The 109,982-nt window shown below is 67.2% G+C and carries 108 protein-coding genes, 1 tRNA gene, 2 pseudogenes and 2 riboswitches (2 of these 113 only partly in view); of the genes and pseudogenes, 61 read left to right on the forward strand and 50 right to left on the reverse strand.

Annotated elements, in window-relative coordinates:
* A protein-coding gene (locus CGR01S_RS04660) for a hypothetical protein (RefSeq protein WP_042423464.1) crosses the window boundary here: on the reverse strand, positions 1–534 show its 5' portion. Its footprint begins 186 nt before the window's first position; the window shows 534 of its 720 coding nt (coding positions 1–534); it begins with the start codon at positions 532–534; its stop codon lies off the left edge, out of view.
* Positions 535–932: 398 nt separating this feature from the next.
* On the opposite strand from CGR01S_RS04660, the gene CGR01S_RS04665 reads away from it, so the two are divergent.
* A complete protein-coding gene (locus CGR01S_RS04665) occupies positions 933–1,712 on the forward strand; it encodes a response regulator (RefSeq protein ID WP_052382498.1) in 780 nt (259 codons plus the stop codon).
* 10 nt (positions 1,713–1,722) lie between these two features.
* Positions 1,723–2,688, forward strand: a complete 966-nt coding sequence (locus tag CGR01S_RS16120; protein ID WP_052382499.1) for a sensor histidine kinase — start codon at positions 1,723–1,725, stop codon at positions 2,686–2,688.
* 122 nt (positions 2,689–2,810) lie between these two features.
* On the opposite strand, the gene CGR01S_RS04675 is transcribed toward CGR01S_RS16120, so the two are convergent.
* Positions 2,811–3,524, reverse strand: coding sequence for an Lcl C-terminal domain-containing protein (locus tag CGR01S_RS04675; protein ID WP_245616751.1), 714 nt, complete (start codon positions 3,522–3,524; stop codon positions 2,811–2,813).
* Between CGR01S_RS04675 and CGR01S_RS04680 the strand changes: the two genes are divergently transcribed.
* Together CGR01S_RS04680 and CGR01S_RS04685 are read left to right on the forward strand one after the other, a co-directional pair.
* Positions 3,523–5,907, forward strand: a complete 2,385-nt coding sequence (locus tag CGR01S_RS04680) for a Tex family protein (protein WP_042422971.1) — start codon at positions 3,523–3,525, stop codon at positions 5,905–5,907. The genes CGR01S_RS04675 and CGR01S_RS04680 overlap by 2 nt on opposite strands.
* A gap of 41 nt (positions 5,908–5,948) precedes the next feature.
* On the forward strand, positions 5,949–6,824 hold the full coding sequence (locus CGR01S_RS04685; protein WP_084690558.1) for an HDOD domain-containing protein: 876 nt from the start codon (positions 5,949–5,951) through the stop codon (positions 6,822–6,824).
* Positions 6,825–6,852: 28 nt separating this feature from the next.
* On the opposite strand, the gene gbd is transcribed toward CGR01S_RS04685, so the two are convergent.
* Complete coding sequence (gbd, locus tag CGR01S_RS04690; RefSeq protein ID WP_042422975.1) at positions 6,853–7,989, reverse strand: 4-hydroxybutyrate dehydrogenase; 1,137 nt, start codon at positions 7,987–7,989, stop codon at positions 6,853–6,855.
* 75 nt (positions 7,990–8,064) lie between these two features.
* Between gbd and CGR01S_RS04695 the strand changes: the two genes are divergently transcribed.
* The 3 genes from CGR01S_RS04695 (at position 8,065) to CGR01S_RS04705 (ending at position 10,785) form a co-directional block, all read left to right on the forward strand.
* A complete protein-coding gene (locus CGR01S_RS04695) occupies positions 8,065–8,934 on the forward strand; it encodes a 2-keto-4-pentenoate hydratase (protein WP_042422977.1) in 870 nt (289 codons plus the stop codon).
* A 65-nt stretch (positions 8,935–8,999) separates the two neighbouring features.
* Positions 9,000–9,920, forward strand: a complete 921-nt coding sequence (locus tag CGR01S_RS04700; RefSeq protein ID WP_084690573.1) for an alpha/beta hydrolase — start codon at positions 9,000–9,002, stop codon at positions 9,918–9,920.
* Positions 9,921–9,927: 7 nt separating this feature from the next.
* Complete coding sequence (locus CGR01S_RS04705; protein WP_042422981.1) at positions 9,928–10,785, forward strand: YbgC/FadM family acyl-CoA thioesterase; 858 nt, start codon at positions 9,928–9,930, stop codon at positions 10,783–10,785.
* Position 10,786: 1 nt separating this feature from the next.
* Here CGR01S_RS04705 and CGR01S_RS04710 read toward each other — a convergent pair whose 3' ends face one another.
* From CGR01S_RS04710 to lptF, 5 genes are read right to left on the reverse strand one after another with little or no spacing between them, the layout of a single operon-like run.
* Positions 10,787–11,944, reverse strand: a complete 1,158-nt coding sequence (locus CGR01S_RS04710; protein ID WP_042422984.1) for a pyridoxal phosphate-dependent aminotransferase — start codon at positions 11,942–11,944, stop codon at positions 10,787–10,789.
* Positions 11,945–11,959: 15 nt separating this feature from the next.
* Positions 11,960–12,901, reverse strand: a complete 942-nt coding sequence (locus CGR01S_RS04715; RefSeq protein WP_042422986.1) for a CysB family HTH-type transcriptional regulator — start codon at positions 12,899–12,901, stop codon at positions 11,960–11,962.
* 48 nt (positions 12,902–12,949) lie between these two features.
* Positions 12,950–13,336, reverse strand: a complete 387-nt coding sequence (locus tag CGR01S_RS04720) for a sirohydrochlorin chelatase (protein ID WP_042422988.1) — start codon at positions 13,334–13,336, stop codon at positions 12,950–12,952.
* 3 nt (positions 13,337–13,339) lie between these two features.
* Positions 13,340–14,449, reverse strand: coding sequence for an LPS export ABC transporter permease LptG (lptG, locus tag CGR01S_RS04725; RefSeq protein ID WP_042422990.1), 1,110 nt, complete (start codon positions 14,447–14,449; stop codon positions 13,340–13,342).
* On the reverse strand, positions 14,446–15,543 hold the full coding sequence (lptF, locus tag CGR01S_RS04730) for an LPS export ABC transporter permease LptF (protein WP_042422992.1): 1,098 nt from the start codon (positions 15,541–15,543) through the stop codon (positions 14,446–14,448). Before lptF ends, lptG begins: the two co-directional genes overlap by 4 nt.
* A gap of 79 nt (positions 15,544–15,622) precedes the next feature.
* Between lptF and CGR01S_RS04735 the strand changes: the two genes are divergently transcribed.
* From CGR01S_RS04735 to CGR01S_RS04750, 4 genes are all read left to right on the forward strand, one after another.
* Positions 15,623–17,131 carry a leucyl aminopeptidase gene (locus CGR01S_RS04735; RefSeq protein ID WP_042422994.1) on the forward strand — a complete coding sequence of 503 codons (1,509 nt, stop codon included), beginning with the start codon at positions 15,623–15,625 and terminating at the stop codon, positions 17,129–17,131.
* Positions 17,128–17,562 (forward strand): DNA polymerase III subunit chi, encoded by a 435-nt coding sequence (locus CGR01S_RS04740; protein ID WP_042422996.1) that lies wholly within the window; start codon positions 17,128–17,130, stop codon positions 17,560–17,562. The genes CGR01S_RS04735 and CGR01S_RS04740 overlap by 4 nt, the downstream gene beginning before the upstream one ends.
* Positions 17,559–18,032: a hypothetical protein gene (locus CGR01S_RS04745; RefSeq protein WP_042422999.1), complete on the forward strand. Its 474-nt coding sequence runs from the start codon at positions 17,559–17,561 to the stop codon at positions 18,030–18,032. Before CGR01S_RS04740 ends, CGR01S_RS04745 begins: the two co-directional genes overlap by 4 nt.
* A 147-nt stretch (positions 18,033–18,179) precedes the next feature.
* Positions 18,180–19,307 (forward strand): branched-chain amino acid ABC transporter substrate-binding protein, encoded by a 1,128-nt coding sequence (locus CGR01S_RS04750; protein ID WP_042423002.1) that lies wholly within the window; start codon positions 18,180–18,182, stop codon positions 19,305–19,307.
* 102 nt (positions 19,308–19,409) lie between these two features.
* Here CGR01S_RS04750 and CGR01S_RS04755 read toward each other — a convergent pair whose 3' ends face one another.
* The 3 genes from CGR01S_RS04755 to lexA form a co-directional block, all read right to left on the reverse strand.
* Positions 19,410–20,417 (reverse strand): D-2-hydroxyacid dehydrogenase family protein, encoded by a 1,008-nt coding sequence (locus CGR01S_RS04755; RefSeq protein WP_042423481.1) that lies wholly within the window; start codon positions 20,415–20,417, stop codon positions 19,410–19,412.
* A gap of 127 nt (positions 20,418–20,544) precedes the next feature.
* A complete protein-coding gene (locus CGR01S_RS04760; RefSeq protein ID WP_042423005.1) occupies positions 20,545–20,886 on the reverse strand; it encodes a hypothetical protein in 342 nt (113 codons plus the stop codon).
* 122 nt (positions 20,887–21,008) lie between these two features.
* Positions 21,009–21,683: a transcriptional repressor LexA gene (gene lexA / locus CGR01S_RS04765; protein WP_042423008.1), complete on the reverse strand. Its 675-nt coding sequence runs from the start codon at positions 21,681–21,683 to the stop codon at positions 21,009–21,011.
* Positions 21,684–21,752: 69 nt separating this feature from the next.
* On the opposite strand from lexA, the gene CGR01S_RS04770 reads away from it, so the two are divergent.
* Positions 21,753–22,721, forward strand: a complete 969-nt coding sequence (locus CGR01S_RS04770; protein WP_042423010.1) for an asparaginase — start codon at positions 21,753–21,755, stop codon at positions 22,719–22,721.
* 80 nt (positions 22,722–22,801) lie between these two features.
* Here the strand turns inward: CGR01S_RS04770 and adk are convergent, their stop codons facing one another.
* The 6 genes from adk to CGR01S_RS04800 form a co-directional block, all read right to left on the reverse strand.
* The gene (adk, locus tag CGR01S_RS04775) at positions 22,802–23,458 is read right to left on the reverse strand and encodes an adenylate kinase (RefSeq protein WP_042423014.1); all 657 of its coding nucleotides are present in this window, start codon (positions 23,456–23,458) and stop codon (positions 22,802–22,804) included.
* A gap of 146 nt (positions 23,459–23,604) precedes the next feature.
* Positions 23,605–24,390: a 3-deoxy-manno-octulosonate cytidylyltransferase gene (kdsB, locus tag CGR01S_RS04780; RefSeq protein ID WP_042423015.1), complete on the reverse strand. Its 786-nt coding sequence runs from the start codon at positions 24,388–24,390 to the stop codon at positions 23,605–23,607.
* Positions 24,387–24,569, reverse strand: a complete 183-nt coding sequence (locus tag CGR01S_RS04785; protein ID WP_042423016.1) for a Trm112 family protein — start codon at positions 24,567–24,569, stop codon at positions 24,387–24,389. The genes kdsB and CGR01S_RS04785 overlap by 4 nt, the downstream gene beginning before the upstream one ends.
* Before the next feature lie 21 nt (positions 24,570–24,590).
* On the reverse strand, positions 24,591–25,640 hold the full coding sequence (gene lpxK / locus CGR01S_RS04790) for a tetraacyldisaccharide 4'-kinase (RefSeq protein ID WP_084690559.1): 1,050 nt from the start codon (positions 25,638–25,640) through the stop codon (positions 24,591–24,593).
* A 7-nt stretch (positions 25,641–25,647) separates the two neighbouring features.
* Positions 25,648–26,082: an ExbD/TolR family protein gene (locus tag CGR01S_RS04795; RefSeq protein WP_042423017.1), complete on the reverse strand. Its 435-nt coding sequence runs from the start codon at positions 26,080–26,082 to the stop codon at positions 25,648–25,650.
* A 19-nt stretch (positions 26,083–26,101) separates the two neighbouring features.
* Entirely contained in the window at positions 26,102–26,734 is a 633-nt protein-coding gene (locus CGR01S_RS04800; protein WP_042423019.1) for a MotA/TolQ/ExbB proton channel family protein, read from the reverse strand.
* A gap of 354 nt (positions 26,735–27,088) precedes the next feature.
* On the opposite strand from CGR01S_RS04800, the gene xseA reads away from it, so the two are divergent.
* A complete protein-coding gene (gene xseA / locus CGR01S_RS04805; protein ID WP_042423022.1) occupies positions 27,089–28,384 on the forward strand; it encodes an exodeoxyribonuclease VII large subunit in 1,296 nt (431 codons plus the stop codon).
* A gap of 132 nt (positions 28,385–28,516) precedes the next feature.
* Positions 28,517–29,098 carry a Fe-Mn family superoxide dismutase gene (locus CGR01S_RS04810; protein ID WP_042423025.1) on the forward strand — a complete coding sequence of 194 codons (582 nt, stop codon included), beginning with the start codon at positions 28,517–28,519 and terminating at the stop codon, positions 29,096–29,098.
* A 109-nt stretch (positions 29,099–29,207) separates the two neighbouring features.
* Here the strand turns inward: CGR01S_RS04810 and CGR01S_RS04815 are convergent, their stop codons facing one another.
* Entirely contained in the window at positions 29,208–29,681 is a 474-nt protein-coding gene (locus CGR01S_RS04815) for a DUF192 domain-containing protein (RefSeq protein WP_042423032.1), read from the reverse strand.
* A gap of 276 nt (positions 29,682–29,957) precedes the next feature.
* On the opposite strand from CGR01S_RS04815, the gene icd reads away from it, so the two are divergent.
* Entirely contained in the window at positions 29,958–31,217 is a 1,260-nt protein-coding gene (icd, locus tag CGR01S_RS04820) for an NADP-dependent isocitrate dehydrogenase (RefSeq protein WP_042423035.1), read from the forward strand.
* A gap of 96 nt (positions 31,218–31,313) precedes the next feature.
* On the opposite strand, the gene CGR01S_RS04825 is transcribed toward icd, so the two are convergent.
* The gene (locus tag CGR01S_RS04825) at positions 31,314–32,228 is read right to left on the reverse strand and encodes an SPFH domain-containing protein (RefSeq protein WP_042423038.1); all 915 of its coding nucleotides are present in this window, start codon (positions 32,226–32,228) and stop codon (positions 31,314–31,316) included.
* A gap of 31 nt (positions 32,229–32,259) precedes the next feature.
* Positions 32,260–32,685: an NfeD family protein gene (locus tag CGR01S_RS04830; protein ID WP_042423485.1), complete on the reverse strand. Its 426-nt coding sequence runs from the start codon at positions 32,683–32,685 to the stop codon at positions 32,260–32,262.
* A gap of 140 nt (positions 32,686–32,825) precedes the next feature.
* On the opposite strand from CGR01S_RS04830, the gene CGR01S_RS04835 reads away from it, so the two are divergent.
* Complete coding sequence (locus tag CGR01S_RS04835) at positions 32,826–35,195, forward strand: arginine/lysine/ornithine decarboxylase (RefSeq protein ID WP_042423042.1); 2,370 nt, start codon at positions 32,826–32,828, stop codon at positions 35,193–35,195.
* A 116-nt stretch (positions 35,196–35,311) separates the two neighbouring features.
* On the opposite strand, the gene CGR01S_RS04840 is transcribed toward CGR01S_RS04835, so the two are convergent.
* Together CGR01S_RS04840 and fabI are read right to left on the reverse strand one after the other, a co-directional pair.
* Positions 35,312–36,166 carry a DNA ligase gene (locus CGR01S_RS04840; protein WP_042423490.1) on the reverse strand — a complete coding sequence of 285 codons (855 nt, stop codon included), beginning with the start codon at positions 36,164–36,166 and terminating at the stop codon, positions 35,312–35,314.
* A 75-nt stretch (positions 36,167–36,241) separates the two neighbouring features.
* Positions 36,242–37,042 carry an enoyl-ACP reductase FabI gene (gene fabI, locus CGR01S_RS04845; protein WP_042423045.1) on the reverse strand — a complete coding sequence of 267 codons (801 nt, stop codon included), beginning with the start codon at positions 37,040–37,042 and terminating at the stop codon, positions 36,242–36,244.
* Between the two features lie 63 nt (positions 37,043–37,105).
* Between fabI and CGR01S_RS04850 the strand changes: the two genes are divergently transcribed.
* The 5 genes from CGR01S_RS04850 to CGR01S_RS04870 all read left to right on the forward strand — a co-directional run bounded on the left by CGR01S_RS04850 (position 37,106) and on the right by CGR01S_RS04870 (position 43,216).
* Positions 37,106–38,920, forward strand: a complete 1,815-nt coding sequence (locus CGR01S_RS04850) for an extracellular solute-binding protein (protein ID WP_042423048.1) — start codon at positions 37,106–37,108, stop codon at positions 38,918–38,920.
* Between the two features lie 65 nt (positions 38,921–38,985).
* Complete coding sequence (locus CGR01S_RS04855; protein ID WP_042423051.1) at positions 38,986–39,444, forward strand: methyltransferase family protein; 459 nt, start codon at positions 38,986–38,988, stop codon at positions 39,442–39,444.
* Positions 39,445–39,541: 97 nt separating this feature from the next.
* Positions 39,542–40,573, forward strand: coding sequence for a microcin C ABC transporter permease YejB (gene yejB / locus CGR01S_RS04860; protein ID WP_042423053.1), 1,032 nt, complete (start codon positions 39,542–39,544; stop codon positions 40,571–40,573).
* A complete protein-coding gene (locus CGR01S_RS04865) occupies positions 40,557–41,603 on the forward strand; it encodes an ABC transporter permease (protein ID WP_042423057.1) in 1,047 nt (348 codons plus the stop codon). The genes yejB and CGR01S_RS04865 overlap by 17 nt, the downstream gene beginning before the upstream one ends.
* Positions 41,604–41,614: 11 nt before the next feature.
* Positions 41,615–43,216, forward strand: a complete 1,602-nt coding sequence (locus CGR01S_RS04870; protein ID WP_245616752.1) for an ABC transporter ATP-binding protein — start codon at positions 41,615–41,617, stop codon at positions 43,214–43,216.
* Here the strand turns inward: CGR01S_RS04870 and CGR01S_RS04875 are convergent.
* Positions 43,213–45,762 (reverse strand): cation-translocating P-type ATPase, encoded by a 2,550-nt coding sequence (locus CGR01S_RS04875; protein ID WP_042423063.1) that lies wholly within the window; start codon positions 45,760–45,762, stop codon positions 43,213–43,215. The genes CGR01S_RS04870 and CGR01S_RS04875 overlap by 4 nt on opposite strands.
* Before the next feature lie 131 nt (positions 45,763–45,893).
* On the opposite strand from CGR01S_RS04875, the gene CGR01S_RS04880 reads away from it, so the two are divergent.
* From CGR01S_RS04880 to CGR01S_RS04920, 9 genes are all read left to right on the forward strand, one after another.
* Positions 45,894–46,298, forward strand: coding sequence for a thioredoxin family protein (locus tag CGR01S_RS04880; protein WP_042423066.1), 405 nt, complete (start codon positions 45,894–45,896; stop codon positions 46,296–46,298).
* 177 nt (positions 46,299–46,475) lie between these two features.
* A complete protein-coding gene (gene rimP, locus CGR01S_RS04885) occupies positions 46,476–47,057 on the forward strand; it encodes a ribosome maturation factor RimP (RefSeq protein ID WP_042423070.1) in 582 nt (193 codons plus the stop codon).
* Positions 47,058–47,135: 78 nt separating this feature from the next.
* Complete coding sequence (gene nusA / locus CGR01S_RS04890; protein ID WP_042423075.1) at positions 47,136–48,620, forward strand: transcription termination factor NusA; 1,485 nt, start codon at positions 47,136–47,138, stop codon at positions 48,618–48,620.
* 24 nt (positions 48,621–48,644) lie between these two features.
* Complete coding sequence (gene infB / locus CGR01S_RS04895) at positions 48,645–51,491, forward strand: translation initiation factor IF-2 (RefSeq protein WP_042423078.1); 2,847 nt, start codon at positions 48,645–48,647, stop codon at positions 51,489–51,491.
* A gap of 9 nt (positions 51,492–51,500) precedes the next feature.
* Entirely contained in the window at positions 51,501–51,881 is a 381-nt protein-coding gene (gene rbfA / locus CGR01S_RS04900; protein ID WP_042423082.1) for a 30S ribosome-binding factor RbfA, read from the forward strand.
* Positions 51,874–52,863, forward strand: coding sequence for a tRNA pseudouridine(55) synthase TruB (gene truB / locus CGR01S_RS04905; protein WP_042423085.1), 990 nt, complete (start codon positions 51,874–51,876; stop codon positions 52,861–52,863). Before rbfA ends, truB begins: the two co-directional genes overlap by 8 nt.
* A 13-nt stretch (positions 52,864–52,876) precedes the next feature.
* Positions 52,877–54,700: a translational GTPase TypA gene (gene typA / locus CGR01S_RS04910; RefSeq protein ID WP_042423088.1), complete on the forward strand. Its 1,824-nt coding sequence runs from the start codon at positions 52,877–52,879 to the stop codon at positions 54,698–54,700.
* Between the two features lie 10 nt (positions 54,701–54,710).
* Positions 54,711–55,607 (forward strand): DMT family transporter, encoded by an 897-nt coding sequence (locus CGR01S_RS04915; RefSeq protein ID WP_042423092.1) that lies wholly within the window; start codon positions 54,711–54,713, stop codon positions 55,605–55,607.
* Complete coding sequence (locus tag CGR01S_RS04920; RefSeq protein WP_042423095.1) at positions 55,604–56,695, forward strand: enoyl-CoA hydratase/isomerase family protein; 1,092 nt, start codon at positions 55,604–55,606, stop codon at positions 56,693–56,695. Before CGR01S_RS04915 ends, CGR01S_RS04920 begins: the two co-directional genes overlap by 4 nt.
* Positions 56,696–56,701: 6 nt before the next feature.
* Here the strand turns inward: CGR01S_RS04920 and CGR01S_RS04925 are convergent, their stop codons facing one another.
* The 4 genes from CGR01S_RS04925 to smpB all read right to left on the reverse strand — a co-directional run bounded on the left by CGR01S_RS04925 (position 56,702) and on the right by smpB (position 59,001).
* On the reverse strand, positions 56,702–57,517 hold the full coding sequence (locus CGR01S_RS04925) for an anti-sigma factor family protein (RefSeq protein WP_042423098.1): 816 nt from the start codon (positions 57,515–57,517) through the stop codon (positions 56,702–56,704).
* Positions 57,518–57,530: 13 nt separating this feature from the next.
* Positions 57,531–58,037, reverse strand: a complete 507-nt coding sequence (locus tag CGR01S_RS04930; RefSeq protein ID WP_042423101.1) for a sigma-70 family RNA polymerase sigma factor — start codon at positions 58,035–58,037, stop codon at positions 57,531–57,533.
* 17 nt (positions 58,038–58,054) lie between these two features.
* Complete coding sequence (locus CGR01S_RS04935; protein ID WP_042423104.1) at positions 58,055–58,420, reverse strand: COG4315 family predicted lipoprotein; 366 nt, start codon at positions 58,418–58,420, stop codon at positions 58,055–58,057.
* Positions 58,421–58,527: 107 nt separating this feature from the next.
* Positions 58,528–59,001, reverse strand: a complete 474-nt coding sequence (gene smpB, locus CGR01S_RS04940; RefSeq protein ID WP_042423108.1) for an SsrA-binding protein SmpB — start codon at positions 58,999–59,001, stop codon at positions 58,528–58,530.
* Positions 59,002–59,122: 121 nt separating this feature from the next.
* Here smpB and CGR01S_RS04945 point away from each other — a divergent pair, with 121 nt between their 5' ends.
* Positions 59,123–59,563, forward strand: coding sequence for a type II toxin-antitoxin system RatA family toxin (locus tag CGR01S_RS04945; protein ID WP_042423111.1), 441 nt, complete (start codon positions 59,123–59,125; stop codon positions 59,561–59,563).
* Positions 59,556–59,903, forward strand: a complete 348-nt coding sequence (locus tag CGR01S_RS04950; protein ID WP_042423114.1) for an RnfH family protein — start codon at positions 59,556–59,558, stop codon at positions 59,901–59,903. The genes CGR01S_RS04945 and CGR01S_RS04950 overlap by 8 nt, the downstream gene beginning before the upstream one ends.
* A gap of 17 nt (positions 59,904–59,920) precedes the next feature.
* Here the strand turns inward: CGR01S_RS04950 and CGR01S_RS04955 are convergent, their stop codons facing one another.
* Positions 59,921–60,439, reverse strand: a complete 519-nt coding sequence (locus CGR01S_RS04955; RefSeq protein ID WP_042423117.1) for a DUF4124 domain-containing protein — start codon at positions 60,437–60,439, stop codon at positions 59,921–59,923.
* 78 nt (positions 60,440–60,517) lie between these two features.
* On the opposite strand from CGR01S_RS04955, the gene guaB reads away from it, so the two are divergent.
* From guaB to CGR01S_RS16335, 12 genes are all read left to right on the forward strand, one after another.
* Positions 60,518–61,993 carry an IMP dehydrogenase gene (gene guaB, locus CGR01S_RS04960; RefSeq protein WP_042423120.1) on the forward strand — a complete coding sequence of 492 codons (1,476 nt, stop codon included), beginning with the start codon at positions 60,518–60,520 and terminating at the stop codon, positions 61,991–61,993.
* Between the two features lie 71 nt (positions 61,994–62,064).
* On the forward strand, positions 62,065–63,681 hold the full coding sequence (gene guaA / locus CGR01S_RS04965) for a glutamine-hydrolyzing GMP synthase (protein WP_042423492.1): 1,617 nt from the start codon (positions 62,065–62,067) through the stop codon (positions 63,679–63,681).
* A 304-nt stretch (positions 63,682–63,985) separates the two neighbouring features.
* Positions 63,986–65,188, forward strand: coding sequence for a tyrosine-type recombinase/integrase (locus tag CGR01S_RS16940; RefSeq protein ID WP_000954590.1), 1,203 nt, complete (start codon positions 63,986–63,988; stop codon positions 65,186–65,188).
* A 147-nt stretch (positions 65,189–65,335) separates the two neighbouring features.
* Positions 65,336–65,557, forward strand: coding sequence for a helix-turn-helix transcriptional regulator (locus tag CGR01S_RS16315; RefSeq protein ID WP_001179606.1), 222 nt, complete (start codon positions 65,336–65,338; stop codon positions 65,555–65,557).
* A 4-nt stretch (positions 65,558–65,561) separates the two neighbouring features.
* Complete coding sequence (locus tag CGR01S_RS04975) at positions 65,562–66,389, forward strand: helicase RepA family protein (protein ID WP_001162384.1); 828 nt, start codon at positions 65,562–65,564, stop codon at positions 66,387–66,389.
* Positions 66,376–67,257, forward strand: a complete 882-nt coding sequence (gene repC, locus CGR01S_RS04980) for a replication protein C, IncQ-type (protein ID WP_000743064.1) — start codon at positions 66,376–66,378, stop codon at positions 67,255–67,257. Before CGR01S_RS04975 ends, repC begins: the two co-directional genes overlap by 14 nt.
* A 1,032-nt stretch (positions 67,258–68,289) precedes the next feature.
* On the forward strand, positions 68,290–68,478 hold the full coding sequence (locus tag CGR01S_RS16320; RefSeq protein ID WP_000024442.1) for a FitA-like ribbon-helix-helix domain-containing protein: 189 nt from the start codon (positions 68,290–68,292) through the stop codon (positions 68,476–68,478).
* A gap of 140 nt (positions 68,479–68,618) precedes the next feature.
* On the forward strand, positions 68,619–69,398 hold the full coding sequence (gene trbJ / locus CGR01S_RS04985) for a P-type conjugative transfer protein TrbJ (protein WP_000836966.1): 780 nt from the start codon (positions 68,619–68,621) through the stop codon (positions 69,396–69,398).
* 12 nt (positions 69,399–69,410) lie between these two features.
* Positions 69,411–69,647: an entry exclusion lipoprotein TrbK gene (gene trbK / locus CGR01S_RS16325; protein ID WP_000718002.1), complete on the forward strand. Its 237-nt coding sequence runs from the start codon at positions 69,411–69,413 to the stop codon at positions 69,645–69,647.
* A gap of 10 nt (positions 69,648–69,657) precedes the next feature.
* Positions 69,658–71,085 carry a P-type conjugative transfer protein TrbL gene (gene trbL, locus CGR01S_RS04990; RefSeq protein ID WP_001405816.1) on the forward strand — a complete coding sequence of 476 codons (1,428 nt, stop codon included), beginning with the start codon at positions 69,658–69,660 and terminating at the stop codon, positions 71,083–71,085.
* A 4-nt stretch (positions 71,086–71,089) separates the two neighbouring features.
* The gene (locus tag CGR01S_RS16330; RefSeq protein WP_000213809.1) at positions 71,090–71,338 is read left to right on the forward strand and encodes a hypothetical protein; all 249 of its coding nucleotides are present in this window, start codon (positions 71,090–71,092) and stop codon (positions 71,336–71,338) included.
* Between the two features lie 63 nt (positions 71,339–71,401).
* Positions 71,402–71,626, forward strand: a complete 225-nt coding sequence (locus CGR01S_RS16335; protein ID WP_000211355.1) for a type I toxin-antitoxin system ptaRNA1 family toxin — start codon at positions 71,402–71,404, stop codon at positions 71,624–71,626.
* A 36-nt stretch (positions 71,627–71,662) separates the two neighbouring features.
* On the opposite strand, the gene CGR01S_RS16340 is transcribed toward CGR01S_RS16335, so the two are convergent.
* From CGR01S_RS16340 to CGR01S_RS05010, 5 genes are all read right to left on the reverse strand, one after another.
* Complete coding sequence (locus CGR01S_RS16340) at positions 71,663–71,866, reverse strand: hypothetical protein (protein WP_000131871.1); 204 nt, start codon at positions 71,864–71,866, stop codon at positions 71,663–71,665.
* A 114-nt stretch (positions 71,867–71,980) separates the two neighbouring features.
* Positions 71,981–73,048 (reverse strand): ACR3 family arsenite efflux transporter, encoded by a 1,068-nt coding sequence (gene arsB / locus CGR01S_RS04995; RefSeq protein WP_001272375.1) that lies wholly within the window; start codon positions 73,046–73,048, stop codon positions 71,981–71,983.
* Positions 73,045–73,551, reverse strand: coding sequence for an arsenate reductase ArsC (locus tag CGR01S_RS05000; RefSeq protein ID WP_000140066.1), 507 nt, complete (start codon positions 73,549–73,551; stop codon positions 73,045–73,047). Before CGR01S_RS05000 ends, arsB begins: the two co-directional genes overlap by 4 nt.
* Positions 73,548–74,315, reverse strand: a complete 768-nt coding sequence (arsH, locus tag CGR01S_RS05005) for an arsenical resistance protein ArsH (protein ID WP_001239389.1) — start codon at positions 74,313–74,315, stop codon at positions 73,548–73,550. The genes CGR01S_RS05000 and arsH overlap by 4 nt, the downstream gene beginning before the upstream one ends.
* Entirely contained in the window at positions 74,312–74,644 is a 333-nt protein-coding gene (locus CGR01S_RS05010; protein ID WP_000447876.1) for an ArsR/SmtB family transcription factor, read from the reverse strand. The genes arsH and CGR01S_RS05010 overlap by 4 nt, the downstream gene beginning before the upstream one ends.
* Positions 74,645–74,791: 147 nt before the next feature.
* Between CGR01S_RS05010 and CGR01S_RS05015 the strand changes: the two genes are divergently transcribed.
* From CGR01S_RS05015 to CGR01S_RS05025, 3 genes are all read left to right on the forward strand, one after another.
* Positions 74,792–75,529 (forward strand): recombinase family protein, encoded by a 738-nt coding sequence (locus CGR01S_RS05015; protein ID WP_001366550.1) that lies wholly within the window; start codon positions 74,792–74,794, stop codon positions 75,527–75,529.
* Complete coding sequence (locus tag CGR01S_RS05020) at positions 75,526–75,750, forward strand: hypothetical protein (protein WP_000743213.1); 225 nt, start codon at positions 75,526–75,528, stop codon at positions 75,748–75,750. The genes CGR01S_RS05015 and CGR01S_RS05020 overlap by 4 nt, the downstream gene beginning before the upstream one ends.
* 210 nt (positions 75,751–75,960) lie before the next feature.
* Complete coding sequence (locus tag CGR01S_RS05025; protein WP_001120888.1) at positions 75,961–77,454, forward strand: IS91-like element ISCR2 family transposase; 1,494 nt, start codon at positions 75,961–75,963, stop codon at positions 77,452–77,454.
* A 235-nt stretch (positions 77,455–77,689) separates the two neighbouring features.
* On the opposite strand, the pseudogene glmM reads toward CGR01S_RS05025, so the two are convergent.
* A pseudogene (glmM, locus tag CGR01S_RS16350) lies at positions 77,690–77,932 on the reverse strand (phosphoglucosamine mutase); the annotation flags it as partial.
* 86 nt (positions 77,933–78,018) lie between these two features.
* Positions 78,019–78,834: a sulfonamide-resistant dihydropteroate synthase Sul2 gene (gene sul2, locus CGR01S_RS05030; RefSeq protein WP_001043260.1), complete on the reverse strand. Its 816-nt coding sequence runs from the start codon at positions 78,832–78,834 to the stop codon at positions 78,019–78,021.
* A gap of 653 nt (positions 78,835–79,487) precedes the next feature.
* Between sul2 and CGR01S_RS16360 the strand changes: the two genes are divergently transcribed.
* The 5 genes and pseudogenes from CGR01S_RS16360 (at position 79,488) to CGR01S_RS05045 (ending at position 83,773) form a co-directional block, all read left to right on the forward strand.
* Positions 79,488–79,712, forward strand: coding sequence for a transposase (locus CGR01S_RS16360; RefSeq protein WP_084690561.1), 225 nt, complete (start codon positions 79,488–79,490; stop codon positions 79,710–79,712).
* A gap of 30 nt (positions 79,713–79,742) precedes the next feature.
* Positions 79,743–79,931: pseudogene (locus CGR01S_RS16365) on the forward strand (transposase); the annotation flags it as partial.
* Positions 79,932–80,146: 215 nt separating this feature from the next.
* Positions 80,147–80,410 (forward strand): helix-turn-helix domain-containing protein, encoded by a 264-nt coding sequence (locus CGR01S_RS05035; RefSeq protein ID WP_042423128.1) that lies wholly within the window; start codon positions 80,147–80,149, stop codon positions 80,408–80,410.
* Position 80,411: 1 nt separating this feature from the next.
* Positions 80,412–81,752, forward strand: a complete 1,341-nt coding sequence (locus CGR01S_RS05040; RefSeq protein WP_042423130.1) for a type II toxin-antitoxin system HipA family toxin — start codon at positions 80,412–80,414, stop codon at positions 81,750–81,752.
* 323 nt (positions 81,753–82,075) lie between these two features.
* Entirely contained in the window at positions 82,076–83,773 is a 1,698-nt protein-coding gene (locus CGR01S_RS05045; RefSeq protein ID WP_042423133.1) for a long-chain fatty acid--CoA ligase, read from the forward strand.
* A gap of 6 nt (positions 83,774–83,779) precedes the next feature.
* Here the strand turns inward: CGR01S_RS05045 and CGR01S_RS05050 are convergent, their stop codons facing one another.
* A complete protein-coding gene (locus CGR01S_RS05050) occupies positions 83,780–84,163 on the reverse strand; it encodes a PilZ domain-containing protein (RefSeq protein ID WP_042423136.1) in 384 nt (127 codons plus the stop codon).
* 241 nt (positions 84,164–84,404) lie between these two features.
* On the opposite strand from CGR01S_RS05050, the gene CGR01S_RS05055 reads away from it, so the two are divergent.
* The gene (locus CGR01S_RS05055) at positions 84,405–84,842 is read left to right on the forward strand and encodes a universal stress protein (protein WP_042423139.1); all 438 of its coding nucleotides are present in this window, start codon (positions 84,405–84,407) and stop codon (positions 84,840–84,842) included.
* Positions 84,843–84,941: 99 nt separating this feature from the next.
* Here CGR01S_RS05055 and CGR01S_RS05060 read toward each other — a convergent pair whose 3' ends face one another.
* From CGR01S_RS05060 to gcvT, 8 genes are all read right to left on the reverse strand, one after another.
* On the reverse strand, positions 84,942–85,451 hold the full coding sequence (locus CGR01S_RS05060; protein WP_042423142.1) for a bacteriohemerythrin: 510 nt from the start codon (positions 85,449–85,451) through the stop codon (positions 84,942–84,944).
* A 207-nt stretch (positions 85,452–85,658) separates the two neighbouring features.
* A complete protein-coding gene (locus CGR01S_RS05065) occupies positions 85,659–86,423 on the reverse strand; it encodes an SDR family NAD(P)-dependent oxidoreductase (protein ID WP_042423145.1) in 765 nt (254 codons plus the stop codon).
* The gene (locus CGR01S_RS05070) at positions 86,420–87,103 is read right to left on the reverse strand and encodes an RluA family pseudouridine synthase (protein ID WP_042423148.1); all 684 of its coding nucleotides are present in this window, start codon (positions 87,101–87,103) and stop codon (positions 86,420–86,422) included. Before CGR01S_RS05070 ends, CGR01S_RS05065 begins: the two co-directional genes overlap by 4 nt.
* The gene (locus tag CGR01S_RS05075; protein ID WP_042423151.1) at positions 87,090–89,243 is read right to left on the reverse strand and encodes a PAS domain-containing hybrid sensor histidine kinase/response regulator; all 2,154 of its coding nucleotides are present in this window, start codon (positions 89,241–89,243) and stop codon (positions 87,090–87,092) included. The genes CGR01S_RS05070 and CGR01S_RS05075 overlap by 14 nt, the downstream gene beginning before the upstream one ends.
* A gap of 46 nt (positions 89,244–89,289) precedes the next feature.
* Positions 89,290–89,763 carry a BON domain-containing protein gene (locus CGR01S_RS05080; RefSeq protein ID WP_042423154.1) on the reverse strand — a complete coding sequence of 158 codons (474 nt, stop codon included), beginning with the start codon at positions 89,761–89,763 and terminating at the stop codon, positions 89,290–89,292.
* Between the two features lie 38 nt (positions 89,764–89,801).
* A complete protein-coding gene (gcvP, locus tag CGR01S_RS05085) occupies positions 89,802–92,696 on the reverse strand; it encodes an aminomethyl-transferring glycine dehydrogenase (protein ID WP_042423156.1) in 2,895 nt (964 codons plus the stop codon).
* 130 nt (positions 92,697–92,826) lie between these two features.
* Positions 92,827–93,201, reverse strand: a complete 375-nt coding sequence (gene gcvH / locus CGR01S_RS05090; RefSeq protein WP_042423158.1) for a glycine cleavage system protein GcvH — start codon at positions 93,199–93,201, stop codon at positions 92,827–92,829.
* A 92-nt stretch (positions 93,202–93,293) separates the two neighbouring features.
* Positions 93,294–94,430: a glycine cleavage system aminomethyltransferase GcvT gene (gcvT, locus tag CGR01S_RS05095; protein ID WP_042423160.1), complete on the reverse strand. Its 1,137-nt coding sequence runs from the start codon at positions 94,428–94,430 to the stop codon at positions 93,294–93,296.
* Positions 94,431–94,489: 59 nt separating this feature from the next.
* Positions 94,490–94,591, reverse strand: a riboswitch (glycine riboswitch).
* An 18-nt stretch (positions 94,592–94,609) separates the two neighbouring features.
* A riboswitch (glycine riboswitch) is annotated at positions 94,610–94,701 on the reverse strand.
* A gap of 64 nt (positions 94,702–94,765) precedes the next feature.
* On the opposite strand from gcvT, the gene CGR01S_RS05100 reads away from it, so the two are divergent.
* Positions 94,766–95,827, forward strand: a complete 1,062-nt coding sequence (locus tag CGR01S_RS05100) for an MBL fold metallo-hydrolase (protein ID WP_042423497.1) — start codon at positions 94,766–94,768, stop codon at positions 95,825–95,827.
* Positions 95,828–95,833: 6 nt separating this feature from the next.
* Here the strand turns inward: CGR01S_RS05100 and CGR01S_RS05105 are convergent, their stop codons facing one another.
* The 3 genes from CGR01S_RS05105 to CGR01S_RS05115 form a co-directional block, all read right to left on the reverse strand.
* Positions 95,834–97,111, reverse strand: a complete 1,278-nt coding sequence (locus tag CGR01S_RS05105) for a TRAP transporter large permease (RefSeq protein WP_042423162.1) — start codon at positions 97,109–97,111, stop codon at positions 95,834–95,836.
* The gene (locus tag CGR01S_RS05110) at positions 97,108–97,602 is read right to left on the reverse strand and encodes a TRAP transporter small permease (protein WP_042423164.1); all 495 of its coding nucleotides are present in this window, start codon (positions 97,600–97,602) and stop codon (positions 97,108–97,110) included. The genes CGR01S_RS05105 and CGR01S_RS05110 overlap by 4 nt, the downstream gene beginning before the upstream one ends.
* A gap of 83 nt (positions 97,603–97,685) precedes the next feature.
* A complete protein-coding gene (locus CGR01S_RS05115; protein WP_042423166.1) occupies positions 97,686–98,657 on the reverse strand; it encodes a TRAP transporter substrate-binding protein in 972 nt (323 codons plus the stop codon).
* Positions 98,658–98,982: 325 nt separating this feature from the next.
* Between CGR01S_RS05115 and CGR01S_RS05120 the strand changes: the two genes are divergently transcribed.
* Both CGR01S_RS05120 and CGR01S_RS05125 read left to right on the forward strand, forming a co-directional pair.
* Positions 98,983–99,444, forward strand: a complete 462-nt coding sequence (locus CGR01S_RS05120; RefSeq protein WP_042423169.1) for an Lrp/AsnC family transcriptional regulator — start codon at positions 98,983–98,985, stop codon at positions 99,442–99,444.
* Between the two features lie 41 nt (positions 99,445–99,485).
* On the forward strand, positions 99,486–101,171 hold the full coding sequence (locus tag CGR01S_RS05125; protein ID WP_042423499.1) for a SulP family inorganic anion transporter: 1,686 nt from the start codon (positions 99,486–99,488) through the stop codon (positions 101,169–101,171).
* A gap of 75 nt (positions 101,172–101,246) precedes the next feature.
* On the opposite strand, the gene CGR01S_RS05130 is transcribed toward CGR01S_RS05125, so the two are convergent.
* Positions 101,247–101,323, reverse strand: a tRNA-Arg gene (locus CGR01S_RS05130).
* 64 nt (positions 101,324–101,387) lie between these two features.
* A complete protein-coding gene (locus tag CGR01S_RS05135; protein ID WP_052382500.1) occupies positions 101,388–103,169 on the reverse strand; it encodes a M14 family zinc carboxypeptidase in 1,782 nt (593 codons plus the stop codon).
* Positions 103,170–103,398: 229 nt separating this feature from the next.
* On the opposite strand from CGR01S_RS05135, the gene CGR01S_RS05140 reads away from it, so the two are divergent.
* The 5 genes from CGR01S_RS05140 to CGR01S_RS05160 are packed head-to-tail and all read left to right on the forward strand — an operon-like array spanning position 103,399 to position 108,604.
* Positions 103,399–104,007, forward strand: coding sequence for a TetR/AcrR family transcriptional regulator (locus tag CGR01S_RS05140; RefSeq protein ID WP_042423173.1), 609 nt, complete (start codon positions 103,399–103,401; stop codon positions 104,005–104,007).
* Complete coding sequence (locus tag CGR01S_RS05145; RefSeq protein ID WP_042423176.1) at positions 104,004–105,158, forward strand: efflux RND transporter periplasmic adaptor subunit; 1,155 nt, start codon at positions 104,004–104,006, stop codon at positions 105,156–105,158. The genes CGR01S_RS05140 and CGR01S_RS05145 overlap by 4 nt, the downstream gene beginning before the upstream one ends.
* Entirely contained in the window at positions 105,155–106,357 is a 1,203-nt protein-coding gene (locus CGR01S_RS05150; RefSeq protein ID WP_042423179.1) for an ABC transporter permease, read from the forward strand. Before CGR01S_RS05145 ends, CGR01S_RS05150 begins: the two co-directional genes overlap by 4 nt.
* A gap of 1 nt (position 106,358) precedes the next feature.
* Entirely contained in the window at positions 106,359–107,069 is a 711-nt protein-coding gene (locus tag CGR01S_RS05155) for an ABC transporter ATP-binding protein (protein WP_042423181.1), read from the forward strand.
* A 35-nt stretch (positions 107,070–107,104) separates the two neighbouring features.
* The gene (locus CGR01S_RS05160) at positions 107,105–108,604 is read left to right on the forward strand and encodes an efflux transporter outer membrane subunit (RefSeq protein ID WP_042423506.1); all 1,500 of its coding nucleotides are present in this window, start codon (positions 107,105–107,107) and stop codon (positions 108,602–108,604) included.
* A gap of 18 nt (positions 108,605–108,622) precedes the next feature.
* Here the strand turns inward: CGR01S_RS05160 and CGR01S_RS05165 are convergent, their stop codons facing one another.
* Positions 108,623–109,982 carry the 3' portion of a DEAD/DEAH box helicase gene (locus CGR01S_RS05165; RefSeq protein ID WP_042423184.1) on the reverse strand. It continues 302 nt past the right edge of the window, so only the last 1,360 of its 1,662 coding nucleotides appear in the window; its start codon lies off the right edge, out of view — the gene reads right to left on this strand; its stop codon occupies positions 108,623–108,625.

Below are 109,982 nucleotides of genomic sequence, written 5' to 3' on the forward strand. Positions count from 1 at the left end.
CGAGAGATTCTGGGTTGCCAGTGCATTGCTGCCATTGGCCAGGTTGGACACGCTGCTGTTGGTGGAGCCCACGTACTGGTTGGAATAGCCGGAGATCATGACCTTGCCGTTGTTGCTGGCCAGGTTCTGCAGGGCGTCGGCGTTGCCACCCATGGCCTTGTTTTCCACGTTGGTGTTGGTCAGGGCGCTGGTCTGGTAGGACTGGCCACGCGTATCGACGGTCACCTCGCCGGCGTTCGACGAGATGTTCTGGTTGGCAAAATCATCGCGGTTCACGGCTTCATTCCTGATGCTGCCGCCCACGGTGGTGGCCGACTGCTCGGAGTAGCCCTTGATCAAGATCTTGCCGGAGTTGCTGGCCACGTTCTGCAGCGCGTCGTTGTTCTCGTGCGAGGTGTTGGCCACCACGGTGCCGGAGATCGAGGCCATCTGCTTGGAGGTGCCGCTGATGGTGATGGATGCCGGACTCGTCGGCTGGGCTGCCATGGCAGCGGCGGCGATGGTGCTGAGAGCGAAAAGTGCAAGGGATTTCATGGCGATTCCTTCAATGGTGAAGATCAAGGTCTGGCCGCATGCCGCCGGGGCGGCACGGGGCCCATCCGACGCCGCCGCAGGTGCCCTCACTGGCAGGACGTTCCATGCGGTTTCGTCTGGGAGTCAGTGTCGGCGCGGCGCGGACCCGCGCCAATGGCCTGTATGCGCTACCTCATGCATGCCTGCGGCGGGACCGTGCAGGCCCGTGCGCCGGGGTCTGTGCGCACGGTTTGCCTGTGGCGCGTGGGTGGAATGGGCGTGCAGATTGGCCCCGCCAGAACGCGGTAGTTACCGAATGCGAGCGATGTAACGTTTGATGTTTTGCGCTGTATCGCGTAGCAAAGGGGGGCAATTTCTTGTAACGTGGAACCAGACAGGTGGTTTTCGGAGATAGCGCGATGTCGATACCGCACACAGGGGCGCCAGACGCAGGCCCATTAGGTTCGAGCGAGGAAGGGCACATCGGAGCCTTTGCCTCGTACAGCAATCCACCGTCCATCTGGCCGGACTTCCTCGTGGGGCAAGCGCAGGCCCCGGTGCGGGTGCTGGTGGTCGATGACGATGCCCACATGCGCACGGTCATCGCCCAGGAGCTGATGGCCGACCCGCGCACCCTGCTGGTGGCGCAGGCCGGCTCGCTGCGCGAAGCCCGGCGCCTGCTGCGCCAGCAGGAGGTGGATGTCCTGCTCGTGGACCTGAACCTGTGCGATGGCTCGGGCCTGGAGCTCATCCGCTACGCCAAGACCGTGCGGCCCAGCGTCGAGATCATCGTCATCTCCGTCATGGACACGGAGCAGGAGGCGATCCGCGCCTTCGAGCTCGGCGCCACCGGCTACCTGGTGAAGAACTCCTGGTTCGGCAACTTTGCGCAGGCCGTGCTGCAGGTGGCCAATGGCGGGGCGTCCATCACGCCCGGCCTGGCGCGGCGCCTGCTGCATTCCTTCGACCGCGTGCGCACAGACGGCGGCGCGCGCGGCATGGAGGGCGAAAAGCTCTCTGACCGCGAGAAGGAAGTGCTGCGCATGGTGGCCAATGGCTACGTCAGCGCCGAGATCGGCCAGCGCCTGGCCATCAGCAGCATGACGGTCAACACCCACATCCGGAACATCTACCGCAAGCTGCACGTCCGCACCCGCGCCCAGGCCGTGAGCTTCGCCTCGCTGTGGGGTTTGCTGTAGCGGCTGCGCCATGGCCCCGGTGCATGTGCTCAAGCGCCGCCTGTGGCTTGCCGGGCTGGTGTGCTGCCTGCTGATCGTGCTGGAGCTGTGGCTGGACCGGCCGTCCCCGGTGGGCGGTCTGGTGCCTGCCCCGGCAGCCTGGCTGCTGCGGCTGGAGGTCAAGACCCTGCTGTCCCTGATCCTGCTGGGCATGGTGCTCTACGGTCTGTGGTACGTGTACCGGCAGCAGGTGTTCATCGATCAGGCGCTGGAGGAAGAGCGCCGCCGCATTGCCCTGGAGCTGCATGACGGCGTGGGCTTTCAGCTCGTGCAGGCCCTGGCGCAGTTCAAGGGTCCGGAGGATGACGTGCGGGACATGCGCCTGGCCCTTGAGCAGGCCCTGATCGAGCTGCACGCCGCGGTGGACCTCATGCAGCCCGAGTCCTTCAACCTAATCGAACGTATGGCCGTGCTGCGCTACCGCATCCAGCCGACCTTCGAGCGCCAGGGCATCGAACTGGTCTGGCGCGTGGCAGGTGATCTCGATACCTCGTGGCTGCCGCCGCAAAGCACGGTGCACGTGCTCAAGATCGTGCAGGAGGCGCTGGGTAATGTGCTGCGCCATGCCCAGGCCAGCCGCGTGGAGGTGCTGTTGCACCCTTTGCCCGGTCCCTGCGGATTGCTGCTGGACGTGCGCGACAACGGGCGCGGCACCGGCACGGTCCCGGCGAACGCGGCGGCGGGCCATGGTCTGATGGGTATGCGCAGGCGCGCCCAATGGCTGGGGGGTACGCTGCAAATCATCAGCCGACCGGCCGTGCAGGGCACCTGTATCCGCCTGGCCGTCACGCGCCAGGGCTTGCCCGAGCTGCGGCGCAAACTCCTTCCGCTGCCTGCGGCCATGCGCGCGGTGTCGCCCCGCAGGGCGGCGCAGGGGCTGCGCGCCATCCGGTCGCGGGCGCGCTCCTGGCCTACCCGGCCGCCCGCCGCGGGGTGAATGCCGCCCTGGCCGGCGGCTCGCAGTGGCGGCTGGAGTTCACCGGTATACCGCGGGTTTTCATCAAAAAATGGCTGCAGCGCTTATCCATCAAGCGCAAGCAGCTATCAATAAGATAGCAATCAAGGGTAGGGGCGTATGAGCCGCAGCGGCAGGCGGCTGTCCTTGTGCACGGGGCTGGACTCGCCGCTGCCCATGTCCACGGCCCAGCCCTGGCGCGTGCCGATGCGGCTGGTCACGCCGCCCACGCTGCCGTGCTGCACGCTGCCGTAGTCGTACATATTGACGGCGCCGGTGTGGATGCGCGAGGTGCCCGACCAATGCCAGGTGCCGGGCGCGGCCGGGAACAGCGCCGGGTCCACCCCCGGCGGCGTGGCACGGCGCTGCACCAGGTGGCGCAGCTCCAGCGCGCGCGGCAGGCGCCAGGCCACGCCCTCGGCTTCGCTGCGCGCACGCGCGGCGGCCAGGGCTTCGGCGCGGTCGAACAGCAGCGGCAGCCCGGCGCAGGTCTTGCCGTTCCAGTGCGTGCCTTCCAGGCAGCGCGCCCAGGCCACCTTGGCGCGCGCATCCAGCACCAGCGTGCCGTCGGCCGACACCTCCAGGCGCTCCGCGGCGGCGGGTGCGGGGCGGTCGCCGTCGGCATCGTCCTCGGGTTCGCGCGGCTGGGGCAGGGCCAGGGTGCTGGCCAGCAGCAGCGCGCCGGCCAGCAGCAGATGCCGGGCCCGCCGGGGCGGGGCAGGGCGCAGGGGAGCGGGTGCGGGCATGGCGGCCTCCTCGGTATGCGCGCTGGCAGCTATGGCAAACTCGCGCGCTTCGTGTTTCAGACGACGGTCCATGCAGAGAATCATCGGCCAATTGGCTGCAGAAATCAAAATCACCGAATCCCAGGTCCGCGCCGCCGTGGAACTGCTCGACGGCGGCGCCACCGTGCCCTTCATCGCGCGCTACCGCAAGGAGGCCACCGGCGGGCTCGACGACGTGCAACTGCGCGAGTTGGAGGCGCGCCTGGCCTACCTGCGCGAGCTCGAAGACCGCCGCGTGGCGGTGCTGAAAAGCATCGACGAGCAGGGCAAGCTCACCGACCAGCTCCGCGCGCAAATAGCCGCCGCGCCGACCAAGCAGGAGCTGGAGGACATCTACCTGCCCTTCAAGCAAAAGCGCCGCACCAAGGGCCAGATCGCCAAGGAGTTCGGCATCGAGCCGCTGGCCGACAAGCTGCTGGCCGACCCCACGCTGGACCCGCACGCCGAGGCCCAGGCCTTCTGCCAGCCCGCCACCCTGCTTGACGACGGCAAGCCGGGGCCCGATTTTTCGACCACCGTCGCCGTGCTCGACGGCGTGCGCGACATCCTGTCCGAACGCTGGGCCGAGGACGCCGTGCTGGTGCAGTCGCTGCGCGAATGGCTGTGGGCCGAGGGGCTCTTGCGCAGCAAGAAGGTGGAGGGCAAGAACGAGAACGACCCCGAGGTCGCCAAGTTCCGCGACTACTTCGACTACGACGAGCCCATCGGCCGCGTGCCCTCGCACCGCGCGCTGGCGGTGTTCCGCGGCCGCGCGCTGGAGATTCTGGAAGCCAAGCTGGTGCTGCCCGTGGAGCCCGAGCCGGGCCAGCCCAGCATCGCCGAGGGCAAGATCGCCCTGCACCTGGGCTGGAGCCACCAGGGCCGCAAGAGCGACGACCTGCTGCGCAAGTGCGTGGCCTGGACCTGGCGCGTGAAGCTCAGCCTCTCCACCGAGCGCGACCTGTTCTCGCGCCTGCGCGAAGAGGCCGAGAAGGTGGCCATCAAGGTGTTTGCCGACAACCTGCGCGACCTGCTGCTGGCCGCGCCCGCCGGCCCGCGCGCCGTGATGGGGCTGGACCCCGGCATCCGCACCGGCGTGAAGGTGGCCGTGGTGGACCGCACGGGCAAGCTGGTGGAGACCGCCACCGTCTACCCGCACGAGCCGCGCCGCGACTGGGACGGCAGCCTGGCCACACTGGGCCGCCTGTGCATGAAGCATGGCGTGCAGCTCATCGCCATCGGCAACGGCACCGCCAGCCGCGAGACCGACAAGCTGGCGGCCGAGCTGATCAAGTTAATGCAAAAACAGGCCGTAGACCAGGCGGGGCAAGCGCTACCAGCTATTGAAAAGATAGTGGTGAGTGAGGCCGGCGCTTCGGTGTATTCCGCCAGCGAGTACGCCAGCCAGGAAATGCCCGACGTGGACGTGAGCCTGCGCGGCGCCGCCAGCATTGCGCGCCGCCTGCAGGACCCGCTGGCCGAGCTGGTGAAGATCGAGCCCAAGAGCATCGGCGTGGGCCAGTACCAGCACGACGTGAACCAGAGCGAGCTGGCGCGCACGCTGGACGCCGTGGTCGAGGACTGCGTGAACTCCGTGGGCGTGGACCTGAACACCGCCAGCGCGCCGCTGCTGGCGCGCGTGTCGGGCCTGTCGGGCAGCGTGGCCAAGGCCGTGGTGCGCTGGCGCGAGCAGCACGGCGCCTTCAAGAACCGCAAGCAGCTCATGGAGGTCAGCGGCCTGGGCGCCAAGACCTTCGAGCAGGCGGCGGGCTTTTTGCGCATTCGCGATGGCGACAACCCGCTGGACATGACCGGCGTGCACCCCGAGACCTACCCCGTGGTCGAGCAGATCATGGAAAAGACCGGCAAGCCGGTGGCCGAGCTCATGGGCCGCGCCGAGATGCTCAAGACACTCAAGCCCGAGCTGTTCGCCAACGAGAAGTTCGGTGTGATCACCGTGCGCGACATCCTGGGCGAGCTGGAAAAGCCCGGCCGCGACCCGCGCCCCGACTTCAAGGTGGCGCGCTTCAACGAGGGCGTGGAAGACATTGCCGACCTCAAGGAGGGCATGGTGCTGGAGGGCACGGTGAGCAACGTGGCCCAGTTCGGCGCCTTTGTGGACCTGGGCGTGCACCAGGACGGGCTGGTGCACGTGAGCCAGCTCAGCCACAAGTTCGTGGGCGACGCGCGCGAGGTGGTCAAGACCGGCGACATCGTCAAGGTCAAGGTGCTGGAGGTGGACGTGGCGCGCAAGCGCATCAGCCTGAGCATGAAGCTCGACGCCGCGCCCGCGCGCCGTGATGCTCCGCGCGAGAACCGCTTTGAGGGCGCGGGCCGCGGTTACGCCCAGCCCCCGCGCCGCGGCAACGAACCTGCGCCCCAGGGCGCCATGGCCTCGGCCTTTGCCAAATTGCAGCAAGCGAAGAACCGTTCATAATCAGGCCACAGCCCACTTCACGCCGCTGCTGCGCCACCTCCATGGATCTGAATGCCCTGCTGGCCACGCCTGCCGTCCTGCCCAGCATGCCCAAGGCGGTGGCCCTGCTCATGAGCGAGCTGGCGCACCACGAGCCCAGCCTGCGGCGCGTGAACCAGCTCTTCGGCACCGATCCGGCGCTGGCGGCGCGCCTGCTCGAGCGCGCCAATTCCGACGCGTTCGATGCGCCGCGCAGTGTCGCCGGCATCGCCGAGGCCCTGGCCCTGCTTGGCACGGCGCAGTTGCGCGAGTTGGTGGGAACGGCGCCGCTGGGCACGACCTCGCGCTCCGTCCCGGGCATGAATCTGCAGCAGTTCTGGCGCTACAGCCTGGCCACGGCCAAGTACGCCCGCTCGCTTGCCGGCAGCGTGCTGCAAAGCCAGCCCGCGGCCTACACCGCCGGGCTGTTGCACGGCATGGGCGAACTGCTCATCCACCTGGCCGACCCCGAGCGCGTGCAGTCGCTCAACACACTGGTGGGGCCGCTGGACCTGCGCCGCTGCAAGCTGGAGACGCGCATCTTCGGCTACTGCTACAGCCAGGTCAGCGCGCAACTGGCCCAGCGCTGGCAATTGCCCGAGTCCGTGGTCGATGCGCTCAAGTACCTGCACGCCCCCTTCGACAACCGCGCCTACGAGCCGCTGGCGGGCGTGGTGCACCTGGCCGTGTGGCGTGTGCGCGCGCACGAGGCGGGCATGGGCGAGAAGGAAATGGTCGTCAGCTTCCCCGACCAGGTGGGCCTGCCCCTGGGGCTGGACATCGACATGGTGCTGCGCCAGGACCCCATCGACTGGACCCCCAAGCCCGATGTGGACGATGGTAATGGCGACGATGGCTCCGGCAGCGACGCCGACTCACTGAACGTCTACCTGGTCTGAGAGGTGGAGCTGGCGCTGGTCGGCGCCGTTACATCGACGCCGCCAGCAGTTCGCGGTATTCCTCGGCCGTGGCCACACGCGGGTTGGTCTTGTGGCAGTGGTCGGCCAGCGCGCCCTTGATCACGTCGTCGAACAGCGCCTCGGTCACGCCCATGGCGGCCAGGCCCGTGGGCAGGCCCAGGCGCGCGTTCATGTCGCGGATGGCCTCGGGGATGTCGGTGGCGCTGGCCAGGCCCATGGCGTGGGCCATGCGCTCCAGGCGCCGGTCCTTGCGCACCGATTCGCATTCGGCGTTGAAGCGCACCACGGCCGGCAGGAACATGGCATTGAGCGTGCCGTGGTGCAGGCGCGGGTTCACGCCGCCCAGGCTGTGGCTCAGGCTGTGCACGGCGCCCAGGCCCTTCTGGAAGGCCATGGCGCCCTGCATGCTGGCGCTCATCATGTTCAGGCGCGCCTCGCGGTCGCTGCCGTCGCGCGTGGCGCGCTCGATGGCAGCCCAGCCGCGCTCCAGCCCGTCCAGCGCGATGCCGTCGGCCGGCGGGTTGAAGGCGGCGGACATGAAGGTCTCCATGCAGTGCGCGATGGCGTCCATGCCGGTGGCGGCCGTGAGCAGCGGCGGCAGGCCCAGCGTCAGCCCGGGGTCGCAGATGGCCGCCTTGGGCACCAGGTTCCAGGAGTGGAAGCCCAGCTTGCGGTGGTCATCCACGATGATGATGGCGCCGCGCGCCACCTCGCTGCCCGTGCCGCTGGTGGTGGGCACGGCGATGAGCGGCGCTGCGGCGGCAGTGATGCGCGGCGAGCCGCCCTCGATGGTGGCGTAGTGCGTGAGCGGCCCCTCGTGCGTGGCGGCGATGGCAATGCCCTTGGCGCAGTCGATGGCCGAGCCGCCGCCCACGGCGATCAGGCCGTCGCAGCCCTGGGCCTGGTAGACCGCGACGGCGGCGCGCACGGCGGCCTCGGTGGGGTTGGAGGGCGTCTGGTCGAACACCGCCACGGCCATGCCGGGCAGGGCGTCCAGCGCCTTTTGCAGCACGCCGGCGGCCTTCACGCCGGGGTCGGTGACGACCAGCGGGCGCGTGATGCCCACGCGCTCGCACTCCTGCTTCAGCAGCTGGATGGCGCCGTACTCGAACTGGATCTGGGTGACGTAGTAGATGAATGCCATGGCCTGTGGGAGACAGCCGCCGCTGCCCGCTTGCGGATAGGATTGGGTCAAACAACTTTAACCCCGGAGACCCGCATGACCAAGACCCGCACCCTTGTCCCCCTGGCGCTGTCCGTCGCTTTTGCGACAAATGCTGGCGCGGCCTGCCTGAGCGATGCGCAGGCCGCCGACCTGGTGGCCAACTACCTCTCGCGCCAGCCCGCGGCCAACCCCGAGGGCCTGAGCGACGCCGACGGCGCCTGCACGCGCGCCAAGGTCAACGCGCTGCTGGCGCCGCGCCTGGGCAAGGTGGTGGGCTACAAGGCCGGCCTGACCAACCCGGCCGTGCAAAAGCGCTTTGGCACGGACAAGCCCGTGTGGGGCAAGCTCTACGAAGGCATGGTGCTGCAGAGCGGCGCCAGCGTGGAGGCCGCCTTTGGCGCCCGGCCCCTGTACGAGGCCGACATGCTGGTGCGCGTCAAGAGCGCGGCCATCAACCAGGCCCGCACGCCCCTGGAGGTGCTCGAAGCCATCGACCAGGTCATTCCCTTCGTCGAGCTGCCCGACCTCATGGTGCAGGCGCCTCCGAAGCTCAACGGTGCGGGCGTGGCCGCCATCAACGTGGGCGCGCGCCTGGGTGTGGCCGGCGCCCCGCTGCCGGTGCCCGTGCTGCGCGCCGAACGCTATGCCCTGCTCGACGCCCTGCGCGACATGAAGGTCACCCTCACCGACGCCAGCGGCGCGGCGCTGGGCGGCGGCAAGGGCAGCGACATCCTGGAGCACCCGCTCAATGCCGTGGTCTGGCTGGCCCAGGCGCTGGCGCAGGAAGGCCTGGCCATGCAGCCGGGCGAGCTCATCAGCCTGGGGTCGTTCTCGCCCCTGCTGCCGCCCAAGCCCGGCCTGGCGGTCACCGCCACCTATGACGGCCTGCCCGGCGCACAGCCCGTGCGCCTGCAGTTCAAGTGAAGGAGGCGCCGTCCGTGGATTCCCATTCGCAGTTGCACCTCCACCACGCCCGCCTGACGCCGCAGATGCGCGGCGTGCTCGAGCGCATGCACCGAGCCCGCCGTCCGCCGCTGCACAGCCTGAGCCCGGAGCAGGCGCGCGCCGCCTATGCCGCGGGGGCCGACGTGCTCGAAGTGCCGCGCGCCGTGCTGGCGCGGGTGGAGGACCTGCACATTCCTGCCCGCGACGGCCATGCCTTGCCCGCACGCCTGTACGCCCCGCGCACGGGCGCGGGCCTGCCCCTGCTGCTGTACCTGCACGGCGGCGGGTTCACCATCGGCAGCATTGCCACGCACGACGTGCTGTGCCGCGAGCTGGCGCGCCTGGCGGACTGCATGGTGGTGTCGCTGGACTACCGCCTGGCGCCCGAGCACCCGTTCCCCACAGCCAGCAACGACGCCTGGGACGCCCTGGCCTGGCTGGCCGCGCACGCCGATCGCCTGGGCGGCGACCGCACCCGCCTGGCCGTGGGCGGTGACAGCGCCGGAGGTACGCTGGCGGCGGTGAACGCCATCCTGGCGCGCGATGCCGGCCTGGGCCTGGCGCTGCAACTGCTGATCTACCCCGGCACCACGGCCCACCAGGACACAGCCTCGCACCAGACCTTTGCCCGCGACCTGGTCCTGGAGGCCGAAGCCATCGCCTGGTTTTTTGGCCACTACGTACCCGCACGCGCCGAGCGCGAAGACTGGCGCTTCGCCCCGCTGCTGGCCCCCGACCTGGAGGGCGTGGCCCCCGCCTGGATCGGGCTGGCCGAGTGCGATCCGCTGGTGGACGAGGGCATTGAGTACGCCGACAAGCTGCGTGCGGCCGGCGTGGCGGTGGACCTGGAGATCTACCGCGGCGTGACGCACGAATTCATCAAGATGGGCCGCGTGATCCCCGAAGCGCGCCAGGCCCACCAACATGCCGCGAGCGCGCTGCGCCGCGCCTTTGATCTGGAGTGACCCACCGATGCAACGTTCGGATTTCCGCTGCTTCCACCGCCTGCGCGTGCGCTGGGCCGAGGTGGACATGCAGAAAATCGTCTTCAACGCCCACTACCTGATGTACGTGGACACCGCCATGATGGACTACTGGCGCGCCCTGGCCTTGCCCTACGAGGCCAGCATGGTGGCCCTGGGCGGCGACATGTACGTCAAGAAGGCGACGCTGGAGTACCACGCCTCGGCGCAGCTCGACGACCTGCTGGACATCGGCGTGCGCTGCGCGCGCGTGGGCAATTCCTCGGTGCTGTTCGAGGCGGGCATCTTCCGCGGGGAGCAGTTGCTGGTCTCGGGCGAACTGGTCTATGTCTTTGCCGACCCGGCCACGCAGACCTCCAAGCCCGTGCCGCAGGCCTTGCGCGCGGTGTTTGCGGCCTTCGAGGCGGGCGAGCCCATGGTGCAGGTGCGTTGCGGCGCCTGGCAGGACCTGGGCCCGGAGGCTGCGCAACTGCGCGAGGCGGTGTTCGTCGCGGAGCAGCGCATCGCCCCCGACATCGAGCGCGATGCGCTCGACCCGGACGCCGTGCACGTGCTGATCGCCAACCGCCTGGGCATGCCCATCGCCACGGGCCGGCTGCTGGTGCAGGCCCCGGGCGTCGGGCGCATCGGCCGCATGGCCGTCGACCGGCTGCTGCGCGGCGGCGGCTGGGGCTTGCAGGCGCTGCGCGCGCTCGAAGACGCCGCCCGTGCGCGCGGCGACCGGCAGGTGCTGCTGCACGCCCAGGTGCAGGCACGCGGCTTCTATGAGGGGGCGGGCTACCAGGTCCAGGGCGAGCCCTGGCAGGAAGCAGGCATCGCCCACCTGGCGATGCTGCGGTCCCTGTGAGTCAGAGCCGGCGCAGGCGTGCAAGGGCCGCGCGCAGGGTCTCGTCCTTCTTGGCGTAGCAAAAGCGCACCACGCGCTGGTCGAAGCCGTCGCCGTAGAAGGCCGACAGCGGAATGGCCGCCACGCCGATCTCGCGCGTGAGCCACTGGCAGAAGTCGGCTTCGCTCAGATCGCTCACGGCCGAGATGTCCACGCACTGGAAGTAGCTGCCGCTGCTGGGCAGCAGCTTGAGGCGCGATCCCTCCAGCCCCTGGCGGAACAGGTCGCGCTTGGCCTGGTAGAAGGCGGGCAACTGCTGCCAGGGCGTGGGGTCCTGCAGGTAGGCGGCCAGGCCGTGCTGCATGGGCGTGTTCACCGTGAACACGTTGAACTGGTGCACCTTGCGGAATTCGGCCGTGAGCGGCGCAGGCGCGGCCACGGTGCCCACCTTCCAGCCCGTGACGTGGAAGGTCTTGCCGAAGCTCGAGACGATGAAGGCGCGCGCCGCCAGGCCGGCAAAGCGTGCGGCGCTCTGGTGCAGCGCGCCGTCGTACACCATGTGCTCGTACACCTCGTCGCTGATGAGCAGCACGTCGGTGGGCGCCAGCAGCTCCTGCAGCGCCAGCATGTCGGCCTCGCTCCAGACGCTGGCGCTGGGGTTGTGCGGGCTGTTGATGATGAGGGCGCGCGTGCGCGGGCCGATGGCGGCGGCGATTTTGGTGAAGTCGGGCCGAAAGCTCCCGGGCGTGAGCGGCACGCGCACCGCCTTGCCGCCGGCCAGCGCGATGTTGGGCACATAGCTGTCGTAACAGGGGTCGAGCACGATGACCTCGTCGCCCGGGTGCACGATGGCCAGGATGGCCGTGAGAATCGCCTGGGTGGCCCCGGCGGTAATGGTGATTTCGTTATCTGGGCAATACCGGCGTGCGCTGGCAGCTTCGATTTTTGTAGCAACCGCCTGGCGCAATGCAGGCACGCCGGGCATGGGCGGGTACTGGTTGTGGCCTGCACGCATGGCCTGGTGCACGGCGTCGACGAGGGCGCTGTCACAGTCGAAGTCCGGGAAGCCCTGGCCCAGGTTGACCGCGCCGTGCTTGGCGGCCAGGGCCGACATGACGCTGAAGATGGTGGTGCCCACGGTGGGCAGGCGGCTGGTGAGGACGGGGGTGCGTTCGGTCATGGCGCAAAAAAGGATTCAAAGCTCGTAGTCATGGACATGCCCGCTCATGGCACGGGCCACCAGGTCGCGGCTCAGGCGGTCGCTCAGCAGCTCGGCAAAGCGGAACACGAAGTGGCGCAGGTAGGCGCCGCGCTTCAAGGCCACGCGCGCCACGCTCTGGCCGAACAGGTGGCCCAGCGGGCGCACCTGCAGGTCGCCGATGGGGTCCTCGCGCATGGCCATCTCGGCCACGATGCCAATGCCCAGCCCCAGGCGCACATAGGTCTTGATCACGTCCGAGTCGATGGCTTCGAGCACGATGCGCGGCTGCAGGCGGCGCGCGGCAAAGGCGGCGTCGATCTTGCCGCGGCCGGTGAACGAGGGGTGGTAGGTGATGAGCGGCTCGTGGGCGATGTCGTCCAGGTTCACGCGCTCCTTCTGCGCCAGCGGGTGGCTGTGGGGCAGCACCAGCACGTGCTGCCATTCGTAGCAGGGCAGGGTGACGAGCTCGGGGTAGTCGGCCAGCGACTCCGTGGCCACGCCGATTTCGGCCACCTCGTCGATCACCATGCGCGCCACCTCGTGCGGCGTGGCCTGGTGCAGGCTGATGTTGACCTTGGGGTAGGCCTCGCGCAGCCGGGCCACGGGCAGGGGCAGCACGTAGCGCGCCTGGGTGTGCGTGGTGGCGATGGACAGCGTGCCCGTGTCCTGGGCGCTGTACTGCTCGCCGATGCGCTTCAAGTTGCCCACCTCGCGCATGATGAGCTCGATGCTCTTGAGCACATGCTGCCCGGGCTCGGTGATGCGCTTGAGGCGCTTGCCGTGGCGCGCGAAGATCTCCACGCCCAGCTCGCCCTCCAGCTCGATGATGGCCTTGGAGACCCCGGGCTGCGAAGTGTGCAGCGCCTTGGCGGCTTCGGTCAGGTTCAGGTTGCGGCGCGCGGCTTCCTGGACGAAGCGGAATTGGTGCAGATTCATATCCAGATGCAGCTAAAGAACTGCATCATTATGCTGCATTTATCTAAGTCACTGGGGTTCGCAGGCAATCGACGCCATCAGGGCCACCATGCGCGGGTCTTCGCCAATGGCGCTTTGCACCTGGATGTCGGTGTCCGGGTGGGCCGTGCGCAGCGCCTGCACCAGGGCCGGCAGGTCTTCGCGCGCGTGCCGGCCGACGCCCAGGAACATGGGGCAGATGGTGATCTGTCGTATGCCGCCATCGACCAGGTCCTGCACCGCGCTGGGCAGGTCGGGGGCCGTGAGCTCCAGGTAGGCGCAGCGCACGGCAATGGCGGTGCCGTGGTGCTGCTGGATGTAGCGGCCTACGGCCTCGATGGGTGCGCTCCAGAGCGGATCGCGCGAGCCATGGGCAAACAGGATGACGCCGCGGGGGGCGGAGGTGGTGGTGTGCATAGGTCAGCGCCGCAAGACCAGCCAGGTGAATGCGGCCAGTGAAGCAAGGGAGTAGATGATGCCCGGCGCCGCCGCCGTGAGCCACGGCGACCACTTCTGCAGGTTGCCTGCAAAGCCGAACAGGTTGTTGAGCAGGAAGAAGCTGATGCCCGCCATGACGCCGCCGAACACGTAGGCGGCAATCGACCCCGAGCGGAAATGCAGGTAGGCAAAGGGCAGGGCCAGGACCACCATGACCAGGCAGCTCAAGGGGTAGAACACCTTGCGCCAGAACTCGATTTCGTACTTCTGCGCCGCCTGGCCGTTGTTCTTGAGGTGGTTGATGTACTGGAACAGGTCGATGGTGGCCATGCGGTCGGGTTTGAGCACGGCGGCCGCCACCATGTCGGCGCTGATGCTGGTGGGCCAGGCCGTCTCGGCCCATTGCTCCTGCACGACGGCCGGCGCCTGTTCGCCGCCCGGAGTGAGGAAGCTGCTGCGCCGCGCCTGCAGCAGCGTCCAGTGGCCGGTGGGGCCGAACTGTGCACGCTCGGCGTGGATCTGCGCGGCCAGATGCCCTTGGCGGTCGAATTCGATGATGCGCACGTCCTGCATGGTGCCATCGTTAGCCAGGGCGCGCACGTTCACGGCATAGGAGTGGTCCTCGCGGCGCTCCTTGAGCCATGCGCCGGTGGCCCCCGTCGTGAGCCGCCCCTGCGCGCGCGCCTTGACGAACTGCGCCGCCCTGTCGCTCAGCGGGGCGATGTAGTCGCCCACGGCAAAGGTGAGCAGCACGAAGCCCAGGCCCAGGGTGAGCAGCATCTTGAGGGCGCGGCCCGGCCCCAGGCCGCTGGTGCGCATGATGGTGAACTCGGAGCTCTGCGCCAGCCGCGCCATGACGAAGATGGTGCCGATCAGCACCGTGATGGGCAGCAGCTCGTAGAGGTGGCTGGGAATGCTCAGGCCCACGTAGAGCACCGCCAGCGAGATGCCGTAGCCCGGCGAGGCGCTGCGGCCGACCCAGCGCAGCTCATCGACCAGGTCGAAGAAAAAGAACAGTGCCAGGAACCCCAGGGTGACGAAGGCCACCGCACCCAGCACTTCGCGGTGCACGAATCGGCGCAGCGTCTTCATGCCCCGGCCCCCCGCGTGCGCAGCAGCCCGGCCAGGCTCCACTGGTTGTGGCGCGCCGCCAGCACGCAGGCGCCCAGCAGCAGCATGCTGCCATGCAGCAGGCCCATGTAGGTGCCCAGGCCCAGCCTGCCGGAGGCCACCCAGCCCTGGCCCAGGGTCATGAAGTTGTAGTACACGATGAAGGTGAACAGTGCGAGCATGAGGTTGCCGCTGCGGCTGGCGCGCGGGTTCACGCTCACCAGGCCCAGTGCCAGCAGCACCAGGTTGAAGGCGGCCAGCGCCAGGCCCAGGCGCCAGCCCAGTTCCGCCAGGTAGACGGGCTGCGGGTCTTCGAGCAGGCGCAGCGTGCTGCGCGTCTTGGCCTGGGACTCGTCGGTCGCTCCCGCCGGCGCATCGCCGATGCGCGTGCTGTATTCGTCGAACTGGCTCAGCCGCGTGCCCGTGCGGTCGTGCCGTGTCTCCAGGCGCTGGCCCTGGCTGAGCAGCAGCATACGCTCGCCCCCGCGCACCTCCAAGCGTGCGCTGCGCGCCGAGGTCACGGTTTCGCCCTGCTCGTCGGTGGTCATGATGAACACATTGCTCGCCGATTGCGGGTCGGGGCTGTCCTTGTCGATGAAGAACACCCGGCGGCCGTTGGCCGATTCCTGGAATTCGCCGGGGCTGATGCGGTCTATGTCGCTGCGCTGCTCGTACTGCACGCGCAGCTCCAGGATCTGCCGATTGGCCCAGGGCCACACGCCCACGGACAGCACGGCCACGGCCAGCATCACCGGCCAGCCAAAGCGCAGCAGGGGTGGCAGCAGGCTGGAGAGCCCGCGCCCGCTAGCGAACCAGATGACCATTTCGCTGTCGCGGTACATGCGCGAGAGCGTGCCCACGATGGCGACGAACAGGCTCAGGCTCAGGATGGTGGGCAACTGCCCGAGCACCGTGAAACCCATGACCAGCATCACGTCCGAGGGGCTCACATTGCCGCGCGCGGCCTGGCCCATGGTGCGGATGAGCATCATGGTCATGACCACGGTGACGAGCACGACCAGGGTGGCGCCGAAGCTGCGCGCAAGCTCTTTGCGGATGGACGAATCGAATAACATCGGCTGAACCCGGCAGGCCCGGGGGCTGGCCGGCAAGGCGCGCCCCGCGGGCATTCCAGGCCGGAACAAAAGGCCGATTATGAACTTTGATCTCAAGAGCATGGACCTGGCGCGCGCCGCGCGCGAAAAATGTGACCTGCTGGTGGTGCTGCTGCCCGAGGGCTTTGCGCCGGGCGAGGACGCACTGGGCAGCCTGGCCGCGCAGGCCCTGCGCGCCAAGGACGTGCAAACCCAGCCCGGCAAGAGCCTGCACCTGTACCAGGTGCCCGGCGTGGCCGCGCGGCGCGTGGTGCTGGCGGGTGTGGGCAAGGCCGATGCGCGCGCCGTGCGCCAGGCCCTGGCGGCACTGGCCCCGGTGCTGCGCCAGGGCGCGCCGCGGCATGCCGTGGTGTGCTTTGCCGGCCCCGCACCGGGCGAGGCCGTCGAGGCCGCCGTGCGTGGCATGACCCACGCCAGCTACGTGTACACCGCCACCAAATCCAAGCCCGAGGCGCGCACCCTCGCCCGGGTGGTGCTGGGCGTGCCCGATGCGCCCGCGCTGGCCGGCGCGGTCGAGCGCGCGGCCGCGGTGGCCCAGGGCGTGGAGCTGGCGCGCGAGTGGGGCAACCGCCCGGCCAACCATGCCACGCCCACGCTGCTGGCGCAGGCGGCCAAGGCGCTGGCCAAGCACAAGGGCATCACCTGCAAGGCGTTGGGCCCGGCGGAGGTGGAGCGCCTGGGCATGCATGCCTTTCTGGCCGTGGCCCAGGGCTCGGCAGAGCCTTTGCGCTTCATCGAATTGCGGTACAACGGCGCGCCGCGCGCGCAGGCGCCCGTGGTGCTGGTAGGCAAGGGCATCACCTTCGACACCGGGGGCATCTCCATCAAGCCCGCGGCCGAGATGGACGAAATGAAGTTCGACATGTGCGGCGCCGCCAGCGTGCTGGGGGTGTTCCGTGCCCTGGCCGAGCTGCAGCCGCCGATCAATGTGGTCGGGCTCATTCCTGCCTGCGAGAACATGCCCGACGGCCGCTCGGTCAAACCTGGCGACGTGGTGCGCAGCATGAGCGGCCAGACCATCGAGATCCTGAACACCGATGCCGAAGGGCGCCTCGTGCTGTGCGACGCCCTGAGCTATGCGCAGCGCTTCAAGCCGGCGGCCATCATCGACATCGCCACGCTCACCGGGGCCTGCGTCATCGCCCTGGGCGGGGTGCACAGCGGCCTGTTTGCCAGTGACGACGCCCTGGCCGCGGACCTGCAAGCGGCCGGACAGGCGAGCGACGACCTGTGCTGGCGCATGCCGCTGGACGAAGATTACGCCGAGGGGCTCAAGACGAATTTCGCCGACGTGGCCAACGTCGCCGGCCGGCCCGCAGGCGCGGTCACGGCCGCCAAGTTCCTGCAGCGCTTTGCGGGCACGCAGCCCTGGGCGCACCTGGACATCGCCGGCACGGCCTGGAAGGGCGGTGCGGCCAAGGGCGCCACCGGGCGGCCCGTGGGCCTGCTCGTGCACTACCTGCTGGCGCGCTCCGGTGCAGGCGCCGAGGCCCCGGCCCCGGCCCCGGCCCGCCGGGCGCGCAAGGCGGCCGCCGCGGCCAAGCCATGACGCAGATCGACTTCCATACCGGCGTGCCAGACCGCCTGGCCCATGCCTGCCGCGTGGCCCGCAAGGCCCTGCGCAGCGGCCGGCACCTGGTCATCAGCGCTCCGGAGGCGCTCTTGCGGGACATGGACCGCATGCTCTGGAACATGGCGCCGCACGACTTTGTTGCCCATTGCCGCGCCGACGCCGCCGCGCAGATGCTGGAGGTCTCGCCCATCGTGCTGGCGCTGCCCGGCCAGGAGGTGGCGCGGCACGAGGTGCTGCTCAACCTCGACGACGAAATTGCGCCGGGCTACGCGGCCTACGGCCAGGTGGTCGAAGTCGTCAGTGCCCACGACCCGGCCGACCTGCACCATGCCCGCCAGCGCTGGAAGCGCTACCGGGAGCTGGGGCATGACCCCGTGCGCCACGACCTGCACCAGGAGTCCGGATGACCATGCCTCCACCGGGCGGCGCAGCGCGCACGCCGCCGCGCTTTGTTCCCACCCTGACCGAGGTGGTGGCCGAGGGTTCCGGTGCGCCGCCGGCCCCGCCCGGCCCGGCACCTGCGCCCGCAGCCGCGCCGCGGCCCGTGGCGCCCCCGCAACAGCCCGCAGCCGTGTCCGGCGTCTCGCGCGGCACCTCCGTGCTGCCGCCGCCGGCCGCGGCGGTACGCGCCCTGCAGCCGGGTGGCGTAGCGGTTCGGCCGGTGCCCGAGGGTTTCGAGGAAATGATGGTGCACCGCGTGATGCAGCGCGTCGATGTGCTCCTGGAAAAGCGCCTGCGCGAGGCCATCGCCCAGGTGGTGCAGGAGCAGACGCGCTCCATCCTGCCGCGGCTGCGCGAGGAGGTCGAATCCGTCGTGCGCCAGTCGGTCTACGAGGCCGTGGCCGATGAGCTGGCCAGCCACACGGGCGCGCCTTGAGCCAGGCGCCTTGCCGCCCTTGCCACGCTTAATTTTTTCTTATGCTTATCGTGTTCCCTAGTATTTCGGGTCCCGAATCTGCGGTAACTTCGCGCCCGTTGAGAAAAACATAATCATCTCAGCGTCCATTCTTTACTGGAGAATCCTATGCAATTGAAGTTGAAACTGACCGTAGCGGCTGCTATCGCGGCTGTGGCTGGCATGGCCTTTGCACAAGAACAGGTCGTCAAGATCGGTCACGTGGCACCCGTGTCCGGTGCCCAGGCCCACTACGGCAAGGACAACGAAAACGGCGCACGCATGGCCATTGAAGATCTCAATGCCCAGGGCGTGACGATCGGTGGCAAGAAGATCAAGTTCGAGCTGCAGGCCGAAGACGATGCTTCCGATCCCAAGCAGGGTACGGCAGCCGCCCAGAAGCTGTGCGACTCCAAGGTCGCTGGCGTGGTGGGCCACCTGAACTCGGGCACCACCATCCCCGCGTCCAAGGTGTACCACGATTGCGGCGTTCCCATGATCACGGGCGCAGCCACCAACCCCGGCCTGATGAAGCCCGGCTACAAGAACGTGTTCCGCATCATCGCCAACGACAACGCCCTGGGCGCTGCGCTGGCCGTGTATGCCGCCGACACGCTCAAGCTCAAGACTGTGGCTGTGGTCGACGACCGCACGGCCTACGGCCAGGGCCTGGCTGCCGTGTTCAAGAAGGTGGCCCAGGAAAAGGGCATGAAGGTGGTGGATGACCAGTTCACCAACGACAAGGCCACCGACTTCATGGCCATCCTGACCTCCATCAAGTCCAAGAACCCGGACGCCATCTTCTTCGGCGGCATGGACCCCCAGGCCGGCCCGATGCTGCGCCAGATGGAACAGCTTGGCATGGGCAAGGTCAAGTATTTCGGCGGCGACGGCGTCTGCACGTCCGAGATCGCCAAGCTGGCTGCCGGTGCCAAGACCCTGGAAAACGTGGTCTGCGCCGAGGGCGGTGCCTCGCTGGCCAAGATGCCCGGCGGCACGGAGTGGAAGAAGCGCTACGACGCCAAGTACCCTGGCCAGTTCCAGGTCTACAGCCCCTACACCTATGACGCCACGATGCTGATCGCGGACGCCATGAAGCGTGCCAACTCCGTCGATCCCAAGGTCTACCTGCCCGAGCTGGCCAAGTCCAGCTACAACGGCGTGACCGCCAAGATCTCCTTCGAGCCCACTGGCGAGATGAAGAACCCCGCCTACACCCTGTACGTGTACAAGGAAGGCAAGAAGGTCCCCCTCTGATCTGAGAAGGGGATGGCACGCCGGCAGCCCTGCCGGTGTGCGCCAAAACAGCAAGGCCTCCCGCGGGAGGCCTTGCTGTTTTCCGGGAGGCAGCGTGACGGATCAGCGCCGCACCTGCAGCGCCCCCGGGTTGATGATGTTGGTCGGCGTGCCCTTGAGGAAATTCACCACGTTGTCGAAGGCGGCACCGAAGAACAGCTCGTAGTTGTCCTGCTCCACATAGCCGATGTGCGGCGTGCAGATGCAGTTTTCCAGCCGCAGCAGGGCATGCCCCTGCAGGATGGGTTCGCTCTCGAAGACATCGACCGCCGCCATGCCCGGGCGGCCGCGGTTGAGCGCCGCGATCAGGGCGTCGGGCTCGATGAGCTCGGCGCGCGAGGTGTTCACCAGCAGCGCCGTGGGCTTCATGCACGAGAGCGTCTCCAGCGTGAGGATGCCGCGCGTGGCCTCGGACAGGCGCAGGTGCAGCGAGAGCACGTCGCATTGCGAGAAAAAGTCGGCGCAGGTGCTGGCGACCTGGTAGCCGTCGGTCAGAGCGCGCGCGCGCGAGGCCTCGCTGCCCCAGATGCGCACGTTCATGCCGAACGCCCTGCCGTAGGTGGCCACGATCTGGCCGATCTGGCCGTAGCCCCAGATGCCCAGGGTCTTGCCGCGCAGCACGCTGCCGATGCCGAAGTTGGGCGGCATGCCCGCAGCCTTCAGGCCCGATTGCTGCCAGGCTCCGTGCTTGAGGTTGGCGATGTACTGCGGCAGGCGCCGCATGGCCGCCATGATCAGGGCCCAGGTGAGCTCCGCCGTGGCCACGGGCGAGCCCACGCCTTCGGCCACGGCAATGCCGCGCTCGGTGCAGGCGGCGATGTCGATGTGCGGCCCGGCCCGGCCGGTCTGGGAGATGAGCTTGAGCCGGGGAAGCTTTTCGATGAGCTGGCGCGTGATCTGCGTGCGCTCGCGGATCAGCACGATGACGTCGGCGTCGCGCAGGCGCACGGAGAGTTGCCCCAGCCCCTTGACTGTATTGGTGTAGACCTTGGCGGAATAGGCGTCGAGACGAGAGGCGCAATGCAGCTTGCGCACTGCGTCCTGATAGTCATCGAGGATCACAATGTTCATGGCCGCCATTGTGCCTTGGGTGCGCTGCCCGGCCTATGCAACCAGCGGTAAACGCAGGCCTTGCAGGTCGGGCTTGCAGGGGGGCAGAGCCCCGGCCACGGGTGCCGGCGGCCCCTTCAGCCGCCCTTCAGAGGCGCTGCTCGTGCGCGGCCAGGCGCTCGAGCTCCGCACACACGTCGGCCATGCGCCCGGCGATCACCATGCGGCCGCTCGGGCCCGTGTGGCAGCGCAGGGCGCGTTGGCGGCCAGGGGCGCTGGGCAGGCTCTCGCGCGGCGCCTGCACCGGCCCCTGCCAGACGCGTGCCGCGCGCGGCAGGGCGCCGTGTGCCAGGGGCGCTGGCCCGGGCATGGGCCGGTGGGGCGGGCGCAGGGGCTCGCGGGCGGGGTGGGTTTGCAGGCCCTTCCACCAGCGCTGCAGGCCCAGCAGGCGGCGGGGCAGGACGGACGATGCCAGCAGGATGATTCCCATACGAAAACTCCAGAGATCAAGGTTGAACACTGGCAGGATTGCAGGGAAGGCGCTGCCCCAGGGCCGTGGGCCATAGGAGGCCGCACGAGCGCCCGCCACCTGGGGCCGCGCAGGATGCCAGGCTACATGAGCATGGTGTTGCGGATCAGGCCCACCGCCAGGCCTTCGATGGCGAAGGACTCGCCGGGCTGCACCACGATGACGGGGTAGTCGGGATTTTCGGGCAGCAATTCGATGCCCTGGGCCGTGCGGCGCAGGCGCTTGACGGTCACGTCATCGCCCAGGCGGGCGACGACGATCTGGCCGTTGCGCGCCTCGTGGGCGACTTTCACGGCGAGCAGGTCGCCGTCCATGATGCCGGCGTCGCGCATGGACATGCCGCGCACCTTGAGCAGGTAGTCAGGTTTGTGCTGGAACAGGCTTTCTTCCACGCAGTAGGACTGCTCCACGTGTTCCTGGGCGAGAATCGGGGAGCCTGCCGCCACCCGGCCCACCAGGGGCAGCACCAGTTGCGTGAGCCCGGGGATGGGCAGGTGGTACTGGGTGCCGCGCGCGGCATTGATGGAGCGCACCGTCTCGCCGCGCAGGCGGATGCCGCGCGAGGTGCCGCTGACCAGTTCGATCACGCCCTTGCGCGCCAGGGCCTGCAGATGCTCTTCGGCGGCGTTGGCGGATTTGAAGCCCAGTTCGGCCGCGATCTCGGCGCGCGTGGGCGGTGCGCCGGTGCGGGCGATGGCGTTCTGGATCAGGTCCAGGATCTGCTGTTGGCGGGCGGTGAGCTTGGGACTGTTGAGCATGAGGGGCTCCGGCGCTTTCGGGGCTGTCGTTTAATACAGTATCTGTATTTTTAACCAGTTTCTCGGGGGATGCAAGTGGACACGCAAAAAATCGTCGTGCTGGGCACGGGAGGCACGATCGCCGGACGCGCCCAGGCGGCGGGCGACAACGTGGGCTATGTGGCGGGGGAGGTCGGGGTGCAGGCGCTGGTCGATGCCGTGCCCGGGCTGGCACAGGCGGCCGGCGGTGCCCTCGCGGCCGAGCAGGTCGCGCAGATCGACAGCAAGGACATGGACGGCGCCGTGTGGCTGGCGCTGGCGCAGCGCGTGCAGGCGCATCTGGGCGACCCGGCGGTGCGCGCCGTGGTGGTGACGCATGGCACGGACACCGTGGAGGAGACGGCGTGGTTTTTGCACTGCGTGCTCGCCGCACACAAGCCGGTGGTGCTGACCTGCGCCATGCGGCCGGCCACGGCCGTGACACCCGACGGCCCGCAGAACCTGCTCGACGCCATGGCCGTGGCGCGTGCGCCCGGCGCACGCGGTGTGCTGGTGGTCTGCGCCGGCGCGCTGCATGGCGCGCGTGCGGTGCAGAAGGTGCATCCCTACCGTGTCGATGCGTTTGCTTCGGGCGAGGCCGGGCCGCTGGGCTGGGTCGAGGAGGGGCAGGTGCGTTTGGCCCAGGATTGGCCATCAGCGCCCGATGGGTGGGCGCAAGCAGCTCTCGAAAAGATAGCAAATGGCGCGCCCTGGCCGCGCGTGGAGATTCTGACCAGCCACGCCGGGGCCACGGGGGCGGTGGCCGATGCGCTGGTGCGCGACGGGGTGCAGGGCCTGGTGGTGGCGGCGACGGGCAACGGCACTGTGCACCATGCGCTGGAGGCCGCGCTGCTGCGCGCCCAGCAGGCCGGCGTGGCCGTGCGCCTGACCACGCGCTGCGCGCTGGGGCAGGTGGTGCCGCGCGCCGGTGCCCCGCTGCCGCTGGCCCGGGGGCTCAGCCCGGTCAAGGCCCGCATCGCCCTGCTGCTCGAACTGCTGGGCGCGCCGGCGCCGCAGTGATGCGGCGTGCCCGCGGCGGCGCTGGCGGCAAAAAAAGAAAGCCCCGCAGGTGCGGGGCGCTGGGGTGGGCAGGCGCTTTCTTAGCCTGCCAGGGCGGCCAGGGCGCGCTGGGTGATTTCCTCCACGCTGCCGGTGCCGCCAATGGCGCGGTATTGGGGGGCGTTGGCGGGATCGCGCTCGGCCCAACTGCGGTAGTAGTCCACCAGCGGGCGGGTTTGCTGGCTGTACACCTCCAGGCGCTTCTTGACAGTGTCTTCCTTGTCGTCGTCCCGCTGGATCAGGGGTTCGCCGGTCACGTCGTCCAGGCCTTCGACCTTGGGCGGGTTGAACTTGACGTGGTAGGTGCGCCCGCTGCCGGGGTGCGAGCGCCGGCCGCTCATGCGCTCGATGATGGCATCGAAGGGCACGTCGATCTCCAGCACATAGTCGAGCTTGACGCCGGCCTCCTTCATGGCGTCGGCCTGCGGGATGGTGCGCGGGAAGCCGTCGAACAGAAAGCCGTTGGCGCAGTCGGGCTCGGCGATGCGTTCCTTGACCAGGCCGATGATGATGTCGTCGCTCACCAGCGCACCCGATTCCATGACGGCCTTGGCCTTGAGCCCCAGGGGCGTTCCGGCCTTGACGGCAGCGCGCAGCATGTCTCCGGTGGAGATTTGCGGAATGCCGTACTTCTGGCAGAGGAAGGCGGCCTGCGTGCCCTTGCCGGCACCGGGGGCGCCCAACAAAATCAGTCTCATGGAATAGTCCTCGAAGTGTGGGAAATCTGTCGTCACTGCGGACCTCTGGTGCGCGGGGCTCCGGAGGCGGTGCTCTCTTCGGGGCGCAAGGATAGCATGTGCTGCCTGGCCGCTGGCTGACAGCGGCGCAGGCGGGCGGGGCACGCTCAGGCCAGCAGGGCGCGCACGCGGGCGAGGTCTTCGGGCGTGTCCACCCCCGGGCCGGGGGCGGCCTGCGTCACGTGCACGGCGATGCGGTGCCCATGCCACAGCGCGCGCAACTGCTCCAGCGCCTCGATGACTTCGGTCGGCGCCTGCGCCAGCTCGGGAAAGCGGCGCAGAAAGCCCGCGCGGTAGCTGTACAGGCCGATGTGGCGCAGCGGCGCAAAGCCGGCCAGCGCCGGGTGCGCCTGCGCGGCGCCGCCCTGCCACCAGGGCTGGCCGGCGTGGTCGCGCGCAAAGGGAATGGGGGCGCGGCTGAAGTAATGCGCCAGGCCGCGCGCATCGCACACGACCTTGACCACGTTCGGGTTGGCCAGCTCCTGCAGCGAGGCCAGCGGGTGCGCGGCCGTGCCCATGCTGGCCTCGGGGTGGGCGTGCAGCAGGCCGGCCACGGCGCCGATGAGCGCGGGGTCCATGAGCGGCTCGTCGCCCTGCACGTTGACGACCACGTCCTCGCCGTCCAGGCCGAGGATGCAGCAGGCCTCGGCCAGGCGGTCGCTGCCGCTGGCGTGGTCGCTGCGCGTGGCAATGGCCTCGACCCCGTGCCGATCGCAGGCGGCCAGGATGCGCGCGTCGTCCGCGGCCACCACGGTGCGCTGCGCGCCGCTGGCGGCGGCCCGCCGGGCCACGTGCACCACCATGGGCAGGCCCGCGATGTCGGCCAGCGGCTTGTCCGGCAGGCGGCTCGATGCCATGCGCGCCGGGATCAGCACGGTGAAGCCGTGGCTCATCGCTCCAGTTCCTCGTCGCTCAGGGGGCGGGCCTCGTTCTCCAGCAGGATGGGGATGCCGTCGCGCACCGGGTAGGCCAGGCGGGCGCTGCGCGAGATGAGTTCCTGGCGCTCCCGGTCGTAGGTGAGGGGGCCTTTGGTGACGGGGCAGACCAGCAGTTCGAGCAGTTTGGTGTCCATGGCAGCGCGCGGGGGGAAGGATCAGGAGCGCGATGATAGCGAGCCCGCGCGGGCGAGCCGTGTATCGAGCGCGGCAAAAAACGCCGCATCGATGTCCACCTGCAGCGGCACGGCCAGCGCATCGGGGTGGCGCGGCCAGAGCTTGGTGGCGTCTTTTTCAGTACAAATCAGCGTGTAGGGTTTGTCAACAGGGCGCTGCCAGCTATCGAAATCATAGTGATCGGGTAGGGCCTGCATGCGCTCGGGGGCCAGCCCCTGCTGGCGCAGCAGGGCAAAAAAATCCTCCGGCCGGGCGATGCCTGCCACGGCCAGCAGCGGCTGGCCTTGCAGGTGCTGCAGGGGAACGGGCGTGCCGTCGCTGCGCAGGGCGTGGGCGGCCAGGCGGCGCTGCATGGCGAACGCGGGGGCGCTGCCCGCCGGGGCGGCGCCCGCGTGCACGACCAGGTCCACCGGGCGCGGCCAGGGCTCGCGCAGCGGGCCCGCGGGCAGCAGCCAGCCATTGCCCGTGCCCTGGTCGCTGAAGACGCAGACCTCGATGTCGCGCGCCAGCGCCAGGTGCTGCAGGCCGTCGTCGCAGACGATGACGTCGGTCCGGGGGTGGCGCGTACGCAGCGCCTGCGCGGCGGCCACGCGCTGGCGGGCCACGAAGACGGGCACCTGGCAGCCGCGGGCGATCAACAGCGGCTCGTCGCCCACGTCCGCGGCCGGGCTGTGGGCCTGCACCTCGCGGCAATCGGCCGTGCGCCGCCCGTAGCCGCGCGCGACCACGCCCGGGTGCCAGCCGCGCGCCTGCAGGTGGCGCACCACGGCCATGACCACGGGGGTCTTGCCCGCGCCGCCGGCCACCACGTTGCCGATCACGATGACGGGCAGGCCCGGGTGCTGCGCGCGCAGCACGCCCGCGCCGTACAGCCCGCGGCGCAGCCGCACCAGCAGGCCCATGGCCAGCGCCAGCGGCCACAGCAGCCAGGCCAGCGGGCCGCGCCGCTGCCAGGCGCGCTGCAGCAGCGGGCCAGCGGCGGTGGAGTCCGGGGGCGCGGGGGAGGGCGGCTGCGGCGCGGCGGCAGCCATGGTGGCGTCAGGAACGGCCCGCGCCCGCCCGGGCGGAGGACTGGGTGGCGAAGGTGATTTGCGTGAGGCCCACGCGGCGGGCGGCCTCCATCACCGAGATCACGGACTGGTGCGGCGCCATGGCGTCGGCGCTGATGATGACCACCGTGCCCTGGCCCGCGCGCGCAGCCTCGCGCAGCGCGGCAGCGAGCTGGTCCACGCCCTTGCCGTCCAGCCCCGTCTTGTTGATGGCGTAGCGCCCGTCGGCGGCCACGGCCACGATCACCTCCTTGGGGTGGTCGCGCTGCTGCTCGGCGTCGGCCACGGGCAGGGTGAGCTGCAGCTCGGTGAACTTGCTGTAGGTGGTGGTGAGCATCAGGAAGATGAGGATCACCAGCAGCACGTCGATGAAGGGGATCAGGTTGATCTCCGGCTCTTCCTTGGTGCGGGGGCGGAAGTTCATGGGGTGCGGCCCTTGGCGGTCACTTCTTGTGGCGCAGCAGGTGGCGCAGGAACTGCTCGGAGGCCAGCTCCAGCGTCAGCAGGTAGGCATCGACCCGGCCGCGGAAGTAGCGCCAGAAGATCAGCGCCGGGATGGCGATGATGAGGCCGAAGGCCGTGTTGTAGAGCGCCACCGAGATGCCGTGCGCGAGCTGCGCCGGGTTGCCGCTGCCCATGCCGGCCGCGCTGCTGCCCTGCGAGCCGAAGATCTCGATCATGCCCACCACCGTGCCCAGCAGGCCCAGCAGCGGCGCCGCCGAGGCGATGGTGGCCAGCGCGCTGAGGTATTTTTCCAGGCGGTGCGCGACGACGCGGCCCGTGCCCTCCATGGCGGCGCGCAGGTCCGATTCGGTGCAGCGCGGCTGGCTGTTGAGCGTGCGCAGGCCCGTGGCCAGCACCTCACCCAGGGCGGAGTTCTGTGCCAGCTTGGCCACCACGTCCGGGCCGGGAATGGCCTGGGACGAGACGGAGATGGCTTCGTCGAGCAGCTTCGGGGGGGCGATGCGCGCGGTCTTGAGGGAGAGAAAGCGCTCGAAAATCAGCGCCAATGCAAGAACCGAGCAGGCGATCAGCGGCCAGATGGGCCAGCCTGCGGCTTGTATGATGGACAGCAATTGTCTGGTCTCCGCACGGATGGGCAAAAGGCGATTATGGCCCAGCTTTGCCGCCCCCCGGCGCGCATGGCAGGCGCCGCCCGGGCCTGCATTTGTATGCATCTGTCACCCACAGAAATTGTGGATAACTTTGTGGAGAAGCTTGCGAACAAAGCCCGCTGGGCAGCGCCAATGCGTGACTGCAACAGATTGCTTATTTTTTGACCGGCAAAAAATCATTCAAAATCATGGGCTTGCACTTGATTGCGTGGTTTGCGGCGTATCCCGCAGGACAATTGCTTACAAAGCCCCGCTGGCTGCGGCCTGTGGAATACTGCAATGCAGCACGCCCGCTGCGGCGCATGGACAAAGACGATGACCAGTGAAAACCCCGTCCTGGCGCCGCGCGTGTGGGACGTTGGCGCGCTGTGCCGCGCCGTTGCTGACACTCTGCAGGCGCGCTTCAATCCGGTGGCCGTGCGCGGCGAGATCACGGGCTTTGCGCGCGCATCCAGCGGGCACTGCTACTTCGCCCTCAAGGATGCGCAAGGCCAGATCCGCTGCGCCATGTTCCGGCGCGCCGCCGAGGGGCTGGGGTTCCTGCCGCGCGATGGCGAACTCGTCGAGGTGCGCGGCCGCCTGGGCGTGTACGAGCCGCGCGGCGATCTGCAGCTCGTCGTCGAGCACCTGCAGCGCGCGGGCCAGGGGGCCTTGTTCGAGCAGTTCCTGCGCCTGAAGGCGCGGCTGGAGGCCGAGGGCCTGTTCGACGCCGGCCGCAAGCGCGCCTTGCCCGCCATGCCGCGCGGCATCGGCCTGGTCACCTCGCCCGGGGCGGCCGCTTTGCACGACGTGGTGACGGCGCTGCGCCGGCGCGTGCCGCACATCCCCGTCGTGCTGGTGCCTGCGCTGGTGCAGGGGGCGGACGCAGGCGCGAGCATGTGCGCGGCCCTGGACGCGCTCTACGCCATGGCCCGGGCGGGCACGCCGCCCATCGACGTGATCCTGCTCGTGCGCGGCGGCGGCTCCATGGAAGACCTCTGGGCCTTCAACGACGAGCGGCTGGCGCGCACCATCGTGCAAAGCCCCGTGCCCGTGGTGAGCGGCGTGGGGCACGAGACGGACTTCACCATCGCCGATTTCTGCGCCGACCTGCGCGCGCCCACGCCGACGGCGGCGGCCGAGCTCGTGGCCCCGCCGCAGGCGCAGTCGCTGGCCGCGCTCGAGCGCCTGGCCCAGCGCCTGCAGGAGGGCCTGCAGCGCCAGCTCGACGTGCGCGGCCAGCGCCTGGACCAGATCGGCGCGCGCCTGGGCCGCCCCTCGGGCCTGGTACAGCGCGAACAGCAGCGCCAGGCCCGGCTGGCCGGGCGCATGCGCCATGCCATGCTATTGAAGTTGCAGCAGCTTGCGCACGCCCAGCAAGCGCTGGAGGCCGATTTGCCGCTGACCATCGCGCACAGCCTGCAGGCGAGGGCCGAGCGCCTGGAGCGCTGCGCCCTGCGGCTGGACCTGCTGGCGCCGCAGCGCGTGCTGCAGCGCGGCTACGCCATGCTGGCCGACAGCGAGGGCCGCATCGTGAGCCATGTACGGCAGGCCCGGCCGGGCGATACGCTGCAGGCCACGCTGGCCGACGGGCAGCTCGCGCTGCACGTGCAGGCCGTGGCCCCGCGCTGAACCACGGGGGCGGCAGGGCCATATCCCCAGGCCAGCAGGATCGGGGGCTTGTTCCTACAATGGAGGGCTGCACATGCACCGCCCGCGCGCACCGCGCACGGCGGCACCCACCACTACAGAAAGGACTGCCCCATGGAACACACCCTGCCCGCGCTGCCCTATGCGATCGATGCCCTGGCCCCGCACTACAGCAAGGAAACCCTGGAGTACCACCACGGCAAGCACCACAACGCCTACGTCGTCAACCTCAACAACCTGCAAAAGGGCACCGAGTTCGAGGCCATGACGCTCGAAGAGATCGTCAAGAAGTCCAGCGGCGGCATCTACAACAACGCCGCCCAGATCTGGAACCACACCTTCTTCTGGAACTGCATGGCCCCCAACGGCGGCGGTGAGCCCACGGGCGCGCTGGCCGCGGCCATCACCGCCAAGTGGGGCAGCTATGCCGCCTTCAAGGACGCCTTCGTCAAGAGCGCCGTGGGCAACTTCGGCTCCGGCTGGACCTGGCTGGTGAAGAAGGCCGACGGCAGCGTGGACATCGTCAACACCGGCGCTGCCGGCACGCCGCTGACCACCGCCGACAAGGCCCTGCTGACCGTGGACGTGTGGGAGCACGCCTACTACATCGACTACCGCAACCTGCGCCAGAAGTTCGTCGAGACCTTCCTCGACAAGCTGGTGAACTGGAAGTTCGCCGAGGCCAACTTCGCCTGAGCGCCGCGCACGCGCGCACCCCGCACGGCCCGCAAGGGCCGTTTTTTATGGGAAAAACGGCCCCCAGGCTTATGGGGGCTGCGCAAGCAGCTATGAAAGAAGGAGCGCCTTAAGGCTTGCGGAACGGCGTGCCCTGCAGCTTGAACCCGGGCTTGATGCCGCGCTGGGCGAACCAGCCCTGGTTCATCTCCAGCACGAAGCGCACGGGCTTGGCCGAGCAGTGCGAATCGAGCGACTGCGGCTTCATGTCGGCGAGGTTGACGATGCTGCCGTCGTCGGCCACGAAGGCCGCGGTCAGCGGCAGCAGCGTGTTCTTCATCCAGAAGCACTGCTGGGCCGGCTGCTCGAACACGAACAGCATGCCCTCGTGCGCAGGCATGTCGCGCCGGTGCATCAGGCCGGTGGCCCGCTCCGCATCGGACAGGGCCACCTGCGCGTCGATGCGGTACATGCCCGCGCTCAGCTCCACGCGCGGCAGGTTCAGTTGCGGGCCCTGCTGGGCCGGGGCCGGGGCGGACAAGGCCAGCAGCAGGGCGCTGGCCAGAATGCGGATCGATGCCGTGGAGGAAGAATGCGCAGCCATGGTGCAGAAGAGGGCAGGAACAAGGGGCGCGGGCAGCAGCAGCGCTGCCCCGCGCGGGAGCCGATTGTGCGCCAAATGGCCCGTGCCCGCCGTGCCTGGCGCGCCGCGGCACCGGCGGCCCGCGCCAGCGGCACATTGCAATATATGAAATCACTGCGCATACCGTGGTGGCGTAAGGCCTGCGTCGGCCTTTTCTCGGTAGAATCCCAGCGCTTTAGAGAGCTTTGCCCAACCCGCTGAAAACCCTTTCAGCATTCCACCGGAGACCACCCGTCCATGACCAGCTACCAGCACATCAAGGTGCCCGCCGAAGGCCAGAAAATCACCGTCAACGCCGACATGTCCCTCAATGTGCCGGACCAGCCCATCGTGCCCTACATCGAGGGGGACGGCACGGGCTTCGACATCACGCCCGTGATGCTCAAGGTGGTCGATGCCGCCGTGGCCAAGGCCTATGGCGGCAAGCGCAAGATCCACTGGATGGAGGTCTACGCCGGCGAGAAGTCCACCAAGGTCTACGGCCCCGACGTCTGGCTGCCCGACGAGACCCTGCAGGTGCTGCGCGACTACGTGGTCTCCATCAAGGGGCCGCTGACCACGCCCGTGGGCGGCGGCATCCGCTCGCTCAACGTGGCCCTGCGCCAGGAGCTGGACCTGTACGTGTGCCTGCGCCCCGTGCAGTACTTCGACGGCGTGCCCTCGCCCGTGAAGGAGCCGCACAAGACGAACATGGTGATCTTCCGCGAGAACTCGGAAGACATCTACGCCGGCATCGAGTGGGAGGCCGAGAGCGACAAGGCCAAGAAGGTCATCAAGTTCCTGACCGAGGAAATGGGCGTCAAGAAGATCCGCTTCCCCGAGACCTCGGGCATCGGCATCAAGCCCGTCTCGCGCGAAGGCACCGAGCGCCTGGTGCGCAAGGCCATCCAGTACGCCATCGACAACGACAAGCCCAGCGTGACCATCGTGCACAAGGGCAACATCATGAAGTACACCGAAGGCGGCTTCCGTGACTGGGCCTACGCCCTGGCGCAGAAGGAATTCGGCGCCGAGCTGATCGACGGCGGCCCGTGGTGCAAGTTCAAGAACCCGAAGACGGGCAAGGACATCGTCATCAAGGACAGCATTGCCGACGCCTTCCTGCAGCAGATCCTGCTGCGCCCCGCCGAGTACTCGGTGATCGCCACGCTGAACCTCAACGGCGACTACATCTCCGACGCCCTGGCCGCACAGGTCGGCGGCATCGGCATCGCCCCGGGCGCCAACCTGAGCGACTCCGTGGCCATGTTCGAGGCCACGCACGGCACGGCGCCCAAGTACGCCGGCAAGGACTACGTGAACCCGGGTTCCGAAATCCTCTCGGCCGAGATGATGCTGCGCCACATGGGCTGGAAAGAGGCGGCCGACCTCATCATCAGCTCCATGGAGAAGTCCATCAAGTCCAAGAAGGTCACCTACGACTTCGCCCGCCTGATGGACGGCGCCACGCAGGTGAGCTGCTCGGGCTTTGGCCAGGTCATGATCGACCACATGTGATCGGTCCCCGGCCTGCCGGCGCACTGCGCCGGCAGACCAGAAAAAACCCCGGTACCGCGTGCGCGGCGCCGGGGTTTTGTTTTGGGGGCGTGGGCCTCAGGCGGGTTTCTGCGCCTGCACCATCTTCATGGCCGAGCCGATCAGCGCGGAGACTTCCGTCATATTGCTGGGCACGATGAGCGTGGTGGTGGCATCCTGGGCCACCTTGCCGTAGGCATCGACGGCTTTTTCGGCCACCTTGAGCTGCACGGCCTGTTCGCCGCCCGGGTGGCGGATGGCGGCGGCCACGCGCTCGATGGCTTGGGCCGTGGCCTCGGCCACAGCCTTGATGGATTCGGCGTCGCCCTGCGCCTTGTTGATCACGGCCTGCTTTTCGCCCTCGGAGCGCGCGATGAAGGCCTCGCGCTCGCCGGTGGCGATGTTGATCTGCTCCTGGCGGCGGCCTTCGGAGGCGGCAATCAGCGCGCGCTTCTCGCGCTCGGCCGTGATCTGCGCCTGCATGGCGCGCAGGATCTCGGCGGGCGGCGTGAGGTCCTTGATCTCGTAGCGCAGTACCTTCACGCCCCAGTTGAGCGCCGCCTCGTCGATGGCCGAGACCACCTGGGCGTTGATCATGTCGCGCTCCTCGAAGGTCTTGTCCAGTTCCAGCTTGCCGATCACGCTGCGCAGCGAGGTCTGCGCCAGTTGCGTGACGGCGGTGATGTAGTTGCTCGAACCGTAGCTGGCGCGCATGGGGTCGGTGACCTGGAAGTACAGGATGCCGTCCACCTGCAACTGCGTGTTGTCGCGCGTGATGCAGACCTGGCTGGGCACGTCCAGCGGAATCTCCTTGAGGCTGTGCTTGTAGGCCACGCGCTCGATGAAGGGGATGAGGAAATTGAGGCCCGGCGAGAGCGTGCCTGCGTATTTGCCCAGGCGTTCCTTGACCCAGGCGTTCTGCTGCGGCACGACCTTGACCGACTGGATGATGAAGATGACGGCGATCACGAAGACGACGGCGGCGATTTCCATGGGGGCCTTTCGGTGGGAAGAGGGAAGGGGGTCAGAGCGGATCGACCAGCAGGCGGTTGCCCACCAGTTCGGCCACGCGGTGCGGGCCGGGAGCCGGCGTGATGCCGGGGCGGTGGATGGCGGTCCAGGTGGCGCCGCGGTATTTCACGCTGGCTGTGCCGTCGCTGTTCCAGTGTTCGATCTGGATGGTCTCGCCCACGTCGAGGTTGACGCTGCGGTCCGCGCGCGGGGAGGGGTCGCCCGGATGGCGGCGCTTGGCATGGTGCCAGGCGACGACGGCGCCGCCGCCCACGGCAGCGGCGCAGACCAGTTGCAGCGCGGTGCCGGCGCCCAGGTGGGCCGCCACGGCCCCGGCGGCCATGCCAGCGGCCAGCAGCAGGAGGTAGAAGGTGCCGGTCATCAGTTCCACGGCCACCGCCACGCCCGCCAGCACCCACCAGATGGTGGAGTCCTCCATCACGTCCTCCTTGCTCAGGGTTTGTTTGTACTGCGCCACATTCTGGGTCAAAAAACAGGCGTTTCAAAGCTCGGTCGGGCTTATTCCGTACACTTCGCGCCTGTTTTTCTTTTTTGGCCGTGGCAGCACAAGGGTTGGGCATGAAATTCCGTTTTCCCATCATCATCATCGACGAGGACTACCGTTCCGAAAACACCTCGGGGCTGGGCATCCGCGCACTGGCCCAGGCCATCGAGGCCGAGGGTTTCGAGGTGCTGGGTGTGACCAGCTACGGCGACCTCTCGCAGTTCGCCCAGCAGCAAAGCCGCGCCAGCGCGTTCATCCTTTCGATCGACGATGAGGAGTTCTCGCTCGGGCCCGACCTGGACCCGGCCGTGCTCAACCTGCGCAACTTCATCGCCGAGGTGCGCCGCAAGAACGCCGACGTGCCCATCTACGTGCACGGCGAGACCAAGACCAGCCGCCACCTGCCCAACGACGTGCTGCGCGAGCTGCATGGCTTCATCCACATGTTCGAGGACACGCCCGAGTTCGTGGCCAAGCACATCATCCGCGAGGCCAAGAGCTACCTGGAGGGCATACAGCCGCCGTTCTTCCGCGCGCTGCTCGACTACGCCGAGGACGGCTCCTACTCCTGGCACTGCCCGGGGCATTCGGGCGGCGTGGCCTTCCTGAAAAGCCCCATCGGCCAGATGTACCACCAGTTCTACGGCGAGAACATGCTGCGCGCCGACGTGTGCAACGCCGTGGAGGAGCTGGGCCAGCTGCTGGACCACAACGGCGCCATCGGCGAGAGCGAGCGCAACGCCGCGCGCATCTTCAATGCCGACCACTGCTTCTTCGTGACCAACGGCACGAGCACCAGCAACAAGATGGTGTGGCACCACACGGTGGCGCCGGGCGACGTGGTGGTGGTGGACCGCAACTGCCACAAGTCCATCCTGCACAGCATCATCATGACCGGGGCCATCCCCGTGTTCATGAAGCCCACGCGCAACCACTTCGGCATCATCGGGCCCATCCCGCAGAGCGAGTTCGAGCCCGCGACCATCCAGGCCAAGATCAAGGCCAACCCGCTGCTCAAGGGCGTGGACGCCAAGAAGGTCAAGCCGCGCGTGCTCACGCTCACCCAGTCCACCTACGACGGCGTGCTCTACAACACCGAGACCATCAAGGGCATGCTCGACGGCTACGTGGACAACCTGCACTTCGACGAGGCCTGGCTGCCGCACGCCGCCTTCCACCCGTTCTATGGCACCTACCACGCCATGGGCAAGAAGCGCGCGCGGCCCCGCCATTCGGTGGTGTACGCCACACAGTCCATCCACAAGCTGCTGGCGGGCATCAGCCAGGCCAGCCACGTGCTGGTGCAGGACTCGCAGACCACCAAGCTGGACCACCACCTCTTCAACGAGGCCTACCTGATGCACACCTCCACCAGCCCGCAGTACAGCATCATCGCGAGCTGCGACGTGGCGGCGGCGATGATGGAGCCGCCCGGCGGCACCGCGCTGGTGGAAGAGAGCCTGCTGGAGGCGCTGGACTTTCGCCGCGCCATGCGCCAGGTCGAGGAGCAGTTTGGCAAGGACGACTGGTGGTTCAAGGTCTGGGGCCCGCAGGAACTGGCCGACGAAGGCGTGGGCACGGCCGAGAACTGGGTGTTCCGCAACAAGGGCAAGAAGAAGAACGGCGCCGCCAAGTGGCACGGCTTTGGCGACCTGGCCGACGGCTTCAACATGCTGGACCCGATCAAGTCCACCATCGTCACGCCGGGCCTGAACCTGGACGGCAAGTTCGACCCCACGGGCATTCCGGCCTCCATCGTCACCAAGTACCTCGCCGAGCACGGCGTGGTGGTGGAGAAGACGGGGCTCTACAGCTTCTTCATCATGTTCACCATCGGCATCACCAAGGGCCGCTGGAACACGCTGCTGACCGCGCTGCAGCAGTTCAAGGACGACTACGAGAAGAACCACCCCATGTGGCGCATCCTTCCCGAGTTCTGCCAGCAGCACAAGCGCTACGAAAAAATGGGCCTGCGCGACCTGTGCCAGCACGTGCACGAGCTCTACGCGCGCTACGACATCGCGCGCCTGACGACGGAGATGTACCTCTCGGACCTCACGCCCGCCATGAAGCCGAGCGACGCCTACGCCCACATCGCCCACCGCCAGACCGAGCGCGTGGAGATCGACCAGCTCGAAGGCCGCATCACCACCAGCCTGATCACGCCCTATCCGCCGGGCATTCCGCTGCTGATTCCGGGCGAGGTGTTCAACAAGAAGATCGTGGACTACCTCAAGTTCGCGCGCGAGTTCGCCAAGCTGTGCCCGGGCTTCGAGACCGACATCCACGGCCTGGTGGAGGTGGAAGACGAGAGCGGCCAGGTGCGCTACTACGCCGACTGCGTGGCCACCAGCCGCCCGCGCAAGGGCGCCGCCAAGCCGCTCACCACGGCGGAGAACATGGTCCAGGTGGGCGACGACGGCCCCTACGGGCGCAACGTCTGACGCCACGGGCGGGTTGGCGCACCCCGGCAGGCATTCCGGCAGGATGCCTGCTTTTTTTTCATCAAAATGGGCCAAAGCGCCCGTCCGTTAAGCGCTGGCAGCTACGGAATCAGTAGCTATGGAGCCCCTGGGGGCAGGTCTGCGCGCACGCGCAGATAGCTGGCAAAGCGCGGCAGGCCGCCCGCCTGCAGTCCCCGGTAGCGGTAGGTCACCCAACTGCCCACGGGCGGCGGGTGGTCGCGGTCCGCGTCGCTCCAGCCCGCACCGAGCCGAAAGCGCTGGCCCGAGGGCATTTCCACCAGCAAGGCGCCCATGCGCCCCGCATGGCGTCCCTTGCCGGGCAGGTGCGCGACCACGCGGGCCTCGGCGTCCTCGTGCGTCTTGAGCTTGAGCAGATCGTCGCTGCGCCCGGCGCGGTAGAGCGATGCGCCGCGGTGCAGCATCAGGCCTTCGCCGCCGGCGCGCACGGTGCGCGCCAGCAGCGCCTGCAAGGCCGCGTCGGTGGCCACGCGCTGCTGCGGCACGGCCTGCACCCAGGGCCGGCCCAGGCGCGCCACGGCGGCTTGCAGGGCCGGCAGGCGCTCGTCGAACGTGCCTGGGTCGCCGGGCAGGTCGAACACCATGAAGCGCATGGCGCGCCAGGCGGCATCGTCGGGCTGCTGCTGGCGCACGGTGGACTGGGCGTGGCCGAAGCGCCCGCGCCCGGCCCAGAGCTCGCCGTCCAGCGGTGTGGCGGGCCAGCCGGCAGTGAACCAGGCCGGGACGGCGATGGTCTCGCCGCCGCGCGTGCGCAGCCGGTGGCCGTCCCAGTAGGCGCGCACACCGTCGTACTTCTCGCTCACCCAGTAGTCCTGTAGCGGCAGGCCGGCGCGGTACACCTGCGCCAGCAGCAGCGCCGGGGCTTCTGCGGCCCGCGCCTGCAGGGGCAGGGCGGCCAGCACGAGCAGCGCCAGGCAGGCGCGGCGGCGCAGGGTGCTACCAGAAAAATAGCTGCCAACGCTTGATGGATAAGCGCTGGAGGCCATTTTGGCTTGAACTTCCGTGCGTCAGACCTGGTCGGCGCTCAGGCCTGCCGTCTGGCTGAAGCCGCCATCCACATAGGTGATCTCGGCCGTCACGCCGCTGGCCAGGTCGGACAGCAGGAACGCGGCGACGTTGCCCACGTCCTCGATGGTCACGTTGCGGCGCAGCGGCGCGGCGTCGGCCACGCGGCCCAGCAGCTTGCCGAAGTCCTTGATGCCGCTGGCGGCCAGGGTCTTGATGGGGCCGGCCGAGATGCCGTTGGCACGGATGCAGCGCCCATCGGCCGTGCGGCCCACGGCCTCGGCCAGGTAGCGCACCGAGGCCTCCAGGCTGGCCTTGGCCAGGCCCATGGTGTTGTAGTTGGGAATGGAGCGCAGCGCCCCCAGGTAGGAGAGGGTCAGTAGCGCCGACTTGTCGTTCAGGTAGGGCAGGGCGGCCTTGGCCATGGCCGGGAAGCTGTAGGCGCTGATATCGTGCGCGATGCGGAAGCCCTCGCGCGAGAGGCCGTCGAGGAAGTTGCCGGCAATGGCCTCGCGCGGCGCGAAGCCGATGCTGTGCACGAAGCCGTCGAACTTCGGCCAGGTGGCCGCGAGGTCGGCAAACATCTTCTCGATCTGCGCGTCGTCGGCCACATCGCAGTCGAACACCAGGCTGGAGCCGAACTCGGCGGCGAACTCGGTGATGCGCTCCTTGAAGCGCTCGCCCACGTAGCTGAAGGCCAGCTCGGCGCCCTGCTGGTGGCAGGCACGGGCAATGCCGTAGGCGATGGAGCGGTTGGACAGTACGCCCGTGATGAGCAGCTTCTTGCCTGCGAGGAAACCCATTGTTGTTCTCCTGGAAAAGTCGGTAGGGGGAGGCGCCTGGTGCGCGTGGTGCAGAATTGTCGCATGCAGTTTTGGCGACTTTGTTGGCTGGCCCTGGGGGCCTTGTGCATGCAACCCGCCTGGGCAGGCCATGCGTATGCGCTGTGGGGCCCGCCCCGCTACCCCGAAGGCTTTGCGCATTTCGACTACGTCAACCCCCAGGCCCCCCAGGGCGGCGAGCTGCGCCTGGTGAGCAATCTGCGCACCTCCACCTTCGACAAGTACAACCCGTTCACCATCAAGGGCAGTGCGCCGGCCTACCTGTCGGAGCTGATGTTCGACAGCCTGCTCACGGGCGCCATGGACGAAACCGCCACCGGCTACGGCCTGCTCGCCGAGGACGTGAGCGTGGCCGCCGACGGCCTGTCGGCCACCTTCCGCCTGCGCCCTGCGGCGCGCTTTCACAACGGCCAGCCCGTGCTGGCGCAGGACGTCAAGCACAGCTACGACACCCTGGTGGGGCCCTACACCTCGCCGGGCTACAAGACCCTGCTCATCGACGTGGCCGGGGCCGACGTGCTGGACGAGCGCACCGTGCGCTTTCGCTTCAAGAAGCCCAACCGCGAGCTGCCGCTCACCGTGGGCGGCCTGCCCGTGTTCAGCCGCGACTGGGGCGCGGGCAAGCCGTTCGACCAGGTGGTGACGGACCCGCCCATAGGCAGCGGCCCCTACCGCATCGGGCCGGTGAACTTCGGCAAGGACATCACCTACGTGCGCGACCCGCACTACTGGGCGCGTGGGCTCAACGTACGCCGCGGCCAGGCCAACTTCGAGCGCATCAGCGTCAAGATCTACAAGGACAACACGGCGCGGCTCGAAGCCCTGAAGGCGGGCGAGTTCGACCTGATGCGCTTTTTCAGCGCCGGGGACTGGGCACGCCGCGTCAACGGCAAGAAGTTCGACACCGGCGAACTGGTGAAAGGGGAGTTTGCCCACAAGCTGCCCGCCGGCTTTCAGAGCTATGTGCTCAACACCCGACGCGCGCTGCTGCGCGACGCGCGCGTGCGCCAGGCGCTGGACCTGGCGCTGGACTACGAGTGGATGAACCGCCAGATGTTCTACGGCTCCTACCAGCGCGTGCAGGACCTGTTCGGCAACACCGCCTGCGAGGCGCAGGGCACGCCCACGCCTGCCGAGCGCGCGCTGCTGGAGCCCTGGCGCGCCCAGATTCCGCCCGCCGCCTTCGGCCCCATGTACCGCGCGCCCAGCACCCAGGCGCCGTCGTCGCTGCGCGAGAACCTGCGCCGCGCCCAGGCCCTGCTGCGCGCGGCTGGCTGGCAGGTGCAGGACGGCGTGCTGCGTGCCGTGAACGTGCCCGGCGTGCCCGCGGGCACCGCCCTGGTGCTGGAATACATGGACAGCAACGAGGGCGGCATGCGCGTGGTCGCGCCCTGGATGCGCAACCTGGAAAAGCTCGGCATCACGCTGCGCTTTCGTTCGGTGGACTTCGCCCTGTACCAGCAGCGCCTGCAGAAGTTCGACTTCGACATCACCTCGCTGGCCTTCCAGGGCACGAACAACCCGGGCCAGGAGTTCGCCGACATGTTCGGCAGCCAGGCGGCGGACCAGGAGGACTCGGGCAACTTCACCGGCCTCCAGAACCCGGCGGTGGACGCCATGATTGCCGCCATGGTCGGCGCCCGCACGCAGGAGGAGCTGCTGCCCGCCTGCCATGCGCTGGACCGCATCATCATGCACAGCCACATCCTCGTGCCGCAGTGGTTTGCCAGCACCCACCGCATGGCCTACAACGCCTGGCGCCTGGAGCGCCCCGCGGTGCTGCCGCCGTACTCGCCCGGCGAAATGTGGGCGGTGTGGACCTGGTGGGCGAAAAAATGAGAGCTGTCCGCGCTTGCCTGGTGGGCGTTGCAGCCGTTTTTCCTGCATTTTCTTGACCCGCCGGAATGAACCTGGAGCACAAGATCCCCCCGCCCCTGGTCGCCCTGGCCTGCGCTGGCCTGGCCTGGGCGCTGGCTGCCGCGTGGCCCGCCTGGCCCTTGCCGCAGGCGCTGCGCCTGCCGCTGGCCGCAGCCTGCGCGCTGCTCGGGCTGGCGCTCGACGCCTGGAGCCTGTGGAACTTCCGGCGCCAGCGCACCACCGTCAACCCGCTGGCGCCCGAGCGCGCGCGCAGCGTGGTGCAAAGCGGGCCGTACCGCTTCACGCGCAACCCCATGTACCTGGGCATGGCGCTGCTGCAGCTGGGCTGGTGCTTCTGGCTGGGGCAGCCGCTGGCGCTGCTGGCGCCGGCACTGTTCGTGGCCTACATCACGCGCTTTCAAATCCAGCCCGAGGAGCGGGCGCTGCGCGCCAAGTTCGGTGCGCCCTATGAAGCCTATCTGCGGCGGGTGCGCCGGTGGCTATGAAAAGAAGAGCTGGCAGCGCTTGTAAGATGGCGCGCGGGGCCTGTTGACGCCCGCATCGCAGCCGCGCCGCCACCGTGCCCTTCGTCCATTGCCGCCCATGTTCGCCTACATCCTCAAACGCCTGCTGCTCATGCTCCCCACGCTGCTGGGGGTGCTGCTGCTGACCTTCGTGGTGATCCAGTTCGTGCCCGGCGGGCCGGTGGAGCAGTACCTGGCCGAGGCCAAGGCGGGCGCGGGCGGGCAAGGGGCCGAGGGCGGCGGCCTGTCCTACCGCGGGGCGCAGGGCGTGGACCCCCAGCGGCTGGACCAGATCAAGAAGCTCTACGGTTTCGACAAGCCCGCGCACGAGCGCTTCCTGCAGATGCTGGGCCAGTTTGCGCGCTTCGACCTGGGGCGCAGCTTTTTCCAGAACAAGGACGTGTGGCAGCTCGTCAAGGAAAAGCTCCCCGTCTCCATCAGCCTGGGGCTGTGGACCTTCTTCATCAGCTACCTCGTGGCCGTGCCTCTGGGCGTGGCCAAGGCGGTGCGCGCGGGCTCGCGCTTCGATCTGGTGACCACGCTGCTCATCCTGGTGGGCTACGCCATTCCGGGCTTCGTGCTGGGCGTGGCGCTGCTGGTCGTCTTTGGCGGGCAATTGCAGTGGTTTCCGCTGCGCGGCCTGACCTCGGCGAACTGGGACGAGCTCACCTGGGGCGCGCGCATTGCCGACTACCTGTGGCACATCACGCTGCCCATCATCGCCATGGTCGCGGGCAGCTTTGCCGTCACGGCCATGCTGACCAAGAATGCCTTTCTGGAGGAAATCCGCAAGCAGTACGTGCTGACGGCGCGCGCCAAGGGCCTCTCGGAGCGCCAGGTGCTGTGGAAGCATGTGCTGCGCAACGCGCTCATTCCCATCATCACCGGCTTTCCGGCGGCGTTCATCGGCGCGTTCTTCGCGGGCTCGCTGCTCATCGAGACGCTGTTCTCGCTCGACGGCCTGGGCCTGCTGAGCTACGAGAGCGTGATCCGGCGCGACTACCCGGTGGTGCTGGGCACGCTGTATTTGTTCACGCTGATCGGGCTGGTGACCAAGCTGGTGTCCGATCTGTGCTACGTGTGGGTGGATCCGCGTGTCAAGTTCGATTAGCCCCGTCTCCCTGTCCCCTGCGCGCCGCGCCTGGCGGCGCTTCCGTGCCAACCGCCTGGGCTACTGGAGCCTGCTGGTGTTCTGCGCCCTGGTGCTGCTGAGCCTGTGCGCCGAGCTGGTGAGCAACGACCGGCCCCTGGTCGTGCGCTACGCCGGGCAGACCTACTGGCCCATGCTGCACGACTACCCGGAGACGGTGTTCGGCGGCGACTTCCAGACGCCCACCGACTACCTCGACCCCTTCATCCGCGAGCAGCTCCGCCAGGACGGCAACTGGGCGCTCTACACCCTCAACCCCTACGGGGCGAACACCATCAACTACTTTGCCGAGCAGCCCAACCCCGCGCCGCCCTCGGCCGCCAACTGGCTGGGCACGGACGACCGGGGGCGCGACCTGCTGGCGCAACTGCTCTACGGTTTTCGCGTGAGCGTGCTGTTCGGCCTGGCGCTCACCGCCACGGGCGTGCTGCTGGGCGTGCTCACGGGCGCCATCCAGGGCTTTTTCGGCGGCAAGACGGACCTGGCCTTCCAGCGCTTCATCGAGATCTGGGGCTCCATGCCCGAGCTGTACCTGCTCATCATCTTCAGCGCGGTGCTGGCGCCCAGCATCGGCCTACTGCTGGTGCTGCTGTCGCTGTTCGGCTGGATGGGGCTGTCCGACTACGTGCGCGCCGAGTTCCTGCGCAACCGCCAGCTCGACTACGTGAAGGCCGCGCGCGCGCTGGGCGTGCCCAGCGGGCAGATCATCTGGCGCCACATCCTGCCCAACAGCCTCACGCCCGTGGTCACCTTCCTGCCGTTTCGCATGAGCGCGGCCATCCTGGCGCTGACCTCGCTCGACTTCCTGGGCCTGGGCGTGCCGCCGGGCACCCCCAGCCTGGGCGAACTGCTCGCGCAGGGCAAGGCCAACATCGACGCCTGGTGGATCTCGCTCTCCACCTTTGCCGTGCTGGTGGTCACGCTGTTGCTGCTCACCTTCATGGGCGACGCGCTGCGCGATGCGCTCGACCCCCGAAAGGCCGACCGATGAGTGGCGCAGCGATGAATCCATTGCTCCAGGTACGCGACCTGTCGGTGCGCTTTGGCGCCAAGGAGGTGGTGCGCGGCGTGGGCTTTGACATCGCGCGGGGCGAGAAGCTGGCGCTGGTGGGCGAGTCCGGCTCGGGCAAGACCATCACGGCGCTCAGCCTGCTGCGCCTGGCGGGTGAGGCAAAAATCAGCGGCCAGGCCTTGCTGCACGGGCGCGAGCTGCTCTCATTATCGGAGCGCGAAATGCGCGGCGTGCGCGGCGGCGAGATCGCCATGGTGTTCCAGGAGCCCATGACGGCGCTCAACCCCCTGATGACCGTGGGCGCGCAAATCGCCGAGGTTTTGGAGCTGAAAAAGGCTTTGACGCCCGCCCAGAGCGCGCAAGCCGCTATTGAACTGCTAGCAAAAACCGGCATCCCCGAGCCCGCGCGCCGTGCCGGCAGCTACCCGCACCAGCTCTCGGGCGGCCAGCGCCAGCGCGCCATGATCGCCATGGCCCTGGCCAGCGAGCCGGCGCTGCTGCTGGCCGACGAACCCACCACGGCGCTGGACGTGAGCCTGCGCGGGCAAATCCTCGATCTGCTCGCCGACTTGCAGCGCGGCACCGGCATGGCCGTGCTCCTGATCACGCACGACTTGCACCTGGTGCGCCGCTTTGCCGACCGCGTGGCCGTGATGGAGCACGGCCACCTGGTGGAGCAGGGCAGCGTGGCGCAGATCTTCGGCGCGCCCCAGCATCCCTACACCCAGCGCCTCATGGCCAGCCAGCCCCGGCGCGACGTGGTGGAGGCGCCCCCCGCGCCCGGTACCGCTCCCCTGGTGCAGGCGCAGGGCCTGCGCGTGGCCTACCCGACGGCGCTGCCGGGCGTGCGCGGCTGGTTTCGCAAAGGCGAATTCGTGGCCGTGCACGGCGTCGATCTGCAACTGCTGCCCGGGCGCACCCTGGGCGTGGTGGGCGAGTCGGGGTCGGGTAAGTCCACGCTGGCGCAGGCCATCCTGGGCCTGCTGCCGCATGGCGGCCAGCTCACGGTGGTCGGCCAGGCCTGGCAGCAGCCGGCCACGCGCAACACGTCCGCCAACCAGCAGTTGCGCCGCCAGGTGCAGGTGGTGTTCCAGGACCCGTTTTCGTCGTTGTCGCCGCGCCTGACGGTCGAGGAGATCGTCGGCGAGGGCCTGCGCGTGCACGACGCGGCCCTGTCCGCCGCCCAGCGGCGCGCGCGCGTGCAGGCGGCCCTCGAAGAGGTGGGCCTGACCGAGGCGCAGTTTCCCGGCCTGCTGGCGCGCTACCCGCACGAATTCTCCGGCGGCCAGCGCCAGCGCCTGGCGGTGGCGCGCGCCCTCATCGTGCAGCCGCGCGTGCTGGTGCTCGACGAGCCCACCAGCGCGCTGGACGTCACCATCCAGCAGCAGGTGCTGGCCCTGCTGCAACGCCTGCAGAAAGAGCACGGCCTGTCCTACCTGCTCATCACGCACGACGTGGACGTGGTGCGCGCCATGGCGCACGAGGTGCTGGTCATGAAGGACGGCCAGGTGCTGGAGCAGGGCAGCGTGGCCCAGGTGCTGGACGCACCGCAGCACCCCTACACGCAGCGCCTGGTGGCCGCGGCCGGCTAGCGCCGCCGCTGCCCGCGCGGCGCCAGCGCGCGCAGCAGCACCAGCCAGGCCAGGCACAGCGCCGCCAGCGCCAGGCCCGCCCACAGCGTGGCCAGGCCCGCCAGCTCCAGCCCCAGCAGGGTCCGCAGCCAGGCCATGCCCAGGGCGGCCGCCAGCAGCAGGCCCATGGCACCCGCCATGCGTGCCAGCCAGGGGTTGGCGGGCGCCGCGCGCCCGCGCTGGGCGAGGATGAGCAGCAGCACGCACAGCACCAGCACGGCAAACACCACGGTCCGGCCCTGGGCCGCGTTCCAGCCCTGCGCCAGCAGCCAGGCCTGTCCGCCCAGAAGCACGCCGCCCAGGCCCAGGCCCTGCAGCACGGCCAGCAGCAGCGGGCCGGGGGCAAAAGGCGAGTCGTTCACCGGCCGCGGCGGGCGCTCCATGGTGCCGCGCGCTTCGGGTTCGGCCTCGAAGACGATGGAGCAGGCGGGGTCGATGAGCAGCTCCATCAGCACGATGTGCACGGGCAGCAGCAGCGCCGGCCAGTGCAGCAGCGTGGGCACCAGCGTCAGCGCGATGATGGGCATGTGCACGGCAAACACAAAGCGCGTGGCCTTGCGCAGGTTGTCGTCGATGCGCCGGCCCTGCCGGATGGCGGCCACGATGTGGGCAAAGCTGTCCTGCAGCAGCACCAGCGCGGCGGCCTCGCGCGCCACGTCGGTACCGCGTTCGCCCATGGCAATGCCCACGTCGGCCGCCTTGAGCGCGGGTGCGTCGTTCACGCCGTCGCCGGTCATGGCCACCACCTCGCCGCTGGCGCGCAGCAGTTGCACCAGGCGCAGCTTGTGCTGGGGCTTGAGGCGCGCGCACAGGTCCACGTGGCGCAGGCGCTCGCGCAGGGCGGCGTCGTCCAGCGCCTCCAGCTCGGCGCCGGTGATGACCGCGGGCCGGTCCGACAGGCCCACCTGCTGCGCGATGGCGCGCGCCGTGGCCGGGTGGTCGCCCGTCATCATGAGCACGCGCACGCCGGCGCGCCGGCATTCGGCCAGTGCGGCGGGCACCTCCGGGCGCGGCGGGTCGGCCAGCGCCACCAGGCCGAGGAAGTCGAAATCGAAATCATGCTGGCTGCCCGGCCAGGCGGGCGGCTGCCCCGGACCGGCACCCCGCCAGCGCCCGCGCGCCACGCCCAGCACGCGCAGGCCGCGCTCTGCCATGGCTTCGACCTGGCGGCGGATGGCGGCCTGCCGCGCGGCGTCCAGGTGGCACAGGTCGGCCACGGCCTCGGGTGCGCCCTTGGTCGCGAGCAGGTGCACGCCGGGCTCGTCGCTGGCAAAGACGCGCGTCATGGCCAGGATCTCGCCCGAGAGCGCGTACTCGAATTCCGGCTCGCGCCCGTCGTGCACATGCTCGGTGCCCTCCAGCCAGGCGTGGCCGAAGCGCTGTATGGCCTGCTCCATGGGGTCGAAGGGGTCGCCCGGCGTGGCCAGCATGGCAAATTCCGCGAGCAGGTGGAAGGCCTCGGGCAGGTGGCTGGCTCCCTCGGGCTCGAAAGTCTGCGCGGGCGTGGCCAGAGCGGCCACCGCCATGCGGTTGAGGGTGAGCGTGCCGGTCTTGTCCACGGCCAGCACGGTGATCGCGCCCAGGGCCTCCACGGCGGCGATGCGCCGCGTCAGCACCTTTTTCTGGGCGATGCGCCAGGCCCCCAGCGCCAGGAACACGGTGAGGACGACGGGGATCTCCTCGGGCAGGATGGCCATGGCCAGCGCAATGCCCGACAGCAGGCTCTCCAGCAGCGGGCGGCCGTCCCACCACCAGGCCAGCAGCACCTGCGCCAGGGCCAGCGCCAGGGCCGCCACGCCCAGGATGCGCACCAGCCGGCGCGCGCCCTGCTGCAGCGCCGAGGACGGCTCCACGGTGGCCGCCAGATCGGCGCCGATGCGCCCCAGCGCCGTGCGCCCGGCCGTGGCGCTCACGCACGCCAGGCCCACACCGCGCGTGACCACCGTGCTGGCAAACAGGACATGCGCGGGTGCCGGTGCGGGGGGCAGGGCGCCGCCGCCGTCCCCGGGCAGCGGCAGCTTGGCGACCGGCACGGATTCACCCGTGAGCAGCGACTCGTTCACCTCCAGCAGGCCCGCGAGCAGCACGGCGTCGGCCGCGATGCGGTCGCCCTCGTGCAGCACCAGCAGGTCGCCGCAGACCACCTCCCGCCCGGCAATGCGCAGCTCCTGCCCGTCGCGCAGCACCAGGGCGCGCGGGGCGGAGAGGTCGCGCAGCGACTCCAGGGCACGCTGCGTCTTGCGCTCCTGCACCAGCGTGATGGCTATGACCACGAAGACGAAGCCGAGCAGGAACAGCGCCTCGGCGCGGTCGCCCAGGGCCAGGTAGAGGCCGCCGGCGGCCAGCAGCATGAGGAACATGGGCTCGGTGAGCACCTCGCGCACCATGGCGGCGGTGGACTTGGGGGTGCTGCCGGGCAGCAGGTTGGGGCCGTCGCGCTCCAGGCGCTCGGCCGCCTCGCGCTGGCTCAGGCCTTGGGGCGGCGGCGGGGAGGGGGGAGGGGGCATGTCCGGGCGCGGTGCGAGTCGATGCAGTGGGCCGCAATGGCGCTGCCCAGTGTAGGCGCATGCCGGGCGCCGCGCCGGCATGCCGCTACCATAGGCGCCACCCGCGCAATGGATCCACAGGAGCCGCATCGATGCACAACCCGGCCGTTCCGGCCCCCCCCGCCGCTGCGGCGGCAGAACCCCAGGCCTGGGCCGTGTGCCTGTGCGCCCAGTGGTGCGGCACCTGCCGCGAGTACCGCCCCGTTTTCGACGCGCTGGAGCACAAGTATCCGGGCGTGCGTTTCGTCTGGCTCGATGTCGAGGACCAGGCCGAGGTGGCGGGCGACTACGACGTGGAGACCTTTCCGACGCTGCTCGTCGCCGACAGCGCGGGCGTGCGCTTTCTCGGGCCGGTGCTGCCCCAGGCGAGCGTGCTCGAGCGCCTGCTCCAGCGCCTGGGCGAGCCCCCGGCGGGCGCTGCGCTCGACCCGGAGGCGCCCGCACTGCTCGCGCGCATCCGCCAGGCCTGCGCCAGCGGCGCCGGAGACGGCGCCTGAGCTGGGGAAACCTTGCAAATCAAGGTTTTGCAGGTTACAATGTGCGCCTCACGACCAAACGGGCGGGTACTCACCGCCCGTTTTTTTTGGTCGAATGGATTGTGAAACTCGAGCGGTCCGGGCCATTCTGGACGGCCCTCGGGTTCTTTGGTGTTTCCTAGGCTGAACAAAATACCCGTGGCGCTGCAGCAGATTGTTGAACAAACCGTGACCGGACTGGGCTATGACCTCGTGGAGGTCGAGCGCTCGGCCGGCGGCCTGCTGCGCGTGACCATCGACTGGCCCTGGCAGGCGCCCGTCGAAGGCGCGGCGCCGGCGCCCGAGCAGTTCGTGACGGTGGAGGACTGCGAAAAGGTCACGCGCCAGCTGCAGTTTGCCCTGGAGGTCGACGCAGTGGATTACGTCCGCCTGGAAGTCTCCTCGCCCGGCATCGACCGGCCGCTGCGCGGTGAGCTCGACTTCGTGCGCTTTGCCGGCGAGGTGATCGACATCGTCCTCAAGGAGCCGATCGGCGCTGCGGCGGGCGGCCAGGTGGCGGCCAACCGCAAGAAGTTCCGCGGCGAGCTGTCGCGGTCGCCCGAGGGTGGCTGGCAGATCGTCTGGAGCGACGAGCCGCCGCCCAAGCCAGGCCAGAAAGTGAGCAAGAAGCGGGTGCCCGCGCCGCTGCAGGTGCTGGGCTTCACGCTCGATGAACTGCGCGAGGCGCGTCTGGCGCCCATCGTTGATTTCAAGGGAAGGGGCGCGGCGCCAGGTCGCTGACCGGCTGCTGGCGGGAACCAGGGATGGTGCCGGGGTGCAGTGCAGTCCGGCCTAGGAATGAAATAGGAGAGTCGTGGCATGAATCGCGAATTGTTGATGTTGGTGGAAGCCATTTCGCGCGAGAAGAACGTCGAGCGCGACGTGGTGCTGGGCGCGGTCGAGGCGGCATTGGCCCAGGCCACCAAGAAGCTGTACGAAGGCGACGTCGATATCCGTGTGGCGGTGGACCGCGACAGCGGCCAGTACGAGACCTTCCGCCGCTGGCTGGTGGTGCCCGACGATGCCGGCCTGCAGAACCCGGACGCCGAAGAGCTGCTGATGGACGCGCAGGAGCGCGTGCCCGGCATCCAGGTGGGTGAGTACATCGAGGAGCCTGTGGAGTCCGTGCCCATAGGCCGCATCGGCGCCATGGCGGCCAAGCAGGTCATCCTGCAGAAGATCCGTGACGCCGAGCGCGAGATGCTGCTCAACGATTTCATGTCGCGCGGCGAGAAGATCTTCACCGGTACCGTCAAGCGCATGGACAAGGGCGACCTCATCGTCGAGTCCGGGCGCGTGGAAGGGCGCCTGCGCCGCAGCGAGATGATCCCGAAGGAAAACCTGCGCACCGGCGACCGCGTGCGCGCCATGATCATGGAGGTGGACCTGACGCTGCGCGGCGCGCCCATCATCCTCTCGCGCTCGGCACCCGAGTTCATGATGGAGCTGTTCCGCCACGAGGTTCCCGAGATCGAGCAGGGCCTGCTGGAGATCAAGAGCTGCGCGCGCGACCCCGGTAGCCGCGCCAAGATCGCCGTGCTCTCGCACGACCGCCGCGTGGACCCCATCGGCACCTGCGTGGGGGTGCGCGGCACGCGCGTCAACGCCGTCACCAACGAGCTCGCCGGTGAGCGCGTGGACATCGTGCTGTGGTCCGAGGACCCGGCCCAGTTCGTCATCGGCGCCCTGGCGCCGGCCAACGTGCAGTCCATCGTCGTGGACGAGGAAAAGCACGCCATGGACGTGGTGGTGGACGAGGAAAACCTGGCGATCGCCATCGGCCGCGGCGGCCAGAACGTGCGCCTGGCCTCCGACCTGACCGGTTGGAAGATCAACATCATGGACGCCGCCGAATCCGCGCAAAAGCACGCCAACGAGACCGAGGCGGCACGCCGCCTGTTCATGGAAAAGCTCGACGTGGACCAGGAAATTGCCGACATCCTCATCGAGGAAGGCTTCTCCAGCCTGGAGGAAGTGGCCTATGTGCCGCTGCAGGAAATGCTGGAGATCGAGTCCTTCGACGAAGAAACCGTCACCGAGCTGCGTGCCCGTGCCAAGGATGCGCTGCTGACCATGGAAATCGCGCGTGAGGACAGCGTCGAGAGCGTTTCGCAGGATCTGCGCGACCTCGAGGGCGTGACCTCCGAGCTCATTGCCAAGCTGGCCGAGGGCGGCGTGCACACGCGCGACGACCTGGCCGATCTGGGCGTGGACGAGCTGACCGAACTCACCGGCCAGACCGAGGAAGAAGCCAAGGCCTTGATCATGAAGGCGCGTGAACACTGGTTCACGGGGCAGGAATAAGGGGCAGGGAGGAACGAATCCAATATGAGTAACACTGTTGCCGAGTTCGCTGGCGAACTCAAGAAAACCCCCGAAATCCTGCTCGAACAGCTCAAGTCTGCAGGCGTGGTCAAGACCTCGCCGGCCGATGTGCTGACCGAGGCGGACAAGCAAAAACTGCTGGCCCACCTGCAGGCCAGCCACGGCGTGGCGCAGGGCGATCGCAAGAAGATCACCTTGGTCACCCGTTCCACGTCGGAGATCAAGCAGGCCGATGCCACGGGCAAGGCGCGCACCATCCAGGTCGAGGTGCGCAAGAAGCGCACCTTCGTCAAGCGTGACGAGGCGGCCGAGGCCGCAGCGGCGCCCGAGCAGCCGGAACAGCTGGAGCAGCCCGAAGCGCAGCAGCAGGCCGAACTGGTGCGCCGCGAAGAAGAGGCGCGCCACCAGGCCGAGCTGATCGGCCGCCAGGAAGAGGAACTGGCCGCCCAGCGCCGCGAGCGCGAGGAGCGTGAGCGCCGCGAGCGCGAGGCCGAGGAGCGCGCCGCCGCCTACGCGGCCCAGGAGGCCGAGAAGAAGGCCCAGGCCCAGGCGGCCCGCCAGGAGGCCACGCGCGAGCAGCAGGCCGAGGCAGCGGCGCGCGCCGCCGCCCTGGCCGAGGCACGCGCCAAGGCCGACGCTGAAGCCCAGGCCCGCGCGGCCGAGGAGGCCTCGCGCGCCAAGGACCTCGAAGAGCGCCGCCGCAAGGCGCTGGAAGAGGCTGCCGCCATCCGCTCCATGATGTCGGCGCCGGCCAAGGTGCTCGTGGCCAAGAAGCCCGAGGAGCCCAAGCCCGCGCCCCGTGCCACGACCGCCGAAGCCAAGAAGGGTACGCTGCACAAGCCTGCCACCACCCCCGCCAGCACGGGCGCGGCCCGTGGGGCGACCGCGGGTGCAGGGGCCGGCAAGGAAGTCAAGTCGGCCAAGCTGTCTTCGAGCTGGGCCGGCGAGCCGAGCAAGAAGAAGGAAATCAAGACGCGCGGCGACACCGGCGGCGCCGCGCGCGGCAGCGCCTGGCGCGCGGGCGGCCCCAAGGGCGGCCGCCGCGGCGGCGACCGCGACGAGCAGCGCCAGGCGGCCGCACCGGTCGAGGCGCGCGTCATCGAGGTGCACGTGCCCGAGACCATCACCGTGGCCGAGCTGGCGCACAAGATGGCCATCAAGGCGTCCGAGGTCATCAAGGCGCTGATGAAGATGGGCCAGATGGCCACCATCAACCAGCCGCTGGACCAGGACACGGCCATGATCGTGGTCGAGGAAATGGGCCACAAGGCCGTGGTGGCGGCGCTGGACGACCCCGAGGCCTTCACCGCCGAGGAAGCCGCGCAGCACGAAGCCGAGGTGCTGCCGCGTGCGCCCGTGGTCACCGTCATGGGCCACGTGGACCACGGCAAGACCTCGCTGCTGGACTACATCCGCCGCACCAAGGTCGCCTCGGGCGAGGCGGGCGGCATCACCCAGCACATCGGTGCCTACCACGTGGATACGCCGCGCGGCACCGTGACCTTCCTCGACACCCCGGGCCACGAGGCCTTCACCGCCATGCGTGCGCGCGGCGCCCAGGCCACCGACATCGTCATCCTGGTGGTCGCGGCCGACGACGGCGTCATGCCCCAGACCAAGGAAGCCATCAAGCACGCCAAGGCGGCGGGCGTGCCCATCGTCGTGGCCATCACCAAGGCCGACAAGCCCGAGGCCAACCCGGACCGCGTCAAGCAGGAGCTGGTGGTCGAGGAGGTCGTGCCCGAAGAATACGGCGGCGACTCGCCCTTTGTGCCCGTCTCCTCCAAGACCGGCATGGGCATCGACGAACTGCTCGAGCAGGTGCTGCTGCAGGCCGAGGTGCTGGAGCTCAAGGCCCCGGTGGACGCCATGGCCAAGGGCCTGGTCATCGAAGCCCAGCTCGACAAGGGCCGCGGCCCCGTGGCCACGGTGCTGGTGCAGTCGGGCACGCTCAAGGTGGGCGACGTGGTGCTGGCCGGCCAGACCTATGGCCGCGTGCGCGCCATGCTCGACGAGAACGGCAAGGCGACCAAGGAAGCCGGGCCTTCGATTCCCGTGGAGATCCAGGGCCTGTCCGACGTGCCCCAGGCGGGCGACGACTTCATGGTCATGCAGGACGAGCGCCGCGCCCGCGAGATCGCCACCTACCGCGCCGGCAAGTTCCGCAACACCAAGCTGGCCAAGCAGCAGGCGGCCAAGCTGGAGAACGTGTTCTCCGAGATGACGGCGGGCGAGGTCAAGTACCTGCCCATCATCATCAAGTCCGACGTGCAGGGCTCGCAGGAGGCGCTGGCCACCTCGCTGCTCAAGCTCTCGAACGAGGAGATCAAGGTCCAGCTCGTCTACGCAGGCGTGGGCGGCATCAGCGAGAGCGACATCAACCTCGCCATCGCCTCCAAGGCCATCGTCATCGGTTTCAACGTGCGTGCCGACGCCGGCGCGCGCAAGACGGCCGAGGCCAACGATGTGGACATCCACTACTACAACATCATCTACGACGCGGTGGATGAGTTGAAGGCGGCCATGTCCGGCATGCTGGCGCCCGAGCAGCGCGAAGAGGCGCTCGGCACGGCCGAGATCCGCACGGTGTTCGTGGCCTCCAAGATCGGCACGGTGGCGGGCTCGTACATCACCTCGGGCCAGGTCACGCGCGGCTGCAAGTTCCGCCTGCTGCGCGACAACGTGGTCATCTACACGGGCGATGTCGATTCGGTGCGCCGTTTGAAGGACGATGTCAAGGAAGTCAAGGAAGGCTTCGAGTGCGGTATCAAGCTGCGCAACTACACCGACATCAAGGAAGGCGACGAGCTCGAGTTCTTCGAGATCAAGGAAATCGCGCGCACGCTCTGAGGCACATCCATGGCAGCGAAGAAGCCTTCCACGACCCATCGCGGCTTCAAGGTGGCCGACCAGATCCAGCGTGATCTGGCCGAGCTCATCCGCGAGCTCAAGGACCCGCGCATCGGCATGGTCACGCTGCAGAGCGTGGAGGTCACGCCCGACTATGCCCATGCCAAGGTGTTCTTCAGCGTGCTCGTGGGCGATGGCGCACAGACGCAGGAGGCCTTGAACCAGTCGGCAGGTTTTCTGCGCAACGGCCTGTTCAAGCGCCTGCACATCCATACCGTGCCCACGCTGCACTTCGTGTACGACCGCACCACCGAGCGGGCCGCGGACATGAATGCGCTCATCGCGCGCGCCGTGGCCTCGCGCTCCAAGGACGACGACGCCCATGACTGAGCGCGCTCCCCGCACCCGGGTGCAGCGGCGCCCGGTGCACGGAGTGCTGCTGCTCGACAAACCCCTGGGCCTGTCCAGCAACGACGCCTTGCAAAAGGCCAAGTGGCTGCTGCGCGCCGAAAAGGCGGGCCACACGGGCACGCTCGACCCGCTGGCCAGCGGCGTGCTGCCGCTGTGCTTTGGCGCGGCCACCAAGTTCAGCCAGCTGCAGCTCGATGCGCCCAAGACCTACGAGGCCATCGCGCTGCTGGGCGTGACCACCACCACGGGCGACGCCGAGGGCGATGTGCTCGAACGCCGGCCCGTCGATGCCGCGGCGCTCACCCCCGCGCGCCTGGCGGCCGTGCAGGCGCAGTTCACCGGCCCCATCCGCCAGGTGCCGCCCATGCACAGCGCCCTGAAGAAGGACGGCAAGGCCTTGTACGAGTACGCGCGCGCCGGCCTGGAGGTCGAGCGCCCCGCGCGGGAGGTGGTGATTCATGCATTGAATCTGACCCTGACGCAGACGGAGCAAGCGCAACCAGCTATCAAAATCGTAGTGCACTGCAGCAAGGGCACCTACATCCGCACCCTGGGCGAGGACATCGGCGCGGCCCTGGGCTGCGGCGCGCACCTGACGTTTCTGCGCCGCATCGGGACGGGGGGCATCCCGGTGGAGCGCTGCGTCACGCTGGCGCAGCTCGAAGCCATGGACGAGGACCAGCGCCTGGCCTGCCTGCAGCCGGTGCAGGCGCTGCTGGCCGGGCACACCGCCATCGTGCTGGACGAGCAGGACGCCGGGCGCTTTCTCTCGGGACTGCGCCGGCGCGGCCCCTGGCCGGACGCCCCGGCCGTGGCCGTGTACGCGCAGCAGCCGCGCGCCCTGCTGGGCGTGGGCCATGTGCTGCGCGGCGAACTCATCCCGGATCGCCTGCTGAGCCCGGTGGAAATCCAGCAAATCTTGCAACAAGGCGCGCCGCGCGCCGAAAACGCGGCACATTGAAAGCATCAACGCCATGAGCAAACAAATCCGCAACATCGCCATCATCGCCCACGTGGACCACGGCAAGACCACCATGGTCGACCAGTTGCTGCGCCAGTCCGGCACCTTCGCGGCCCACGAGAAGGTGGTCGATACCGTGATGGATAACAACGCCATCGAGCGCGAGCGCGGCATCACCATCCTGGCCAAGAACTGCGCCGTGAGCTGGAAGGACACGCACATCAACATCCTCGACACGCCCGGCCACGCGGACTTCGGCGGCGAGGTGGAGCGCGCCCTGTCCATGGTGGACGGCGTGGTGCTGCTGATCGACGCGCAGGAGGGCCCGATGCCGCAGACGCGCTTCGTGACCAAGAAGGCGCTGGCCCTGGGCCTCAAGCCCATCGTGGTGGTCAACAAGGTGGACAAGCCCGGCGCGCGCCCCGACTACGTGGTCAACGCCGCCTTCGACCTGTTCGACAAGCTGGGCGCCACCGACGAGCAACTGGACTTTCCCGTGGTCTATGCCTCGGGCATCAACGGCTGGAGCGCGCTGGAGCAGGGCGAGCCCGGCGAGCAGTGGGGCCCCGACATGTCGGCCCTGTTCGACACCATCTTGCAGCACGTGCCTTCGGTCAAGGGCGACCCCAGCGCGCCGCTGCAGATGCAGATCTCGGCGCTGGACTATTCCACCTTCGTGGGCCGCATCGGCGTGGGCCGCATCACCCAGGGCACGCTGCGCGCGGGCCAGGAGGTGCTGGTCATGGCCGGTACCGACGGCCCCAGCTACAAGGGCCGCGTGAACCAGATCCACCAGTTCCAGGGCCTGGACCGCGTGCAGGTGAGCGAGGCCGGCCCGAGCGAGATTGTGCTCGTCAACGGCCTCGAGAACGTGGGCATCGGCGAGACCCTCACTGATCCCGCCAACCCCGCGCCCCTGCCCATGCTCAAGATCGACGAGCCCACGCTGACCATGAACTTCTGCGTGAACACCTCGCCGCTGGCGGGCCGCGAAGGCAAGTTCGTGACCAGCCGCCAGATCTGGGACCGCCTGCAAAAGGAGCTGCGCTCCAACGTGGCGCTGCGCGTCAAGGAGACCAGCGAGGACGGCGTGTTCGAGGTCTCGGGCCGCGGCGAGCTGCACCTGACCATCCTGCTCGAAGAAATGCGCCGCGAGGGCTACGAGCTGGCCGTCTCCAAGCCGCGCGTGGTGTTCAAGGACATCGACGGCGTCAAGTGCGAGCCCATCGAAATGGTCACGGCCGACATCGAGGAAGGCCACCAGGGCGGCGTGATGCAGGCCCTGGGCGAGCGCAAGGGCGAGCTGGTGAACATGGAGCCGGACGGCCGCGGGCGCGTGCGCCTGGAGTACCGCATCCCGGCGCGCGGCCTGATCGGCTTCTCCAACGAGTTCCTCAACCTGACGCGCGGCTCGGGCCTGATCAGCAACATCTTCGACGGCTACGAGCCCTACAAGGGCGAGATCGCCAGCCGCAAGAACGGCGTGCTGATCTCCATGGACGACGGCGAGATCTTCACCTACGCGCTGGGCAAGCTTGACGACCGCGGCCGCATGTTCGTGCGCGCCGGCGACCCGGTGTACGAGGGCATGATCGTGGGCATCCACAGCCGCGACAACGACCTGGTGGTCAACGCCACGCGCACCAAGCAGCTCACCAACTTCCGCGTCTCGGGCAAGGAAGACGCGATCAAGATCACCCCGCCCATCGAGCTGACGCTGGAGTACGGCGTGGAGTTCATCGAGGACGACGAGCTCGTCGAGATCACGCCCAAGAGCATCCGTCTGCGCAAGCGCTTCCTGAAGGAGCACGAGCGCAAGCGCGCCAGCCGCGAGTGATGTGCGCGCCATGGTGCCCTTGCCGCAGCCCCCTGAGACCCTGAGCCACCGCCGGGCGGTCTGGCTCATGGTGGCCGTGACGCTGATGTGGTCCATCGCCGGGGTGGTCACGCGCCACCTCGAGCATGCGCGCAGCTTCGAGGTGACCTTCTGGCGCAGCCTGTTCACGCTGCTGGCCCTGCTGCTCATCCTGCCGCTGGCGCAGGGCAGGGCGGCGTTCACCACGCTGCGCGGCGGCGGGCGGGCGCTGTGGGTCTCGGGCCTGTGCTGGAGCGTGATGTTCACCGCCTTCATGGTGGCCATCATCCTCATGCCCGTGGCCAATGTGCTGGTCACCATGGCCGTGGGGCCGCTGCTCACGGCATTGTTTGCCTGGGCCTTTATCGGTCACCGCATCGCGCCGCGCACCTGGGCCGCCATCGCCCTGGCGGGCGCCGGCATTGCCGGCATGTACGGCACACAGATGGCGGGCCTGCCCATGGCGGGCACTCTGGTGGCGCTGTGCGTGCCGCTGGCCGCCGCCGTCAACTGGACGGTGGTGCAGCACGCGCAGCAGCAGGGCCACGCCGTCAACCTCATGCCCGCCGTGCTCATCGGCGCCGTGCTCTCCGCCCTGGCCACGCTGCCGCTGGCCTGGCCCCTGCAGGCCACGGGCCGCGACCTGGCGCTGCTGGCGCTGCTGGGCGTGGTGCAACTGGCCATTCCCTGCGTGCTGGCGGTGCGCTGCGGGCGTGTGCTCAAGGCGCCGGAGATGGCCCTGCTCGGGCTGCTCGAAGTGATTTTCGGCATTCTGCTGGCGTGGGTGGGCGCGGGCGAGCGCCCGGCCCCCGCCGTGCTGCTGGGTGGCGCGCTGGTCATCGGCGCGCTGGTGTTCAACGAGATATTGGCTTGGAAGGAAGAAAAATGATGGAGATGAACGGCGAGGTGCTCGCCCAGGTGCGCGGCCAGGTCGGCCTGATCACGCTCAACCGCCCCAAGGCGCTCAATGCGCTGTCGCTGGGCATGGTGCGCGACCTCATGACCGTGCTGCTCGCCTGGCAGAACGACCCGCGCGTGCTGGCCGTGGCCATCCGCGGCAGCAACAAAGAGGGCCCGTTCGGCGCCTTCTGCGCGGGCGGCGACATCCGCTTCCTGCACCAGGCGGGCAGCACGGGCAACCCGGAGATCGAGGATTTCTTCACCGAGGAATACGCCCTCAACCACCTGATCCACAACTACGCCAAGCCCTACATCGCCTTCATGGACGGCATCGTCATGGGCGGCGGCATGGGCATCAGCCAGGGCGGCAGCCTGCGCATCGTCACCGAGCGCACGAAGATGGCCATGCCCGAGACGGCCATCGGCCTGTTCCCGGACGTGGGCGGCGGCTACTTCCTCTCGCGCTGCCCCGGCCACGTGGGCGAATGGCTGGCCCTCACGGGCGACACCATCGGCGCGGGCGACGCCATTGCCTTCGGCCTGGCTGACGGCCTGCTGCCGGCCGATCAGCAGGCCGCCGTGTGGGAGGCCCTGGCCACCCAGCCGTTTGCCGATGGATCGGAGGTGCAGGCCTTTGTCGCAGAAAAATTGATAGCTGCTGACGCTGCATTGGCGGGCGTCAGAGGCCAAATTGACCAATATTTTTCTTTGCCCAGCGTGGGCGCCATCGTGGGCGCCCTGGAGGCGGCAGTGGGCGACTGGGAACGCGCCACCGCCGCCACGCTGCGCAAGCGCTCGCCGCTGATGCTGCACGTGGTGCTGGAGCAGATCCGCCGTGCGCGCGGCATGGGCCTGGCCGACGACCTGCGCATGGAGCGCGACATGGTGCGCCACTGCTTCTTCCTGCGCCCGGGCCAGAGCGAGACGGTGGAAGGCATCCGCGCCCTGGCCGTGGACAAGGACCACAGTCCGCGCTGGGAGCCGGCACGCATCGAGGAGGTGGCGCCTGAGCTCGTGGCCTCGTTCTTCGTCAGTCCCTGGCCGGTGCACGCGCACCCGCTGGCCGCGCTGCGCTGAGACGGCTCACAGCTGCTGGTGCACGGCCGTGGCCAGCGCCAGCAGGGCATCGCGCGCCAGCGGCCCGCTGAGGGCGTAGCCAAAGCCCTGGTCGCGCCAGTAAAAGGCGGGTACGGGGCCGTCGGTGTACAGGCGGAAGGCGGTGGTGCCGGCGTCGTCCGCGCCGGTACCGGCCCGGGCGCCATCGAGCGCGCCCAGGTAGAGGGTGATGCGCTGGCCCGCCGCGTTCTGGTACATGAATTGCGCGCGTGCGCCGCTCTCGCCGGGCAGCAGGCGCCCGCCCACCAGCTCGAAACCCTGGGACGCGAGCACGGGCAGCTTCAGAGGCCGGCCCAGCCGCTTGGACAGCCACTGCACCAGGTGCTCCTGCTGCGCGGCCGCCACTTCGACCGGATGGCGCTGCTCCGTCTGGTAGACGGCGTGGGCCACGGCTGCCTGCTGGGCAAAGCGCTGAGCGCCCGCCAGGAGCATCGGGGCGGAAGCGGGTTCGCCAGGCCACTGCCCGCGCAACCCCCAGCCCAGGCCAAAGGCCAGCAGCACCGAGGCGGCCATGCCGCCCCAGCGCCAGAGCTGGGCCTGCCGGTCATGCAGGGCCTGCAGCCGGGCGGCCGCCGTGCGCAGCGGCTCGGGCGCAGGCTCGTCCGCCAGGGCTGCGTGCAGGCCGCGCAGGCGTTCGCGCTGCGCCGTCCAGTGCGCCAGGCGCTCGGCGGCGCTGGCGTCCAGGCGCGCGCGCACGGCCTGGGCGCGCTCCGGCGGCAACTGGCCGTCCGCCAGGGCGTGCAGGTCGTTCTCGTCGAGGGGGCGGGGGGAGCGGTCGGGCATGGTGGTCAGGGCTTCATTTGAGCCGGCGCAGGGCAGGCGCCTGGGCCTGCGCCGCGGCAGGGTCCATGAGTTCACGCAGGCGGGCCCGGGCGCGCGCGAGCCGCGACATGACCGTGCCCACGGGGATGTGCAGCACGCGCGCGGCGTCGGCGTAGGCCATGTCTTCAAGCACCACGAGCAGCAGCACGGCGCGCTGATCGGCCGGCAGGCGCAGCAGGCAGCGCTCCAGGTCCAGCGCGCCGTCCGTGTCGCGCACCGGTGCCTGCAGCCCCTCGTGCAGGGTGTCGATGTCGACCACCTGCAAGGGCGGGGCGCCGCGCCGCTGGTTCAGGTAGAGATGGTGCATCAGCGTGAACAACCAGGCGCGCAGGTTGCTGCCCGTGCGCCAGAGCAGCCATTTGCGGCAGGCGCGCTCCAGGGTGTCCTGCACCAGATCGTCGGCGGCCCAGGCGTCGCCCGTGAGCACGCGCGCATAGCGCCGCAGGGCGGGCACGTGGTCGATGATCCGGTGGTGGTCCATGGAGAGCGCCGCGGCGTTCAGGGCTTGGCCGCGCGCCAGACCTGGTTCACGCCGTCGCCGGTCTTGTCGCCCGGCTTGGCGTCCTTGCTCCAGTAGTACAGCGGCTTGCCCTTGTAGGCGAGCTGCATGCTGCCGTCATCGCGCGTGACCACGCTGTAGTCGCCGCCCGGGGCCGGGCCCTCGGCCTTGAGCGGCGGCCAGTTGGTGGCGCAGGGGCCATTGCAGACGGACTTGCCGCTGCCCGCCATGTCGCGGTCGAAGGTGTAGAGCGTCATGCCGTTGGGGCCGACCAGGACGCCGTCCTGTTCCTTGACCTGGGCATGGGGCATGGACTGGCAGCCGGCCAGCACCAGGGCGGCCATCATGAAACCGAGTTTTTTCATCGTGTATCTCCGGTGGGGTGCCGGCCGCGCGGGATGGCGGCCATGCATGCGGACAAACACCGGGCCGGCGCGGTTTATTCCATGGTCCGGCAAAAAAATTCGGGCCGTCAGCGGTTGCGGCTCTTCATGGCGCGCTCGACCTCGCGCTTGCCCTCGCGCTCCTTGATGGTGTCGCGCTTGTCGTGCTCGGCCTTGCCCTTGGCCAGGGCGATGTCGCATTTCACGTAACCGTTCTTCCAGTGCAGGTTCAGCGGCACCAGGGTGTAGCCTTTTTGCTCCACCTTGCCGATGAGGCGGCGGATGTCGTCCTTCTTGAGCAGGAGCTTGCGGATGCGCGAGGCCTCGGGGTTCACGTGCGTGGAGGCGGTCTTGAGCGGGTGGATCAGGCAGCCGATGAGGTAGAGCTCGCCGTCCTTGATGATCACATAGCCGTCGGTGAGCTGCACCTTGCCTTCGCGCAGGGCCTTGACTTCCCAGCCTTGCAGCACCACGCCGGCCTCGTGGCGTTCCTCGAAGAAATAATTGAAGGCCGCTTTTTTGTTGTCGGCGATGCGGGAGGAAGTATCAGGTTTCTTGGCCATGGATCTCTAGGGCGGGTGCCGCCGCGAAAATGACGCTTTCCCTACAATCGGCACCCAACCCCCGATTCTAGATTCGTGCGCCCCCTGGCGCGGCGCGCGGTCTGGCAGGTGCCGCGCTGACATGAAAACCGTCCAAAAATCCGTACTCATCTGGTACAGCCCGCAGGAGATGTTCGATCTTGTCACGGCCGTGCACCACTACCCCCAGTTCCTGCCCTGGTGCGACCATGCGCGCGTGCTCGAGCAGGACGGCAGCAGCATGCTGGCCGAGGTGGGCATCGCACTGAGCGGCGTGCGCCAGAGCTTTGTCACGCGCAATCTGCATGAGCCGGGGCGGCGTGTGCAGATGCAGCTCGTCAAGGGGCCGTTCTCCCGCCTTGATGGCGACTGGCATTTTCACAGCGTGGGCGACGGCAGCCAGCGCGCGGCGCGTGTGGAGCTGTACCTGAACTACGGCTTCGACAGCGCCACCCTCTCCAGGTTGGTCGGGCCGGTATTCGACCGCATTGCGGCCAGCATGGTCGATGCGTTCGTCAAGCGCGCGCAGCAGGTCTATGGTTGAGGGCGACAGCGCTCCGGTGCTGCACGTGGTGCTGGCGTGCGCCCTGGCCCCGGGAGAAGTGCTGCAGCATCCCTTGGAGCTGCCCGTGGGCGCCACGGTGGCCGATGCCCTGGCCCAGGCGCATGCGCGCGGACTGTGCCCGGTGCCGCCGGCCGCCTGCGGCATCTGGGGCAAGGTGGTCAAGCCTGATGCGCTGCTGCATGAGGGCGACCGGCTGGAACTCTATCGGCCGCTCACCGTGGACCCCAAGCTCGCCCGGCGCCAGCGCTTTGCGCGCCAGGGGGCGCGCGGTGCCGGCCTGTTTGCCCGCCGCCGGCCCGGGGGCAAGCAGGGTTATTGAGAGCGCGAGGCTGGCGCTCAGCGCCGGCAATCGCTGTCGATCACGCCCTGGATGCGCTTGAGCTCGGCGCTGCGCGCGGCTTCGTCCATGAAGATCAGCTCGCCCTGGGCGTTGGCCTGACGCAGGGGTTTGCCCGATTCGATGGTGAGCTTGGCCGCCTTGGCGCGCTCGCAGTTGTCGGCGCGGGCCTTGGCCAGCTTGTCTTCCTCGGCCTTCTTTTTGGCGGCTTCCTCGGCTTCGGCCTGGGCCTTCTTCTTTTCCAGCTCCTTGTCCTTGCCGGCCGCTGCCGCGCTGCTGGCAGCGGCGGTGGGCGGTACAGCGGCGGCGGCCGGGGCGGCGTCGCTGGCGGGCTGCGCCGCAGCCACGGGAGCGCTGTGGCGCGGCTGTTTCAGGATCTTGTTCTGCGGAACGTCTTGCGGCGGCGGGCGGTCGCTGAAGACCTTGCGGCCATCCTTGTCTATCCATTGCCATTGGGCCAGGGCACTGGTGCAGGCCAGGCACAGGGCGGCCAGCAAGAGAGTGGGGTGCGATTTCATGCATCCAAGTGTATCGCCCGCCCCGCGCCGGCGGGCAGGCGTTGCAGATGGGTACAATTCCTCTTTTGGAGCCTATTCATGCGCCTACTCGGAAAAGCGCTCACCTTCGACGATGTGTTGCTGGTGCCGGCGTACTCCCAGGTCCTGCCCAAGGACACTTCCCTTGCCACGCGCTTCACGCGCGACATCACGCTCAACCTCCCGCTCGTGTCCGCCGCCATGGACACCGTCACCGAAGCGCGCCTGGCGATCGCCATCGCCCAGGAAGGCGGCATCGGTGTGATACACAAGAACATGACGGCCGAGCAGCAGGCGGCCGAGGTGTCCAAGGTCAAGCGCCACGAGTCCGGCGTGGTGCACGACCCCGTGGTCATCACGCCCCAGCACACGGTGTTGCAGGTGCTCGAACTGTCCGAGAACCTGGGCATTTCCGGTTTTCCGGTGTGCGACGGCGGCAAGGTGGTGGGCATCGTCACCAGCCGCGACGTGCGCTTCGAGACGCGCTACGACGTCAAGGTCAGCCAGATCATGACGCCGCGCGAAAAGCTGATCACCGTCAACGAAAAGGACGGCACCACGCCCGCCCAGGCCAAGCAGCTTCTGAACAAGCACAAGCTCGAGCGCCTGCTGGTGGTCAATGACGCCTTCGAGCTCAAGGGCCTCATCACCGTCAAGGACATCAACAAGCAGACCACCTTCCCCAACGCTGCGCGCGACGCTGCGGGCAGCCTGCGCGTGGCCGCCGCCGTGGGCGTGGGCGTGGGCACCGAGGAGCGCGTGGCGCTGCTGGTCAAGGCCGGCGTGGACGCCATCGTCGTGGACACGGCCCATGGCCACAGCAAGGGCGTGATCGACCGCGTGCGCTGGGTCAAGCAGAACTACCCGCAGGTGCAGGTCATCGGCGGCAACATCGCCACGGGCGCCGCCGCACGCGCGCTGGTCGAGGCCGGGGCCGACGCCGTCAAGGTGGGCATAGGCCCGGGTTCGATCTGCACCACGCGCATCGTTGCTGGCGTGGGCGTGCCGCAGATCATGGCCATCGACAGCGTGGCCCAGGCGCTCAAGGGCACGGGCGTGCCGCTGATCGCCGACGGCGGCATCCGCTACTCCGGCGACATCGCCAAGGCCCTGGCGGCCGGTGCGAGCGCCGTGATGATGGGCGGCATGTTCGCCGGCACCGAGGAGGCGCCCGGCGAGGTCATCCTCTACCAGGGCCGCTCGTACAAGAGCTACCGCGGCATGGGCTCCATCGGCGCCATGCAGCAGGGCAGCGCGGACCGCTATTTCCAGGAATCGACGACCGGCAACCCCAACGCCGACAAGCTCGTGCCCGAGGGCATCGAAGGCCGCGTGCCCTACAAGGGCTCGATGGTGTCCATCGTCTTCCAGATGGCGGGCGGTGTGCGTGCTGCCATGGGCTATTGCGGCTGCGCCACCATCCAGGAGATGAATGACAAGGCCGAGTTCGTCGAGATCACGGCCGCCGGCATCCGCGAAAGCCATGTGCACGACGTGCAGATCACCAAGGAAGCCCCCAACTACCGCGCGGACTGATTCCTGCGCCGCTTTTGCAGGCCCGAACCCCAGGTGTTCGGGCCTGTGTCATTTTTCCCATGCCGGCCACCATGCAACACGACAAGATCCTCATTCTGGACTTCGGCTCCCAGGTCACCCAGCTCATTGCACGGCGCGTGCGCGAGGCGCATGTGTACTGCGAAGTGCATCCCTGCGATGTGGACAGCGACTGGGTGCGCGCCTTTGCCGCCGATGGGCGGCTCAAGGGCGTCATCCTCTCGGGCAGCCATGCCAGCGTCTACGAGGTGGACGACAAGGCGCCGGACGCCGTGTTCGAGCTGGGCATCCCCGTGCTGGGCATTTGCTATGGCATGCAGACCATGGCCCACCAGCTGGGGGGCACGGTGGAGGGTTCGCACACGCGTGAGTTCGGCTACGCCGAGGTGCGCGCCCATGGCCACACGGCGCTGCTGCAGGGCATTGAGGACTTCCGCACGCCACAGGGGCACGGCATGCTCAAGGTGTGGATGAGCCATGGCGACAAGGTCACCGGCCTGCCGCCGGGCTTCAAGCTCATGGCGTCCACGCCGTCCTGCCCCATTGCGGGCATGGCCGATGAGGACCGGCGCTTCTATGCCGTGCAGTTCCACCCCGAGGTCACGCACACGGTGCAGGGCAGGGCGCTGCTGGAGCGCTTCGTGCTGGGCATCTGCGCGGCGCAGCCCGACTGGGTGATGAAGGACCACATCGCCGAGGCCGTGGAAGCCATCCGCGCCCAGGTGGGGGACGAAGAAGTCATTCTGGGTCTCTCCGGCGGCGTGGACTCCAGCGTGGCCGCGGCGCTGATCCACCGGGCCATCGGCGACCGGCTCACCTGTGTGTTCGTGGACCACGGGCTGCTGCGGCTGCACGAGGGCGACATGGTCATGGACATGTTCGCGGGCAAGCTGCACGCCAAGGTCATCCGGGTGGATGCGAGCGCGCTGTTCCTGGGCGAACTGGCGGGCGTGAGCGACCCCGAGCAGAAACGCAAGACCATCGGCCGCCTGTTCGTCGATGTGTTCAAGGCCGAGGCGGCCAAGCTCAAGGCCGGCAGCCAGGGACACAAGGGTGCGACCTTCCTGGCGCAGGGCACCATCTACCCCGACGTGATCGAATCGGGCGGGGCCAAATCCAAGAAGGCTGTCACCATCAAGAGCCACCACAACGTGGGCGGCCTGCCCGAGCAACTGGGCCTCAAGCTGCTGGAGCCGCTGCGCGACCTGTTCAAGGACGAGGTGCGCGAGCTTGGCGTGGCCCTGGGCCTGCCGCGCGAGATGGTGTACCGCCATCCCTTCCCCGGACCGGGCTTGGGCGTACGCATCCTCGGCGAGGTCAAGAAGGAGTATGCCGACCTGCTGCGCCGTGCCGATGCCATCTTCATCGAGGAGCTGCGTGCCTGCATCGACGAGGCCACGGGCAAGAGCTGGTACGACCTCACCAGCCAGGCCTTCACCGTGTTCCTGCCCGTCAAGAGCGTGGGCGTGATGGGCGATGGCCGCACCTACGACTACGTGGTGGCGCTGCGCGCCGTGCAGACCTCGGACTTCATGACGGCCGACTGGGCCGAGCTGCCCTACGCGCTGCTCAAGAAGGTATCCAGCCGCATCATCAACGAGGTGCGCGGCATCAACCGCGTGACCTACGACGTGAGTTCCAAGCCGCCGGCGACCATCGAGTGGGAATGATTCCGCGTCTGGCACAGCCAGGCACCTGATGGCATGAAATGCCGCTAAGCCCGCGTAATTGCGGGCTTTTTTTTGTTTGTGTTTGGCACGATCTGGCAACGGGAGGAAGCGCCAAGCACCGTTTGAGCATGGCATTAAAGCTGGTATTATGGTTTGGCGATGCCATGATTGATGCCGATACCATGCTGCGTTCTTTTGTGTGTTCATGGTATTAATATTCTATAAGTTACTGTTTCGTAAGAAAAAATACGATAAATTCGAGATTTTTTCAGCATGGTATCGGAGACGAAGAAGGACAAGGTACATGCTGACCGATACCAAGCTGCGCAATCTCAAGCCCAGGGACAAACTCTACAAAGTGAATGACCGGGAAGGTCTCTATGTGGCAGTGACTCCAGCCGGCTCCATCTCGTTCCGTTACAACTACTCAATCAACGGTCGGCAGGAGACCATCACCTTTGGGCGTTATGGTGTCGGTGGCATCACCCTGGCCGAAGCCCGCGAGCTGTTGGGTGACGCCAAGAAGATGGTTGCGGCGGGCAAGTCGCCGGCCAAGGAGAAAGCCCGAGACAAGGCGCGGGTGAAAGATGCAGAGACGTTCGGTGCCTGGGCGGAGAAGTGGCTGCGTGGCTACCAGATGGCCGACTCCACCCGCGATATGCGCCGCTCGGTTTATGAGCGTGAGCTGAAGCCGAAATTCAGCAATCAGAAGCTGGTGGAGATCACCCACGAAGACTTGCGGGCGCTGGCTGATGCCATTGTTGAGCGAGGCGCACCGGCCACCGCCGTTCATGTGCGTGAAATCGTGTTGCAGGTATTTCGCTGGGCCATCGAGCGTGGGCAGAAGGTCGAAAACCCGGCAGAACTGGTGCGCCCAACAAGCATCGCTCGATTCGAGCCACGTGACCGAGCGTTGACGCCAGAAGAAATTGGGCTGATGTACCAGTACATGGAGCGAGTGGGCACAAGCCCAACAAACCGTGCGGCGGCCAAGCTGTTATTGCTGACGATGGTGCGCAAGAGCGAGCTGACCAATGCGACCTGGAGCGAGATCAATTTCAGCGAAGCGTTGTGGACGATTCCAAAGGAGCGGATGAAACGCCGTAACCCGCACCTGGTATTTCTGTCCCAGCAGGCTCTGGATATTTTCATTGCCATGAAAACCTTTGCCGGTGGTTCCGACTTCGTTTTGCCATCACGGTACGACTCGGATGCGCCGATGAGCGCTGCCACACTTAACCAGGTGCTGACGCTGACTTACAAGGCGGCGCAGAAAGATGGGAAGTCACTTACCAAGTTCGGACCGCATGATTTGCGGCGCACAGCCAGCACGCTGTTGCATGAGGCCGGCTACAACACCGACTGGATCGAGAAGTGCCTGGCGCACGAGCAGAAGGGCGTGAGGGCTGTCTACAACAAGGCTGAGTACCGCGAGCAGCGGGCGGCGATGTTGCAGGATTGGGCCGATATGATTGATGAGTGGACTTCGGGAGGCAGTAAGGGTTGATGTTTTTGCTATCTTTGATAGCATTGAAGTTGATGCCGTGAATTTATAAATAAGGCCGCCATTGGCATCGGGCAGGTCAATTACCGATTAGCTGCTTCGCGCAGCTACTCGATGAATAGCAACTATTCATTTGAGAGGTATTGACCCATGCAAAATATAAAGACCCTCATCAACAGGAAGAAGCTCCTGGAGATGATCCCGCTTTCGACACGAACAATTTATAACCTGGAGCAGCGAGGGGATTTTCCACGCCGTATCGCGTTAACCAGTAGAAATGTCGCCTGGGATTTGTCAGAGGTCGAAGAGTGGATTGAGGCACGTAAATCATCGGGTGATCAAGCTGCGCGACCTGGCCCTATAGAGGGCTAGTTATATGGCTCTTGATCTTATGGCGGCTTTCACGGAATTGCCGCCACCCATTGATTATGTTCTGCCTAATATGGTTGCTGGCACTGTTGGTGCTCTTGTGTCGCCTGGTGGGGCTGGTAAATCCATGTTGGCCCTTCAATTGGCTGCACAGATTGCAGGCGGGCCTGATTTACTTGAAATAGGCGAGTTTCCCACCGGGCAAGTGGTCTATCTGCCTGCTGAAGATCCACCGGCCGCTATTCACCATCGTCTGCACGCCCTTGGGGCACACCTCAGCGCAGCGGAACGGCAAGCCGTGGCTGATGGTTTGCTCATTGAACCCTTGATCGGTAAATGCCCAAACATCATGGCTGCTAGCTGGTTCGATGCTCTCAAACGAGCCGCTGAAGGTCGTCGCTTGATGATCTTGGACACTTTGCGGCGCTTCCACATTGAGGAGGAGAACGCTAGCGGGCCGATGGCGCAGGTTGTTGGGCACATGGAGGCCATAGCCGCTGATACAGGCTGCTCCATTGTGTTTCTGCACCACGCGAGTAAAAGCGCAGCCATGATGGGGTCGGGCGATCAACAGCAGGCCAGTCGTGGATCGTCCGTACTGGTTGATAACATCCGTTGGCAATCGTACCTATCCGGCATGACGCAAGGCGAGGCCGAGATACTGGGGGTCGATGATTGTCAGCGTGGGTATTTTGTCCGCTTTGGCGTCAGCAAGGCCAACTATGGCGCACCTTTTCAAGAACTCTGGTTTAGACGGCACGACGGCGGCGTGTTGAAGCCTGCTGTACTGGAGCGGCAGTGCAAGGTGAAAAGGAGACAGCGTGAAGAAGCCTAAGCATGACCTGACCCACGTCCGACATGATCCCGCGCACTGTTTGGCACCTGGCCTGTTCCGCAGCCTCAAGCGTGGCGATCGCAAACGCTGCAAGCTGGACGTGACCTACACCTTTGGCGAGGACGAATCCATGCGTTTCGTCGGATTCGAACCTCTCGGGGCCGATGATATGCGTCTTTTGCAAGGCATCGTGGCCCTTGGCGGCCCGAACGGCATCTTGCTAACCCCGGAACCGACCAGTGAGACGGGGCGACAGCTACGGCTATTCCTTGAACCCCGTTTCGAAGCCATTGAGCAAGACGGCTTGGTGGTTCGTGAGAGCCTGACCAAACTGCTCTCAGAAACGGGCATGACGGATAGCGGCGACAACATCAAGGCGCTCAAAGCCAGCCTGCTGCGCATGTCGAACGTCACCATCCTTGTGACGAAGGGACGGCGGCAAGCCGCGTTCCACCTGATGAGTCATGCTTTTGACGAGACGGACGGCAGGCTATGGGTTGCCCTGAATCCGCGTATTGCCGAAGCGATCCTGGGGCATCGTCCATATGCCCGTATCGACATGGCGGAAGTGCGGGTGCTACAGACTGATCCGGCACGGCTGATGCACCAACGGCTATGCGGCTGGATCGACCCCGGCAAATCCGGGCGCGTGGAACTGGACACGCTTTGCGGCTATGTCTGGCCAGATGAAGCCAATGCCGAAGCTATGAAAAAACGCCGTCAGACTGCCCGGAAGGCACTGGCCGAACTTGCCGCCGTGGGTTGGGTAGTGAACGAATACGCCAAGGGAAAATGGGAGATCAAGAGGCCTGGCCCCACGGCAACTGCACCCGTTTACCGTCGTAACGTTCCCTTGTTACCGTCGTAACGCTCCCCTTCTGCCGTCGTAACGTTCCCCGTCCCAATTTGGAAAACCCAGACGGTGCGCTGCTTTGCGGGCAGTTTGGGAAATCCATCCAAGATTATCTAAAGATAATCCATCATGCGCGGTGCAGCTCGCGCCTTGAGGGCGCGTTCTGACCTTGCCAATAAAGCCCTGGCGGGCTTTATCAATCGGCCATAGGCCGATGGTTTAACGCCAAGAAGAGAAGGCGGCTTCAGTGGCCGCTGAAACGCCTTGTGAGAGGGGAAAACAACCCGGAGTCCCTTATTCCATGAGCTGAAGCAGAATCTGCGTCTAACGGTGCTGGAGGGCCGCTGTGTGCACTTGTAGTTATCTGTACTGAAACCTTGGCTCGAAACGTGAAATGGCTAAGCAGTGCCCATTCGTTCGGTAAGAATAATAAGAAGATTATTATTCTTATTATTACCAAGCAGGAATGAGCCGTGTGTGTTGGACGCCCATAACCAGTAACCTGCGTGAAGGTGTCAACATCAGGAAAGGTTGCCCCTCAAGTATCAATACGTCGCCTTAGTGGTATGACGGGAGGGGAGGCAAATTTCTTGTGTTCATTGACACTTGAGGGGCGGGTTATGCCCTTCTTTTTTGGCGTCCAACTCGCCCCATCGGGGCGAATGGTTTGTGTCGATTGTTGGCATTTTAGGTTCCGATTTAAAGCCGATTGAGCAGCGATTTTGAAGCGACTATGTCGATTGCAGGCCGATTTGGTGACGATTACGGTTATGTTGCCAAGAATCGGTGTTTGTTTGACGATAAAACGCTTTACGTTCGATATGCGCTAGATTTTCAATAGTGGGTGAAATGCGGGCAGGATGGGTGAAGTTAGCTAACCGGCAAGCCGGTTATCTATCTTCACTGTCCCTTATTCGCGCCGGGGGCACTCAACGGGAATCCTGCCCTGCGGGGCTGATCGGCTACCGCCGGTTGCAAGAGTATAGGTCTTGCTATTTTTAATATCTTTGATAGCATGGTTGTCGGGTACACCAAAAGGGTATTGATATGGCAAATGTGCTTATCAGGAATTTACCCGCCGAGGTGCACCGTGCGTTGAAAGTTCGAGCAGCGCTCAACGATAGGAGCACCGACGCGGAAATACGCGAAATACTGACGGCGGCAGTACAGCCGCTAGAGCTTGAAGAGATTGGCCGGGAAGTTGGCTTGTCCGAAAGCGATAAAAAAACAGAGTAGTTTTACGTTTGTAAGTCCGGGCCTCAGCGCCAAGGGCAATACCGATCAGCTAGTGGCGTAGCTCTTCGATGAAACGTTGCCGAGAACAAGCACAACGCTTGGTCAAGGCAATGCCTTCTTTTCATCGACGGAGTACGACCATGAAGTCCAAAATTTTAGCGGCTAAAAAAACCGCTCTAGCCGTTGCACTCGCAACCGGCTTTATCACCACTACCACCGCCCCTGTGCAAGCTGGTATCCCCGTCATCGACGGCGGCAACCTGGCCCAGAACATCATGACGGCCATCGAGTCGGTGGCGCAGACGCTCAAGCAGATTGAGCAGTACCAGACCCAGTTGCAGCAGTACGAAAATCAGCTCCAGAACACGATGGCCCCAGCCGCGTATATCTGGGATCAGGCGCAGACTACGATCAACCGGCTGATTGCCGCGCAAAACACGCTGGCCTATTACGAGAACCAGCTAGGCAGCCTGGATCGTTACCTGGCCAAGTTTCAGGACGTGGCCTATTACCGCAGCTCGCCATGCTTCAACGGCAGCGGCGGATGCACGCCGGCCGAAAAGGCAGCGATGGAAGAGAACCGCCGCCTGGCGTCAGAGTCGCAAAAGAAGGCCAACGATGCCCTGTTCCAGACCGTTGCCGACCAGCAAAAGGCTTTGAAGGATGACGCCCGTACCCTGGAGCGGCTGCAAGGCGCGGCCCAGGGTGCAACTGGCCAGCTACAGGCCATCGGCTACGCCAACCAGCTCGCCAGCCAGCAGGCCAATCAGCTCTTGCAGATTCGCACCATGTTGACCGCCCAACACAACGCGGAGGCAGCCCGGATTGCAGCAGAACTCGATGCCGAGGCGCGAGGTGATGCCAGGGCCGAGCAAATGCGTACCTGGACGTTTCGCCCGAGTCCGGCAGACAACTACTAGGGAGGCGGTGAGATGAAAAAAATCTTTTTTACTACCGCGGCTACGTTGCTGTTGTTGGCTGGATGTGAACAGGAAAGGATGCCCGAACCAAATGCGGCGACGTGTGCCCCCGATGCGTTCCAGGCAGCACTGAATGAAATGCGCAGCGAAGCGAACCGAGAGGCCTTTACCGAGGAATGCAGAGCATTCCAGAAGGCCAAGCAGATGCGTCAGTGGGAGTTCAAGCCCAGCCCTAAAGATGATTATTGAGGTGGTCGCCATGAGAAAGAAAATTGCTCTAGGTGGCTTGATGATGGTCGCCACAATGGTGCTGGCTGAACCTGCAATGGCGCAGGAGCTAAGTAGCAGCGGTGTTATGAATGATGTGCTCAAGCGTTTTCATGATGCTGCCGCAACATGGGGGCCAGCTATTGAGTCCGCTGCATCGCGTTTGTTCTGGACGCTGGTTGTGATTTCGATGGTCTGGACATTCGGCATGATGGCTTTGCGCAAGGCCGACATTGGCGAGTTCTTCGCGGAGTTCGTTCGCTTCACGATCTTCACCGGCTTTTTCTGGTGGTTGCTGACGAATGCGAACCAGGGCATGAATATCGCCGGTACGATTGTTCAGTCATTGCAAACTCTGGGCGCGCAGGCGGGGGGACTTTCCAATAGCAATCTTGGGCCCTCCAGCATCCTTGATCTTGGTTTCGAGTTATACAACCGCACAGTACAGGCCACCTCGGAGCTGGGATGGCGGCAGATGGCAACTGCTCTGGTCATGGAGCTAATGGCCCTGGCTGTTTTGTTTGTCCTGGCGTTGATTGCGGTCAACCTGTTGCTGTTGCTCGCATCAGCCTGGATTCTGTTGTATGCCGGTGTGTTCTTCCTTGGCTTTGGTGGAAGTCGTTGGACTTCCGACATGGCGATCAATTACTACAAGACCGTGCTGGGCCTGGCCGCACAGCTTATGGCAATGGTGCTTCTGGTTGCGATTGGCAAAGAGTTCATCAATCACTACTACACGCAAATCAGCGAGAACATGGCATCCCAGGAACTGGCCGTGATGTTGGTTATATCGGTCATCTTGCTTTTCTTGGTCAACAAAGTTCCGCCGATGATTTCTGGTCTTGTGTCTGGTGGTGGTATTGGCGCAGCCGGTGGAATTGGAAACTTCGGTGCGGGTGCGGCAGTTGGGGCGGCGGTGACGGCGGCCAGTATGGCAACTGGCGGCGCTGCCCTGGCAGGTAAAGCGGTTATGGGTGCCGCAGCCGGTGCAGCCGGAGGTGCAAGTGCACTCCAAGCGGCTTTTCAGAAAGCATCAGCGAGTATGGAAACCGGCGGTGACATGTCCAGCATGGGGTCAGTTGTCAGCAGTGGCGGAAACGGTGGTGGTGAAGCGGGTACTGCTGGCAGTAGCCCATTCGCCCAAGCGGCTGGCTTTGGTGACAGCGGCAGTAGCTCAAGCGGTGGCGGCTTTGCCAAGGCCGCGAAGCTGGCCACAGGCACGGCCTCCGAGTTAGCCAAGGGTGTCGGCTCTCAAGTGAAGCAGGGATTCCAGGAGCGAGTGAGCGAAACCACAGGCGGAAAACTGGCTGCTTCGATACGCGAAAGCATGGAGCCGAAAGAAGCAAGCCAATCTGGCCAGTTCGAGGGCAATAGCTTGGGCGCCGATTCTGGCCCAGATAGTAACGAAGTCAGGAGTTAGCACGATGACGACATCAACATACATGGCCGCATTGGCGGCCCTGGATGAAGCGCCAAGGGAAGAAGTCAGCCAGGTATTTATTTCGCCGCTGGGTGATCAATCGACCGAGGTCGATGCAGAGACAGAAACAGCCGCTTTTGTATCACGGCCAGACCCTATGAGAGAGAGCGAAACTAAGCCGATAAGTATTGAGGTTAATGGCGGCAGGAATGAGCGGTCAGCATTCGCGGAGGCGGCGGGGCTGTACCTGTAGGCGCACCGGGCTGGCCACAACCAGCCCGGCACTTTCAATCAACACCTACTGGAGAGGTGAATTATGACAACACAACATATTATCGAACCAGGGCAAGCAGTGCATCAAGCAGCGGCTATTCTTTCTTCTTTGGAGTACATCAACCAAGCGGAAGCGCGGAGCCTTGGGCCATTGGCCGAAGCCGTCGCTAATGCTTTTATGGTGGTGTACTACCAAGCTGAAACGGGCCGGGCGACACAGGCTGATTTTCAAGAAGCAATGAACGCCTTGCGCCAAGCGTGCAGCTAATGACGAAAGGGCGGCCACTCGAACTGGCCGCCTTTTTCAATCTTCACTGTTTGGCCATTCCCGACCCACAGACGGCGCATCCATCCATTCGCGTTCCTCCGGCGGCAGCGGGTAAGCCCCGGATGCTTCCGCGTCGGCCAGTAGTTCGGCCAGTGTGTAGCGCACCCGACCAGTGGAAACGGCGCGGGCCGGGTCGGCCTTCTCATGCAGCCTGTTCTCTAGGTTCTTTGGGTCTGTCATCGGGCGACCTCAGCAAGCATGGATACTAGGTGTTCCAGGTCAGTGATCGAATGCGCCAGGAAGCGGCCGGCGCGGCAATCTGCAATCATTTCCTCAGTTTTTTCCTACTCATGTTCAACCTCGTTCGTACCAGCTCTTCGAGCGATTCACCACGCGCACGACCAGCAGCATCACCGGCACTTCGACCAGGACGCCGACCACGGTTGCCAATGCAGCGCCGGAGTGCAGACCGAACAAGCTGATGGCGGCCGCCACGGCCAGCTCGAAGAAGTTGCTGGCACCGATCAGGGCCGAAGGACAGGCGACAGAGTGCTTTTCCCCCGCCCGCTTGTTCAGCCAGTAGGCTAACCCGGAATTGAAGAACACTTGAATCAAGATCGGCACGGCTAGCATGGCGATCACTAACGGCTGCCGGATGATGGCCTCGCCCTGGAAGGCGAACAGTAGAACCAACGTCAGCAGCAGCGCGGCCATCGACCACGGCCCGATCTTCTGCATGGCCCGTTCAAAGGCGGCCTGTCCTTGCTTGAGCAGATGCCGCCGCAAGAGCTGCGCCAGGATCACCGGCACGATGATGTAGAGCACGACCGAAATCAGCAGCGTGTCCCAAGGCACCGAGATCGAGGACATGCCCAGCAGCAGGCCGACGATGGGCGCGAAGGCCACGATCATGATGGCGTCGTTCAGAGCCACTTGCGAGAGCGTGAAAAGCGGGTCGCCGTTGGTAAGGCGGCTCCACACGAACACCATTGCCGTGCAGGGCGCGGCGGCCAGCAAGATCAAGCCCGCGATGTAGCTGTCCAGTTGATCGGCCGGCAGGAACGGAGCGAACACTTGTCGGATGAACAGCCACCCCAGCAGGGCCATCGAGAATGGCTTGACGGCCCAATTCACGAACAGCGTGACGCCGATGCCGCGCCAATGCTCTTTGACCTGGTGCAGCGCCCCGAAGTCGATCTTGACCAGCATCGGGACGATCATTACCCAAATCAGCAGGCCCACCGGCAAATTGACCTGGGCCACTTCCATGCGGCCTATGGCCTGGAACACGTCAGGAAGGCCCTGGCCGAGCGCAACACCGGCGACGATGCACAGGGCCACCCACAGCGTCAGGTAACGCTCGAAGCCGCTCATCGGGGCCTGGCGCGGCTTCGCGGCGATGGCCTGTGCGCCGGCGCTCATGCTTCCTGCTCGGTCTTGCCGATGTTCGCCAGCTCGCGCTTGATGGCCGTCTGGTCAAGCATTTTGAGAGGCAGATTCACGAACAGGCGGACGCGGTTCATCATGTGCCGGAAGGTTTGTTCGAAGGCCCGGCGCTTCTCGGCGTCAGTGCCTTCGACGGCGGCCGGGTCTTCAAATCCCCAATGCGCCGAGATCGGCTGACCAGGCCACACCGGACACATTTCGCCGGCGGCGTTGTCGCAGACGGTGATGATGAAGTCCATCTTCGGTGCGTCGGGCGTGGCGTACTCGTCCCAGCTCTTGCTGCGCAGATTCTCGGTCGGGTAATTCACCGACTCCACCTTTTCGACGGCGAAGGGATTGACCTTGCCGGTTGGGTGACTGCCGGCGCTGTAGGCGCGGAAGCGCCCTTGCCCCATCGTGTTGATGAGAGCTTCGGCCATGATGCTGCGCGCCGAATTGCCGGTGCAGAGGATGAGGACGTTATAGATTCTTTCGGTCATGATGTTTCGCTTTCTGGTAGTGGCTGGGGAGCAATGGCGATGGATGAAAGATCGGTGGCCTCGTCGATGACGTGGCCGGCCGCTTTCCGTTCGGAATAGCGGTCTGTCAGTGCTTCACGGTGCGGCCGTACCAGCGCCGTGAAGCGCACCAGTTCTTCCATCACATCGGCTATTCGGTCGTAGTACGGCGAGGGCTTCATGCGGCCCGCCGCGTCGAACTCTTGGAACGCTTTGGCGATACTCGACTGGTTCGGAATGGTGAACATTCGCATCCAGCGGCCGAGCAGACGCAAGGTGTTCACGGCGTTGAAGCTCTGCGAGCCGCCGGATACCTGCATCACGGCCAGGGTGCGGCCTTGGGTCGGCCGGATGCCGGCCATTTCAAGCGGCAGATGGTCAATCTGCGCCTTCATGACACTGGTAATCTGACCGTGGCGTTCCGGGCTGCACCAGACTTGTCCCTCTGACCACTCGGACAGGGCGCGCAGCTCCTTGACGGCCGGGTGATCGTCGCTTTGCACTTGATCGGGCAACGGCAAATCGGACGGGTCGAAGATGCGTGTTTCTGCGCCAAAGAATTGCAGCAGCCGGGCCGCTTCCTCGACGGCCAGCCGTGAGAACGAGCGGGCGCGCAGCGAGCCATACAGCAGCAGGATACGCACCGGCGGGGCGTCGGGTGCCAGCCCGAGCGCCGGGCGCTCGATGGCAAAGGATTTGTCCAAAGCGGGCAAAGAATCGGGGTCGGAAAGATGGCGAAGTCTCATGCCAACACCTTCCCGGCTTCCGTGGTGCAAGACAGGTTGCACACCTGGCCGCCGCAGCAGTTTTCCGTGAGAAAGGCCACCAGGTTAGTGGCCGTCGAAAAGTTCGCCTCGTAGATCACAAATCGGCCTTCTTGCCGCGACGTGACCATGCCGGCGTGTGCCAGCTCTTTCAGGTGGAAGGATAGCGAAGACGGCGGGATGCCGGCCGCTTCGCTGATTTTTCCGGCGGCCATGCCGGCGGGGCCGGCCTGGACGAGAAGCCGGAACACCGCGAGGCGCGATTCTTGAGCGATGGCCGCCAGGGCGGCTACAGCATTTATCGTTTCCATGTTTCAATAATAGTCGAAATATGGAGTGTGCTCAATAGCTCATTTAAGCTGTAAAAATGAGCTAGGCGCATTTAGATCGATATGTGATAAATTGGCCTGCCAGTTTAAGATGGGTGCATTTGAGTATGCCCAAAGGAGCCCGCAAGTATGCGCAGGACGAAGCCAGTAGCCGCGCCGATGGTGGCGCGGGTCTATCTGCGCGTCAGCACCGACGCGCAGGACTTGGAACGCCAAGAGGCGATCACTACGGCCGCGAAGGCCGCCGGCTACTACGTCGCCGGCATCTACCGTGAGAAGGCATCCGGCGCACGCGCCGACCGGCCTGAGCTGCTGCGCATGATCGGCGACCTACAGCCCGGCGAGGTGGTCATTGCCGAGAAGATCGACCGCATCAGCCGCCTACCTTTGCCCGAGGCCGAGCGCCTGGTGGCCTCGATACAGGCCAAAGGCGCACGCCTGGCCGTCCCTGGCGTGGTCGATCTATCCGACCTGGCGGCCGAGGCCCAGGGCGTCGCCAAGATCGTGCTGGAAGCCGTGCAGATCATGCTTTTTCGCCTGGCCTTGCAGATGGCCCGCGACGACTACGAGGACAGGCGCGAACGCCAGCGCCAAGGCATTGAGTTGGCCCGCCAGGCCGGGCGGTACAAGGGCCGCCGTGCTGATCCGAAGCGCCGCGCCCAAGTTGTCGCGCTGCGCAAGTCCGGCTACAGCATCAACAAGACCGCCGAGCTGGCCGGGTACAGTGCGGCCCAGGTGAAACGGATATGGGCCGAGGTCAGCCAGGCCGAAGCGAAGCAGCACGGCGCGTTCGTGGAGGACGCATTGACGGAAGCCGATGCCCTGGCCGCTGTCGGCCAGGATGAGCGCCAGGAGGAAAGGGCATGAAGAAGCCGAACCAAGACGACGAGCCGTTTTTCATCACCGAGGAGATTGCGGCCGAAATGATCGCCGGCGGCTATGAGTTCGAGCTGCCGCCCATTCCTTGCACCATCCGCCTACGCGACGTGCTGGAGCGCATGACCGATGCTGAGCTAGCATTGCAGCCGGGCGAGATCGCCGACCAGGAGCGTGAACGCTGCCGGCGCAAGCCGTGTTCAACCTCATGATCTGGTCATGGTATTTTTCATGGCACTGAGCCTGATAGTTCTTGCAAATTGTTGTCACTAAAGGGTTTTGTGTGCTTGTTTACAATCGAGTGGGAGTGACGGGCACTGGCTGGCAATGTCTAGCAACGGCAGGCATTTCGGCTGAGGGTAAAAGAACTTTCCGCTAAGCGATAGACTGTATGTAAACACAGTATTGCAAGGACGCGGAACATGCCTCATGTGGCGGCCAGGACGGCCAGCCGGGATCGGGATACTGGTCGTTACCAGAGCCACCGACCCGAGCAAACCCTTCTCTATCAGATCGTTGACGAGTATTACCCGGCATTCGCTGCGCTTATGGCAGAGCAGGGAAAGGAATTGCCGGGCTATGTGCAACGGGAATTTGAAGAATTTCTCCAATGCGGGCGGCTGGAGCATGGCTTTCTACGGGTTCGCTGCGAGTCTTGCCACGCCGAGCACCTGGTCGCTTTCAGCTGTAAGCGTCGCGGTTTCTGCCCGAGCTGTGGGGCGCGGCGGATGGCCGAAAGTGCCGCCTTGCTGGTTGATGAAGTACTGCCTGAACAACCCATGCGTCAGTGGGTGTTGAGCTTCCCGTTTCAGCTGCGTTTCCTGTTTGCCAGCCGGCCCGAGATCATGGGGTGGGTGCTGGGCATCGTTTACCGCGTCATTGCCACGCACCTGGTCAAGAAAGCGGGCCATACCCACCAAGTGGCCAAGACGGGCGCGGTCACCCTGATCCAGCGTTTTGGATCGGCGCTCAATCTGAATGTTCACTTCCACATGCTGTTTCTCGACGGTGTGTATGTCGAGCAATCCCACGGCTCAGCGCGTTTCCGCTGGGTCAAGGCGCCGACCAGCCCAGAGCTCACCCAGCTGACGCACACCATCGCCCACCGGGTGGGTCGCTATCTGGAACGGCAAGGCCTGCTGGAACGGGATGTCGAAAACAGCTATCTGGCCTCGGATGCGGTGGATGACGACCCGATGACACCCCTGCTGGGGCACTCGATCACTTACCGTATCGCTGTCGGTTCACAGGCGGGGCGAAAGGTGTTCACTTTGCAAACTCTGCCGACCAGTGGTGATCCGTTCGGTGACGGGATTGGCAAGGTAGCCGGGTCCAGCCTGCACGCCGGCGTGGCGGCCAGGGCCGATGAACGCAAGAAGCTCGAACGGCTGTGCCGGTACATCAGCCGCCCGGCGGTATCCGAGAAGCGGCTGTCGTTAACACGAGGCGGCAACGTGCGCTACCAGCTCAAGACGCCGTACCGGGACGGCACCACGCACGTCATTTTCGAACCATTGGATTTCATTGCAAGGCTGGCCGCCCTGGTACCGAAGCCCAGAGTCAACCTAACCCGCTTCCACGGGGTGTTCGCACCCAACAGTCGGCACCGGGCGTTGGTCACGCCGGCAAAACGGGGCAGGGGCAACAAGGTCAGGGTGGCTGATGAACCGGCAACACCAGCACAACGGCGAGCGTCGATGACATGGGCGCAACGGCTCAAGCGTGTTTTCAATATCGACATCGAGACCTGCAGCGGCTGCGGCGGCGCCATGAAAGTCATCGCCTGCATTGAAGACCCTATAGTGATCAAGCAGATCCTTGATCACCTGAAGCACAAAGCCGAAACCAGCGGGACCAGGGCGTTACCCGAAAGCCGGGCGCCACCGGCTGAGCTGCTCCTGGGTCTGTTTGACTGACGAGCCTGAAGGCCAACGATACCAATCAAAATGCTGCGTTCACAGCGCCGCGGCAGGGATCCGCCGTGCTGGTTGTCGGAAAAGGAGCCGCTAGTGGGAAAGAGGAGGGTAAATTTTCAGCGTTGCTGGCTCCCCGTCAGCCGGATTGGGTTGCATCGCAGGGGTGTCGAAAGAGTCAACTGCGGTCCAAAGCTGTTGGACTTGGGTGAAAAGGGCGTTTATTCTTCCTATACGTTGTCGGCAGCGGGCCAAAAAGGAATACGTCCATGCCCATCGAGGTGAAACCGGCTGTGAGCGCGGGTTCAAGCATATAGCCCGACAGGCGCGTATCCTTGCCGATCACGACACGATGGCGGTGGTCACCGCGACGAAAGACACGGCCAGCCGCCATGCCGACGCGCAAGGCGGTTTCCGCCGTCATCGCGCCTTCGTTGGCTTTGCCACGAATACCGTCTGTGCCGAAATATTTGCGCACCATAAGGTCGATTATCCTGTCGTCGGGTCGCCCTCAAAGGGGACATGCCTGCTGAACCGCGAATATAGAGAAATATCCCGAATGTGCAGTTAACGAATTCTTGCGGTTTCTTTCAGCGCCGCCAATACCGCCAGCCCGTCGCGCAAGGGGCGCGGCTCGTGTGTGCGGATGAAGTCAGCTCCACCTGCGGCGGCGGCAAGCTCTGCAGCGAGTGTCGCGGCCCCGACATCCCCCGGACCACGGCCTGTGAGCGCGCGCAGAAAGGATTTGCGCGAAACAGACAGAAGCACCGGCAAATCGAAGCGCAGCCGCAATTCATCGAACCGCGCCAGCACCGAGAGCGAGGTTTCGGGAGCAGCCCCCAGAAAAAACCCCATGCCGGGATCAAGGACAAGGCGGTTGCGTTTGATACCGGCACCCGTCAGCGCCGCGATGCGCGCGTCAAAGAACGCCGCAATGTGATCCATGATGTCGCCAGCGGGTGCCTCGCGCCGATCTGCCTGCCCGTCTTGCACCGAATGCATAACGACGAGTTTGGCAGATGATTTCGCCAATTGCGGATAGAACGCAGCGTCTGGAAAACCGCGAATATCATTGAGATAGGCCACACCACGCGACAAGGCATAGGCTTGCGTCGCGGGTTGATAACTGTCGAGCGAGACGGGAATGCCATCTGCCTTGAGCGCGTCCAGCACCGGCGCGATACGCGCGATTTCTGTGTCGGACGAAACAGGCGCGGCGTCGGGATTGCTGGATGCCGGACCGAGGTCGATCACATCTGCCCCCTCGGCCATCAGCTTACGCGCCTGCGCAATGGCTGCGTCTGGCGCCAGATACCGGCCTCCATCGGAGAAACTGTCCGAGGTTATGTTGACGATGCCGAAAATGATGAGCGATTTATTCATGGGGGCTTCTATAATAATAATAATCGAGCATGAGTCTCATACGGATGCTCGGGTCGAAAGGGAATCCCCAGGCGAGTAACCTGTTTGCGGTGATCCATTAGCTGCAGGAGCAGAAGAGCATACATCTGGAAGCAAAGCCAGGAAAGCGGCCTATGGAGCTGTGCGGCAGCGCTCAGTAGGCAATTTTTCAAAATATTGTTAAGCCTTTTCTGAGCATGGTATTTTTCATGGTATTACCAATTAGCAGGAAAATAAGCCATTGAATATAAAAGATAAAAATGTCTTGTTTACAATAGAGTGGGAGTGAATTGACGTCCTTCGGGGACTATCGCCTAGTATCGAAAAACTGCCGTAACGTGTTGATTTAAAAGGAAATACGTCGCGGCAACTATCGGTGGCTATCGCCGACCAGCAAAACGGATTGGCGGTATAGGTGACGGTAGAAACCGGATGCCGGATTAAGACCTTCCCGTTTACTATCCAGACCAAACCGGTCTTTGACGGTAAATCACTCCTCAGGAAAGCTTGTTTCATGCGGCTTTCCGAGCATCAGCAGATCTCCTGACCCCTGACGGCAAAAGCCGTCATGTGAAGTCCCCTTGAAAACCTGAACCACCCGGAAGTAGAGAATTCCCCCCCGACGGAGTCTCTACATGAAGAAATCCAGATTCAGCGAAGCGCAGATAGTCGGCATCCTCAGGGAGGTCGAGATGGGCGCCAAGGTCGGCGAGACGTGCAGAAAGCACGGCATCAGCGAGCCGACGTACTACAAGTGGAAAAGCCAGTTCTCGGGCATGACGGTCTCGCACCTGGCCAGCTGCGCCAGCTGCAGGACGAGAACGCCAAGCTCAAGCGCAGGTACGCCGACCTGGCACTGATGCACCATGCCCTGAAGGACGTTGTTGACCGATCAGCTCGAACGAATCAAGGTCAGCATTCGGGCCAAGGTGGAGCACCCGTTTCGGGTGATCAAGAGGCAATGGGGACACGTCAAGGTGCGCTACCCCGGGCTGGCCAAGAACACCGCGCAACTGAACACGCTGTTTGCGCTGTCCAATCTGTGGATGGTGAGGCGAACGTTGCTGGGAGTGCAGGCAGGAGTGCGCCTGCAAACAGCCAGATGGCCGGGAAATGGGCCGAAAACGGCCTGGGACCGAGCCGTCGCGACGCTGACGCTACAAATTGGCTGGGCCGTTCGACATCAGCACATCTCAAAGCGCATTGCGCAGAGATTCATTAGCTGAATTTCAGATATTTGACGTATATCTGTTTTTCAGATATATTGCACTTATCTGAATCTCGGGTATTTACCATGCCGCCGACGTCACATCCGCTGGTCACTACAGGTCAACTTGGGTCAATGCTGCAGGCTGCGCGTAAGGCTCAGGGGCTGACCCAGTCGGCGCTGGCCAATCGTATCGGCCTGAGCCAGTCACGGGTCTCTCATCTGGAACTCAACGCCCACGAACTGAGCGTGGAGCAACTCCTTGCATGGTGCGCCGCGCTGGGCCTGGAGTTGGCCGTCGGGACCCGGGACAGTGCTGCGGTGTCGACGGCGCCGACCACGGATTGGTGACATGGGACGTCGATCGCAAAGTCGCAGCCTGTCTATCTGGACCAACGGTGTCCGCGTGGGGCGGTGGACGATCCCCGCCCGCGGTGAGATGGAACTGCAGTACGACCCGGGCTGGACGGGGGCTGATATCGGCCGACCGCTGTCGTTGTCGCTGCCGTTCAATCTCCAGAATCTGCCGGTCAAGGGCCAGAAGGTTGCCAACTACTTCGACAACCTGCTTCCGGACAGCGACGCGATCCGCCGCCGTGTGGCCGAGCGATTCCGGACGGGCTCGACCGAACCGTTCGATTTGCTGAAGGCCATCGGGCGCGATTGCGTGGGCGCCGTCCAAATCCTGGATGAGGACGAGGTGCCCGCCGACTTCGATCGCATCGAGGGCGTGCCTTTGTCCGAGGAGGATATAGAGCGGCACCTGATCGAAACCGTTTCGCCGCAGGCCTTCGCTGCGGGCCAGGACCCGGATGCCGATTTCCGTATCTCGCTGGCCGGTGCGCAGGAGAAGACGGCCTTCCTGTGGTGGGGCGGGCAGTGGCTCGTGCCGCGTGGTGCCACGCCAACGAGCCACATCTTCAAACTCCCGCTCGGCCTGATGGGCGGGCGGCGGGCGGACTTCAGCACGTCCGTCGACAACGAATGGCTGTGCCTGCGACTGCTGAAAGCCTACGGATTGCCCGTGGCTGAAGCCCGCATCGCGACCTTCGGCCGACAGCGTGTGCTCGTGGTGGAGCGTTTCGACCGGCGGGTCGCGCCCAATGGGCAGTGGCTCATGCGTCTGCCACAGGAAGACTTTTGCCAGGTCGAGGGCTGCTCGCCATTGCGCAAGTACGAGAACGAGGGCGGTCCAGGGCTCAAGGTCTTGTTCGGCACGCTGCGGCAATCGGTGAATGCCGAAGCCGACATGAAAACGCTGATGGCGGCTCAGGTGTTGTTCTGGTTGCTGCGAGCACCCGATGGCCATGCCAAGAATTTCAGTATCCAGCTTCTGCCACGCGGGCGTTTCCATTTGACCCCGCTGTACGACGTAATGTCGGTTTATCCGGTGTTGGGTAACGCTCCGAACCAGTGGTCGCCACATGAAATCAAGTTGGCGATGGCCTTGCTCGGCAAAAACCGGCACTACGAGATGCTAGGTATCCAGCGAAGGCACTTCAATAGCACTGTGAAGAAGGTCGGCTATGCCTCAACCGCCGAGCCGATCATCGAAGAAATCCTTGCCCGGACTCCAGCGGCCATCGCTGAGGTGCAAGCCGAATTGCCACAGGACTTCTCACCGCGTGTCCGCGATGCCATCCTGGGCGGGCTTGAGCAGGCGGCCAGAACGCTCGGTGAGATGCCACCGTAAGTGGGCGAAGAGCAGGGTGTTCCAAGGCAAGTTCGAGGGCGCTAAGATTTATCCTGATCGACGATAAGGTCGAAAGTGTCGACGCCGCGCAAATCGCTCCATCTCCCGCGTCAGTAAAAGATGTGCGCTTTTGACGGTAAAAACGACGGTAATGCCCTATGTCGATCACAACCAAGTCCTTTAACCACGCGGGCTTGCGAGACCTGTTGATGATCGAGTGGAATGACGGCACACCGCTGACTCCCACGTGACAGCACACAGGGAGAAACCCGCTAGCTACTGGTCGCGGGCTCCCTAGACTGCATGGGCGAAAGGAATTGTCCATGCGTGCGCACCACCGTTTTTGGCCCCGGCGTCTTCCCCATGTGATTCATCCCCCGCAGACCTCGCTGTGGGACAACCTGGCCATCAATGCGCGCCGCTATCCGGACAAGCCGGCCCTGGTGTTCTTTGGCCGGCAGGTCAGCTACCGTGAGCTGGCCGAGGGCGCCGAGCGCCTGGCAGCGTATCTGCATGCCCTGGGTGTGCAGCGTGGCGACCGGGTGCTGCTGTGCATGCAGAACTGCCCGCAGCTGGTCATGGCGCATTTTGCGATTCTGCGCGCCAATGCCGTGGTGGTGCCGGTCAATCCCATGAACCGGGCGCAGGAGCTCGGGCACTACATCACCGATCCGCAGGCGCGCGTGGCCATCACCACGGGCGATCTTGCCGCCGAGCTCGCCCAGGCAAGCCAGACGCTGGAGCCGGCGCAGCGCCTGGCGCACCTGCTGGTCACGCAGTTCACGGATGCCTTCGACCTGCAGGCGGCGGGCGAGGACGCGCCGCCGCCGGGCTGGCACGAATGGCTGGGCACGCACCACCCCCTGCCGGTGCTCGATGGCGGCACGGTGCATGGCTGGAGCGATGCCTTGGCCTGCACCGGCCCGGTGCCGGAGCATGTGGTGGGGCCGCAGGACCTGGCGGTGCTGCCCTATACCAGCGGCACCACGGGCCTGCCCAAGGGCTGCATGCATCCGCACCGCAGCCTCATGCACAACGCCGTGGCGAGCAGCCTGTGGGGCAATGCGTCGTCCGAGAACGTGACGCTGGCGGTGGTGCCCATGTTCCACATCACCGGCATGGTCAGCGTGATGCACGCCAGCATCTACAGCGGCGCCACGCTGGTGGTCATGCCGCGCTGGGACCGCGACCTGGCAGGGCGCCTGATCTCGCGCTGGAAGGTGACCGCCTGGACGAACATCCCCACCATGGTCATCGACCTGCTGGCCAGCCCGCATTTTGCGCACTACGACCTCAGCAGCCTGAACTACATCGGCGGCGGCGGCGCGGCCATGCCGCAGGCCGTGGCCCAGCGCCTGCAGGAACAGTACGGACTGCGCTATGCCGAGGGCTACGGCCTGACGGAAACCGCAGCGCCTTCGCACAGCAATCCACCCGACGACCCCAAGCAGCAGTGCCTGGGCATTCCGTTCATGAGCACCGATGCGCGCGTGGTCGATCCCGACACCTTGCAGGAAATGCCCGTGGGGGAGCAGGGCGAGATCATCATCCATGGCCCGCAGGTGTTCGACGGCTACTGGCAGCAGCCCAAGGCCACCGCGGCGGTGTTCGTGGAGTTCGAGGGCCGGCGCTTCTTCCGTTCCGGGGACCTGGGGCGGGTGGACGAGGACGGGTATTTCTTCATCACCGACCGGCTCAAGCGCATGATCAACGCCTCGGGCTTCAAGGTCTGGCCTGCAGAGGTGGAGGCACTGATGTTCCGCCATCCGGCCATCCAGGAGGCCTGCATCATCTCCACCCAGGACGCCTACCGCGGCGAGAGCGTCAAGGCCGTGGTGGTGCTGCGGCCCGGGCACGAGCATGTCACGGAAGAGGAAATCATCGCCTGGTGCCGCCAGAACATGGCAGTGTACAAAGTGCCGCGCCAGGTGCAGTTCGTCACCGCCTTGCCCAAGAGCGGCAGCGGCAAGGTGATGTGGCGCCTGCTGCAGGAGCGAGAGCAGGCCAGCGGCGGGCAGTAGGAGCGCTTACCCCGGGGGCGGCGGCGCGTGCGCTGCCGTCAGTTCGGCCAGGTCGCGTTCGAGCAGGTGCGCCGCACCGAGCTGCAGCTCGATCAACCGGCGCAGGTGGGTCACGCTGTCGAGATCGATGGAGCGGCACAGCAGGCCGGCGCAGCGGCCTTCCACGTGGGCCACCTCGGCCGACAGGGCGATGTGGTCGCGCGTTCCTGCGAGCGCCACCGTGAGCTGGCAGGGTGTTCCCGGTGCCAGTGCCATAGCGGGCTCCAGAGCCACCAGGGCGCCCTTGAGCGAGAGGTCCAGCACCTGCACGCTGCAGCTGCCAGTGGGGGTGGTCAGTGTGGCCGGGGCGTCGAAGCTGACCCGGATGAAATGGCGGCGTTCGTGGGGCATGGCAAGGGACGGCAGGACAGGGGCGGGTGGGGGACATGCTACACCGCGCCAGGTGTTTTGGTGCACCGGTTTGTGCTGCGGTGCCGATAGTGGCGCGGGTGCTCGTCCATGAAGTTGGCTAATGGGGCCCGGTTTGCGCGCAGCAGGTTTGCAGCGCATGGGCCAGGCGCTACACTGGTACAAGCAAGCCCGGGCCTGTGATGGACAGGCGGACGGGGTCGGTCAACAAAGGAGAAAAAGCATGTTCAAGCACATTCTGGTCCCGGTGGACGGTTCCCCCACCTCGATGAAGGCCGTGGCCAAGGCCGCCGGGTTGGCCAAGACCTTTGGCAGCGCGGTCACCGTCCTGTACGTGATCGACCCCTATCCCTTCACCGGCGTGGGCGCCGATTTCGCCTATGGCCAGGCGCAGTACCTGACGGCAGCCACCGCCATGGCCAATGCAGCGCTCGATGCCGCCAAAAAGGAGCTGCATGACGAGGGCGTGGAAGCCGAGACGGTGGTCGGTGAGGGGCACGCCGTGCAGGAGGGCATCTCGCGCGCGCTGGAAAGCACGGGCGCCGACCTCATCGTGATGGGCTCGCACGGGCGCCGCGGCATCGAGAAGCTGGTGCTCGGCAGCGTGACCCAGCGCGTGCTGGGTGCGGTGCATGTGCCCGTGCTCGTGGTGCGCGACTGAACCCCGCAGCCGCTGGCGTGCCCCGGCCTGGGGCGCGCCGCCTGCGCCAACGGCTCCCTGGGGGAGCCGTTGTTGTTTCCGGCGGCACAGCTCCGGTCCTTAGCCGAAGACGCGCGCGAACCATCCCCGTTTTTCGCGCCGCTGCTCCAGCTCCTGCAGCAGCTCGGCCTTGAGGCGCTCCTTCTCGGTGCGCGGATCGTTCGCCTGGGTCATGCGCATATAGGCTTGGGCGGAATCGACGTAGGCGTGGTCCTCGTTGCGGATGTGGTTGAACAGCCAGCGCGACAGAATGCCGTGCAATTCAACGGCCACGTCTTCCCCGGCATCGAATCGGGCTTTCATCTCGCTCATGCGCCGGGTGAACAGTTCGTGCACCTTCTTGTGCGGACCCGAGAACATGTAGCCGGCGTTTTCCATCAGCGACTCTTCAAAGACGAAGTGCGAGACCGTGTAGTCCAGCATCTCCTCGATGACTTCGCCCAGGGCATCGCGGTCGTGTGAGGTGCGCAGTTCATAGAGCCGGTTGATGTAGTCAACGATGCGCCTGTGCTGCTTGTCGATTTCGGCAATGCCGGTATCCAGTTCGGGAACCCACACGAGTACGGCCATGAAACACTCCTATAACCATAATAAGAATGTGAGTATTCTGGTTTTCCCGCGCTCATGCCTTGATGCAAGTCACGCATCAACCTTCCTGCGGCCCCGCCCGGGTTGGGCCGGGAGGTGGGTGCTGCGTGGAATGGGGGGTAAAAACGGCCTCACAAGCCGCCAATACAGCGCAAGCAGCTATCAAATATGTAGCTATGCCCGAGCGGGTCAGGCATCGCGCACATCGGCCACCGGCGTGTCGCCAAAGTCCGCGCGTGCCAGCCAGGCGAGCACGCGCGCCGCGGCCGCCTCGGGGGAGGCGAGCGTGCCCGTGCTCTGGAGCTGGATGAAGTTCTGCACGTCGGGAAAGGCCGCCGGGTCCGCGCCGCGCAGCTGCGTCTGCATGCCGGTGTCGATGACGCCCGGGGCCAGCGAGCACACCTTGGCGCCGCGGGGCTTGGCCGCCTCGTCCAGCGCCAGGCAGCGCGTGAAATGGTCCATGCCGGCCTTGGCCGCGCAGTAGGCGGCCTGCGAGGCCATGGCGCGCCGGCCCAGGCCCGACGAGATGTTGAGCACCTTGCGCGGCATGTCCCAGCCCTCGGTGGCGCCCAGGAAGGCGGCCGTGAGCTGCATGGGAGCCTCCAGGCCCACGCGCAGGGCCTGGGCCAGGCCTGCCAGGTCCTGGTCGCTGCTGCACTGGGACAGCGGGGCGATGCGCGGGATCACGCCGGCGTTGTTGATCAGCGTGGCGCTGGCGTAGCGGTGGGGGTCCTGCGCGGTCAGCCAGGCGTGCAGGCGCGCCGCCGCCTCGGCGCCCTGGGCGAGGTCCAGCGGCCATTGTTCGAGCTGCGCCCCCGGGGATGCAACCAGCGCGGGATGGGCAGTACGCGCGATGCTGATGAGCGTATGGCCGGCCTGCAGCAGTTGCTGGGCCATGGCCAGGCCCATGCCGCGCGAGCCGCCGGTGAGTATGGTGAGGTGGGTTTGGGTCATGGGCCAATGGTAGCCAGGTCTGCCGCGCACAGCCACTCGACCCAGGCCCCCGTGGCCGGATGGGCCAGGCCCAGGGCGCAGGCATGCAGCAGCAGGCGCGGGGCCATGGCCTGTGTTGCGGCGTCGGCATAGAGCGCGTCGCCGAGGATGGGGTGGCCCAGGGCCGCCAGGTGCACGCGCAACTGGTGGGTGCGGCCCGTGAGCGGCTGCAGGTCCAGCCAGGTGAGGCCGCGCCGCGCATCGTGGCGGGCGATGCGCCAGCGCGTCTGGCTGGGCTTGCCGTGCTCCCGGTCCACCTTTTGCATGGGGCGGCGGGGCCAGTCGGCGCCCAGGGGCAGGTCGATCAGGCTCCAGCCGTCCTGGCCCGGGGCCGCCGGCGGCAGGCCGCGCACCACGGCCTGGTAGCGCTTGTGCACGCGCTGCTCGGCGAAGGCGCTGCCCAGGGTGCGCTGCGCCTGCAGGTGGCGCGCCATGAGCACCAGCCCGGAGGTGGCCTGGTCGAGGCGGTGCACCACCAGGGCGCCGGGCCAGCGCTGCTGGGCGCGGGTGCTCAGGGCGTCCTGCTTGTCCGGCCCGCGCCCGGGCACGCACAGCAGCCCCGCGGGCTTGCGCAGCACCAGCAGGTCTTCGTCGGCATGCAGGCAGTCCACGCCGGCGGCGCCGGGCTCAAGGGCCGCCATGGATGAGCCGGTCCACGGTGTCGCACAGCTCCTGCACGTCGTTGGGCTTGTGGATGAGGGCGCGCGCACCGGCGGCGAGGGCGGCCTGCTCGATCTCGCTGCTCACGTAGCCCGAGGCCAGTGCCACGGGCAGGTCGGGCCGGATCTGGCGCACGGCCTGCAGCACCTCCACGCCCGAGAAGCCAGGCATGTTGTAGTCCGTCACCAGCAGGTGGCAGGCCTGCGGTGCGGCGCGCAGGGCCTGCAGCGCCTCTTGCGGGTCGGTGTAGCCGCTGACGCGGTAGCCGCGCCGGCGCAGCAGGCGCTCGACGAGGAAGACCAGTGCCTGGTCGTCGTCCACGTAGATCACATGCTGCTGCTGCGCCGTACGCGGGGCCGGCGCGGCGGGCACTGCGGGCGCGGGTGTGGGTTCGGTGGGGGCGGGCGCTGCCGGCTGCACGCCACCGGCCGGGAAGTACAGGGTGAAGCAGCTCCCGTGGCCGGGGCTGCTCTGCACGTCCACGGCGCCCGCATGGGTGCGCATCACGCCGTGCACCACGGCCAGGCCCAGGCCCGTGCCCTGGCCCACGCGCTTGGTGGTGAAGAAGGGCTCGAACACGCGCTGCAGGGTGGCGGCGTCCATGCCCGGGCCGTTGTCGCGCACGCTGATGGCCACGTACTCGCCCGCGGGCAGGCCCAGGCGCTCGCACAGGTGTGGCTCCGGGCGCACCGCCGCGGCCTCGACCTGCACGGTGCCGCGCGCCTCGCCGATGGCATGGATGGCGTTGGTGCACAGGTTGACCAGGGCCTGCTCGACCTGCGTGGGGTCGGCCAGCACCACGGGCAGGTGGGGGGCGCAGTGGATGTGCAGGTCTATGCTCGGCGGCAGCGTCACGCGCAGCAGGCGCTCGGTGTCATGCAGTGCCTCGGGCAGGTGCACGGCGCTCAGGCGCGGCGGCTCGTTGCGGCTGAAGGTCAGGATCTGGCGCACCAGGTCGCGCGCGCGCCGCCCGGCCTTTTCGATCTCGCGCAGACTCTCCAGCGCGGCCGAGCCGGGGGCGCAGTCCGCCATGGCCAGGCCCACGTTGCCGAGGATGGCGCCCAGGATGTTGTTGAAGTCATGCGCGATGCCGCCGGCCATGGTGCCCATGGCCTGCATCTTGTGCGATTCGCGCAGTTGCGCCTCCAGTTCGGCGCGCTGCGCCTCGGCGCGCTTGCGGCTCGTGAGGTCGCGCGCAAACACGGTGGTGGTCTCGCCGTCGGCATGGCGCTCGAAGGTGACGCTCACCTCCACCGCCAGGTCCTTGCCCGAGGCGGTGCGCGCGGTCATCTCGCCCAGCATGGCCTGGGTGGTGAGCTGCACGAAGCCCAGGGCATCGGCGGCGCCGGGCAGAAAGCGGTCGAGCCGGCTGCCCAGCGCGTCGCTGGCGCTGCACTGGAAGAGCACCGCCGCCGTGGGGTTGAAGACCGTGATGCGCTGGTGCTGGTCCACGCAGATGATGGCGTCCAGCGCGGAGTTGATGACCGCCTCCAGGCGCTTTTCGCTGGCGTGCAATTGTTCGTTGCGCTCCTGCAGCGCGCGGCGCTCGGCCAGCAGCGGGCCCTGGTCGATCACGGCGCACAGGTATTGGCGCTGCGGCGCCTCGCTGTCCTGGCCCAGGGTGATGCAGGCAATGTGCAGGTCGCCGGTGATGCAGCCGTGCTCGGCGATGCGAAAGGCCACCTCCGTGGCGATGTCCTGCCCCTGCGTGCGCGCCTGCTCGAAGGCGCGGCGCACGCGCGCGCCGTCCTCGGGCGAGACGAAGGGCATGAGCGCGGTGAGCGGCCGGTCCTGCTCCGTGGGCTGGAACGAGCGGTGCGCCATGGCGTTGGCCTGCACGACCATGTCGTATTCGTCCAGCACCATGAGCGAGAGCGGCACGCTGGCGAACAGGGCCTCGAAACGCTCGGACGCCTGCTCTGCCGAGGCCTGGCTGTACTGCAGGACCTTGTTCTGCGCCTCCAGCTCCATCTGGTAGGCACGCAGCTCGTTGACCAGCCGTTCCAGCTCGCCGCCGGAGGCCGCGGGCGGTACATCGGCCGGTGGCGCCACAGGCGCGGGCGCGGGCGCTCCATCGGGTGGGGCGGCCTGGAAGAGGGCGGACAGGTCGGGGCGGCTCATGGCGGCGGGTGGCGGCGCGGCTCGGGCCTGACAGTGTACGCCCCGCCTAGGGTTGCGCGGGCATGCCGGGGGCGCCCACCGACCACTGGCCGATCACGGATTCGACATCGTCCACCTGGCGCACGGCCTGCTCCAGCGCCAGGCCTTGCGCGCGGCTGCGCACGCAGCCCTCGATGAGCACCCAGCGCCGCTGCACCGTGATCCACACGCTGGTGTCGGCAAAGCGCCCGTCCTGCTGGATGAAGCGCACGACTCGCGGGTAGATCTCGCGGTCGTAGAGGTAGGCATTGGGCAGGCGGCAGCGCCCCGAGCGGTAGCAGCTCGTGCCGCGCTCGGCACGCCCGTGGGCCTGCTGGCGTGCCTCTTCGGCGCTGTACACCGGGCCGCTGGGCACGGGGCAGTCCGCCATGCCCGCGGTGACCTGGCCAAACGGGTCGTCGAAGGCATTGCCCGGCACCGGCCCGGCCAGGGCCGGGGCCAGTGCCAGCCAGGCCAGGGCAGCCCACCATGGTTGCGGCATGACGATGGCCCTCCGGGCGCGGTGGATGGCGTACGCGCTCAGTCTGCGGCGTCCACGGGCACGCAGGAGCAGAACAGGTTGCGGTCGCCGTAGACGTTGTCCACGCGGCCCACGGGGGCCCAGTACTTGGATTTGCGCAGGCTGGCCACGGGGTAGGCGGCGACCTCGCGCGCGTAGGGGTGCTTCCAGTCGGCGGCGAGCAGGCTCTCGGCCGTGTGCGGGGCGTTCTTCAGGGGGTTGTCGTCCTGCGGCCAGGTGCCGTTCTCGATGTTCCGGATTTCCTCGCGGATGGCGATCATCGCGGCGATGAAACGGTCGATCTCGGCCAGGTCTTCACTTTCCGTGGGCTCCACCATGAGCGTGTTGGCCACGGGGAAGCTCAGCGTGGGTGCATGGAAGCCGTAGTCGATCAGGCGCTTGGCCACGTCCTCGGCCATCACGCCGCTGCTGTCCTTGAGCTGGCGCAGGTCCAGGATGCACTCGTGCGCCACGTGGCCGTTGGCCGATGCGTAGAGCGTGGGGTAGTGGTCCTTGAGGCGCGCGCTGATGTAGTTGGCGCTGAGGATGGCGGCCTCGGTGGCGGCCGTGAGGCCCTCGGCGCCCATCATGCGGATGTACATCCACGAGATGGGCAGCACGGCGGCGTTGCCCAGGGGCGCGGCGCTCACGGCGCCCGTGCCGCCGGCTACGCCCGCCGTGGCGTGGCCGGGCAGGTAGGGCACCAGGTCTTGCACCACGCACACCGGGCCCACGCCGGGGCCGCCGCCGCCGTGCGGGATGCAGAAGGTCTTGTGCAGGTTCAGGTGGCTCACGTCGCCGCCGAACTCGCCGGGCGCGGCCACGCCGACCAGGGCGTTCATGTTGGCGCCGTCCACGTACACGCGCCCGCCATGGCGGTGCACCAGTTCGCACAGCTCCTTCACCTGGGTCTCGAACACGCCGTGCGTGCTGGGGTAGGTGATCATCACGCAGGCGAGGTTCTGGCTGTGCTGCTCGCACTTGGCTTGCAGGTCGGCCATGTCCACGTTGCCGTTCTCGTCGCACTTGGTGACGACGACCTGCATGCCCACCATCTGCGCACTGGCGGGGTTGGTGCCGTGCGCGCTGCTGGGGATGAGGCAGATGTTGCGGTGCCCCTGGCCCTGTGCGGCGTGGTAGGCCTTGATGGCCAGCAGGCCCGCGTATTCGCCCTGGCTGCCGGCGTTGGGCTGCAGGCTCACGCCCGCGTAGCCCGTGGCCTGGCACAGCCAGGCGCGCAGTTGCTCATCCAATTGGCGGTAGCCCTGCAATTGTTCAGCCGGGGCGAAGGGGTGCACCTGGGCGAACTCGGGCCAGGTGATGGGGATCATCTCGCTGGTGGCGTTGAGCTTCATGGTGCACGAGCCCAGCGGGATCATGCTGCGGTCCAGCGCCAGGTCCTTGTCGGAGAGCTGGCGGATGTAGCGCAGCATGGCCGTCTCGGAGTGGTGCGTGTTGAACACCGGGTGCGTGAGGAAGCGGCTCGTGCGCGCCAGGCTGGCCGGGATGAGGCTGGTGGCGCTGGCGTCGAGCTGCTCCACGCTGGGCTGGGCGGCTTGCGGGGCAAAGGCCTGCCACAGCAGCGCCAGGTCGGCACGCGTGGTGGTTTCGTCCAGCGACACGCCCACGCACTGGCCGCGCAGCAGGCGCAGGTTGATGCCGGCGTCCAGCGCGCGCTGCAGCACGGCGCGGGCGGCGGCGGCACTGCCCAGGTCCACGGTGAGGGTGTCGAAGGCGGTGGCGTGCAGCGGCGCCAGGCCCATCTGCTTGAGGCCCGCGGCCAGGATGGCCGTGAGGCGCGCCACGCGCTGGGCAATGCGCGTGAGGCCCTCGGGGCCGTGGTACACGGCGTACATGCTGGCGATGACGGCGGGCAGCACCTGCGCCGTGCAGATGTTGGAGGTGGCTTTTTCGCGGCGGATGTGCTGCTCGCGCGTCTGCAGCGCCAGGCGGTAGGCGGGCTGGCCGTGCACGTCCACGCTCACGCCCACCAGGCGGCCGGGCAGGCTGCGCTTGTACTCGTCACGGCAGGCCATGAAGGCGGCGTGCGGGCCGCCCGCGCCCATGGGCATGCCAAAGCGCTGCGTGGTGCCGACGACGATGTCGGCGCCCATCTCGCCCGGGGCCTTGAGCAGGGTGAGGGCCAGCAGGTCGGCCGCCAGGATGAAGGCGGCGCCCTTGGCGTGGATGAGGTCGGCGCTCAGCTGCCAGTCGGCCAGCCAGCCGCTGGAGCCGGGGTACTGGTTGAGGGCGGCGAAGTAGTCGTCCTGGCCGATGGCGGCCATCCATTCGTCGCTGGAGCGGATGACCTTGACGGTGAGGCCCAGCGGCGCGGCGCGCGTCTGGATGACCTCGATGGTCTGCGGGTGGCAGTCGCCGCTGACGATGAACACATTGCCCTTGGCCCGGACCGAGCGCTTGGCCAGCGTCATGGCCTCGGCGGCGGCAGTGGCTTCGTCGAGCATGGAGGCGTTGGCCATGGGCATGGCCGTGAGGTCGCACACCATGGTCTGGAAGTTGACCAGGGCTTCCATGCGGCCCTGCGAGATTTCGGCCTGGTAGGGCGTGTAGGCCGTGTACCAGGCGGGGTTCTCCAGCACGTTGCGCAGGATCACGCCTGGCGTGTGCGTGCCGTAGTAGCCCTGGCCGATGTAGTTCTTGAGCAGGCGGTTCTGGCCCGCGATGGCCTTGAGCTCGGCCAGCGCCTGCGCCTCGGTGGCGGGGGCGGGCAGGTCCATGCCGCGGCTGCGGGCGATGGAGCGCGGCACGATGGAGTCGATGAGCGCGCGGCGCGAGGCCTCGCCGATCACGCTGAGCATGTGCGCCTCGTCGGCGGCGGCTATGCCGATGTGGCGGGGCAGGAATTCGGCCGCGTTTTCCAGCGCGGACAGGGACGGGGCGGCAGGCGCGTTCATGGGGCCAATCTCGGGGAAGCTATGAAAAAAGAAGCTGCTGGCGCTTGTTCTGAAAGGGTTTCAGGTAGTTTTTATCCTGAAAGTTCCTTTGAGAAAGCGTGAGCAGCTATTGTTTTAAGAGCAGTGCAGTTCAGGCGCTGGCGGCAAAGCTGCCGTAGGCCGTCTCGTCCATCAGGGCGTCGAGCTCGGCCGGGTTGGCCAGCTTGACCTTGAAGAACCAGCCCGCGCCCAGCGGGTCGCTGTTGGCGAGAGAGGGGTCGGCGCGCAACTGCTCGTTGACCTCCACGACCTCGCCCGTGACGGGCATGTACACGTCGGCGGCGGCCTTGACCGACTCGACCACGCCGGCCACGTCGCCCTGGGCAAAGCTCTTGCCCACCTCGGGCAGGTCCACGAAGACCACGTCGCCCAGCGCATCCTGCGCGTGCACGGTGATGCCCACCACGGCCGCGCTGGCGTCGGCGGCGTTGACCCACTCATGGTCCTTGGAATACTTGATGCTCATAGGAAGGCTCCAGAAAAGAAGAGAAAGTTTGCGAGAGAGGCCGAAGGCGCACTGTAGCCGCCCCGGCCGTCCTGGGGAACAGGGGCTTTGCCTCAGCCGCGGTGGTAGCGCGGGGGCAGGAAGGGCGTGGCCGCCACCTCCATGGGCACGGGCTTGCCGCGCACCAGGGCGTTGACGCGCGTGCCCACCGCCGCCAGCGCCGGGGGCAGGTAGCCCAGGGCAATGGGCTTGTCCACGCTGGGGCCCAGCAGGCCGCTGGTGACTTCGCCCACCGGCTGACCGTCGAGGCTGTGCAGGGCGGTGTGCTCGCGCACCGGCACGCGCTCGAGCGCCACCAGGCCCACGCGCTTGCGCGCCAGCAGCGCGGGCTGGTCGATCTGTGCGAGCACCTTGTCCGCCCCCGGGAAGCCCCCGGCGCGCGCGCCGCCCGTGCGGCGCACCTTCTGGATGGCCCAGTTCAGGGCCGCCTCGGGCGGGGTGGTGGTGCTGTCGATGTCGTTGCCGTAGAGGCACAGGCCGGCCTCCAGGCGCAGCGAGTTGCGCGCGCCCAGGCCGATGGGTTGGACCTCCGGCTGGGCCAGCAGGGCGCGGGCCAGGGCCTCGGTGTGGGCGCCGGGCACGGAGATCTCGAAGCCGTCCTCGCCGGTATAGCCGCTGCGCGTGATGAACAGGGTGCAGCCGTTCCAGTCGAAGTGGCCGCCGCTCATGAACACGAGCTGCTCCACGCCGGGCACCAGGCGCGCCAGCGCCGCGGCCGCCTGCGGGCCCTGCAGCGCCAGCAGGCCCTGCTCCGGCAGGGGCAGCACCTGGCAGCGCTGGCCGATGTGCTGCTGGATGTGGGCGATGTCGCCCGCCTTGCAGGCGCCGTTGACGATGACGAACAGCTCGTCCTGCGCCACGCGGAAGAACATCAGGTCGTCGATGATGCCGCCTGCGTCGTTGAGCAGCAGGCCGTAGCGCTGCTTGCCCACGGGCAGGTCGATCACGTCCACGGGCATCAGCGTCTCGAAGGCGGCGGCGGCCTGCGGGCCGACCAGGCGCAACTGGCCCATGTGCGAGACGTCGAACAGCCCGGCCTGTGCGCGCGTGTGCAGGTGCTCGGCCATCAGGCCGGCGGGGTATTGCACGGGCATGGAGTAGCCCGCAAAGGGCACCATGCGGGCGCCCAGCTCCAGGTGCAGGGCGTTGAGGGGCGTGGTCAGCAAGGGGGTGGGGGCAGGGGCGGACATGGCGGTTCTCCAGGGCAAATGCGGACCGTGGCCACCCGCAGGAAGGGCGTGGCCACGGAATCTGCCCTGCTGTCCTCTTTACCTGAGAGATTCACCCCACGGTGGCGGGGCTTGCTCCTTCGGTGGGCGCCCGGCGGGCGCCTCTCTCCAGCAAGGAAACGCCCGCATCGCTGCGGGCGGGCTGCCAGTCCTTTTGCCTGAGCGTTTGGCAAGCAGCCTGCGCCTTCGGCGGCCCGCGGCGTGCGCGCGGGCTCTCTCCTGACTGTCGCGCATTCTACCCCCCGCCGCACGCCATTGCGCTAAGCTGCGATCCCCTTTTGAGCAGCAGCAGCACCATGGCAGACACCAGCAGCGACACCCCCGCCGGAGCGCGGGGCCTGGAATTTCCCTGCGGCCCGGCACCGCACACGGGCAGCGCCAAGGAGGTCGCCCCCGGCGTGTGGTGGATACGCATGCCCCTGCCGTTCGCGCTCAACCACATCAACCTGTGGGCGCTGCGCGACGGCGACGGCTGGGCGCTGGTGGACACCGGCATCGGCGCGCCCGACACGGCGGCCGCCTGGCAGCAGTTGTTCGCCGGTGCGCTGCCGGGGCCGGTGACGCGCGTGTTCGTCACCCACATGCACCCGGACCACATCGGCATGGCCGGCTGGCTCACGCGCAAGTTCGGCTGCCGCCTGTGGATCAGCCGGCTCGAATACCTGAGCTGCCGCGCCCTGGGGGCCGACACCGGGCGCGAGGCGCCGGACGACGCCATTGCCTTCTACCGCCGTGCCGGCTGGGACGAGGAGGCCCTGGAGACCTACCGCGCCCGCTTTGGCGGCTTCGGCAAGATGGTGTACGCCCTGCCCGACAGCTTCCGGCGCCTGCGCGACGGCGAGGAGATCACGATAGGCGCGCACACCTGGCGCGTGGTGATGGGCAACGGCCATTCGCCCGAGCACGCCTGCCTGTACTGCCCGGCGCTGCAATTGCTGATTTCGGGAGACCAGGTGCTGCCCGGCATCTCGTCCAATGTGTCGGTGTTCCCCGCCGAGCCGGACGCCAACCCGCTGGCCGACTGGCTCGCCTCGCTGGACAAGCTTGAGCGCGAAGTGCCCGCCGGCGTGCTGGTGCTGCCCTCGCACAACGAGCCGTTTCGCGGCCTGCACCAGCGCATTGCCGCGCTGCGGGGCAGCCAGCACCAGGCCCTGGAGCGGCTGCGCCAGGCCTTGGCGCAGCCGCGGCGCGCCGTCGATGTGTATGGCGCGCTGTTTGCCCGCCCCATCACCGCCGACCACCAGCTCATGAGCATGGCCACGGGCGAGAGCCTGGCCCACCTCAACTACCTGGTGGCCAGCGGCGAGGCCCGCGCCGCCCTGGGGGAGGACGGCTGCACCTGGTACCGCAGGGCCTGAGCGCGGCTATCGGGCAAACACCAGGTCGCGCAGGAACAGCGAGAGCTGCGGCACGTAGGTGATGACCATCAGGCAGGCGAGGATCACGCCCACGAAAGGCAGCAGGTGGGCCACGATGCGGTCGAGCGAGATGCGCGCGACCGTGCAGGCGGCAAACAGGTTCACGCCGAAGGGCGGGGTGATCATGCCCAGCGCCAGGTTGACCACCATGATCAGGCCGAAGTGCACCGGGTCGATGCCGAAGTGCTGCGCCACCGGCGCCAGGATGGGGCCCAGCACGATGATGGCGGCGCTGGTCTCGATGAACATGCCGATGACGAACAGCGCCAGGTTCACGCCCAGCAGGAAGAGGGCGGGCGTCTGCAGCACCTGTTCGAGCCAGCGGCCGATGGCGTCGGGCACCCCGGCGCGCGTGATGAGAAAGGCGAACAGCCCTGCGTTGGCGATGATGAACATGATCACCGCGGACGACACCGCCGACTTGCGCAGCACGGCCAGCAGGTCCACCACACCGATCTCGCGGTAGATCAGCATGCCCACCACCAGCGCGTAGAACACCGCGACGGCCGAGGCCTCGGTGGGCGTGAACACGCCGCCATAGATGCCGCCCAGGATGATCACGGGCATGAGCAGCGCCCAGCCCGCCTGCCACAGCGCGCGGCCGAAGGGCATGCGCCCGTCGCCGTCGTTCTTGCCCCAGCCCTTGTACTTGCAATAGCCCCACACGAACAGCATCAGCGCCCCGCTGATCAGCAGGCCGGGGCCGAAGCCCGCGATGAACAGTTCGCCGATGGAGACCTCGGCGCTCACGCCGTAGAGGATCATGGGGATGGAGGGCGGAATGATCACCCCCAGCTCCGCGCTCGTGGCCTGCAGGGCCGCGGCGTAGCTGGTGGGGTAGCCGTGCTTGATGAGCGCCGGGATCAGGATGGCGCCGATGGCGAAGGTGGTGGCCACCGAGGAGCCCGACACCGCGGCAAAAATCATGCAGGTGAGCACGCAGGTCATGGGCAGGCCGCCCTGCACGCCGCCGACGATGCTCTTGGCGAAATCGACCAGGCGGCGCGAGATGCCGCCCGTCTCCATCAGGTTGCCCGCGAGGATGAAGAACGGAATCGCCGCGAGCGGAAACTTGTTGATCGCGCCGAACATCTCCTTCACCGAGAGCAGCATGTTGGCGTTGGCCACCTGGATGCCCAGGATGGAGGCCAGCCCGATGGACACGGCCACCGAGATCGACAGCGCAAAGCACAGCGCCATCGTGAGAATCATCACCGTGCTCATTGCGCCGTCTCCAGCTCTTCGCGGCGCGGGTCGAGCAGGTTGCCGATGATGCCCGGAATGCTGAACACGCCGCCCACGGGAATGGCCAGGTAGGCCCAGAACATGGAGAGCGACTCCAGCCCCGCCATGGTCTGCACGCCGCCGCGGCGCGCGTAGTCCCAGCCCCACCAGATCAGCACGCCCATGAGCGTGAGCGAGGCGAGGCAGACCACCGCGTCGAGCACGCGGCGCAGTGCCGGCGGGCTCCAGCGGTAGAGCACGTCCACGCTGACCATGGCGCCCTGGCGGAAGGCCACCGGGATGGCGAGGAACACCATCCAGATCAGGCTGAAGCGGATCAGCACCTCCGTCCACTCGGCCGGCTCTTCAAAGACGAAGCGCATCAGGATCTGGAACATGCCCAGGCTGGAGGCCAGCGCCAGCATGGCGCAGGCCCCCGCCAGGGCCAGGCCGGAACTCCAGCGCTCGCAGGTAAGGACAAAGGATTTCATGCGCAGCCCACGATCATCATTAGCATAAAAAAACGCCCGCAGGGCAAGCTCCACGGGCGGTAGCAGCTACAAAAACCGTAGCTTCACTTGTAGTTGCGGATCTTGTCGAGGTTGGCCTTGCCGAACTCTTTCTCGAACTGCGCATTCACCGGCGCCAGCGCGGCGACGAAGCGGGACTTGTCCAGGTCGTCGATCACCGTCATGCCCTTGGCGCGCAGATCGGCCACGCCCTTGGCGTCGTCCTCGTCCACCTTGGCGCGGTTGGCCCGGGCGCCTTCCTTGGCAGCCTCCAGAAAGGCCTGCTTGTCGGCGGCCGGGAGCTTGTCGAACACCCCCTTGTTCATCAGGAAGATGCAGGGCGAGTACACATGGCCGGTGAGCGAGAGGTGCTTTTGCACCTGGTCGAACTTGGCCGAGATGATCACCGACAGCGGGTTCTCCTGCCCGTCCACCGTGCCCTGCTGCAGCGCAGTGAACACCTCGGGGAAGGCCATGGGCGTGGTAATGATGCCAAAGCCCTTGTAGGCGGCGATGTGGATGGGGTTCTCCATGGTGCGCATCTTCAGGCCCTTGAGGTCCTCGGGCGCGCGCACGTCGCGCTTGCTGTTCGTCATGTGGCGGAAGCCGTTTTCCGCCCAGGCCAGGGCCTTGATGCCCTTGCCGTCGAACTTGGTCATCAGCTCCTGGCCGATGGGGCCGTCGAGCACGGCACGTGCATGGGCCTTGTCGCGGAACAGGAAGGGGATGTCGATGATCTTGGTCTCGGGAACGAAATTGGGAATGGGGCCCGAGGAGGTGAACACCAGCTCCTGCGTGCCCAGTTGCACGGCCTCGATGGCCTCGCGTTCACCGCCCAGGGCGCCGTTGTAGAACGTCTGGATGCGGTAACGCCCGCCCGTGCGCTTCTCGACCTCCTTGGCAAAGACGTCTATGGCCACGCCCTGGTGCGAGGCCTGCGCCGTGGCGATGCTGATGCGCATGGTGGTCTGCGCCGAAGCGGCGAAGGAAATGCCCAGCGCGAGCCCCAGGCCCAGGGCGAGTTTGGTCAGATGCATGGTGTCTCCTGCAATGGTGCGAATGCGGACGGGCCATTATGGAGACGACGCCGCCTGCGCTGCATCCGGGTTTTGCCGAGCAAAGAGGAAAATTTCATGAATATTTTGAACGGGGGGCGTGAAATGCCCCGGCCGCCGTCCTGGCCAACCCCCCACCCAGCGGTAACCGGGTGGGGGCTCGCCCATGCCGCACGCTCCGGTAAGAGCGCCTTGTGGGGAGAAGTATGGCCCGCGGGTGGCAGATGAATTTGCTGAACTTCTTTTGAAATTAGATCTTTATAGAAAGATTTTCTGCAAAAAGAAGAATTCATGAATAATCCGGCACATGGACCGCCTTGACAGAAAAATCCTCTCCGTCCTGCAGGCCAATGCCCGCGCCAGCCTGCAGGAGATCGGCGCCGCCGTGGGGCTGAGCCCCTCGCCTTGCTGGGGCCGCATCAAGAAGATGGAGGAGGCCGGTGTCATCGAGGGCTATACCGTGCGCCTGAACCCCCTGGCCCTGGGTCTGGGCGATACCGTGCTCGTCATGGTCACGCTGGACAGCCACTCCGACAACACGCTGGAGAAATTCGGCGAAGTGCTGGCCACCATCCCCGAGGTGGTGGAGGCCCACCTCGTCTCGGGCGACTACGACTACCTGCTGCGCGTGGTCGTCAAGGACACGCGCGACTATGAGCGCCTGCTGCGCGAGAAGCTCTATAAGATCAAGGGTATACGCCACAGCCGCTCCAGCTTCGTGCTGCGCACGCTCAAAAAGGCCGACCTGCCGCTGGGCGCGGGCGCATAGTGGCGCACCACGGCTCCCCCGCGCCGCAGGACAATCCCCCGGTGATCCGCAAGACCGCCTTATTCCCTTTTCTCGCCTGGCCGCGCCCGGACCGTGCGCTGCTGCGCGGCGAAGCCCTGGCCGGGCTGACCGTGGGCCTCATGGTCATCCCCCAGGGCGTCGCCTACGCGGCGCTGGCCGGCATGCCGCTGGTCACGGGCATTTATGCCTCCATGCTGCCCGCGCTGGTGGCCGTGCTGTTCAGCGCGTCGGTGCGCCTGTCGGTCGGTCCCACGGCGCTCAGTTGCCTGCTCATCGCCTCGGGCCTGAGCCCGCTGGCCCAGCCCGGCTCGCCGCAATGGATTGCGCTGGCCGTGTGGCTGGCCCTGCTGTCCGGCCTGCTGCAGATCGCTCTGGGCTTCATGCGCTTCGGCTGGCTGCTCAACCTGGTCAACTCGCCGGTGCTCATGGCCTTCACCCAGGCAGCGGCGCTGCTCATCATCGGCTCGCAGCTCAAGGGCCTGCTCGGCGTGGGCGCCTCCTGGGCGGACTGGTGGGCGGCGCCCCGCGTCCACGGCCCGTCGCTGGCGTTCGGGCTCGGCAGCCTGGTGCTGCTGTACCTGGCGCAGCGCTGGCGGCCCGCGTTTCCCTCGGTGCTGGTCGTCGTGCTGGCCAGCGCCGGCCTTTCATGGGCCACAGGCTACGAAGCGGGCGGCGGCCAGGTCGTGGGCCCCGTACCGGCGGGCCTGCCGGCCCTGTACTGGCCGCGCTGGCCCGGGTTGGAAACCCTGGGCCAGTTGGTGCTGCCCACGCTGGTGCTCACGCTGGTGAGCTTTCTGGAGACCGCCTCCAGCGCCAAGGTGGACAGCGAGGCCCAGGGCCGCCGCTGGGACCAGAACCAGGACCTGATCGGCCAGGGCCTGGGCAAGATCGCCGCGGGCCTCAGCGGCGCCTTTCCCACCAGCTCCTCGTTCTCGCGCTCGGCGCTCAACCTGTATGCCGGCGCGCAGACGGGCTGGGCCACCATTTTCTCCGTGGCCGTCGTGTTCATGGCGCTGCTCGTCTTCACGCCGGTGCTGCGCTACGTGCCCCAGCCGGTGCTGGCGGCCATCGTGCTGGTGGCGGTGGTGGGCCTGGTCAGGCCGCGCGGCTTCGTGCGCCTGTGGCGCATCGCGCGCGTCGAGGCCGTCACCGCGCTTGCCACGTTCGCCATCACGTTGCTCGCTGCACCCCAGTTGTACTGGGGCGTGCTGGCCGGCGTGCTGATGGCGCTGAGCCACTTCCTGTACCAGCGCCTGCACCCGCGCATCATCGAGGTCGGCCTGCACCCGGACGGCAGCTTACGCGACCGCCATCTCTGGCATCTGGACGCCCTGGCGCCCGACACCTATGCCCTGCGCATGGACGCCGCCCTGGACTTCGCCGCGGCCGCGGCCTTCGAGCGCGCCATCCTGGAGCACCTGGCCCAGGCACCGCACACCCGGCACGTGTGCCTGTTCGCCCAGCCCATCAACCGCATCGACGCCACCGGCGTGGACGCCTTCCTCAAGATCTGCGCCCATTTGCGCGCCCACGGCATCGTGCTGCACCTCAGCGGCCTGAAGCTGCCCGTGGAAACCACCCTGCGCCGTGCCGGCTGGCCAGGCGCCGGGCCGGGCCTGCACCTGTACCGCACGGAAGCCGACACCCTGGCGGCACTGGCGCGCCTGCATCCCGAGCCGGGGGATATGGCGGCGGCGATGATCTGAGGCCCGCAGCGCCGGGACCAGGCCCGGGAATAGGCGGCGGTGGGAGGTGTTTTGCGATGTGCCGCGGTGCGGCTCTGGCCTGCCCGGAGGGACTCGAACCCCCGACCTATAGCTTAGAAGGCTATTGCTCTATCCAGTTGAGCTACGGGCAGGTGTGGCGGCGCCAAGGCTGCGCATCATAACCGTGCACGGCACCGGATCGGGCCGCGCGCGCGGTTATTCGAGTTCCTCGAACACCAGGCTGGGGGAGGCCATCACGCGCATGACGTCTTCGGTGCGGGTGACCAGCCCTGCGCCCAGGTAGCCAAACGGCGTGTCGGCCTCCAGCGCGGCCTCGGCCACGGGGGCCAGGGCCTGGTTCAGGGGCACGTAGTAGCTACCGGCGGGCACGTCGATGGCGGCGCGCTGCGGGCGCGCATCGCCGTTCTGGGGGCTGGCCTCGGCCAGCACGGCGCCGGCTTCGGCCACGCGCAGCACCTGCAGGCCGTGCAGGCGCAGGCGCTCCACGGCGGGCTGGGCTGCAGCCGCCAACCAGTAGCCGCAGGGGCGCGCAAGCTGGCGGACCGGGCGCCACTGCAGGGAGCTGTCCCACTCGACGCGCAGCACCATGTCCTCACCGGTCTGGGGGTTCAGCAGGGTCAGGTCGCGGGTTTCCGGGGTTGGGGCGGCTTGCACGACGATTTTGCCCTGGCAGGCCAGGGCGCGGGTTTCGCGCTCGACGAAGGAGCGCACCTGCTCGAGCGGTGCAGCGCGTTCGGCCGTGCTGCGCAGTGCACTGGCGATGGCGTTGACCTGGGTGTGCACGCGGCGCTGGATATGCGTGCGCCCCAGGCCCACGCCGCGGCTGGCCACGCTCAGGCCCACGGCGTTCTTGAGGCCCTGCAGGTTGCGCAGGCTGTCGGGGTGCACGCCGTCCATGGCCATGCGGCGTTCGCCCGGACGGCCCGCGGGGTGGTGCGCCCACTCCACGCTCAGGCCGAGCTTCTGCAGGTCCTGCTCCATGGGCTGGTGGAACCATTCGCGCGCAGCCTTGGTGATGAATTCATGCACATTGCCCGTGGTGGCGTAGAGCAGGTGCGCGTCGTGGCGCTCCAGGCCGCCAAACTCGGTCAGCACGGCGCCTGCGGCGGGGAATTCGCCGCTTTCGAGCACCACCGCCGGGCGGTAGTCGCGCACCAGCCGGGCCAGCGCGCGCGCCTCGGGCGTGTGCAGCAAGAGGTGGTCGTGCGCCATGTCGGTGCCGTCGCGCGTGGCCGGGACGTCCACCTCGGCGCCATCGGGGTTGGCGCGCGGCACCACGATGACGTTGATGCGCTCGAGCAGCGGTGCCAGCAGGCCTTGCGCCAGCTCCTGGGCCACGACGAGGAGGGCCTCGCTGGCGGCGGGCGCGTTGCCGTGCTGCTGGCCGACCAGGAGCACCGTGAGGCGCTTGCTGTCGGCCAGGGCCTGCGGCTGGGTGCCTTGTGCCTGCGTCAGCACCAGTGCGTGAATGGGCGCGCCGCGCTGCGAGGGCCCGAGCGCCAGCAGTTCGGCCCGGGTTTGCCTGGGGGCCGGCTGTTGGGCCAGGCGCTCCAGCCACTGGCCGATTTCCGCATTGGTGGTGAAGGCACGCCGCTCGGTCTGCAGGCCCGGCGTGTGGTACAGGATGGCCGGATCGGGAAAGCGCGCCGCCACTGCGGGACCAAAGGGCAACTCGGGCAGGGTGCCCGCTTGCGGGGCCAGGCGCCCTATGGGAGCGGTGCGCGCGGCCTCGGGCGCGCGCGCCAGCGGTGCGGGTACCACCGTGCCGGGCTGCGCCGCGCGGCCCGGCGGCGGGATGGTGCGCACGGGCGGTGGGCTGCCCGGCGCTCCGCGGTCCGGCCAAGGGGGCAGCGGTGTGCTGCCGCACGCGGTCAATAGCAGGCTGCCCAGCACGGCGGGCAGCGCGGCGCGCGCCAGGAATGCCCCGCGCGCGGGTGCACGGACATGGGCACGGGGTGTGAGAGCGGAGGAGGGCATGGTGATGCGGTGGGTCGGTGGGGCCACGGGCTGCGCAGCGCACAGGCCAAAGTGGGCGGGATATTACCTTGGAGAGCGCTCTGCATGCAGGCGCGCGGCGGCGTGCATGCCCGTTGTTGCGCTGTAGCCGTACCCCTGCTGGTGCCCGGGTTTTATCTGGATGGCTAGGCGATTCACGGGTTCGTCGTTATGATAGTAATAAGTTACTATCTTTTTGTGTGGAGTGAGCATGAGCGAGGCAACACGCTATCTGTCGGCAGACGAACGGCGCGCGGTCACCGTGGAGGCGGTGGTCGCATTGGCCGCGCAGCAGAACCCGAGCGACATCACCACCAGCGCCATTGCGCAGCACATGGGGGTGACACAGGGCGCGCTGTTTCGCCACTTTCCGAGCAAGGAGGCCATCCTGGAGGCCGTGATGCACTGGGTGAGCGAGCGCCTTCTGGCGCGCGTGGACCGCGCCGCCGAAGCCGCTGCCACGCCCCTGCAGGCGCTGGAAGCGGTGTTCATGGCGCACATCGGCTTCGTGGCGGAGCACCCCGGCGTGCCCCGCATGCTGTTTGGCGAACTGCAGCGCCCCGGCGAGACCCTGCCCAAGAAGATGGTGCAGACGCTACTGCAGCGCTACGGAACGCGCTTGCACGGCCTGCTGGAGGAAGGCAAGGCGCGCGGGGACCTGCGCGCCGACCTCGACGTGGATGCCGCCGCCGTGCTGTTCATCGGCAGCATCCAGGGCCTGGTCATGCAGTCTCTGCTGGCCGGCGGCGTGGAGCGCATGCGCAGCGACGCGCCCCGGGTGTTTGCCATCTATTGCCGCGGCATCAGGAGCCTGCCATGAAGTTTCCCCGCATGCAGCGCCGCACGCTGGCGCTGGTGGCCGTAATCGTTCCCTTGCTCGTTCTGTTCGTCTACGTGGCGCTGCGCTCGGGGCCGCTGGCGCCGGTGGCCGTGACCGTGGCACCGGTGCAGGCGCGTGCCGTGGCACCGGCGCTGCCCGGCATAGGCACGGTGCAGGCGCGCTACACCTACCGCATCGGACCGACCTTCGCGGGGCGCGTCAAGCGCCTGGACGTGCATGTGGGCGACGCCGTGCGGGCCGGGCAGGTGCTGGGCGAGATCGATCCGGTGGACCTGGACGAGCGCATGCTGGCACAGCAATCAGCCATCCAGAGCGCCGAGGCCGCGCTGCGCCAGGCCCAGGCGCGCCAGGGCTTTGCCCAGGTGCAGACGAGCCGGTATGAGCAGCTCCTGGCCGTGCGCGGCACCAGCGAGGAAACCCTGGCCACCAAGCGCCAGGAGCTGGCCCTGGCCGAGGCAGCCCTGGGCGCCGCGCGCGAGGATGTGGCGCGCCTGCGCGCCGAGGCCCGGGCGCTGCAGGCCCAGCGCGGCAATTTTCGGCTGGTGGCACCGGTGGCCGGCCTGGTGGCGGCGCGCGATGCCGAACCGGGCTCCACCGTGGTGGCAGGGCAGGCCGTGGTCGAGGTCATAGACCCGGGCAGCCTGTGGGTCGATGCGCGCTTTGACCAGATCAGCGCCCAGGGGCTGGCCGCCGGGCTGCCGGCGCAGGTCGTGCTGCGGTCACGGCGCGGCGAACCCCTGGCCGGACGCGTGCTGCGCGTGGAGCCGCGGGCCGATGCCGTGACCGAGGAAACCCTGGCCAAGATCGTGTTCGACACGCCCCCGGCAGCACTGCCGCCGCTCGGCGAGCTGGCCGAAATCACGGTGCAGTTGCCGCAGTTGCCCAAGGCCCCGACGATCTCCAATGCCGCCATCCGTACACAGGAAGGGGTGCGCGGCGTCTGGAAGCTGGACGATGGAGGGCTGGCCTTCGCCCCTGTCGTACTGGGCCGTTCCGACCTCGATGGCCTGGTGCAGGTGGTCAGCGGCCTGGCCGAGGGGGACAGGGTGGTGGTCTACAGCGAGAAGGCGCTCACGGCCCAGAGCCGCATTCATGTGGTCGAGCACCTGGCCGGGAGGAAGGCGCCATGATCAGCCTGGCCGGGCGCGACATCCTGCATGCCTGGGGCAAGTTCATCTTCACGGGCATAGGCCTGGGGCTGCTCATCGGTGTGACGCTGACCATGGCCGGCGTCTACCGCGGCATGGTGGACGACGGCCGCGTGCTGCTGGACAACAGCGGCGCCGACCTGTGGGTGGTGCAAAAGGACACGCTGGGCCCGTACGCCGAGTCCTCCAGCATTCCCGACGACGTCTGGCGCAGCCTGCGCACCATGCCCGGGGTGGAGCAGGCGGCCAATGTCACCTACCTGACCATGCAGGTCGGCCAGGGCGGGCGTGACGTGCGCGCCATGGTGGTGGGCATCGCGGCGGGCGAGCCGGGGCTGCCCGGCTGGCCGCCCTACCTGGTGGCGGGGCGCCAGATCACGCGCGGGCATTACGAGGCCGTGGCCGATGCGGCTTCCGGCTTTGCGCTGGGCGATGTGCTGAGCATCCGCCGCAACCACTACACGGTGGTGGGGCTCACGCGCCGCATGGTGTCTTCCAGCGGCGACCCCATGGTTTTCATCCCGCTCAAGGACGCGCAGGAGGCGCAGTTCCTCAAGGACAACGACGCCATCCTCATGCAGCGCCGGCGCACCGAGGCCAACCCGGCGTTCAACCGGCCGGGCGTGCCGGGCCTGCTCGACGCCGTGATCGCCGCACAGACGAGCAACCGCTCCGTCAACGCCGTGCTGGTGCGCCTGCGGCCCGGTGCCACGCCCCAGGAGGTGGCCGAGCCCATACGCCGCTGGAAGCGACTCACGGTCTACGACCGCAGCCAGATGGAGGGCATCCTGGTGGGCAAGCTCATCGCCACCTCGGCGCGCCAGATCGGCATGTTCCTGGCCATTCTGGCAGTGGTCAGCGCGGCCATCGTGGCCTTCATCATCTACACGCTGACCATGGACAAGATCCGCGAAATCGCCGTGCTCAAGCTCATTGGCACCCGCAACCGCACCATCGCCGGGATGATCCTGCAACAGGCCCTGGTGCTGGGCCTGATCGGTTTCGTGGTGGGCAAGATCAGCGCCACGTTTGCCGCACCCATCTTCCCCAAGTACGTGCTGCTGGTGCCGCAGGACACCATCGCGGGCTTTCTGGCCGTGCAGGCCATTTGCGTGCTCGCCAGCATCGTCGCCATCCGCATGGCGCTGCGCGTCGATCCGGCCGAAGCCATAGGGGGCTGAGATGCAAGGCAAGGGCATACGCATCGAAGGCCTGTCCAAGCGCTATGGCGAGGGCGACACCGCCGTGCTGGCCTTGAAGGACGTGAACATGCACGTGGCGCCGGGCGAAGTGGTGGGCCTGATCGGGCCGTCGGGCTCGGGCAAGAGCACCCTGCTCAAGTGCCTGGGCGCGGTGATCGACCCCACGGCAGGCCGCATGGTGCTGGGCGACGAGGCGATCTACGACCAGGGCTGGAAGGTGCGCGATCTGCGCGCGCTGCGCCGCGACAGGATCGGCTTCGTCTTCCAAGCGCCGTACCTGATTCCGTTTCTCGACGTGACCGACAACGTGGCCCTGCTGCCCATGCTCGCCGGCGCGCCCAACACCCAGGCGCGCGAGCGCGCGCTGGAACTGCTCACGGCGCTGGACGTACAGCACCGTGCCCAGGCCATGCCTGCGCGCCTGTCCGGCGGCGAGCAGCAGCGCGTGGCCATCGCGCGCGGCCTGGTCAACCGCCCCCCCGTGATCCTGGCCGACGAACCCACGGCGCCGCTCGACTCCGAGCGTGCCATGGCCGTGATCCGCATCCTCAACGACATGGCCCGGCGCTACGAGACGGCCATCATCGTCGTCACGCACGACGAAAAAATCATCCCCACCTTCAAGCGCATTTACCACATCCGCGACGGCGTGACCCACGAGGAAGCGGGGGAAGGGCGCGTTTTCGCATGAGCAGGCTCTGGTGCCCGCACTCCAGGAGATCCATGATGCAGCAGCTTGCCATTTCGTTCTTGCGTGGGCGCCATGCGCTGGTACTGGCCCTGGCGGCCGCGCTCAGCGGCTGTGCCGCCGGCCCGGACTACCAGCGGCCGGCAGCCCCGGCCGTGCCAGGCTATACAGCTACCGCGCTGCCGCAGCACACGGCCGCAGCCCCGGGCCTGTTGGGCGAGGCTCAGCACTGGCAGATGGGCGCCGCGGTACCGGCCCAGTGGTGGCGTGCGCTGGGCGCCCCCCGGCTCGACGCCTGGATCGCACAGGCGCTGGAGGCCAGTCCCACGCTCGCGTCGGCCCAGGCCGCATTGCGCCAGGCGCAGGAACTGCAGTCCGCGCAGGCCGCGTCCACGCGCTACCCGCAGGTCGATGTGGGGCTGGGCGCGCAGCGCCAGCGTCAGAACGGCAGCGCACTGGCTCCGGCGGGCGGTGCGGCACCGCTTGCCGATGTGTACAGTGCCAGCCTTGGGGTGCGTTACCGCTTCGACCTCGCCGGCGGCGACCAGCAGGCGCGCCAGGCATGGGCGGCGCGCGCGGACTACCGCCGCTACCAGCTCCACGCCGCACGCCTGGCGCTGGCCGCCAACCTCACCGGCGCAGCCATTGCACGCGCCCGCCTGGCGGACCAGCGGGCTGCCATGCAGGCCTTGCTGCAGGCGCAGGACGAGCAACTGGCCCTGGCACACCAGCGCCTGCGCCTGGGCAGTGCGGGGCAGGACGAACTGCTCGCGCTGCAGGCACAGGCCGAGCGGACCCGTTCGGACCTGGCCCTGCTGCGCAAGCAGGTGCAGCACAGCGAGAACCTGCTGGCCGTGCTGGCCGGGCAGGCGCCCGGCGCGGCCGCGGTGCCGGATTTCTCGCTCGCCGAGTTCCGGCTGCCGGTGGAGCTGCCCGTGCGCGTACCCTCCGAGCTGGTGCGCCGCCGGCCCGACATCCTCGCCGCCGAGGCCTTGCTGCAGGCGGCGACCGCCGACTATGGCGTGGCCGCTGCCCGGCTGTACCCGCAGATCCAGCTCAGCGCGAGCCTGGGGTCGCAGGCTTTGACGACGGGGGCCTTGTTCAGCGGCGGTTCGGCCGTCTGGGGAGTGCTTGCGCAGTTGACGCAGCCCTTGTTCAACCCGGCCCTGCCCGCCGAAAAACGGGCAGCTCTGGCGGCGCTGGACGCAGCGGCGGCCAACTACCAGGTGGTGGTGCTCGACGCGCTGCGCGACGTCGCCGATGCATTGGGCGCCGTGGAGCACGATGCCCAGGCGCAGGTGGCGTTAGCGGCCGGCGACGCCGCCGCGCAGGCGGCGCTGCAGTCCGTGGAGCGGCAATACGCCCTGGGGGCGGCAGGCTATGTGCAGTTGCTGCTGGCGCGCCAGCAGGCACAGCAAAACCGTCTGGCCCTCATAGCCGCACAGGCTCAGCGCCTGGCCGATTCCGCCGCGCTGTACCAGGCCATGGGCGGCGGCGACGCCGCCCCGGAAACAGTGGCATCCCGGACCGGCCCCTGAGGGCCGGTGCAAAGGGGATCAGCGGCCGCGCGGGCCACCACGCATGCCACCGCCGCCCCTGCGGCCACGGTCGGCCATGCTGTCGATGCTGGTGCGCATGGGATCGGGCTCTGCTGCGCGGCCGGAGTTGCGGCGCACATGCAGGCCCAGGCCGCTGTGCGTGCCCAAGTGGGCGTCGGGGTGGGGGGGCTGGTCCTCGTAGCGCTGCGATCCGCCCTCGCCGCCACGGTTGCGGCCCGGGGCCGGGCGGTTGCGCGCGGCGTTGGCCGGGCCCTGGCCCTGGCGCTGTGCCGGGCCCTTGCCGTGGGAGGCCGGTTGCGTGCCGCCGCCATGGCCCGGCTTCTTGCGCTGGCCCTGCGGGGCGGCTGCGCCCTTGCCGGAGGCGCCCGAGCCGGTCTTGTTGGCGCGGATGCGCTCCATCATCTCGCTGCGCGCGGCCTTGGCTGCCGCCTGCATCACCTCGCGGCTGGGCGGTTTGCCCGCACCACCCCACAGCGTCTGGCGGCCCATGGCGATGGGCTCGGCCTGCTCGCCTTCGTCAGGGCCAAAGCCCTCCAGGACCTGGACCGGGATTTCCTGCTTGGTGAAGCGCTCGATCTCCATCATGAAGCCTTCTTCGTCCATGCAGACCAGGCTCACGGCCTGGCCCTCGCGCCCGGCGCGGCCCGTGCGGCCGATGCGGTGCACGTAGTCTTCGGGCACGTTGGGGATCTCGTAGTTGACCACGTGCGGCAGGTCGTCGATGTCGATGCCGCGTGCTGCAATATCCGTAGCAACCAGCGCACGAATCTGGCCGGTCTTGAAGCCTTCGAGCGCCTGGGTGCGGGCGCTCTGGCTCTTGTTGCCGTGCAGCGCCATGGCCGTCACACCGTTCTTCTGCAGGAAGTCGGCCACGTTGTTGGCGCCGAATTTGGTGCGCGTGAACACCAGCACCTGGCTCCAGTTGTTCTGCTGGATGATGTGCAGCAGCACCTGCTTCTTCTTGGCCCGGCCCACCGGGTGGATGACCTGGCTGATGCGCTGCACCGTGGTGTTGCGCGGCGTGACCTGGATGCTCTGCGGGTTGCGCAGCAGCGAGTTGGCCAGCTCGCGGATCTCGTCGCTGAAGGTGGCCGAGAACAGCAGGCTTTGCTTCTCGCGCGGCAGCAGCGCGAGGATTTTCTTCACGTCATGGATGAAGCCCATGTCCAGCATGCGGTCGGCCTCGTCGAGCACCAGGACCTCGACGGTGGAGAGGTCCAGGTGGCCCTGCTGTTGCAGGTCCAGCAAGCGGCCGGGCGTGGCCACGAGGAAGTCCACGCCGCGCTGGATGCGGTCGATCTGCGGGTTCATGCCGACGCCGCCGAAGATCACCGTGGAGTCCAGATCGAGGTACTTG

This window comes from Comamonas granuli NBRC 101663, from assembly GCF_000739995.1.
Classification (GTDB): Bacteria; Pseudomonadota; Gammaproteobacteria; order Burkholderiales; family Burkholderiaceae_C; genus Simplicispira; species Simplicispira granuli.

Excerpts from the sequence above, each read along its gene's own strand:
- CGR01S_RS05145 (WP_042423176.1), top strand. The coding sequence starts at position 104,004 with ATGAAGTTTCCCCGCATGCAGCGCCGCACGCTGGCGCTGGTGGCCGTA.
- truB (WP_042423085.1), top strand. The coding sequence starts at position 51,874 with ATGACTGAGCGCGCTCCCCGCACCCGGGTGCAGCGGCGCCCGGTGCAC.
- CGR01S_RS04785 (WP_042423016.1), bottom strand. The coding sequence starts at position 24,569 with ATGGACACCAAACTGCTCGAACTGCTGGTCTGCCCCGTCACCAAAGGC.
- CGR01S_RS04950 (WP_042423114.1), top strand. The coding sequence starts at position 59,556 with ATGGTTGAGGGCGACAGCGCTCCGGTGCTGCACGTGGTGCTGGCGTGC.
- guaB (WP_042423120.1), top strand. The coding sequence starts at position 60,518 with ATGCGCCTACTCGGAAAAGCGCTCACCTTCGACGATGTGTTGCTGGTG.
- CGR01S_RS04795 (WP_042423017.1), bottom strand. The coding sequence starts at position 26,082 with ATGAACTTCCGCCCCCGCACCAAGGAAGAGCCGGAGATCAACCTGATC.
- CGR01S_RS05160 (WP_042423506.1), top strand. The coding sequence starts at position 107,105 with ATGCAGCAGCTTGCCATTTCGTTCTTGCGTGGGCGCCATGCGCTGGTA.
- CGR01S_RS04850 (WP_042423048.1), top strand. The coding sequence starts at position 37,106 with ATGCAGTTTTGGCGACTTTGTTGGCTGGCCCTGGGGGCCTTGTGCATG.
- CGR01S_RS05045 (WP_042423133.1), top strand. The coding sequence starts at position 82,076 with ATGCGTGCGCACCACCGTTTTTGGCCCCGGCGTCTTCCCCATGTGATT.
- CGR01S_RS16330 (WP_000213809.1), top strand. The coding sequence starts at position 71,090 with ATGACGACATCAACATACATGGCCGCATTGGCGGCCCTGGATGAAGCG.
- CGR01S_RS05140 (WP_042423173.1), top strand. The coding sequence starts at position 103,399 with ATGAGCGAGGCAACACGCTATCTGTCGGCAGACGAACGGCGCGCGGTC.
- CGR01S_RS04835 (WP_042423042.1), top strand. The coding sequence starts at position 32,826 with ATGAAATTCCGTTTTCCCATCATCATCATCGACGAGGACTACCGTTCC.
- CGR01S_RS05055 (WP_042423139.1), top strand. The coding sequence starts at position 84,405 with ATGTTCAAGCACATTCTGGTCCCGGTGGACGGTTCCCCCACCTCGATG.
- CGR01S_RS16120 (WP_052382499.1), top strand. The coding sequence starts at position 1,723 with ATGGCCCCGGTGCATGTGCTCAAGCGCCGCCTGTGGCTTGCCGGGCTG.
- gcvT (WP_042423160.1), bottom strand. The coding sequence starts at position 94,430 with ATGTCCGCCCCTGCCCCCACCCCCTTGCTGACCACGCCCCTCAACGCC.
- fabI (WP_042423045.1), bottom strand. The coding sequence starts at position 37,042 with ATGGGTTTCCTCGCAGGCAAGAAGCTGCTCATCACGGGCGTACTGTCC.
- CGR01S_RS05100 (WP_042423497.1), top strand. The coding sequence starts at position 94,766 with ATGGCAGACACCAGCAGCGACACCCCCGCCGGAGCGCGGGGCCTGGAA.
- CGR01S_RS04715 (WP_042422986.1), bottom strand. The coding sequence starts at position 12,901 with ATGAATCTGCACCAATTCCGCTTCGTCCAGGAAGCCGCGCGCCGCAAC.
- CGR01S_RS04710 (WP_042422984.1), bottom strand. The coding sequence starts at position 11,944 with ATGACCGAACGCACCCCCGTCCTCACCAGCCGCCTGCCCACCGTGGGC.
- CGR01S_RS04815 (WP_042423032.1), bottom strand. The coding sequence starts at position 29,681 with ATGGCTGCGCATTCTTCCTCCACGGCATCGATCCGCATTCTGGCCAGC.
- yejB (WP_042423053.1), top strand. The coding sequence starts at position 39,542 with ATGTTCGCCTACATCCTCAAACGCCTGCTGCTCATGCTCCCCACGCTG.
- CGR01S_RS04930 (WP_042423101.1), bottom strand. The coding sequence starts at position 58,037 with ATGGACCACCACCGGATCATCGACCACGTGCCCGCCCTGCGGCGCTAT.
- CGR01S_RS04685 (WP_084690558.1), top strand. The coding sequence starts at position 5,949 with ATGGATCTGAATGCCCTGCTGGCCACGCCTGCCGTCCTGCCCAGCATG.
- CGR01S_RS16340 (WP_000131871.1), bottom strand. The coding sequence starts at position 71,866 with ATGACAGACCCAAAGAACCTAGAGAACAGGCTGCATGAGAAGGCCGAC.
- CGR01S_RS05135 (WP_052382500.1), bottom strand. The coding sequence starts at position 103,169 with ATGCCCTCCTCCGCTCTCACACCCCGTGCCCATGTCCGTGCACCCGCG.
- CGR01S_RS05075 (WP_042423151.1), bottom strand. The coding sequence starts at position 89,243 with ATGAGCCGCCCCGACCTGTCCGCCCTCTTCCAGGCCGCCCCACCCGAT.
- CGR01S_RS05080 (WP_042423154.1), bottom strand. The coding sequence starts at position 89,763 with ATGCCGCAACCATGGTGGGCTGCCCTGGCCTGGCTGGCACTGGCCCCG.
- CGR01S_RS04935 (WP_042423104.1), bottom strand. The coding sequence starts at position 58,420 with ATGAAAAAACTCGGTTTCATGATGGCCGCCCTGGTGCTGGCCGGCTGC.
- icd (WP_042423035.1), top strand. The coding sequence starts at position 29,958 with ATGACCAGCTACCAGCACATCAAGGTGCCCGCCGAAGGCCAGAAAATC.
- CGR01S_RS05065 (WP_042423145.1), bottom strand. The coding sequence starts at position 86,423 with ATGACCCAAACCCACCTCACCATACTCACCGGCGGCTCGCGCGGCATG.
- CGR01S_RS04880 (WP_042423066.1), top strand. The coding sequence starts at position 45,894 with ATGCACAACCCGGCCGTTCCGGCCCCCCCCGCCGCTGCGGCGGCAGAA.
- trbK (WP_000718002.1), top strand. The coding sequence starts at position 69,411 with ATGAAAAAAATCTTTTTTACTACCGCGGCTACGTTGCTGTTGTTGGCT.
- CGR01S_RS05150 (WP_042423179.1), top strand. The coding sequence starts at position 105,155 with ATGATCAGCCTGGCCGGGCGCGACATCCTGCATGCCTGGGGCAAGTTC.
- xseA (WP_042423022.1), top strand. The coding sequence starts at position 27,089 with ATGACCAGTGAAAACCCCGTCCTGGCGCCGCGCGTGTGGGACGTTGGC.
- trbL (WP_001405816.1), top strand. The coding sequence starts at position 69,658 with ATGAGAAAGAAAATTGCTCTAGGTGGCTTGATGATGGTCGCCACAATG.
- arsH (WP_001239389.1), bottom strand. The coding sequence starts at position 74,315 with ATGAGACTTCGCCATCTTTCCGACCCCGATTCTTTGCCCGCTTTGGAC.
- CGR01S_RS16940 (WP_000954590.1), top strand. The coding sequence starts at position 63,986 with ATGCTGACCGATACCAAGCTGCGCAATCTCAAGCCCAGGGACAAACTC.
- CGR01S_RS05035 (WP_042423128.1), top strand. The coding sequence starts at position 80,147 with ATGCCGCCGACGTCACATCCGCTGGTCACTACAGGTCAACTTGGGTCA.
- CGR01S_RS04915 (WP_042423092.1), top strand. The coding sequence starts at position 54,711 with ATGGTGCCCTTGCCGCAGCCCCCTGAGACCCTGAGCCACCGCCGGGCG.
- gcvH (WP_042423158.1), bottom strand. The coding sequence starts at position 93,201 with ATGAGCATCAAGTATTCCAAGGACCATGAGTGGGTCAACGCCGCCGAC.
- CGR01S_RS04740 (WP_042422996.1), top strand. The coding sequence starts at position 17,128 with ATGACGCAGATCGACTTCCATACCGGCGTGCCAGACCGCCTGGCCCAT.
- CGR01S_RS04760 (WP_042423005.1), bottom strand. The coding sequence starts at position 20,886 with ATGGGAATCATCCTGCTGGCATCGTCCGTCCTGCCCCGCCGCCTGCTG.
- CGR01S_RS05020 (WP_000743213.1), top strand. The coding sequence starts at position 75,526 with ATGAAGAAGCCGAACCAAGACGACGAGCCGTTTTTCATCACCGAGGAG.
- smpB (WP_042423108.1), bottom strand. The coding sequence starts at position 59,001 with ATGGCCAAGAAACCTGATACTTCCTCCCGCATCGCCGACAACAAAAAA.
- gbd (WP_042422975.1), bottom strand. The coding sequence starts at position 7,989 with ATGGCATTCATCTACTACGTCACCCAGATCCAGTTCGAGTACGGCGCC.
- rbfA (WP_042423082.1), top strand. The coding sequence starts at position 51,501 with ATGGCAGCGAAGAAGCCTTCCACGACCCATCGCGGCTTCAAGGTGGCC.
- CGR01S_RS04770 (WP_042423010.1), top strand. The coding sequence starts at position 21,753 with ATGCAAGTGGACACGCAAAAAATCGTCGTGCTGGGCACGGGAGGCACG.
- CGR01S_RS05115 (WP_042423166.1), bottom strand. The coding sequence starts at position 98,657 with ATGCATCTGACCAAACTCGCCCTGGGCCTGGGGCTCGCGCTGGGCATT.
- nusA (WP_042423075.1), top strand. The coding sequence starts at position 47,136 with ATGAATCGCGAATTGTTGATGTTGGTGGAAGCCATTTCGCGCGAGAAG.
- trbJ (WP_000836966.1), top strand. The coding sequence starts at position 68,619 with ATGAAGTCCAAAATTTTAGCGGCTAAAAAAACCGCTCTAGCCGTTGCA.
- CGR01S_RS04945 (WP_042423111.1), top strand. The coding sequence starts at position 59,123 with ATGAAAACCGTCCAAAAATCCGTACTCATCTGGTACAGCCCGCAGGAG.
- CGR01S_RS04695 (WP_042422977.1), top strand. The coding sequence starts at position 8,065 with ATGACCAAGACCCGCACCCTTGTCCCCCTGGCGCTGTCCGTCGCTTTT.
- CGR01S_RS05040 (WP_042423130.1), top strand. The coding sequence starts at position 80,412 with ATGGGACGTCGATCGCAAAGTCGCAGCCTGTCTATCTGGACCAACGGT.
- CGR01S_RS05110 (WP_042423164.1), bottom strand. The coding sequence starts at position 97,602 with ATGAAATCCTTTGTCCTTACCTGCGAGCGCTGGAGTTCCGGCCTGGCC.
- CGR01S_RS05010 (WP_000447876.1), bottom strand. The coding sequence starts at position 74,644 with ATGGAAACGATAAATGCTGTAGCCGCCCTGGCGGCCATCGCTCAAGAA.
- CGR01S_RS05060 (WP_042423142.1), bottom strand. The coding sequence starts at position 85,451 with ATGGCCGTACTCGTGTGGGTTCCCGAACTGGATACCGGCATTGCCGAA.
- CGR01S_RS04810 (WP_042423025.1), top strand. The coding sequence starts at position 28,517 with ATGGAACACACCCTGCCCGCGCTGCCCTATGCGATCGATGCCCTGGCC.
- CGR01S_RS05025 (WP_001120888.1), top strand. The coding sequence starts at position 75,961 with ATGCCTCATGTGGCGGCCAGGACGGCCAGCCGGGATCGGGATACTGGT.
- CGR01S_RS16315 (WP_001179606.1), top strand. The coding sequence starts at position 65,336 with ATGCAAAATATAAAGACCCTCATCAACAGGAAGAAGCTCCTGGAGATG.
- CGR01S_RS05015 (WP_001366550.1), top strand. The coding sequence starts at position 74,792 with ATGCGCAGGACGAAGCCAGTAGCCGCGCCGATGGTGGCGCGGGTCTAT.
- CGR01S_RS16335 (WP_000211355.1), top strand. The coding sequence starts at position 71,402 with ATGACAACACAACATATTATCGAACCAGGGCAAGCAGTGCATCAAGCA.
- lexA (WP_042423008.1), bottom strand. The coding sequence starts at position 21,683 with ATGCTCAACAGTCCCAAGCTCACCGCCCGCCAACAGCAGATCCTGGAC.
- sul2 (WP_001043260.1), bottom strand. The coding sequence starts at position 78,834 with ATGAATAAATCGCTCATCATTTTCGGCATCGTCAACATAACCTCGGAC.
- CGR01S_RS04955 (WP_042423117.1), bottom strand. The coding sequence starts at position 60,439 with ATGAAATCGCACCCCACTCTCTTGCTGGCCGCCCTGTGCCTGGCCTGC.
- CGR01S_RS04875 (WP_042423063.1), bottom strand. The coding sequence starts at position 45,762 with ATGCCCCCTCCCCCCTCCCCGCCGCCGCCCCAAGGCCTGAGCCAGCGC.
- CGR01S_RS04825 (WP_042423038.1), bottom strand. The coding sequence starts at position 32,228 with ATGGAAATCGCCGCCGTCGTCTTCGTGATCGCCGTCATCTTCATCATC.
- lptG (WP_042422990.1), bottom strand. The coding sequence starts at position 14,449 with ATGAAGACGCTGCGCCGATTCGTGCACCGCGAAGTGCTGGGTGCGGTG.
- CGR01S_RS05155 (WP_042423181.1), top strand. The coding sequence starts at position 106,359 with ATGCAAGGCAAGGGCATACGCATCGAAGGCCTGTCCAAGCGCTATGGC.
- CGR01S_RS04745 (WP_042422999.1), top strand. The coding sequence starts at position 17,559 with ATGACCATGCCTCCACCGGGCGGCGCAGCGCGCACGCCGCCGCGCTTT.
- typA (WP_042423088.1), top strand. The coding sequence starts at position 52,877 with ATGAGCAAACAAATCCGCAACATCGCCATCATCGCCCACGTGGACCAC.
- arsB (WP_001272375.1), bottom strand. The coding sequence starts at position 73,048 with ATGAGCGCCGGCGCACAGGCCATCGCCGCGAAGCCGCGCCAGGCCCCG.
- CGR01S_RS04855 (WP_042423051.1), top strand. The coding sequence starts at position 38,986 with ATGAACCTGGAGCACAAGATCCCCCCGCCCCTGGTCGCCCTGGCCTGC.
- adk (WP_042423014.1), bottom strand. The coding sequence starts at position 23,458 with ATGAGACTGATTTTGTTGGGCGCCCCCGGTGCCGGCAAGGGCACGCAG.
- lptF (WP_042422992.1), bottom strand. The coding sequence starts at position 15,543 with ATGTTATTCGATTCGTCCATCCGCAAAGAGCTTGCGCGCAGCTTCGGC.
- CGR01S_RS04700 (WP_084690573.1), top strand. The coding sequence starts at position 9,000 with ATGCGCGGCGTGCTCGAGCGCATGCACCGAGCCCGCCGTCCGCCGCTG.
- kdsB (WP_042423015.1), bottom strand. The coding sequence starts at position 24,390 with ATGAGCCACGGCTTCACCGTGCTGATCCCGGCGCGCATGGCATCGAGC.
- CGR01S_RS16320 (WP_000024442.1), top strand. The coding sequence starts at position 68,290 with ATGGCAAATGTGCTTATCAGGAATTTACCCGCCGAGGTGCACCGTGCG.
- CGR01S_RS05050 (WP_042423136.1), bottom strand. The coding sequence starts at position 84,163 with ATGCCCCACGAACGCCGCCATTTCATCCGGGTCAGCTTCGACGCCCCG.
- CGR01S_RS04720 (WP_042422988.1), bottom strand. The coding sequence starts at position 13,336 with ATGCACACCACCACCTCCGCCCCCCGCGGCGTCATCCTGTTTGCCCAT.
- CGR01S_RS05070 (WP_042423148.1), bottom strand. The coding sequence starts at position 87,103 with ATGGCGGCCCTTGAGCCCGGCGCCGCCGGCGTGGACTGCCTGCATGCC.
- CGR01S_RS05120 (WP_042423169.1), top strand. The coding sequence starts at position 98,983 with ATGGACCGCCTTGACAGAAAAATCCTCTCCGTCCTGCAGGCCAATGCC.
- gcvP (WP_042423156.1), bottom strand. The coding sequence starts at position 92,696 with ATGAACGCGCCTGCCGCCCCGTCCCTGTCCGCGCTGGAAAACGCGGCC.
- CGR01S_RS04925 (WP_042423098.1), bottom strand. The coding sequence starts at position 57,517 with ATGCCCGACCGCTCCCCCCGCCCCCTCGACGAGAACGACCTGCACGCC.
- CGR01S_RS04665 (WP_052382498.1), top strand. The coding sequence starts at position 933 with ATGTCGATACCGCACACAGGGGCGCCAGACGCAGGCCCATTAGGTTCG.
- lpxK (WP_084690559.1), bottom strand. The coding sequence starts at position 25,640 with ATGGCTGCCGCCGCGCCGCAGCCGCCCTCCCCCGCGCCCCCGGACTCC.
- CGR01S_RS04830 (WP_042423485.1), bottom strand. The coding sequence starts at position 32,685 with ATGGAGGACTCCACCATCTGGTGGGTGCTGGCGGGCGTGGCGGTGGCC.
- CGR01S_RS04705 (WP_042422981.1), top strand. The coding sequence starts at position 9,928 with ATGCAACGTTCGGATTTCCGCTGCTTCCACCGCCTGCGCGTGCGCTGG.
- CGR01S_RS04735 (WP_042422994.1), top strand. The coding sequence starts at position 15,623 with ATGAACTTTGATCTCAAGAGCATGGACCTGGCGCGCGCCGCGCGCGAA.
- CGR01S_RS05000 (WP_000140066.1), bottom strand. The coding sequence starts at position 73,551 with ATGACCGAAAGAATCTATAACGTCCTCATCCTCTGCACCGGCAATTCG.
- CGR01S_RS04680 (WP_042422971.1), top strand. The coding sequence starts at position 3,523 with ATGCAGAGAATCATCGGCCAATTGGCTGCAGAAATCAAAATCACCGAA.
- guaA (WP_042423492.1), top strand. The coding sequence starts at position 62,065 with ATGCAACACGACAAGATCCTCATTCTGGACTTCGGCTCCCAGGTCACC.
- CGR01S_RS04870 (WP_245616752.1), top strand. The coding sequence starts at position 41,615 with ATGAATCCATTGCTCCAGGTACGCGACCTGTCGGTGCGCTTTGGCGCC.
- CGR01S_RS16360 (WP_084690561.1), top strand. The coding sequence starts at position 79,488 with ATGAAGAAATCCAGATTCAGCGAAGCGCAGATAGTCGGCATCCTCAGG.
- CGR01S_RS04920 (WP_042423095.1), top strand. The coding sequence starts at position 55,604 with ATGATGGAGATGAACGGCGAGGTGCTCGCCCAGGTGCGCGGCCAGGTC.
- CGR01S_RS04975 (WP_001162384.1), top strand. The coding sequence starts at position 65,562 with ATGGCTCTTGATCTTATGGCGGCTTTCACGGAATTGCCGCCACCCATT.
- CGR01S_RS04750 (WP_042423002.1), top strand. The coding sequence starts at position 18,180 with ATGCAATTGAAGTTGAAACTGACCGTAGCGGCTGCTATCGCGGCTGTG.
- CGR01S_RS04755 (WP_042423481.1), bottom strand. The coding sequence starts at position 20,417 with ATGAACATTGTGATCCTCGATGACTATCAGGACGCAGTGCGCAAGCTG.
- infB (WP_042423078.1), top strand. The coding sequence starts at position 48,645 with ATGAGTAACACTGTTGCCGAGTTCGCTGGCGAACTCAAGAAAACCCCC.
- CGR01S_RS05105 (WP_042423162.1), bottom strand. The coding sequence starts at position 97,111 with ATGAGCACGGTGATGATTCTCACGATGGCGCTGTGCTTTGCGCTGTCG.
- CGR01S_RS04675 (WP_245616751.1), bottom strand. The coding sequence starts at position 3,524 with ATGGACCGTCGTCTGAAACACGAAGCGCGCGAGTTTGCCATAGCTGCC.